General features: G+C 40.2%; 88 protein-coding genes and 1 tRNA gene (1 of these 89 cut by a window edge). 38 read left to right on the top strand and 51 right to left on the bottom strand.

Translation table 11 applies throughout. The annotated features are described in order from the left end of the window. Positions 1 to 1,077, top strand: partial view of a replication-associated recombination protein A gene (locus ACX0HA_RS03835; protein WP_458843942.1) — the 3' portion only. 198 nt of this gene lie to the left of the window's left edge; 1,077 of the gene's 1,275 nt are visible here — the last part of the coding sequence; the start codon falls outside the window, past its left edge; it ends in the stop codon at positions 1,075 to 1,077. A 90-nt stretch (positions 1,078 to 1,167) separates the two neighbouring features. Here the strand turns inward: ACX0HA_RS03835 and ACX0HA_RS03840 are convergent, their stop codons facing one another. The 7 genes from ACX0HA_RS03840 to radC form a co-directional block, all read right to left on the bottom strand. Beyond that, the gene (locus tag ACX0HA_RS03840) at positions 1,168 to 1,887 is read right to left on the bottom strand and encodes a hypothetical protein (RefSeq protein ID WP_458843943.1); all 720 of its coding nucleotides are present in this window, start codon (positions 1,885 to 1,887) and stop codon (positions 1,168 to 1,170) included. A gap of 5 nt (positions 1,888 to 1,892) precedes the next feature. Next, positions 1,893 to 2,582, bottom strand: a complete 690-nt coding sequence (locus ACX0HA_RS03845) for a YjjG family noncanonical pyrimidine nucleotidase (protein WP_458843944.1) — start codon at positions 2,580 to 2,582, stop codon at positions 1,893 to 1,895. After that, positions 2,582 to 3,079: a hypothetical protein gene (locus tag ACX0HA_RS03850; RefSeq protein ID WP_458843945.1), complete on the bottom strand. Its 498-nt coding sequence runs from the start codon at positions 3,077 to 3,079 to the stop codon at positions 2,582 to 2,584. The genes ACX0HA_RS03845 and ACX0HA_RS03850 overlap by 1 nt, the downstream gene beginning before the upstream one ends. Next, the gene (locus ACX0HA_RS03855; protein ID WP_458843946.1) at positions 3,072 to 4,382 is read right to left on the bottom strand and encodes an ABC transporter permease; all 1,311 of its coding nucleotides are present in this window, start codon (positions 4,380 to 4,382) and stop codon (positions 3,072 to 3,074) included. Before ACX0HA_RS03855 ends, ACX0HA_RS03850 begins: the two co-directional genes overlap by 8 nt. Beyond that, positions 4,382 to 5,008 (bottom strand): ABC transporter ATP-binding protein, encoded by a 627-nt coding sequence (locus ACX0HA_RS03860; protein ID WP_458843947.1) that lies wholly within the window; start codon positions 5,006 to 5,008, stop codon positions 4,382 to 4,384. The genes ACX0HA_RS03855 and ACX0HA_RS03860 overlap by 1 nt, the downstream gene beginning before the upstream one ends. A 64-nt stretch (positions 5,009 to 5,072) precedes the next feature. Next, the gene (locus tag ACX0HA_RS03865) at positions 5,073 to 5,471 is read right to left on the bottom strand and encodes a hypothetical protein (protein WP_458843948.1); all 399 of its coding nucleotides are present in this window, start codon (positions 5,469 to 5,471) and stop codon (positions 5,073 to 5,075) included. Positions 5,472 to 5,543: 72 nt separating this feature from the next. Further along, complete coding sequence (gene radC / locus ACX0HA_RS03870) at positions 5,544 to 6,242, bottom strand: RadC family protein (RefSeq protein WP_458843949.1); 699 nt, start codon at positions 6,240 to 6,242, stop codon at positions 5,544 to 5,546. Positions 6,243 to 6,338: 96 nt separating this feature from the next. On the opposite strand from radC, the gene ACX0HA_RS03875 reads away from it, so the two are divergent. Next, positions 6,339 to 6,944: a DUF1287 domain-containing protein gene (locus ACX0HA_RS03875; RefSeq protein WP_458843950.1), complete on the top strand. Its 606-nt coding sequence runs from the start codon at positions 6,339 to 6,341 to the stop codon at positions 6,942 to 6,944. Between the two features lie 23 nt (positions 6,945 to 6,967). Here ACX0HA_RS03875 and ACX0HA_RS03880 read toward each other — a convergent pair whose 3' ends face one another. The 5 genes from ACX0HA_RS03880 to obgE form a co-directional block, all read right to left on the bottom strand. Beyond that, the gene (locus ACX0HA_RS03880; RefSeq protein ID WP_458843951.1) at positions 6,968 to 7,567 is read right to left on the bottom strand and encodes a hypothetical protein; all 600 of its coding nucleotides are present in this window, start codon (positions 7,565 to 7,567) and stop codon (positions 6,968 to 6,970) included. A 571-nt stretch (positions 7,568 to 8,138) separates the two neighbouring features. After that, positions 8,139 to 9,497, bottom strand: coding sequence for a UDP-N-acetylmuramate--L-alanine ligase (locus tag ACX0HA_RS03885; protein WP_458843952.1), 1,359 nt, complete (start codon positions 9,495 to 9,497; stop codon positions 8,139 to 8,141). A gap of 119 nt (positions 9,498 to 9,616) precedes the next feature. Beyond that, entirely contained in the window at positions 9,617 to 11,761 is a 2,145-nt protein-coding gene (locus tag ACX0HA_RS03890; RefSeq protein WP_458843953.1) for a S46 family peptidase, read from the bottom strand. Positions 11,762 to 11,963: 202 nt separating this feature from the next. Further along, positions 11,964 to 13,973 carry an LTA synthase family protein gene (locus ACX0HA_RS03895; RefSeq protein ID WP_458843954.1) on the bottom strand — a complete coding sequence of 670 codons (2,010 nt, stop codon included), beginning with the start codon at positions 13,971 to 13,973 and terminating at the stop codon, positions 11,964 to 11,966. Positions 13,974 to 14,169: 196 nt separating this feature from the next. Next, complete coding sequence (gene obgE, locus ACX0HA_RS03900; protein ID WP_458843955.1) at positions 14,170 to 15,171, bottom strand: GTPase ObgE; 1,002 nt, start codon at positions 15,169 to 15,171, stop codon at positions 14,170 to 14,172. A 142-nt stretch (positions 15,172 to 15,313) separates the two neighbouring features. Here obgE and ACX0HA_RS03905 point away from each other — a divergent pair, with 142 nt between their 5' ends. Continuing rightward, positions 15,314 to 16,057, top strand: a complete 744-nt coding sequence (locus ACX0HA_RS03905; protein ID WP_458843956.1) for an MBL fold metallo-hydrolase — start codon at positions 15,314 to 15,316, stop codon at positions 16,055 to 16,057. Positions 16,058 to 16,111: 54 nt separating this feature from the next. Here ACX0HA_RS03905 and ACX0HA_RS03910 read toward each other — a convergent pair whose 3' ends face one another. From ACX0HA_RS03910 to hpt, 3 genes are read right to left on the bottom strand one after another with little or no spacing between them, the layout of a single operon-like run. Then, on the bottom strand, positions 16,112 to 17,389 hold the full coding sequence (locus tag ACX0HA_RS03910) for a hemolysin family protein (RefSeq protein WP_458843957.1): 1,278 nt from the start codon (positions 17,387 to 17,389) through the stop codon (positions 16,112 to 16,114). 15 nt (positions 17,390 to 17,404) lie between these two features. Then, a complete protein-coding gene (locus tag ACX0HA_RS03915) occupies positions 17,405 to 17,977 on the bottom strand; it encodes an adenylate kinase (RefSeq protein ID WP_458843958.1) in 573 nt (190 codons plus the stop codon). Positions 17,978 to 17,998: 21 nt separating this feature from the next. Then, entirely contained in the window at positions 17,999 to 18,529 is a 531-nt protein-coding gene (hpt, locus tag ACX0HA_RS03920) for a hypoxanthine phosphoribosyltransferase (protein WP_458843959.1), read from the bottom strand. Positions 18,530 to 18,712: 183 nt separating this feature from the next. On the opposite strand from hpt, the gene ACX0HA_RS03925 reads away from it, so the two are divergent. Both ACX0HA_RS03925 and ACX0HA_RS03930 read left to right on the top strand, forming a co-directional pair. After that, positions 18,713 to 19,990 (top strand): PQQ-dependent sugar dehydrogenase, encoded by a 1,278-nt coding sequence (locus tag ACX0HA_RS03925; RefSeq protein WP_458843960.1) that lies wholly within the window; start codon positions 18,713 to 18,715, stop codon positions 19,988 to 19,990. Between the two features lie 71 nt (positions 19,991 to 20,061). After that, positions 20,062 to 22,233: a TonB-dependent receptor gene (locus ACX0HA_RS03930; RefSeq protein WP_458843961.1), complete on the top strand. Its 2,172-nt coding sequence runs from the start codon at positions 20,062 to 20,064 to the stop codon at positions 22,231 to 22,233. On the opposite strand, the gene ACX0HA_RS03935 is transcribed toward ACX0HA_RS03930, so the two are convergent. Further along, entirely contained in the window at positions 22,230 to 22,844 is a 615-nt protein-coding gene (locus tag ACX0HA_RS03935) for an acyloxyacyl hydrolase (protein WP_458843962.1), read from the bottom strand. The two genes, ACX0HA_RS03930 and ACX0HA_RS03935, sit on opposite strands and share 4 nt — an antisense overlap. Before the next feature lie 346 nt (positions 22,845 to 23,190). Between ACX0HA_RS03935 and ACX0HA_RS03940 the strand changes: the two genes are divergently transcribed. Continuing rightward, complete coding sequence (locus tag ACX0HA_RS03940; protein ID WP_458843963.1) at positions 23,191 to 23,739, top strand: hypothetical protein; 549 nt, start codon at positions 23,191 to 23,193, stop codon at positions 23,737 to 23,739. A gap of 22 nt (positions 23,740 to 23,761) precedes the next feature. Next, a complete protein-coding gene (locus tag ACX0HA_RS03945) occupies positions 23,762 to 25,000 on the top strand; it encodes a cation:dicarboxylate symporter family transporter (RefSeq protein ID WP_458843964.1) in 1,239 nt (412 codons plus the stop codon). A 32-nt stretch (positions 25,001 to 25,032) separates the two neighbouring features. On the opposite strand, the gene ACX0HA_RS03950 is transcribed toward ACX0HA_RS03945, so the two are convergent. Together ACX0HA_RS03950 and ACX0HA_RS03955 are read right to left on the bottom strand one after the other, a co-directional pair. Then, positions 25,033 to 26,316: an MFS transporter gene (locus ACX0HA_RS03950; RefSeq protein ID WP_458843965.1), complete on the bottom strand. Its 1,284-nt coding sequence runs from the start codon at positions 26,314 to 26,316 to the stop codon at positions 25,033 to 25,035. Between the two features lie 79 nt (positions 26,317 to 26,395). Then, the gene (locus ACX0HA_RS03955; RefSeq protein WP_458843966.1) at positions 26,396 to 27,859 is read right to left on the bottom strand and encodes a glycoside hydrolase family 130 protein; all 1,464 of its coding nucleotides are present in this window, start codon (positions 27,857 to 27,859) and stop codon (positions 26,396 to 26,398) included. A gap of 210 nt (positions 27,860 to 28,069) precedes the next feature. On the opposite strand from ACX0HA_RS03955, the gene ACX0HA_RS03960 reads away from it, so the two are divergent. From ACX0HA_RS03960 to ACX0HA_RS03980, 5 genes are all read left to right on the top strand, one after another. Then, positions 28,070 to 29,224 (top strand): 5-(carboxyamino)imidazole ribonucleotide synthase, encoded by a 1,155-nt coding sequence (locus ACX0HA_RS03960; protein WP_458843967.1) that lies wholly within the window; start codon positions 28,070 to 28,072, stop codon positions 29,222 to 29,224. 71 nt (positions 29,225 to 29,295) lie between these two features. After that, positions 29,296 to 29,784 carry a 5-(carboxyamino)imidazole ribonucleotide mutase gene (gene purE / locus ACX0HA_RS03965; protein WP_458843968.1) on the top strand — a complete coding sequence of 163 codons (489 nt, stop codon included), beginning with the start codon at positions 29,296 to 29,298 and terminating at the stop codon, positions 29,782 to 29,784. Between the two features lie 30 nt (positions 29,785 to 29,814). Beyond that, complete coding sequence (locus ACX0HA_RS03970) at positions 29,815 to 30,045, top strand: hypothetical protein (RefSeq protein WP_458843969.1); 231 nt, start codon at positions 29,815 to 29,817, stop codon at positions 30,043 to 30,045. After that, positions 30,038 to 30,358, top strand: a complete 321-nt coding sequence (locus ACX0HA_RS03975; protein WP_458843970.1) for a type II toxin-antitoxin system RelE/ParE family toxin — start codon at positions 30,038 to 30,040, stop codon at positions 30,356 to 30,358. The genes ACX0HA_RS03970 and ACX0HA_RS03975 overlap by 8 nt, the downstream gene beginning before the upstream one ends. Positions 30,359 to 30,362: 4 nt before the next feature. Further along, a complete protein-coding gene (locus ACX0HA_RS03980; RefSeq protein ID WP_458843971.1) occupies positions 30,363 to 32,390 on the top strand; it encodes a M3 family metallopeptidase in 2,028 nt (675 codons plus the stop codon). Positions 32,391 to 32,477: 87 nt separating this feature from the next. On the opposite strand, the gene ACX0HA_RS03985 is transcribed toward ACX0HA_RS03980, so the two are convergent. The 3 genes from ACX0HA_RS03985 to ACX0HA_RS03995 form a co-directional block, all read right to left on the bottom strand. Then, positions 32,478 to 32,999, bottom strand: a complete 522-nt coding sequence (locus tag ACX0HA_RS03985; protein ID WP_458843972.1) for a hypothetical protein — start codon at positions 32,997 to 32,999, stop codon at positions 32,478 to 32,480. A gap of 197 nt (positions 33,000 to 33,196) precedes the next feature. After that, positions 33,197 to 33,688, bottom strand: coding sequence for a hypothetical protein (locus ACX0HA_RS03990; protein WP_458843973.1), 492 nt, complete (start codon positions 33,686 to 33,688; stop codon positions 33,197 to 33,199). A 179-nt stretch (positions 33,689 to 33,867) separates the two neighbouring features. Beyond that, complete coding sequence (locus ACX0HA_RS03995; protein WP_458843974.1) at positions 33,868 to 34,266, bottom strand: hypothetical protein; 399 nt, start codon at positions 34,264 to 34,266, stop codon at positions 33,868 to 33,870. A 109-nt stretch (positions 34,267 to 34,375) separates the two neighbouring features. Between ACX0HA_RS03995 and ACX0HA_RS04000 the strand changes: the two genes are divergently transcribed. The 6 genes from ACX0HA_RS04000 (at position 34,376) to ACX0HA_RS04025 (ending at position 38,263) form a co-directional block, all read left to right on the top strand. After that, positions 34,376 to 35,140 carry a LuxR C-terminal-related transcriptional regulator gene (locus tag ACX0HA_RS04000; RefSeq protein ID WP_458843975.1) on the top strand — a complete coding sequence of 255 codons (765 nt, stop codon included), beginning with the start codon at positions 34,376 to 34,378 and terminating at the stop codon, positions 35,138 to 35,140. A gap of 63 nt (positions 35,141 to 35,203) precedes the next feature. Further along, positions 35,204 to 35,710 (top strand): GbsR/MarR family transcriptional regulator, encoded by a 507-nt coding sequence (locus tag ACX0HA_RS04005; protein WP_458843976.1) that lies wholly within the window; start codon positions 35,204 to 35,206, stop codon positions 35,708 to 35,710. A gap of 53 nt (positions 35,711 to 35,763) precedes the next feature. Continuing rightward, on the top strand, positions 35,764 to 36,111 hold the full coding sequence (locus tag ACX0HA_RS04010; RefSeq protein ID WP_458843977.1) for a hypothetical protein: 348 nt from the start codon (positions 35,764 to 35,766) through the stop codon (positions 36,109 to 36,111). 16 nt (positions 36,112 to 36,127) lie between these two features. Further along, complete coding sequence (locus ACX0HA_RS04015; RefSeq protein WP_458843978.1) at positions 36,128 to 36,517, top strand: hypothetical protein; 390 nt, start codon at positions 36,128 to 36,130, stop codon at positions 36,515 to 36,517. A gap of 1 nt (position 36,518) precedes the next feature. After that, positions 36,519 to 37,334 carry a thiol-disulfide oxidoreductase DCC family protein gene (locus ACX0HA_RS04020; RefSeq protein ID WP_458843979.1) on the top strand — a complete coding sequence of 272 codons (816 nt, stop codon included), beginning with the start codon at positions 36,519 to 36,521 and terminating at the stop codon, positions 37,332 to 37,334. Between the two features lie 26 nt (positions 37,335 to 37,360). Continuing rightward, positions 37,361 to 38,263, top strand: a complete 903-nt coding sequence (locus ACX0HA_RS04025) for a TIGR01777 family oxidoreductase (protein WP_458843980.1) — start codon at positions 37,361 to 37,363, stop codon at positions 38,261 to 38,263. Here ACX0HA_RS04025 and ACX0HA_RS04030 read toward each other — a convergent pair. Next, positions 38,258 to 39,076, bottom strand: a complete 819-nt coding sequence (locus tag ACX0HA_RS04030; protein ID WP_458843981.1) for a UbiA prenyltransferase family protein — start codon at positions 39,074 to 39,076, stop codon at positions 38,258 to 38,260. The two genes, ACX0HA_RS04025 and ACX0HA_RS04030, sit on opposite strands and share 6 nt — an antisense overlap. A gap of 134 nt (positions 39,077 to 39,210) precedes the next feature. Between ACX0HA_RS04030 and gcvP the strand changes: the two genes are divergently transcribed. The 3 genes from gcvP to ACX0HA_RS04045 all read left to right on the top strand — a co-directional run bounded on the left by gcvP (position 39,211) and on the right by ACX0HA_RS04045 (position 43,723). Then, a complete protein-coding gene (gene gcvP, locus ACX0HA_RS04035; RefSeq protein WP_458843982.1) occupies positions 39,211 to 42,060 on the top strand; it encodes an aminomethyl-transferring glycine dehydrogenase in 2,850 nt (949 codons plus the stop codon). Positions 42,061 to 42,165: 105 nt separating this feature from the next. Further along, a complete protein-coding gene (locus tag ACX0HA_RS04040; protein WP_458843983.1) occupies positions 42,166 to 42,537 on the top strand; it encodes a group III truncated hemoglobin in 372 nt (123 codons plus the stop codon). Positions 42,538 to 42,664: 127 nt separating this feature from the next. Further along, positions 42,665 to 43,723, top strand: coding sequence for a 3-oxoacyl-ACP synthase III family protein (locus tag ACX0HA_RS04045; protein WP_458843984.1), 1,059 nt, complete (start codon positions 42,665 to 42,667; stop codon positions 43,721 to 43,723). A 136-nt stretch (positions 43,724 to 43,859) separates the two neighbouring features. Here ACX0HA_RS04045 and ACX0HA_RS04050 read toward each other — a convergent pair whose 3' ends face one another. Continuing rightward, positions 43,860 to 45,335 carry an oligosaccharide flippase family protein gene (locus ACX0HA_RS04050; RefSeq protein ID WP_458843985.1) on the bottom strand — a complete coding sequence of 492 codons (1,476 nt, stop codon included), beginning with the start codon at positions 45,333 to 45,335 and terminating at the stop codon, positions 43,860 to 43,862. Positions 45,336 to 45,431: 96 nt separating this feature from the next. On the opposite strand from ACX0HA_RS04050, the gene ACX0HA_RS04055 reads away from it, so the two are divergent. From ACX0HA_RS04055 to ACX0HA_RS04070, 4 genes are all read left to right on the top strand, one after another. Further along, the gene (locus ACX0HA_RS04055) at positions 45,432 to 45,956 is read left to right on the top strand and encodes a methyltransferase domain-containing protein (protein ID WP_458843986.1); all 525 of its coding nucleotides are present in this window, start codon (positions 45,432 to 45,434) and stop codon (positions 45,954 to 45,956) included. Between the two features lie 6 nt (positions 45,957 to 45,962). Further along, positions 45,963 to 46,811 carry a glycosyltransferase family 2 protein gene (locus ACX0HA_RS04060; RefSeq protein WP_458843987.1) on the top strand — a complete coding sequence of 283 codons (849 nt, stop codon included), beginning with the start codon at positions 45,963 to 45,965 and terminating at the stop codon, positions 46,809 to 46,811. Between the two features lie 83 nt (positions 46,812 to 46,894). Beyond that, positions 46,895 to 47,635 (top strand): MlaE family ABC transporter permease, encoded by a 741-nt coding sequence (locus tag ACX0HA_RS04065; RefSeq protein WP_458843988.1) that lies wholly within the window; start codon positions 46,895 to 46,897, stop codon positions 47,633 to 47,635. Beyond that, on the top strand, positions 47,635 to 48,450 hold the full coding sequence (locus ACX0HA_RS04070; protein ID WP_458844028.1) for an ABC transporter ATP-binding protein: 816 nt from the start codon (positions 47,635 to 47,637) through the stop codon (positions 48,448 to 48,450). The genes ACX0HA_RS04065 and ACX0HA_RS04070 overlap by 1 nt, the downstream gene beginning before the upstream one ends. Before the next feature lie 32 nt (positions 48,451 to 48,482). On the opposite strand, the gene ACX0HA_RS04075 is transcribed toward ACX0HA_RS04070, so the two are convergent. From ACX0HA_RS04075 to porU, 10 genes are all read right to left on the bottom strand, one after another. Continuing rightward, positions 48,483 to 51,719 (bottom strand): gliding motility-associated C-terminal domain-containing protein, encoded by a 3,237-nt coding sequence (locus ACX0HA_RS04075; RefSeq protein WP_458843989.1) that lies wholly within the window; start codon positions 51,717 to 51,719, stop codon positions 48,483 to 48,485. 262 nt (positions 51,720 to 51,981) lie between these two features. After that, positions 51,982 to 56,214 (bottom strand): T9SS type B sorting domain-containing protein, encoded by a 4,233-nt coding sequence (locus ACX0HA_RS04080; RefSeq protein WP_458843990.1) that lies wholly within the window; start codon positions 56,212 to 56,214, stop codon positions 51,982 to 51,984. 82 nt (positions 56,215 to 56,296) lie between these two features. Continuing rightward, positions 56,297 to 57,379, bottom strand: a complete 1,083-nt coding sequence (locus ACX0HA_RS04085) for a mannose-1-phosphate guanylyltransferase (protein WP_458843991.1) — start codon at positions 57,377 to 57,379, stop codon at positions 56,297 to 56,299. A gap of 78 nt (positions 57,380 to 57,457) precedes the next feature. Beyond that, entirely contained in the window at positions 57,458 to 58,054 is a 597-nt protein-coding gene (locus ACX0HA_RS04090) for a SprT-like domain-containing protein (RefSeq protein ID WP_458843992.1), read from the bottom strand. A 6-nt stretch (positions 58,055 to 58,060) separates the two neighbouring features. Further along, positions 58,061 to 58,738 carry an SDR family NAD(P)-dependent oxidoreductase gene (locus ACX0HA_RS04095; protein ID WP_458843993.1) on the bottom strand — a complete coding sequence of 226 codons (678 nt, stop codon included), beginning with the start codon at positions 58,736 to 58,738 and terminating at the stop codon, positions 58,061 to 58,063. Beyond that, on the bottom strand, positions 58,738 to 59,694 hold the full coding sequence (locus tag ACX0HA_RS04100; RefSeq protein WP_458843994.1) for a M20/M25/M40 family metallo-hydrolase: 957 nt from the start codon (positions 59,692 to 59,694) through the stop codon (positions 58,738 to 58,740). The genes ACX0HA_RS04095 and ACX0HA_RS04100 overlap by 1 nt, the downstream gene beginning before the upstream one ends. Positions 59,695 to 59,974: 280 nt before the next feature. Further along, positions 59,975 to 61,603 carry a 2-oxo acid dehydrogenase subunit E2 gene (locus ACX0HA_RS04105; RefSeq protein ID WP_458843995.1) on the bottom strand — a complete coding sequence of 543 codons (1,629 nt, stop codon included), beginning with the start codon at positions 61,601 to 61,603 and terminating at the stop codon, positions 59,975 to 59,977. Positions 61,604 to 61,606: 3 nt separating this feature from the next. Then, positions 61,607 to 62,608 carry a pyruvate dehydrogenase (acetyl-transferring) E1 component subunit alpha gene (gene pdhA, locus ACX0HA_RS04110; RefSeq protein ID WP_458843996.1) on the bottom strand — a complete coding sequence of 334 codons (1,002 nt, stop codon included), beginning with the start codon at positions 62,606 to 62,608 and terminating at the stop codon, positions 61,607 to 61,609. Positions 62,609 to 62,830: 222 nt separating this feature from the next. Further along, positions 62,831 to 64,012, bottom strand: a complete 1,182-nt coding sequence (gene porV / locus ACX0HA_RS04115) for a type IX secretion system outer membrane channel protein PorV (protein ID WP_458843997.1) — start codon at positions 64,010 to 64,012, stop codon at positions 62,831 to 62,833. A gap of 40 nt (positions 64,013 to 64,052) precedes the next feature. After that, positions 64,053 to 67,883 carry a type IX secretion system sortase PorU gene (porU, locus tag ACX0HA_RS04120; RefSeq protein ID WP_458843998.1) on the bottom strand — a complete coding sequence of 1,277 codons (3,831 nt, stop codon included), beginning with the start codon at positions 67,881 to 67,883 and terminating at the stop codon, positions 64,053 to 64,055. Between the two features lie 205 nt (positions 67,884 to 68,088). Here porU and gldJ point away from each other — a divergent pair, with 205 nt between their 5' ends. Together gldJ and ACX0HA_RS04130 are read left to right on the top strand one after the other, a co-directional pair. Beyond that, positions 68,089 to 69,759, top strand: a complete 1,671-nt coding sequence (gldJ, locus tag ACX0HA_RS04125) for a gliding motility lipoprotein GldJ (protein WP_458843999.1) — start codon at positions 68,089 to 68,091, stop codon at positions 69,757 to 69,759. A 70-nt stretch (positions 69,760 to 69,829) separates the two neighbouring features. Further along, positions 69,830 to 71,119, top strand: coding sequence for a UDP-N-acetylmuramoyl-tripeptide--D-alanyl-D-alanine ligase (locus ACX0HA_RS04130; protein WP_458844000.1), 1,290 nt, complete (start codon positions 69,830 to 69,832; stop codon positions 71,117 to 71,119). Positions 71,120 to 71,152: 33 nt separating this feature from the next. Here ACX0HA_RS04130 and ACX0HA_RS04135 read toward each other — a convergent pair whose 3' ends face one another. The 5 genes from ACX0HA_RS04135 to ACX0HA_RS04155 form a co-directional block, all read right to left on the bottom strand. Then, positions 71,153 to 71,833 (bottom strand): metal-dependent hydrolase, encoded by a 681-nt coding sequence (locus ACX0HA_RS04135; protein WP_458844001.1) that lies wholly within the window; start codon positions 71,831 to 71,833, stop codon positions 71,153 to 71,155. A gap of 129 nt (positions 71,834 to 71,962) precedes the next feature. Further along, on the bottom strand, positions 71,963 to 73,204 hold the full coding sequence (locus tag ACX0HA_RS04140) for an RNA polymerase sigma factor (RefSeq protein ID WP_458844002.1): 1,242 nt from the start codon (positions 73,202 to 73,204) through the stop codon (positions 71,963 to 71,965). 77 nt (positions 73,205 to 73,281) lie between these two features. Beyond that, positions 73,282 to 73,635 (bottom strand): YciI family protein, encoded by a 354-nt coding sequence (locus tag ACX0HA_RS04145; RefSeq protein WP_458844003.1) that lies wholly within the window; start codon positions 73,633 to 73,635, stop codon positions 73,282 to 73,284. 33 nt (positions 73,636 to 73,668) lie between these two features. Next, positions 73,669 to 74,124: a carboxymuconolactone decarboxylase family protein gene (locus tag ACX0HA_RS04150; RefSeq protein ID WP_458844004.1), complete on the bottom strand. Its 456-nt coding sequence runs from the start codon at positions 74,122 to 74,124 to the stop codon at positions 73,669 to 73,671. An 89-nt stretch (positions 74,125 to 74,213) separates the two neighbouring features. After that, positions 74,214 to 74,774: a DUF6642 family protein gene (locus ACX0HA_RS04155; RefSeq protein ID WP_458844005.1), complete on the bottom strand. Its 561-nt coding sequence runs from the start codon at positions 74,772 to 74,774 to the stop codon at positions 74,214 to 74,216. A gap of 137 nt (positions 74,775 to 74,911) precedes the next feature. Between ACX0HA_RS04155 and ACX0HA_RS04160 the strand changes: the two genes are divergently transcribed. Continuing rightward, positions 74,912 to 76,600 (top strand): RluA family pseudouridine synthase, encoded by a 1,689-nt coding sequence (locus ACX0HA_RS04160; RefSeq protein WP_458844006.1) that lies wholly within the window; start codon positions 74,912 to 74,914, stop codon positions 76,598 to 76,600. A 25-nt stretch (positions 76,601 to 76,625) separates the two neighbouring features. Here the strand turns inward: ACX0HA_RS04160 and ACX0HA_RS04165 are convergent, their stop codons facing one another. Continuing rightward, a complete protein-coding gene (locus ACX0HA_RS04165; RefSeq protein ID WP_458844007.1) occupies positions 76,626 to 77,456 on the bottom strand; it encodes a hypothetical protein in 831 nt (276 codons plus the stop codon). 175 nt (positions 77,457 to 77,631) lie between these two features. Here ACX0HA_RS04165 and ACX0HA_RS04170 point away from each other — a divergent pair, with 175 nt between their 5' ends. After that, on the top strand, positions 77,632 to 78,039 hold the full coding sequence (locus ACX0HA_RS04170; protein WP_458844029.1) for a GNAT family N-acetyltransferase: 408 nt from the start codon (positions 77,632 to 77,634) through the stop codon (positions 78,037 to 78,039). 61 nt (positions 78,040 to 78,100) lie between these two features. Here ACX0HA_RS04170 and ACX0HA_RS04175 read toward each other — a convergent pair whose 3' ends face one another. Beyond that, positions 78,101 to 79,531: a hypothetical protein gene (locus ACX0HA_RS04175; RefSeq protein WP_458844008.1), complete on the bottom strand. Its 1,431-nt coding sequence runs from the start codon at positions 79,529 to 79,531 to the stop codon at positions 78,101 to 78,103. Between the two features lie 224 nt (positions 79,532 to 79,755). Here ACX0HA_RS04175 and ACX0HA_RS04180 point away from each other — a divergent pair, with 224 nt between their 5' ends. From ACX0HA_RS04180 to ACX0HA_RS04200, 5 genes are all read left to right on the top strand, one after another. After that, positions 79,756 to 80,334: a Crp/Fnr family transcriptional regulator gene (locus ACX0HA_RS04180; protein WP_458844009.1), complete on the top strand. Its 579-nt coding sequence runs from the start codon at positions 79,756 to 79,758 to the stop codon at positions 80,332 to 80,334. 74 nt (positions 80,335 to 80,408) lie between these two features. Next, positions 80,409 to 81,296, top strand: coding sequence for an SDR family oxidoreductase (locus ACX0HA_RS04185; RefSeq protein ID WP_458844010.1), 888 nt, complete (start codon positions 80,409 to 80,411; stop codon positions 81,294 to 81,296). Between the two features lie 79 nt (positions 81,297 to 81,375). Continuing rightward, positions 81,376 to 81,735 carry a nuclear transport factor 2 family protein gene (locus ACX0HA_RS04190; protein WP_458844011.1) on the top strand — a complete coding sequence of 120 codons (360 nt, stop codon included), beginning with the start codon at positions 81,376 to 81,378 and terminating at the stop codon, positions 81,733 to 81,735. A gap of 175 nt (positions 81,736 to 81,910) precedes the next feature. Beyond that, on the top strand, positions 81,911 to 83,095 hold the full coding sequence (locus ACX0HA_RS04195) for a retropepsin-like aspartic protease family protein (RefSeq protein WP_458844012.1): 1,185 nt from the start codon (positions 81,911 to 81,913) through the stop codon (positions 83,093 to 83,095). 151 nt (positions 83,096 to 83,246) lie between these two features. After that, entirely contained in the window at positions 83,247 to 84,827 is a 1,581-nt protein-coding gene (locus tag ACX0HA_RS04200; RefSeq protein WP_458844013.1) for a T9SS type A sorting domain-containing protein, read from the top strand. 328 nt (positions 84,828 to 85,155) lie between these two features. Here ACX0HA_RS04200 and ACX0HA_RS04205 read toward each other — a convergent pair. The 6 genes from ACX0HA_RS04205 to ACX0HA_RS04230 all read right to left on the bottom strand — a co-directional run bounded on the left by ACX0HA_RS04205 (position 85,156) and on the right by ACX0HA_RS04230 (position 91,362). Next, positions 85,156 to 85,233 (bottom strand) — tRNA-Val (locus ACX0HA_RS04205). A 216-nt stretch (positions 85,234 to 85,449) separates the two neighbouring features. Then, positions 85,450 to 86,664 carry a bifunctional folylpolyglutamate synthase/dihydrofolate synthase gene (locus ACX0HA_RS04210; RefSeq protein WP_458844014.1) on the bottom strand — a complete coding sequence of 405 codons (1,215 nt, stop codon included), beginning with the start codon at positions 86,662 to 86,664 and terminating at the stop codon, positions 85,450 to 85,452. Positions 86,665 to 86,728: 64 nt separating this feature from the next. After that, positions 86,729 to 87,955, bottom strand: coding sequence for a Glu/Leu/Phe/Val dehydrogenase dimerization domain-containing protein (locus tag ACX0HA_RS04215; protein WP_458844015.1), 1,227 nt, complete (start codon positions 87,953 to 87,955; stop codon positions 86,729 to 86,731). A 73-nt stretch (positions 87,956 to 88,028) separates the two neighbouring features. Beyond that, positions 88,029 to 90,014 carry a tetratricopeptide repeat-containing sensor histidine kinase gene (locus ACX0HA_RS04220; RefSeq protein ID WP_458844016.1) on the bottom strand — a complete coding sequence of 662 codons (1,986 nt, stop codon included), beginning with the start codon at positions 90,012 to 90,014 and terminating at the stop codon, positions 88,029 to 88,031. A 118-nt stretch (positions 90,015 to 90,132) separates the two neighbouring features. Beyond that, the gene (locus tag ACX0HA_RS04225) at positions 90,133 to 90,303 is read right to left on the bottom strand and encodes a hypothetical protein (protein WP_458844017.1); all 171 of its coding nucleotides are present in this window, start codon (positions 90,301 to 90,303) and stop codon (positions 90,133 to 90,135) included. A gap of 333 nt (positions 90,304 to 90,636) precedes the next feature. Beyond that, positions 90,637 to 91,362, bottom strand: coding sequence for a LytR/AlgR family response regulator transcription factor (locus ACX0HA_RS04230; protein WP_458844018.1), 726 nt, complete (start codon positions 91,360 to 91,362; stop codon positions 90,637 to 90,639). Between the two features lie 102 nt (positions 91,363 to 91,464). On the opposite strand from ACX0HA_RS04230, the gene ACX0HA_RS04235 reads away from it, so the two are divergent. Continuing rightward, a complete protein-coding gene (locus ACX0HA_RS04235; RefSeq protein WP_458844019.1) occupies positions 91,465 to 92,142 on the top strand; it encodes a response regulator in 678 nt (225 codons plus the stop codon). Here ACX0HA_RS04235 and ACX0HA_RS04240 read toward each other — a convergent pair. Next, positions 92,139 to 93,227 carry an anhydro-N-acetylmuramic acid kinase gene (locus ACX0HA_RS04240; RefSeq protein WP_458844020.1) on the bottom strand — a complete coding sequence of 363 codons (1,089 nt, stop codon included), beginning with the start codon at positions 93,225 to 93,227 and terminating at the stop codon, positions 92,139 to 92,141. The genes ACX0HA_RS04235 and ACX0HA_RS04240 overlap by 4 nt on opposite strands. Positions 93,228 to 93,297: 70 nt before the next feature. On the opposite strand from ACX0HA_RS04240, the gene ACX0HA_RS04245 reads away from it, so the two are divergent. Beyond that, on the top strand, positions 93,298 to 94,440 hold the full coding sequence (locus tag ACX0HA_RS04245) for an acyl-CoA dehydrogenase (RefSeq protein WP_458844021.1): 1,143 nt from the start codon (positions 93,298 to 93,300) through the stop codon (positions 94,438 to 94,440). 12 nt (positions 94,441 to 94,452) lie between these two features. On the opposite strand, the gene ACX0HA_RS04250 is transcribed toward ACX0HA_RS04245, so the two are convergent. Next, complete coding sequence (locus ACX0HA_RS04250) at positions 94,453 to 94,887, bottom strand: hypothetical protein (RefSeq protein ID WP_458844022.1); 435 nt, start codon at positions 94,885 to 94,887, stop codon at positions 94,453 to 94,455. Between the two features lie 296 nt (positions 94,888 to 95,183). On the opposite strand from ACX0HA_RS04250, the gene ACX0HA_RS04255 reads away from it, so the two are divergent. Both ACX0HA_RS04255 and ACX0HA_RS04260 read left to right on the top strand, forming a co-directional pair. After that, positions 95,184 to 95,525 carry a helix-turn-helix domain-containing protein gene (locus tag ACX0HA_RS04255; protein ID WP_458844023.1) on the top strand — a complete coding sequence of 114 codons (342 nt, stop codon included), beginning with the start codon at positions 95,184 to 95,186 and terminating at the stop codon, positions 95,523 to 95,525. A gap of 69 nt (positions 95,526 to 95,594) precedes the next feature. Next, positions 95,595 to 98,033, top strand: a complete 2,439-nt coding sequence (locus tag ACX0HA_RS04260; RefSeq protein WP_458844024.1) for a hybrid sensor histidine kinase/response regulator — start codon at positions 95,595 to 95,597, stop codon at positions 98,031 to 98,033. On the opposite strand, the gene ACX0HA_RS04265 is transcribed toward ACX0HA_RS04260, so the two are convergent. From ACX0HA_RS04265 to ACX0HA_RS04275, 3 genes are all read right to left on the bottom strand, one after another. After that, positions 98,015 to 99,361, bottom strand: a complete 1,347-nt coding sequence (locus tag ACX0HA_RS04265; RefSeq protein ID WP_458844025.1) for a sigma-54-dependent transcriptional regulator — start codon at positions 99,359 to 99,361, stop codon at positions 98,015 to 98,017. The genes ACX0HA_RS04260 and ACX0HA_RS04265 overlap by 19 nt on opposite strands. Positions 99,362 to 99,489: 128 nt before the next feature. Continuing rightward, entirely contained in the window at positions 99,490 to 99,792 is a 303-nt protein-coding gene (locus tag ACX0HA_RS04270; protein ID WP_458844026.1) for a hypothetical protein, read from the bottom strand. A gap of 175 nt (positions 99,793 to 99,967) precedes the next feature. Beyond that, a complete protein-coding gene (locus ACX0HA_RS04275) occupies positions 99,968 to 103,291 on the bottom strand; it encodes a T9SS type B sorting domain-containing protein (RefSeq protein ID WP_458844027.1) in 3,324 nt (1,107 codons plus the stop codon). Positions 103,292 to 103,502: the final 211 nt, after the last annotated feature.

The raw sequence follows: 103,502 nt of genomic DNA on the forward strand, positions 1-103,502 counted from the left end.
TTTTACATATTAAGTGCCATTAATGCCGGCGTAAAAGATGTGCGCGAAGTAATTGACAAGGCCAAACAAAGCGGAGGCCTTTTTACAGCTAAAAATCCTATTCTTTTTATAGACGAGATTCACCGTTTCAGTAAATCACAGCAGGATTCACTTTTAGCAGCCGTTGAAAAAGGCTGGGTAACACTAATAGGGGCAACTACTGAAAATCCGAGTTTTGAAGTTATACCCGCATTATTATCCCGATGCCAGGTATATGTATTGAATGCTTTTACTAAAGAAGACCTGGAAGCACTGCTTCACAGGGCGATGGGAGCAGATGCTTACCTGAAAACTAAAGACATTAACCTGAAAGAAACGGAAGCTTTACTACGCCTTTCCGGTGGAGATGGGAGAAAGCTGCTTAATATCTTTGAGTTAGTAATCAATGCATCAGATGGTGACACTGTTGAGATTACCAATGAAAGGGTAATGCAGCTTGCACAGAAAAATACCGTTCTTTATGACAAAACCGGTGAGCAGCATTATGACATTATATCTGCTTTTATAAAATCAATGCGTGGAAGCGACCCTAACGGAGCCGTGTATTGGCTTGCACGAATGATTGAAGGTGGAGAAGACCTTAAATTTATAGCGAGACGCATGCTCATATTGGCTTCAGAGGATATTGGCAACGCTAATCCTACCGCACTTATAATGGCCAACAATACTTTTCAGGCAGTTGCTACAATAGGCTATCCCGAATCAAGAATACTGCTTAGCCAGTGTGCTATTTACCTGGCCACTTCCCCTAAGAGCAATGCCAGCTATATGGCAATAGGTAAAGCACAGCAAATAGTGAAGCAAACAGGCGATTTACCGGTTCCTATCCATTTGCGCAATGCACCTACAAAATTAATGAAAGAGTTAGGATACGGAGAGGAATATAAATATTCTCACGATTATGACAATAATTTTGCCGACCAGGAATTCCTTCCTGATGAGATTAAAAACACTGCCTTTTATGATCCGGGAAATAATTCCAGGGAAAATTCAACGCGCGAATTTTTAAGGAACCGCTGGAAAAAGTATGGGTATTAAGCGGCAAAGTTTCAAAGATACAGAGTAGCTAAGTCAAAAAACTTTGAAACTTTGAAACTTTGAAACTTTGAAACTTTGAAACTTTGAAACTTAAAATTTAATATTCAACTTTTCAGAGATAAGCTTATCGTTTAGGTAGTATTCAAAAACCCAATCATTTCCTTTTTTAAACACAACCCCGTTCTTAGTATCAGAAACAGCTGTGAATGAATCCTGCTGTGATGTTTTATAAATCTTAAGAATAACTTTAGGCGTATTATCTACTAATTGATAACCATTGGCTATTGGCTGGGCAAAAAGCTGATTTTCATTATTAACAATTGTTGGAGCTACTGCCTGTTGTGTCGAAGGTATTATAACGGCTGCCTTAACAGGTGTATCTTTACCAGCATACTTATAATTCAATTGCCCTATTGACTGAGAAGCCTCACGAAGCGCTTCATAATAGGCCTTTTGATAAGACTTTTGCTTACTTTTCCCTTCAATAGAAGTAAAAACTGTTTTGCCGCTACAATCTTTAAGTGTAATAGTAAGTGCTGTACTTAGCAGGCCTCCTTTTTCATCAACATTTGCATAGAGGGCTTTACAACGGTCAAGCGCCAGTTCATCCGGCATCTTTTGCGTCGGATAAAAAACCTGCCATCCTTGTTTTTCAAAAATCGTTTTTGTCAGGACATTAAGATTGTATTCATTTGCCTCCTTAAGCCAGGTAAATCTTTCAGGCACGACGACATACTTATAATCGTTTACACTTTGCGCAAATGCAAAACCGGAAAACAGAACAGCTAAAAATAATAAAGTCTTTTTCATAGTAATTATAAGATGTTTTTTAAATCAATAAGGTGATATACCTGTTGTATTTCAGGGCGGGCTTCACTACGGTGTTCGTTAAAAAAAATAGCGTCAAGCCCACAATCGATGGCACCCTGAACATCGGCTTCAATACAATCACCTATCATAACACTGCTGGCCTTATCAGCTTTTGCTGCTTTTAAAGCATATTCAAAAATACCGGCATGCGGCTTTTTGCAGCCTGCCAGCTCCGAATTTGTGATCGTATCAAAGTAATGCCCAATATTGGCATTCTTTAGTTTGCGCTCCTGCACTTCATCAGGCCCGTTAGTTATGATATGCAGGCTGTATTTTGGTCTCAGGTATTCAAGTATTTCAACAGCTCCATCAAACAAGTAGTTGTTTTCAGGCAACAGCCTGATATATTCTTCAGATACAGTATGAAGGAGTTCGTCAGCTATATTAAAGTTGAGCTTCGAGAATGTGTCTTTTAAGCGACCATAACGCAATTCCTGTTGTGTGATATCACCATCGCGGTATAGCTTCCAATAGCTTGCGTTTATGGGAGAATAGTAAGTATTGAACTCCTCGTGAGAAACACCAATACTGTATTTCTCTATGATGAACTGAAATGCAAGTGCCGAATTTTTCTCGAAATCCCAAAGTGTATGGTCGAGGTCAAAAAAAATGGCTTTCTTATCCGTTAATCGCATTAGTTCCCTTTTGTAATAACAGCATTTTCAATATGGTAAATCCAGTCGTCTACATCGGCATCATTGTACCTGAATGTTCCCTGAAGGGTAACATATTGGTCGGTTTTCAGCTTCATATTTGGGCTCTTGAATTTAATTCCCATGATAGTCTCAGGCCCGGCCTGTCCACAAAAAAAACATGATGCAAAAACATTTTTGCTCAGGGCATAGTTCTTATTATCGATAGGGATAATAAAACCACTCATGGTTATCGTTTTTTTGTTCTTAGCCTTAAGGGTAGAATTAACCACAGGATACATTACCCCTTCAGGATAATCTTTACTTGGCTTTTTAAGGTATTTGATCTGGGCAAGTAATTTCCAGGTAAGCGTATCTGAAACTGCTGTATAAGAAGCTATACCCCCTTTTTTTAATTCATTAGTATCAGAAGGTGTGCCAAGCGACATTAAAACAAACCCTGTAACAACAAGGGCTAAAAATAAATAGGTCTTACGCATTTGCAAGAGTTTTTGAAATATTTAAACTATATGCTTTCACGGCAGGAATAACCGCTGCCAAAATCCCTACAAAGATAGTGAGCAGGAACAAATATCCTTCTTTTTCCCATACAAACTCAAAAGGATTGAATGACATTTTAAATTCATCCTCCGATGAACCCGATATGAACAGCAATGCTATTCTACCAACAATCGTTCCAAACACAAAGCCTGTAACGCATAAAAGAAGGCTTTCTATCAAAACCAGTGAAAGTAATTGTAAACGGCTTGCTCCATTAACGCGCAACAAGGCAAATTCGTATTTTCTTTCCTTCAACGTATTAAATAAAGCAATAAAAATACTGATACCGGATATTGCCATTATACCCATTGCCAGATATTTTAATGCATCAAGCCCAATCCCAAACAATGTAAACAGACGGTTTATTTCTATAGCCGGCGAAGCAGCCTGCATTTTAGTATTCTGCGCAATAATTCTTGGCCATGTAACTATACCCATCTTACTCCTGAATTTAACTAAGACAGCGGTAATTTCTTTACCCTCTTCACTTACAGGAGCAGCTTCTTCATGTTGATGGTCGTGAGCTTCTTCGGCATGGGCATCATGGTCGTGGTCGTGATCGTGGTCGTGAGCCTCTGCTACAGCCTCATGCGCATGATCATGTTCTTCTTCAGTTCCTTCCTCGTGTCCGTGATCATGCATTGCCCATACACTCTGAATATTACAGAGTATGAGATTATCTACAACCTTATCGGTTTTTGAAGCTATCCCGGTCACTATATAAGCCTGGTGATCGTGTACTTCGCCTTCTTCGGCATCACCATGTGAACCAAAGAATTTATCTCCTACTTTAAGTCCCATTTTTTGGGCTATCGAATTACCGATTACAACTTCAAAGTTCTTATCAAAAACCTTCCCATTAGTTACCGCTGCACCATATTTGGTAAGATATTCGGGCGTTGTCCCAACGATTCGGAATCCTCTGTAATTATCTCCAAAAGCCAAAGGAATAGCTGACTGCACGAACGGGTGCTTCATCCATTTTTTTGCTTCAGTATAATCAATATTACCCGTAGGGGCATCAACCTGATATACCGAAGAAAGTATAAGTTGCAACGGACTTCCCTGAGCACCAAGAACAACATCTATATTATCGATATTATCACTGAATTTTTTTTCGAATTGCCCCTGCAGCAGAATTAGCAGGGTTATAATAGCAACACTGGCAGTTAATAGTATTATACTGAGCAATGTGTTTAATGGCTTGAACCAAATATTTTTCCAGGCAATTTTAGTGATCATTATAAAGAGATTTGGTTAGGGAAACGGTCTTTCAGCCTTTGGTCGTGGGTTACGATTACCAATGCAGTGCCATATTGCTTCGCCAACTGAGAAAGCATATCGGCAACTTTAAATGCATTCTCATCGTCAAGGCTTGAAGTAGGCTCGTCGGCCAATAAAAGCTTTGGCTCATTGATAAGCGCACGGGCGATAGACACTCTTTGCTGTTGCCCTATACTTAACTGCGATGGCAGTTTATAAAGATGGTCTTTTAGATCAAGCTGTTCCAATAATTGCTTTGCTTTATCGGTAGCATGCTTACCTGTAGCCAGCCATGAAGCCAGCACCACGTTTTCAAGCACATTAAGTGATGCCACAAAATAAGATTGTTGCAATACCAAACCAATGTTTTTACCCCTGAATTGGTCCAGCTGCTTTTCCGAAAGCCTGGCTATATTGGTATCTTCTATAATGATTTCACCACTTTGAGGACGCTGCAGTCCTCCTAAAAGGTGCAATAGTGTAGTTTTTCCTTTTCCCGATCCTCCTGTTATCAGAAGGCTCTCCCCTCTTGAGGTGGCAATATCCGGGAAACTAAAATCAGTTTCCCTGCCATAAGAAAAGCGTATATTTTTTGTACTTATCATGTCAATGTGTAATTGACCTGCAATTTAGGGAAAATACAATGATAAAAAAACTGTATAGCAGGCATTATGCCTCTACACTCCGCTTATTTTTCATTTCAAAAACAATGATGCTTTGCAGCATTCCTTTTTCTTTATCATCCTTTTCGAAAGCACGTTCTAAAAGAAGTTCATCATCGTGCAGTGCGTTAAGGCATCGGGAGTAAATAGCACTTCTGCTCTTTAGATCGTTCATAGTCAGGTCAAGACGAATTTCTACAACAGAACGATGTATAAGGGGATCTTTGATATATACTTTAGCATGCTCCCTGTCATAATTTTCAGTGAGATTAAAATCAACCAATTCAAACTGATGACTTTCAAGTTTTCGAAGAACCATACCCGGCACTTCCTTATCCCTTATATTGGGTTCATCAGGAAGATCGAACTCACCATCAAATTTAAAGGTCATAGTGTAGTTATGCATAGCTTTTTTATTTAAAATTAAAGCATATACTACAATCCTGTAAATTAATTAACATAACGATAGGAAAGGTTTTTACAAAATCCCATCATCGGCAAAACTAAGATATCCTTGCTCTGTCACAATCACATGATCCAGCACATTGATACTCAGCGCCTGGCCTGCAGTCTTAAGCTGACGGGTGATTTGTTTATCGGGTTCACTGGCCTGCAAAATTCCGGAAGGATGATTATGAACCAGTATTATCCCTGTGGCATTTTGTTCTAATGCTGTCTTAAATACAATACGCACATCAACCACTGTACCGGTAATCCCTCCTTTACTTAACTGCGACTTATAAGTGACTTTATTAGAATTATTAAGGTACAATACCCAAAATTCCTCGTGTGGCAATTCGCCTATTATGGGTTGCATTATCTCAAAAACGGCACGACTGGAGGTAATACGCTTTAAATCGACACTTGCCTCGTCGCGTCTTCTGCGACCCAATTCCATCGCAGCGGCAATGGTTATGGCTTTGGCCTCGCCAATCCCTTTAAATCCCATTAGCTGTTGCAGGCTTTGCTTACCCAATGCATTCAGGTTGTTATCTACACTGGCTAAAATGCGTTTACTCAGTTCGACAGCGCTTTCGTTTCGGCTGCCCGAACCTATAAGTATCGCTATAAGCTCGGCATCGCTCAGTGCGGCCTTGCCTTTAAGCATCATTTTTTCACGTGGCTGATCGTCTTCTGCCCAATATTTAATCGAAAAATTGCCTGTAGATTCTTCCATATAGTAAGTGAGTATACCACTAATGTACAGAAAATGGAGATTGAAAAATATACTATATGGGATAATTCTTTCGTTTTAATAGCAAACCATCTAACTATGAAACATTTACTATTATTTCTTTTACTGGGATGCACCAACGCTGCCACACCCTATATTGCAGGCACTAAGCCCGCTAAAGCAAAGGATTTCTACGAAAAACTATCCGACGCGGCAATTTCTCTTACCAAAGACCAAATTGAATATGACCCTACTTATTTCACCATAGCCTATCCCAATGGTGATGTCCCTAAAGGCAAAGGTGTATGTACTGATGTCGTAATAAGGGCTTATCGAAAAATGGCCATTGACCTGCAAAAAGAGGTACATGAAGACATGAAGAAAAATTTTACCAAATATCCTAAAGCCTGGGGGCTAAAAACTACCGACTCTAATATTGACCACAGGCGCGTTCCTAATCTGGAAACCTTTTTTGGTCGTTTTGGAGAAACGCTCCCCGTTACTAACAATGCATCGGACTATAAACCCGGCGATGTTGTAAGCTGGATATTGCCAAGCGGCAGGCATACGCATATTGGGTTAGTGGTAAATAAAAAAGCACCATCAGGACGCTATATGATAGTTCATAATATCGGTTCAGGACAGATGATGGAAGATGTACTTTTTGAGTATGAAATAAGGAAACACTATCGATATAAAAAGTAAAAAGGCGCCAATGGCGCCTTTTATTATTTCAAATCATGAGAGACCAACTTCCATTCCAGAAAGCCCGTGCCGCTTATGTACCTATATTTCTTTATTACAAAGCCAATCCCTTTAGAATACGAATCAATAACTGATTCTCCTTCCGGCAAGTTGTATTGAGGTGAAGGTATGAAATAACCTGAATAAGGAAACATGTCGTAACTTTTACCTTCAACAATGACCGTAACCATATCCTTTAAAGCATAATTTATAGTTCCTAAATCATTATTAAAATTTAAAGGCCGGCTATCAGTAAAACCTTTATCGGTTCCTGGGTGGACAACGCGCCCTGAAGATTTCACCAAATGACCAGCTCCATCAACTCTCAAAGATGCATCATCAAACATATCATTAGTATGCGTATGTTTGAAATATTCTTTACCCTCAATAATTTCTGTTCCTACAATCTTTACCGTATCAGTTTCCCCTTTATAATTTTCTCCACTATTATTTACATAATACTTTTTATACACCCACTGGTTACCTACTTTCAGGTTAAAGAATTCTTCTTTGTTTTTGTCATCGTCATTAGAGCATGACATAACTAAAAAGGCCAAGGCCAAAACTGTTCCGATTTTTTTCATGGTGATTGATTTTAAGTTGTAATACTACAACTACAAATCACACACACTATTGTACTGCAAAATCCATTATTTTATTGTACAAAAAAAAATACCGGGCCGCCTTATTACTTGCTAAACCTAAAAATTAGAATCCTAAAGAAAAACTACTATTGTCTATAAAAAACTTCAAAATCTAAATGGCGAACCCGGTACTTTCTTAATACTACTCTTAATTAATTTCCGGCAACATTAATACATTTTTTAATGGGATTAGCACATCAGAGCCTAAACACATATGACAAAAAAGTGACTACAAATGGTTTTTTGGTGACATACCATTCTTAAACAATTAAAAAACAACAAATTATAACCACACCCAATATACATTTCTCCATGAGCTATTAGAGAGGTTTTTAAGGATTTTGCCACACAGAAAATAGGTTAGTTTCATATTGAGACTATATAGCCCTTTATAAAATCTTACGATAAATCGTATGTAGCACCAGATATAGGTAAACAATAAGCCTGTTATCCATTCAACAAAAAAACCTGAAGAGTTTACTTCAGGTTTTTTTCATATTATTCAAAGCTTTTAGATAAGGTTTTTAACTTCGTCAAAGTTGAGCCCTCCGTAGTTGCCGGAGCTCATCAGTAGCAGCGCAACCCCTTCGGTACCGTATTTAAGTTCGTACAGGTATTCTTTAAACGCTGCCGGGTTTGTGTAAATAATCAGGTCTTCACGATTAAAGGCTTTGGCAATCTGCTCATAAGTCACCTCTTCAAGCTGCTTTATCTTAACCGCGTCGGGAGAATAAAATACCACAGCAACATCGGCATTATCGAGAGCTCCTTCATATTCTTTAAGGAACTCTGCGTTCAGGCTGCTGTAGGTATGGAGCTCCAGACATGCAATAAGCGTTTTATCAGGGTACTGCTCTTTTACCGCTTTGGTAGTTGCCGCCACCTTACTTGGCGAATGCGCAAAATCTTTATAAGCAACATTCTTCCCGTTTTCTGCAATCTTCTCCAGACGTTTGCTTGCTCCTTTAAAGCTTGCAATGGCTTCGTAGAAATCAGCTTCATCTACACCCATGTTCTGGCAGATCCATTTAGCACCGGCAAGGTTGTTCAGGTTGTGTGCACCAAAAACCTCAATTGGCATTGGGCCTTCGGGAGTTTCTAATAATGTAACACCATTTTGTACAGTGTACTCTGGTGTATGATATGCAAGCTTACGAATAGGATTCGTAGCCTCTTCGGCTACACGTTTTACCTCGGGGTCATTCTCGTTGTAAACCAAAATACCACCATTGGTTATTTTCTCAATAAATATTTTAAACTGGTCAACGTAGTTTTCATACGTAGGGAACACATTGATATGATCCCACGCGATACCGCTTATAAGGGCAATATTTGGCTGATACAGATGGAATTTCGGCCTGCGATCCATAGGAGATGACAGGTACTCATCACCCTCAAGAACGATAAAGTCATTTTCTTCGGTAAGGTGCACCATGGTATCAAAACCTTCAAGTTGAGCGCCTACCATATAATCTACTTCGATGTTATTGTAATGCATAACATGCAGGATCATACTTGTAATAGTCGTCTTACCGTGTGATCCACCTATAACAACACGGGTCTTGTTTTTAGACTGCTCATATAAGAATTCAGGGTATGAATATATTTTCAATCCAAGTTCTTGTGCTTTGAGCAATTCAGGATTATCAGCTTTGGCATGCATGCCAAGGATTATAGCTTCGATATCGGCGGTTATCTTTTCCGGGAACCAACCCATTTCTGCCGGAAGAAGACCTTTTTTTTCCAGGCGTGAACGCGAAGGCTCAAAAATGGCATCGTCGCTGCCTGTTACCTGATATCCTTTTGAGTGAAGTGCCAGTGCCAGATTGTGCATGGCAGCACCGCCTATTGCTATAAAGTGTGTACGCATTATCTAATTTTCTTAAGACTTCAAATGTAGCCAAAATAGCAGAATTATAGAGCCGTAAAACAAAAAAATCCGTTCCTCTTTCGGGGAACGGATTTTTCAATATGAATGTAATTATATAATTATTTCACGATTGTCATCTCGTCAACAATGTGTTTTGCATTTGAGTATCTGTCGATAACCCAAAGCACATAACGGATGTCAACGTTGATAGTTCTCTGAAGGTCTTTATCAAAGATAACGTCACCGGCCATAGCCTCGATGTTACCGTCGAATGCAAGACCAATAAGCTCACCTTTACCGTTAAGTACCGGAGAACCTGAGTTACCACCTGTAATATCGTTATCCGTAAGGAAGTTTACCGGCATGTAACCTGCTTTGTCAGCATACTGACCGAAGTCTTTTTTCTCATAAAGCTCAAGAAGCCTTTTTGGAAGGTCGAACTCCTCATCATTCGGTTTGTATTTTGCTACTTCACCCTGCATAGTAGTGTAGTAGTTTTTCTTAGCGTCGTTTCTCTTATCAGCAGGAAGCGAACGTACTTTACCATACGTTAAACGTAGCGTACTGTTAGCATCCGGGTAGTATTTAGCTTTTGGATTAGCTTCTCTCATACCTTCTACAAGAAGACGGAATGATTTAGAGAAATCAGCATCAAGTTTTTGCTGCTCTTCCGATTTAGCCCTGTATTTAGTCATCAGGTCAGCTGAAAGAACATAAAGCGGATCGTTTTTAAGCGTTTCAGCGCTAGGGTTTGCCATCCATGCTTCAAGTTTTTCTTTAGAAGCGAAGATACTTTTATCAAATGCATTGTTTACATAAGACGTATAGTTGTAATTGTTCTCTTTGCCAATTTTAGCAACAAGCGGAGCAATTTCGTATCCTGTAGATTTTGTAGCATAAAGGTTAAGCTGTGCAGCAAGCACATCTCTTTCGATAGGCTCATACATAGTACCGTAAACCTCTTCGATATAAGCATCAAGATCAGCTTTCATTGCAGTTCTGCCTTCCGCGTTAGCGTTAGCATACTGCTCAAGGCCACGGCCTAAGCTGAATGGCGTTGCAGCAAAAGCACTTGTTCTAAGCATACCTACAAGGTAGTTGTCATGACGTGCTTTTTCGTTAGTTTTAGAATAGAAGTTGTTTATCGTAGCGATAACCTCTCCAAACTTCGCTTTATTCTCAGGCTTGTTAGCCCATTTGTTGAAGTCAGCTTCAGCCTTAGCTTTAGTTGCAGCAGTTTTATGTTTTGTAAGCGCGTCGATCATACCCTGGCGGTTTTTCCAGTAATTAGCAACCTGCGCATATTTAGACGCATAGTTAAGGCGTACTTTGTCGCTCTTATCCATGTGTACTTTCATTTTGTCCATACCAAGTTTAGACGACTCAACCCATGCCGGGTAAGCGAACTTAACATTCTGCTCGATACCACCTGCCGGCATCCAACGGTTAGTACGGCCTGGGTAGCCCAGGATCATTGCAAAGTCATTCTCCTGAACACCTTTTAAGCTTACCGGAAGGTAGTGCTTCGGTTTTAGAGGAACGTTTTTCTCAGAGTACTCAGCCGGGTTACCGTTAGCATCTGCATATACACGGAACATAGAGAAGTCACCTGTATGACGAGGCCATTCCCAGTTGTCAGTATCTCCACCAAATTTACCAATGCTCTCAGGAGGCGTACCTACAAGGCGAACATCGTTATAATCCTGGTAAACGAAATAGTAAAACTCATTACCCTGGAAGAAAGGACGAACAGAAACTACATATTTACCATTCTCGCTGTTTTCTTTTTCGATAGCTGCGCTTTCCTGCTGGATAGCTTTTTCTCTTTCAGCTTCAGTCATGTTTGGGTTAAGTTTCCCTAATATCCTTTTTGTAGCATCGTCCATTCTTACGAAGAAACGAACAGAAAGGCTTTTTGGCTTAAGCTCACCTGCGTGGTTCGCTGCCCAGAAACCATTTTTAAGCCAGTTAGCTTCAGGAGTAGAAAGTTCAGCGATCGCCTCATAACCACAGTGGTGGTTAGTAAGTACAAGACCGTCTTTAGAGATGATCTCAGCTGTACAGCCTCCGTTAAACTGAACGATAGCGTCTTTTAAGCTGTGGTTGTTAATGCTGTAGATCTCTTCAGTGGTTAACTGAAGTCCCATTTTTTGCATATCCCTGTGATTAAGGCGCTCAATGAACATCAAAAACCACATTCCCTCGTCAGCTCTCATTGGCAGAACCATAAGCGACATGGTAAGGAATAAAATAATTTTTTTCATTTGTTGTGGATAAAGTTAATAGTCGTTAGCTAATAGTCACCATAATATTATTTTTGTTACAGTGAACCACTAACTATTTTTAAATTATGTGGTGCGAAGATACCTTTTTTTGAGAATTTGGTAAAATTATAGGGCCTTAAAAGCTATCCATTGCATTCAAATCATTCGTAAAACAAAAGAAGATGCACATGGCATCTTCTCGTTATCTTCTCTTCTCCACCATCGCCAGCCTGTTCTTTTTATCCGGTTGCGGCAGGTAGTCGCGTTTGTTGATGTGATTGTAATATTCCTGAATGAATGCCTTGAATTTTCTTATGGTCTCTTCATCCTGTTTTGTTTTGTTTTTGATGAGATTGTTATTACCAAGCCCGTCCCTTCTGTAATCGATCTTAGACACTACATCTTTCTCGTTGAACATGTAATAGTAATCATCGGTAATACAATTAAACGCACCGTTTGAAACATTTATCACAAAATGATCTTTGACCGCCGCAGGATCAAAATGATCTTTACCAAAAGCAAAGTATGGCTTCTCATAGTTCAGCATACCCAAAACGGTAGGCATGATATCGATATGCTGCATTACCCTGTCATCTTTAGCATGCATTTTACTGCCCGGCTTAAAGAAAAATATCGGAATGGTATAATTATGCGGTGCCTTGTTGAATTTCGCATTATCAGCTCCTGACGAATGATCGGCTGTGATGATGAATAGCGTATTCTTGTACCAAGCTTCTTTCTCTATGCTTTTAAAGAATTCCCCAAGCGCATAATCAGAATATTTAATAGCACGGTGTATCGGCATTGTTCCTTCACTGAACTGCTTTGGCAATCCTGGAGGTATCGCATAAGGATGGTGCGAAGACAGCGTAAAGAATGTCGCAAAGAAAGGCTTTTCACTATTACCCATCTTGTTGAGCTTTTTATGTACAAATGGCATGAACTTATGATCCCATATCCCCCATTTGCCATCAAAATCGGCAGTCCCGTTTTCTTCTTCATATTCCTCACGTGAATAGAAGTTCTTTATGCCCGTATTTTTCCCGAATGATACAAATCCCATCGACTCCTTTACCGCTCCATGAAAGAATGCCGTCTGGTAGCCCATCTCGTTCATGCAGGCCGGCATCGCATAATAGGGTGCAACCGAATTAGGCAGCGACAGAAAATGCTCCTTAAAGGTGGGTATCGATGCCCATATTGCCGGAAGTGCATCTACCGAGCGGTAACCGTTCTGGTGTCCGTTGGTAAAAAGATAGCCTTCCTGAAAAAGTGAATCCAAAAATGGTGTGTTGCTTTCCTGTTCCGGCTTGAACTGGTCAGACAGGCTTTTTATATGCGCCTTCCCAAAACTTTCGAGTATGATCACAAACACATTGGTCTTTCTGTCAATATCAAACACTTCCGATATTTCAGGATCATGCGTTGTAGGATATATATTTTCTGCAATCTCATCGTCAAAATATTTTGGAGACTGCACATCTTTCGATTTCCCCATTGTCCTTATAAGGCAGAATGGGTTACTCAAAACGAAAGAAGTATGCGTAGAATTATCCGTATACAAAAATGCATCGTTCATTCCTATAGGGAATGAGGCCGCAGAAAACGTAGCGCCTCTCACAAAGAAAATCACGACGATAGCCATTATTGCAAAATAGCCGCTGTTTACAGCATAATAGCGTTTTTTGCTCTGAGGTTTTTCAGTCACTTCCTGCTTTCCTTCGCATGAACATTTATAGCTTTGGTATAAGATCACCATCAATAAGATGTAAAAAACAAAGCCATACCAGTAATCCACAACAAAGTCGGCCAGCAATGGCACAAAAGCATCTTCTCCCAACAGGAAGAAATCACCCAGCACTATTCTTGCCTGTTTGAACGGGTAATAAAAAATATCGGCAACATTAATAAGCAGTCCAAGGCCATTGGTAATCATAAAAACCCAGAACATTGCTTTTTGATAAGCTTTCTTTTCCCTGAAGTGAAACGGGATAAGCGACATCACCATGAAGAGCAGGTTGATATAGATAATGGAAACTGTATCGAACATCAGGCTTCCACGCAACAAACTCAAAATATTGTTTCCCTGAATAGGGTCAATAACATCGTTGTTAAAGTACAAAAAGGCTAGGCGGCACAACATGAACACGACATATACCACAAAAAGCCTCAGCGATAAAACAGTCAGACTGTTTTTATAGTTGAATTTCATATAGTTTTTGTAACCAAATAGTTATGGGATGGTTAACCCAATTTTTATTCGGTGCAAATATATGGCTTTTTATTAAAATTATGTTAACAAAAGAGAATATTTAAACAAATGTTTAATTTTTTACTCCTTGATTACCAGATAAAAAAGCAACAAAAAAGCCGGTCATTAACCGGCTTTAAAAAAACTATATTATTTTTTAATTGTTCAGCATCTGCCAAAGCTTGTCTTTGAGCTCAGTCAATCCCTGTTGAGCAACAGATGATATGAACATATAAGGTATATCTTTAAATTCTTTATCCAGTGCCTGCTTCATTTCAGCTTTAAGCTCATCATCAAGCATATCGCTTTTAGAAACCACGATCAGCCTGTCCTTGTCAAGCATTTCAGGATTATACCTTCTAAGCTCATCCAGCAAAATCTCATATTCTTTTTTAATATCTTCCGCATCTGCCGGAACTAAAAATAACAATGTAGAGTTACGCTCAATATGTCTTAAAAAATAATGCCCCAATCCTTTACCTTCCGCAGCACCTTCAATAATACCCGGAATATCGGCAATTACGAACGACTGAAAATCCCTATAGGCAACAATACCTAAATTAGGCTTAAGAGTCGTAAAAGGATAATCGGCAATCTTTGGCTTCGCAGAAGTAAGCACCGATAGCAATGTCGATTTTCCCGCATTGGGGAAACCTACAAGGCCAACATCGGCAAGAACTTTAAGCTCAAGAATGATATCGCGCTCTTCGGCAGGCATACCCGGCTGGGAATACCTTGGCGTCTGGTTGGTTGAGCTACGGAAATGCCAGTTACCCAAGCCACCTTTACCGCCACGGGCTACAATTTGTTTTTCACCCTCTTCGGTAATTTCAAAAAGTATTTCGTTGGTTTCTTTATCACGCACAACAGTTCCTAAAGGAACATCAATATACCTGTCTTCACCATCAGCACCAGTACTTCTTGCACTACCACCATCGCCACCATGCGTACCTTTAATATGTCTTGCAAACTTCAGGTGATATAAAGTCCACAGGCTTTTGTTACCCACAAGGTACACGTGTCCGCCACGGCCACCGTCACCACCATCGGGGCCACCTTTTTCAATAAACTTTTCCCTGTGCAGGTGAGTAGACCCCTTACCTCCCTTACCGGAAGACACATATATCTTTACGTAATCTACAAAATTCCCTTCTGTCATGCTTTCCGATTAAATATTATCGTTCTGTGGTTGTGGGTGCAAAAGTAAGCTATTTTTATGAATTTGCCTATTGCAGCTCATTTAGCCCAAAGTACAGGAGAATACAGCTTCATTTAGTAACTTTACAGCAAATAATTGCAACATGAAAATCATACCGCTCAACGAGGGCATATTTACAGTTACCAAAACCAAGATATTTACCGAAATACAAAGGGATGAAGTCGCTACAGCCGACCCATCACTGCTAAAAATGTCCGTATGCCCTTTCCTGATCATCCTTCCTGACGACATACTGCTACTCGATGCCGGGTCAGGATTTGCAAAAGACGGCAAACAGGTACTATTGCAGCGTATTGAAGAAGCAGGCTATACTCCCGACCAAATTACAAAAGTACTGTTATCCCATCTTCACAAAGACCATATTGAAAGTTTAGGATATGACACGGGCAACGGATTCGTTCAGAATTTCCCCAATGCTAAAATATATTACCAGCAACGCGAACTGGATTATGCGCTTCAGCAGACAGAGAGCTATTCTTTTAACCAGGACTATTTAGAAACATTTGCCGACTTGCCCAATCTTATCGCCATGAATGACGATAAAGGCACGATAGGCAATTATGTAACCTACGAAGTTACCGGAGGCCACTCGCCTTTTCATCAGGTATTTTGGATAAAAGAGGACAACACTACCGCTTTTTACGGTGCCGATAACCTTCCTCAAAAAAGTTACCTTAAATTCCACATCGCTTATAAGTCTGACGACGACGGCAAAAAAGCCATGGAACTGCGACAGGTTTGGGAAAAACAGGCTAAAGAAGAAAACTGGATCGTGCTTTTTTACCATGATTTCAAGAACAATGCAATTAGCCTGAATGAACTATAGAAATAAAAAAAGCCGGATAAATTATCCGGCTTTTTTGTTTTATAATCGAAAAGTCTACTCTTTGAGAGACCTTACTTTTACTTTATCAATCTTCACACCATCCATTTTTACAACTTCAAGTTCAAAGAGATTCCATGCCAGTTTTTCACCTTGTTTCGGTATATATGATAGTTCGGTCATTACAAGTCCGCTTACGGTCGTCACCTCATAATCATTGGTAAGATCATCAAGGTCAAAATAAGTAAGGAAGTCATGCAACGGATAGTGTCCGTCAACCAGCCATGTCCCATCTTCATTGGCCACAAGCCTGAACTCATCTTCATAAAAATCAGAGGCATCGCCTACAAGCGCTTCAAGTATATCGTTTAGCGTAATCAATCCCTGAAACACACCATATTCATCGGTAACCAATGCATAGTGTACTTTGGTCTTTTTGAATATCTCCAGTGCTTTATATGCCGATGTATGTTCTATTAAATAAACAGGTTCTTTTACGATTTCTTTCAGGCTGAAAGCAGGTGTGCCATAGGTCGCAAAAATATCCTTTAGCAGCACTACCCCTATTACATCGTCAAGATTAGCCCCGTCAATAACAGGATATACCGAATGCAATTCGTCAAGCATTATCTCACGAACCTTTTCATTGTTAGCATCGGTAGACAGGTAGGCAACAGATTTGCGGTGTGTCATCAGTGAGTTTACCTTACGGTCACCAATATGGAACACACGCTCCATGATATCGTGTTCGATTTCCTGAACTTCTCCTCCTTCGGTACCTTCTTTAATGATAGCCTTTATCTCTTCTTCCGTTACTTTTCCGTCAGCCGTTGGGCGAATACTGAATACTTTCAGCAGGAAATCGGTTGAAGAGGTAAGCAACCATATAAAAGGTGCCGTGATTATTGAGATGTATTTCATCGGTATCGCTACCGCTTTTGCAATAGATTCAGGGTAATTAAGCCCTATCCTTTTCGGAAGGAGTTCACCCAATACCAGTGAGAAAAACGTTAGTATTACTACGACAACACCTACAGATATATTTGCAGAATATGGTTTTAGAACCTCAAAGCCCTCAATGAAGATCTTAACATCATCGGTTACTTTATCTCCTGAGTAAATACCTGTCAGGATACCAATAAGCGTTATGCCTATCTGTACCGTAGAAAGGAATTTGTTTGGCGAATTTGCCAGGTCAAGGGCAGCCTGCGCACTTGCATTGCCTTTTTTTGCGGCAGATTCAAGGCGATTTTTCCTTGCTGATATCAATGCTATCTCAGACATGGAGAAAACACCGTTTAAAATAATCAGGAATAATATTATGGCTATTTCCAAGCGTTTTGTTTTAAATTATAGCGTATCTATAACCGCGCTTAATCGGTTTGTAATATCAGATATCTCGCCTATACCGTTTACTGCGTGAAATTTACCCTGAGCATCGTAATACTCAATAAGCGGAGCGGTTTTCTCATTGTATTCCTGGTAACGGTTGCGAATAAGTGCTTCGTCCTGATCATCGGCACGGCCGCTGGTTTTTCCTCTTTCAAGAAGACGGGCAACAAGCACCTCATCGTCTGCCTCAAGAGCGATTGTAGCAGTAACGCCCCATCCTTTTGTTTTCAGGAATTCATCCAGTGCATCTGCCTGCTCTGTAGTACGCGGGAAACCATCAAAAAGAAAACCTTTAGTATCAGTATTCTTTTCGATTTCGTCCTGTAGCATTTTTATAGTCAGTGCATCAGGAACAAGCTCACCTTTGTTAATATAAGATTTAGCTTCAAGCCCAAGAGCCGTTTCATTTTTAATGTTGTAACGGAAGATATCGCCGGTAGAGATATGCGTAAGGTTGTATTTAGTTTTTAAGAACTCTGCCTGTGTGCCTTTTCCTGCACCCGGCTTTCCGAATAGTACAATATTGATCATTTTTATATTTGGGTTGTTATTTTATTCATGTAACTGGTACACCTCAGGCAGGTTACGACCTAATTCGTCATAATCCAGGCCATAGCCTACAATAAATTTATCGGGTATCTCAAAGCCTATGTAATCCAGTGCGATATCCTGCTTATAAGCTTCGGGCTTAAAGAATAACGTAGCTATCTTTAACTGTTTCAGGTTATGCCCGTCAAATATCTTTTTAAGCTCTGCAACAGTATTTCCTGTATCAACAATATCTTCTATCACCACCACGCTTCTGCCTTCAAGGCTTTTGTTAAGCCCAATAAGCTGCTTAACTGAATGTGTACTCGCGGTACCTTCATAAGAAGATAACTTTACAAAGCTGATCTCACAGGGCTGTGAATATTTTTTTACAAAGTCAGACACTACCATGAAAGATCCGTTAAGAACCCCTATGAATACAGGGATCTCGCCTTTGAAATCTTCTTCGGCCTGGCGGGCCATTCTTGTTATCACTGCATCGATATCGTCTGCAGTTATAAAAGGGACAAAATGTTTATCGTGAAGCTGTATCACTGGTTTTTCTTACGTTTTAGTTTTTAAATAAGATGCAAATATACTAATTACCAAGCACCTCCTTACAGGAAGCACCTCATTTTGCGATTTTTTTATGAGTGTTAAATTACATTTAATACTCAAGGCTTTAGGATTCCAAATAATTAAATTCGGTAAAAGAAAAACATCGAATTACTAAAAATCATGAAAAGAACCGTTATTACCCTGTCGTTTCTAGGACTCCTGCTTATGGGCTCCTGCAAAAAAGAACCCTCGAAAGAAGAAAAACAAGAAGCCCGCTCCGAAGGCAGCACAACCGTAAAAACTGCCATTGGCGACCTTACCCTTCCTGCCCCGTTTATGAGTGAATCCGTTACTAAACGCAACGGAATGAAAGACTGGCCTGAAGGACAGACTCCTAAAGCGCCTTCAGGATTTACCGTCACCAAATTTGCAGGCGACCTCAAGAATCCCCGTAATACCTATATTGCTCCAAATGGAGATATTTTTGTAGCAGAGTCTGCAACATCAGGCAGCGCCGATCAAATAACCGTTTTTAGGGACAATGATAAAGATGGTACTTTTGAGACCCGTGCCATTTTTGCCGAAAAGCTCAATCAGCCGTACGGTATGCTTGTCCTCAAAGATTATTTTTACATAGCCAATACCGATGGGCTATACCGTTATCCGTATAAGGCAGGTGAATTAGCATTATTCACAGAAAAAGGCAAAAAAATAGTTGAGCTCCCTGCCGGCGGCTATAACAACCACTGGACACGCAACCTCCTAGCAAATGCCGATGGATCTAAGATATACATATCGGTAGGATCGGCAAGTAATGTGGCCGAGCATGGTATTGACACCGAATTTCGCCGTGCCAATATACTTGAGATTAACCCTGACGGAAGCGGCGAACGCATTTACGCAAGCGGACTCAGAAATCCTGTAGGCATGGACTGGAACCCTGCAAACAAGGAACTATGGACTGCCGTGAATGAGCGCGACGAACTGGGCGACGACCTTGTGCCCGATTACATAACAAGTGTAAAAGAAGGCGGCTTCTACGGATGGCCCTACTCCTACTACGGCCAGATAGAAGACCCCCGAATGAAAGGCCAGGGCAAAGACCTTATTGCCAAAGCCATTGTGCCTGATGTTCCTGTTGGTAACCATACCGCTTCTCTCGGGCTTACCTTTTATAACAAAGACGCTTTCCCCGAACAATATCGAAACGGGGCATTCGTAGGGCAACATGGCTCATGGAACAGATCAGTACTAACAGGCTACAAAGTAATTTTCGTTCCGTTTAAGAATGGCAAACCCTCGAGCCCTCCGCAGGATTTCCTTACAGGTTTTATTGCCGATGAGAAAAAAGCACAGGCCTACGGCCGCCCGGTAGATGTAACCGTTATGAATGACGGCTCTCTTTTGGTCAATGACGACAGCGGCAACACCCTTTGGAGAGTTTCTGTAAATAAATAACATCTATAGCTATTAATTCCTGCAGCCAAAAGCTGCAGGTTTTTTAATTTAGTAGCTTCAAAACAACATCAATGCAAAAACTTCTACTTTTTGTTATTCTTATATTTTTTTCGACGAAAGTCTTTGCACAGGATACAATCCCCCGCAAAAAAGAAATACCAATAACGACAAAAATAAAAACACGTCAGGACAGTATTGTAAAAACAAGAAATACAATAACCGACACTACTCCCGGAATAAAAATAGATAATACGCTCAATGAAGTCATAATTAGCAACTACCACATCAATGATAGCCTGCTAAATGCTCCGGCATCCATTGGAGTACTTTCATCGGCGCAATTGCAACGCAGTAATAATATAGATATTTCAGCTTCCCTCAATACCCTTTCAGGAGTGTATATGCAATCAGGCGGACTGAACACCAACAGGATCTCAATTCGCGGTATTGGAGCCAGGACTCCTTACGGAACCAATAAAATAAGGGCATTTTATGGCAGCATCCCACTGACATCGGGCGACAGCGAAACGACCATAGAAGATATTGATGTAGAAATCATAAGTCAGGCGGAGGTTATCAAAGGGCCACTCTCCAGTTTGTATGGCGCCGGACTTGGCGGAGCCATACTGCTTACCTCAAAACAGGCAGCTTATCATGGCAGCCGTGCGGCTATAAGCACAACCATCGGTTCGTTCGGGCTAAACAAAAACACCATAAGTTACGGACTTGACACTAAAAACGGCAGCCTTAACCTCAGCTACCATAAAATGGAAACTGATGGCTGGCGGGATAACAGTGCCTATAACCGTGAAGGAGTTACCCTCGCCGGAGAACTTTTTCGCAAACAAAACAGCAAGCTTACTTATTTTGGCAATTACACTTATATGAAAGCCTATATTCCCAGCTCTGTAAATAAGGAGACTTTTAACAATAATCCAAAGGCTGCAGCACCTACATGGGCAGCATCAAAAGGTTATGAGCAGTATGATGCTTATTTGGCAGGACTGGCCTATGACTGGAAAGTAGCGGACTGGCTAAAGAATTCAACATCTGCTTTTATCAATGCAAAAGACAGTTACGAGCCAAGGCCTTTTGACATACTTACACAAAACAATATGGCCTGGGGTGGGCGAACGCAGTTTTATGGCGAAGCGAAAATCGGGAATATCAAAACCGAATTTATTGCCGGGCTTGAATATTTTAATGATGGTTATGAAGGTGGCACTTATGAAAACCTGTATCAGGACAATAATGGCAACGGTACGCTCGAAGGAACGCAATTGACGGGCAGCGAACAGCGACGTGATTTCATTAATGCTTTTGCCCAGCTAAGACTGCAGCTTTCCCGAAAGTTTGAAGTACAGGCAGGTATAAATTACAACAAAACCCAATTTGAACTGGACAATACCTATCCCGCTGCAAACATTTCTTCTGAAAAGTATAGCTACGACGGCATTTGGTCGCCACAAATATCACTCCTTTTTAAACCATCAGGCCTACAAACTATTTATGCATCCCTAAGTCGTGGTTTTTCATTGCCTTCTATTGAAGAAACACTTACTGCCGACGGAACCATTAACCCAAACATAAAACCTGAGAACGGTTATAATTTTGAAGTGGGCGGCAAGTTTTACTTTCTTGAAAGAAACCTGTATGTTGAGATTTCATTATACCACATGCAGATCAACGACCTGCTGGTAGCCCAACGTGTAGGCGATGACCAATATATAGGTGTGAATGCAGGAGAAACATTACACCAGGGTGTTGAGGCCAGCATCAGTTACAATTGGAATATAGACAAAAACGTTACTATTAAACCTTATGTAACGGCATCTATAGGCAAGTATGAATTTAAGGAATTTTTAAACAACGGTATTGATTATTCAGGCAACGCGTTGACCGGCGTTCCTGCTAATAAGGCCAACGCAGGCATACAATTAGAGACCTGTGGCTTTTATATTTCTTCCGACTTTTATTATGTCGACACCATCCCGATGAACGATGCCAATACAGCATTTGCAGATAGCTACACGCTACTGAATGCAAAAGCAGGATACCGTTTCGAACTCTTTAAAGGAATGACTGCACATCTTTCGACAGGTGTGAACAATATTGCCAACACTCATTATGCAAGTATGGTGCTGGTAAACGCAGTAGGAATCAACGGAGGCGCACCCCGATATTATTATCCTGGCCTGCCTGTCAACTATTATGGAAATATAGGCTTTAGCTATAGCTTTTAAAGCGCTACAATTACCCCGAACTGTATGTTCTTGGTATTGAATCCTGCGTTTGAATTTTGCAACCCGGCATTAGAGGTATGCCTTACATTAGGGCGGAGATCGAAAGCTATCTTTCCAAATTTATAGGTGGCACCTATTGCAAAGACATCACAAAAGGCAAAACCTTTGGTTAATCGTTCCGTTTCTGTATCGGTTATCATTGGACCTACATTACCCATTGCATACATGCTGAAATCTTTGGTAATATTGTAGCGGGCAAAGAAAGCGACATTCAATATATATTCACGAATATCTTTCAATGCCATGTAGTCTTCCCTTTTTTCTTCAGCATTAGGATCATCTGGGTGTACGAAGTAATAATTCTTCAGCCTGTGGCGGGCAAAATTCACTTCGGGTTGCAATGCCACAACAAACTCCCATCGTTTACCGGGATTAAGCGAATAATATACCTGTCCCTGTATATAGCTGTTGGTATATGTATAATCGGTATTATTGAATTCGCTACCGTTACCGTAGGCAAGGCCCACAGAAAATCTTGAAGGTTTTTCGGCATCCTGCGCAAGAAGCGCAGTAGAACAAAGCAGCAATAAAAGAAAAAAATTACGAAACATTTTTTGTTAAAATTGGTTGCGCAAATATACCCATTTTAACATATATGCAAATTATATCGTTCTTTTTAATAAAAAATCCAAGATGTCACATTCTTGATACCCAATGTCACACTTTATCTGCATTCAAACTGTCGCATCATGATAGGCTTTTAAGATATTTGTCAATGTAATTACAAAGTATAAGGTTTAGAGTAATCAGGCAAAAAGGCGATCAGGATTGAAACCCTCATAATTTGTTAGGTTAATAATGAGATTCAGGCTATAAACTACTAAGATTGGTCACTTTGATAAAACGGGGCGTATGCCCCGTTTTATTTTTGTATTTTTCAAAACTAAAACAAACGTTTTGAATTCAGCCTTTTACAATCAGATAGCCAATAGCACCGCCCATCGTCCCATAAGGGATTTATTATCGGATATGGTTTTAAATGACAAAACCCTGTTACGTGATTTACTGGATGTGGCTTTTGATGTCAAAGACAAAAATCACCACAAGGCGTGCTGGATACTTGAACTGGTATTAGAAGCAAAGATTGAATGGCTTGCTCCTTACCTCAATGCTTTTTGCAATGCATTGCCTCACTTTACTAATGAGAGTGCTATGCGGCCAATTTCAAAGACCTGCCAGTTTGCACTGGAATATACACAGCAGCATCCGGATTTTCTAACCATCACTCATAAAGAGCAGATCACCGAAGCCTGTTTTGACTGGCTGATCAAACCCGAAACTAAAGTAGCGACCAAGGCATATTCCATGCGTACCCTTTTTCTGTTAGGCAAAAAAGAAGATTGGATCTATCCTGAACTTATACGTATCTTATCTGAAGATGCTGCGAAACATACCGCAGCCTATAAGGCAGCCGCCAAAGAAATCCTGAGGCGAATCAATAAATGATTGTTTTTATTATCTTCGGCAGATGAAAGAGTTCCCAAAAGAAACTATTGAAACAAAGCAGACCTTTCTTTACAGAATAGTGACCAACCTTACCTTTTGGGTACTGATCGCTATTGTATGCGGCATACTGCTTGGACATTTTTATCCGGCAAATGCCGTAGAGATGAAATTTATTGGCGACTGGTTTATCAAGATCATCAAACTATTTATAGCACCTATTATTTTCCTTACCATAGTGCTTGGCATTAGTGGCATGGGCGACCTGAAGAAGGTGGGCAGGATAGGCCTGAAATCACTTATCTATTTTGAGATCGTTACCACTTTTGCCCTAGCCATTGGTGTAGCAGTTGCCTATATCATAGAACCCGGAAAGATTGACAAAACCGGCCTAAACGTTGAAGATGCAAGTAAATACACTTCGGGCACGAATAACTTTAGTTGGTGGCAGTTCTTTCTGGACAATTTAACCCTGCAGGTGCTATTAGCCGCTATTGTTGTTGGCATTGTACTGAATTACAGCAAAAAAAGGGAGCAGGCAGTATCCGGCCTTTATATATGTTCAGAGTATGTATTCAAAGCCCTGAAAATCGTTATGTACCTGGCACCATTAGGCGCTTTTGGCGGGATGGCTTATACTGTTGGGAAGTTTGGGCTGCATACGCTTATTCCGCTCGGCAAGCTCATGCTCACCGTATATGTGACCATGGCTATTTTTATTTTTGTGATACTTGGCGCTATCATGCGTTACTACAAGCTCAGCATACTTGAATTCATAAAATACATCAAAGCCGAACTGCTCATTGTACTTGGCACCTCATCATCAGAAGCTGCACTGCCCAACCTTATGGAAAAGCTCGAAAAAATGGGCTGCAGTAAGTCGGTTGTGGGTTTAGTCGTACCAACAGGCTATTCGTTTAACCTCGATGGAACTTCTATTTATTTATCAATGTCAGTTATCTTTCTTGCACAGTTGTATAATGTACACCTGAGCTTTGAAGAGATACTCACCATTATTGGCCTGCTCATGATAACCTCTAAAGGAGCGGCAGGTGTTACCGGAAGCGGTTTTATTGTATTAGCCTCTACCCTGACGGCAATTCATAGGATACCGTTAGAAGGACTTGCCTTTTTGCTTGGAGTTGATAAATTTATGAGTGAGGCGCGAGCCCTGACTAATTTTATAGGTAACGGAGTGGCAACGATTGTTATCTCTAAATCGGAAGGAGAATTTGTAGATGAAGATAACCCGAGGATTGATTAGTAAACAGTGATTAACTGCCTACTGAACACTGATTACTCTTTCTTCTCTTCTTCATCAAAGCCAAACTTCCTCAATTGAGGCGCACTGAAGAACGTAATGGCTATTACCCCCAACGTTATACATCCTCCTGTTACAACTGCCCTGACCGTGCCCAGCCAGTGTGCCATGACACCGCTTTCGAAATCACCCAATTCATTAGACGAACTTACAAATATGGTATTTACGGAGGCAACACGCCCACGCATTTCATCAGGAGTAACCAGTTGTAGTATTGTACTTCGAATGACTACACTCACAGCATCGAACATACCCGAAAACAGCAGGAAAGCAAAAGAAAGCATAAAATTGGTTGAAAGTCCAAAGCCAATGATACAAAGTGCAAATCCGGTCACGGCAATAAATAATTTACGCCCAGGATAGGTTCGTAATGGCAGGAATGCCAATATGCCCAAAGTAAGCATTGCTCCAACACCCGGCGCCGAACGCAGCAACCCGAAACCTACCTCATCTACATGCAATATTTCTTTTTGATACACCGGTAGTAACGCTACCGCCCCACCAAATAATACCGAGAACATATCGAGCAGCTGCGCACCAAGGAGTGCAGGTGTTCTTATTACAAAACGTATGCCTTGCGTAAGGCTTTGCAGCATCGGCTCTTTCTCTTTTTTAAGGATAGGTTTTGTCTTTATGGAAAGAATTGGAAATAGTAAAGCCAATAAGATGATCACAACGGTAAACATTCCCGAAAGTACGCCATCTAAAGCTATGGCAAGACCTGCTGCCAAAGGCCCTATCATAGAGCCCGTTTGCCAGGCCATACTGCCCCAGCTTGTGGCATTGGCAAAATGCTTTCGCGGAACGATAAGCCCAAACAATGAAAACACTGATGGCCCCATGAAAGAGCGAATGATCCCTCCACAAAAGACAAGGAAATAAATACAGTATAATGTCGTGTTGACACCTAATTCATTTAACGAGAAAGGGGTGGTAAGCGTAAAAAGGCATACTGCAAGCAGCACATAGGAACTGATGCAGAAGAGCACCATCTTTCGCTTTTCATTAAGATCAACATAATGACCTGCAAACAGCGAACAGCCTATAGCAGGAATAACCTCGGCAAGGCCTACAAAACCAAGAGCCAGTTTGTCGTTAGTAATATGATATACCCAATAGTAAATTATGGTTATCTGCATATTGAGGGCAAAAATGAGCCCGAAACGTATACTTAAGAACGACTGGAATTCTTTTATTTTCAGCGATGGGTTCTTTACCCAAAATCCGGTTGCTGATTCCTCAGGCAATTCATTTTCCAATGTAATGTATGCTATTAGTTATTCGATTAACAAAGATACCGTTATTACTGAATACTGCCACTGGACACTGCAAACTTAATTATCCTCCATTCTTCAGCCTGTCCAATAGCATATCCAGGCTTACCGTTGCAAAACCGGAACTGTGGTCAGACAATCCGTATGGAATGATAAGCTCTCCGTTATGGATGATTCCCCCACATGAATATACAACATTGGGCACATAGCCTTCACGTTCATCAGGATTGGGAACTATAAGCGGGTCTTTAAGCCTGCCTATCTCAATAGAGGGATCATTGATATCAAGTAAAGAAGCTGCAATACTGTATTTGCGCATAGATCCCACGGCATGGGTAAGAACGAGCCAGCCAGCCTCTGTCTCTATAGGCGAACCGCAATTGCCTATCTGCACAAACTCCCATGGATATTCAGGTGACTGTATTTTCACAGGATCTTCCCACTCATTAATATTCTCGCTATACATAAGGTAGTTATTCCAGCCATCTATTCTTGAAAGCATGGCATACTTACCATTTATTTTCCTGGGAAACAAGGCCAGATTCTTATTTTTAGCACCTGCCCCATTCAGCGGACTGGTCTTGAATTCATAAAAGTCAGTTGTCTTTAAAAGCTTTGGCATAATATGCACACCATCATAAGCCGTATAGGTCGCATAATAAAAAGTACGGCCACTCTCATCAATAAATTTCACGAAACGGGCATCTTCAATACCTTTACTTTCAAAATCGGAAATCGGAAAAATAACCCTGTCGCTTATATCGGTATCTTTAGAGAAGGTTATTCTGCGATAACTGTCAGAAAGCGCCAAAACAAGATTATACTCTTTTATGATCTTAGTGTCGGATGTTTTTGCCTTAGCCTCAATAACCAGGTTTTTGAGTTCTTCATAATCAAACCTATCACCAAGTTTTTCGGTTACTTCATTCAGGAACTCTTCATTAATATCAGCTTCCTGTGCCTTTTTAAGGAAAAGCCTTTTTTGATAAACCACATTATGTATTTTTTCGGCTTCATCTATATAATTGCTGGCAGGGATAACTGTAATATCATTATTTCTGTCTATAAGCGCCCTGCGGAAAGCCACCGATGACACGTGCCCCTCACCTACGGCCCTGAAACTAATGATTACACGAAGCTGTCCTTCTTCAAGATTGGTCTGGTCAGGATCGGGAACTATTGACGGATTAAAAAATGCGGCTGATTCAATTGAATATTCATGAGTAAAATAAGACCCTATAAGCAGTTTGCAGTATTCATCCATCCTTTCATATTCACCACCTGCAATGGTAATGTATCTCTTTACACGTTCGCAATTGCGCAGAAGTTTGCGGGTAATATTCCTGTGACGCTTAGAGAAATCCTGAAGCAAAGGCGATGCCAGTGCAAACACTTCTTCCTTATCAAGTGCCAGTATTTTCCGTATCAGTTCTACCGCACGTTCTTCTCCATTAAAAAAATACCGGGCAATTACACGGGAAGGATCAGGGGAAACTTTTACCGGCTTCCTTTCTATCGTAAGTCTCATAGGTTTGAATTTACATCTGCAAAAAAGGGGCAGAATTTGTGAACCTCTAAAATACGAATATAATTTCCAGCTATTTCTGAATGAAATGCTAAAGTTAACGTAAAAATACTACAGGAATATCCTGAATATCCAAGCATTAAGCGGATAACCGCGAAATTTAAAATTCACAATTGTTTTAAGTATCTTTGCGACTGAAAACAACAGCTACTGATGAATTATTTTTCTTCTGATTTTAAACTAGGCATTTTAGGCGGCGGACAGCTGGGTAAAATGATGCTTACCGATACCCGCAAATTCGATATACAAACCTACGTACTTGATCCAAGCGATGAAGCACCATGCAAAGTAGGCTGCAACAAGTTCTTTAAGGGAGACCTTATGGATTTTGATACCGTATACAACTTTGGCAAACAGGTAGACGTACTTACTTTTGAGATCGAGCTTGTAAACATACAGGCACTTGAAAAACTGGAAGCTGAAGGTGTAAAGGTGTACCCTTCGCCTAAGACCCTTAACCTTATCCAGAATAAAGGGGTACAAAAAGATTTTTACACAACATACCATATCCCAACTGCAGATTACAGAAGGTTTGAAACACTGGATGCTCTTAAAGAAGCAGTAGAAAACAAAGCAGTCCTTATGCCTTTCGTATGGAAAAGTACCGAGGGTGGTTATGACGGAAACGGAGTAAAGGTAATCCGTAGCCAAGAAAGTTTTGAAGGCGTTCCAAACGTGCAGTGCATCGCTGAGGCAATGGTTCCTTTTAAGAATGAGCTTGCCGTAATCGTTGCGAGAAATCCATCGGGAGAGATACTAACTTACCCTGTAGTAGAAATGGAATTTCATCCCGAGGCTAACCAGGTAGAATATGTTATCTGCCCGGCACGTATAGATATGCATGTGGCAAATAAAGCACGTGCTATCGCTCTTAAAGTATCAGAACATTTTAACCATGTAGGGCTACTGGCTGTAGAGATGTTCCAGACTGTTGACGACGAGATCCTTGTAAACGAGGTAGCACCAAGACCACACAATAGCGGACACTACTCTATCGAAGCGAGCTATACTTCGCAGTTTGAACAACACGTTCGCGCCATACTTGATTTGCCGCTGGGTAATACTGACAGTAAAGCAGCAGGCATCATGGTAAACCTTGTAGGCGAAGAGGGCTACTCGGGTAATGTACTTTATGAGAACATCGAGAAGATCATGAAAATGGATGGCGTTACCCCTCACATTTATGGAAAGAAACAAACAAGGCCTTTCCGCAAAATGGGTCACGTTACCATCGTAAACCATGATATAGACGAAGCACGCAGGGTAGCGGAAAAAGTAAAGAATACTATAAGAGTAATTGCGCAATAAGTTTTCAGTCTCAGTCTCAGTTTTCAGAAGCACCATCAACTGAAAACCAACAACTAACAACTATTTAAAAAATGAAAGTAGGAATTATAATGGGCTCTATATCGGATATGCCGGTAATGCAGGATGCCATAGATATATTAAAAGAATTTGGAATTGAAACAGAAGTGGATATCGTTTCGGCTCACCGTACTCCTGAAAAACTTTTTGAATACAGCACTACGGCACACAGTCGCGGCGTAAACGTAATCATTGCAGGAGCAGGCGGTGCAGCCCACTTACCCGGAATGGTAGCCAGCATGAGTCCGCTTCCCGTAATTGGCGTACCTGTTAAATCAAGCAACTCTATCGACGGGTGGGACAGCGTTCTTTCTATCCTTCAGATGCCGGGTGGTGTGCCAGTAGCAACTGTAGCTCTTAACGGCGCTAAAAATGCTGGTATACTTGCCGCACAGATATTAGGCAGCCAGGACAAACTTGTACAGGCTAAAATGATCGCTTACAAACAAAGCCTTAAAGAAGCCGTAAACAAGGCTTCGGAAGAATTGAAGAATAGAAAATAGTTTTGTAACTTTGGTAAAAACAAAGCTGCTATGGATATTCAGGCTTCAAAAATAGAACTGGCGAAAATGATACTTGATTTAGAAGATTCTAAATTAATTGAAAAAGTACGCAAATTAATTACCAAAGAAAAAAGAGATTTTTACGACGAATTATCCGAAGACCAAAAGCTTGAAGTTCAGTTTGGAATTGACCAACTTGACGGAGGTGAAAAAATTTCATGGGAAGATTTTAAATTAGCCCGAAGAAACAGGCATGCATAAAGTTGTACTTTCTAAACTTGCCCAAAAAAAGCTTAACATCTTGCTGAACTATCTTGAAGATGAATGGTCTTTAGCCGTTGCCAATAATTTTGAAGTATATTTTGAGGAAAAACTTCTTCATATTTCCTCCTATCCTGAAAGCTGTATAGAATCAGGCATTTTTAGAAATCTCAGAAAATGTATCGTTACAAAACAAACATCTTTCTTGTACAGGATTAAAAATGAATACATAGAAATTATTACGGTATTTGATAACCGCAGCAGTTTTAAATCAATTACCAAAGAAATCCGTAAACATTACGGTCATTTATAATATCATGAACGTACTTACCAAAAAATTTACAACCAAACACGATACTGCGCCTTTCAGCAGCATAAAAAACGAAGACTTTTTACCTGCCATTAAAGAAGGTATAGAGGCAGCCCGCAAAGAGATTGATTCTATTGTTGCCAATCCTGAAGCGCCAACTTTTGAAAATACTATCGAGGCGATGAGCTTTAATGGAGAGATACTGGAACGTGCTTCGAGCATATTCTTTAACCTTCATTCAGCTGAAACCAATGACGAAATTCAGAAGATCGCAATGGAGGCTTCTCCGCTGTTGTCTGAATTTGGCAATGATGTACGCCTGAACACGGCATTGTTTAAACGCGTAAAAACAGTCTATAACCAAAAAGACAGCCTGAATCTTACCGAGGAGCAAAAGACACTTCTTGACAAGCAATACAAAAGCTTTTCCCGCAACGGAGCTAATCTTCCGGAAGACAAGAAGAACAAGCTACGCGAAATCGACATGGAGCTTTCCAAGATCAGCCTTGAGTTTGGCGAAAATGTACTGGCAGAAACCAATGCATATCAATTGCACATCACTAACGAAGCTGACCTTTCGGGATTACCGGAAGGAACCATTGAGGCTGCACGCGAACTGGCGATAAGCCTTGAAAAAGAAGGATGGATCTTCACTCTTGATTATCCAAGCTATGTTCCGTTTATGACCTATGCCGATAACCGTGAACTACGCAAACAGCTGACTATTGCTTTTGGTGCCAAAGGTTTCCAGAATAACGAATTTGACAATCAGGCTATAGTTTTAAAGATCGCTAACCTTCGTCATGAGCGTGCAAATCTACTTGGCTATGCATCGCATGCCGATTTTGTACTTGAAGAACGTATGGCTGAAAGTCCGCAGAAGGTTAAAACCTTCCTGAAAGACCTTCTTGCCAAAGCGGAGCCTGCAGCACGTAAAGAATTTGCAGAGCTTTCGGCATTCGCTAAAGAAATCGACGGCATTGACCATTTGGAAAAATGGGATGGGTCTTACTATTCTGAAAAGCTGAAACAAAAGTTATTCAACCTTGACGATGAGAAGCTGAAGCCATATTTCAAACTGGAAAATGTACTTAACGGTGCTTTTACCATTGCCGGCAAGTTATACGGACTGAAATTTGATGAGGTTCAGGACATCGACAAATACCATAAAGATGTTACCACTTATGAAGTAAAAGATGAGAACGGCAATCTCGTTGCTATCTTTTATGCAGATTTTTTCCCTCGTAAAGGAAAACGCAACGGTGCATGGATGACCTCTTTCAAATCGCAATATGTAAAAGGTGGGGTAAACGAAAGACCTCACGTATCTATAGTATGCAACTTTACAAAACCAACAGAAACTAAGCCATCTTTACTAACCTTCAATGAAGTAACAACGCTGTTCCATGAATTTGGACACGCACTTCACGGTATGCTGGCAGATACTACCTACCCAAGCCTGAGTGGTACAAGTGTGTATTGGGACTTTGTAGAACTGCCAAGCCAAGTTATGGAAAACTGGTGCTACGAGCCGGAAGCACTTGCCCTGTTTGCACATCATTACCAAACAGGTGAAGTGATACCTATGGAATACATTAACAAGATAAAAGAGAGTGCAAGTTTTCAGGAAGGGATGGCGACGATGCGCCAGCTGAGCTTTGGATTACTGGATATGGGATGGCATAGCGCCGACCCAAGCGGAATAACAGACCTTAAGGCTTTCGAAACTGAACAGTTCGCTGCTACACAGCTTTATCCTGACGTAAAAGAAAACGCCATGAGCACGGCCTTTTCACATATTTTCCAGGGAGGATATTCATCAGGTTATTATAGCTATAAATGGGCTGAGGTATTGGATGCTGATGCTTTTGAATATTTTCAGGAGAAGGGTATTTTTGACAAGGAAACTGCGAATAAATTCAAAGACAATGTACTTTCTAAAGGTGGCACAGAGCACCCGATGCTATTATACAAACGTTTCCGCGGACAGGAGCCAAGACCGGAAGCATTGCTTAAAAGAGCAGGACTATTATAGATTGTTTGATAGTTCGATCTTTGGATTATTGGACTGATCGATGATTCGATATAAGAAACCCCGAAGAATACTTCGGGGTTTTGCTTTTTATGTTGGGTTGGCCATTGGTTCGGCATTATCTTCAGGTTCTGCTGCCGGTGTTGGCGATGGATCAGGTATGGGGTTCGCCGGAGCTGCCGTCACTACAACAGTGTTATCCGATGCAGCAGGTGGAATAACCATCGGATTTACAGCAACAACTGTATTCCCTCCCGCTCCTGAACCGGAGGTTGGCATTTTAGCAATATAAGTATTAAAAAGCCCTTCTATAAAATCACTACCTGCGTAGCCCGCTGCGATCACCGTGAACACAAACTGATTTCCAATATACTCACCATTTGCAACATCCGGTTTATCATCAAAGCCGTTCACTAAAACATATAGCGCTCCGGCTACAAAACCTATAAAAAGACTCACCATGAGCCTGCCTCCGTTGAGGTCTTCCTTATTATCCTTTTGGGCATTTGCATCCGAGAGCTTTTTAAGCCCAATCGCCATCCTTATTCCCTGACCAAGAAGACCAAGCAATCCTCCCAGCAAAATTTTCTCTATTACCTGTTCCGGTGTCATAACAATAGTATTTACGTGTGAAGGCAAATTTCTACATAATTTAAATCGCTGGTACAGGTATTTTTACGTGATTTTAATTAACTATTCTTTCAAAAGGAAGGCAACACGGAAAGAATTGATAAGTTTTACTAAAAAGAAATTCAACTTATACAGAGTAGTTGAACTCAGTTAAAAATATAATATCACATCTATTAATTTTAAGGACAATTATTAATACTACCAAGCTCATTAAAATAATTTTTTAAAACCTCGTAATAATCTTCCTTTACTGCATTATCTGAGTCGTATACTTCCAAAATTAAATAGTCCATATAATAAAAATCATCCTGTTTATCATAATTGTATGATCTCTTAATTCTAATACCTTCATTGAGTTTAATTTTCAGAAAATAAGTAGAACCTTTTCTGGATATCCATGTTTTAGAAGCGCTACATATATCATTCCAACTTACAACCCCCTCAAAAAAAGAAGAACTTTCTGTTAGATCTGAAATTGATTTATAAGAATACAAAATTCCATTTGAAGAAGCATTTAAGGACGCTGATTGATTATCTGTATTAAAAATTACACCAAAGTCGTTAACAAGTGACATCAAATTATTAATTGTTTCTTGTCGATTTTGAGAAAATAGAGAGTGAGTAGATAATAATAAAATAATATAAAAATATTTGACAAGTTGGTTATTCATTTACTTATAGATTTATTTAATTATATAACTGCCTTCAGAAATCCCATCGGGGGCTATTGTTTCTAAAAAAAACAACAACAGTCCCTTTTTTTAACTGACCAATATTAGAAACACTACAAACCCGAACCACTAAACTGTATTAAAAAATTTATATATAAAAAGGTCAATTGTAAGCTTTTTTATTGAATTGTGAGATCAAGAATTTTAAAATTTGTTTTTTTTAAATCCTCAATGATATATTTCCTATATTGATCAGAATCATATTTGTTTGTAAGAATATTATTATCTCGATCTCTGTTATATATAGTTATTCCTGAAGTATATTCATAAGCTGTACTCCCAACTGCATAATTAAGTGCGTTTTTAGTAGCATCAAGTAATGTCCACATATCATGCTCAAAATCATCATAATCTAAAGTTTTACTTACATAAACAATCTTCTTAGTATAATTAGTTGCAATAACAAAACAGAAATCAGCTTTTTCTTGCTTTTCTTTTATTTTTGCTAAAGGATGAAATTGATTAGATGAAGGTAAAAGAAAAATATTTGCTAGCATCAAAACAATAATTGTCTTCATAGTTTAAAATATTTGATTAATTATACCAAACTTCCAAAAAATCCTGCTCAAAAAAAATCCCAACCAGTAGGGATTTTTAATACATTTACCTAAACCTAAACACCTTACAATGAAACCAGCCATTTTTAATGAAGCCCAAAAGGTTTGGAAAAACATTATGAGTAATGGCCCAATTAACAACACTGCCATTGACCTCGAATTGCATAAAAAAATACTCGACCTGTTTCATGTTGGTCGGTACTATTACTATATCGTAGACTGGCATAAAATGGAACTTGCCTATCTGAGCCCTGAAATTAAAGATATTCTTGGATATCCGGCAGAAGATTTTGATGCCCCTTTTTTGATGTCACTCATACATCCTGATGACCAGAGTATCTATCTTAATAATGAAGCTGCGGTAGTTGATTTTTTGCAGCAATTACCCAATGAGAAAATGTTGAAATATAAGATGAGCTACGACTACAGGATAAGGAAGAGTAATGGTGAATATTTGAGGATATTACAACAGGCAATCGCCCTTCAGGTTGATGAACATAACAACCTGTTATTTACACTGGGCGTACATACTGACATATCACATCTTAAAAAAAACAACACTTCAGTTCTTTCCTTTTTAGGTATATACGGCGAACCTTCTTATATTGATGTCAAAGCTGCTAAAATTTACAGACCCACTCCTGAACTTTTTACCAAAAGGGAAAAAGAAATTATAAGCTATGTATTAAAAGGATATCAAAGTAATGAAATCGCCGAAATATTATTTATTAGTAAGTATACCGTAGATAGCCACCGTAAAAATGTACTGAACAAAACCAATACAAAAAATACGTTAGAATTTGCCATTAAAGTAATTAGCGAGGGCCTGATTTAAAAACAACACTATTATCTTTCATTTATTTTTGAAAGTTTAAAAATAAAGTTATACATTTGGTGTATGGAATTCAAGGAAGCAAAAAACAAGTTCGTACAAACCTGGGGAGCATTAGGCTCTCAATGGGGAATCAATAAGACAATGGCTCAGATACATGCCCTGCTTATGATCGCTCCTGAACCGCTTTCGATGGAAGACATTATGGACGAACTGCAAATATCGCGCGGCAACGCCAGCATGAACCTCCGCGCCCTTATGGACTGGGGTATTGTTTACAAAGAATTCAAACATGGAGAGCGCCGTGAGTTCTTTACTGCCGAGAAAGACCTTGACGAACTGGCTGTAAAAATTGCACAGGAACGCAGCAAACGTGAAATCAAACCAGCTCTGAAAGTATTGAAAGAAGTTTCTACAGGAGTAAAGGATGACAAATCTGTAGAAGCGGAACATTTTACCAACCAAACCGAAAAGTTGTATGACTTTGTACTCAAAGCTGACAATATGCTCGAAAAAGCAACAGAATATAAAGACAACTGGCTAGCCGGACTTGTCATGAAGCTAATGCGTTAGCTTTTTTCATCAAAATATATTTCATTTTTTTCTGAAAGTTTAAAATTATCAATATGAATTTAAACATCATCGCATACAGCATCTTCATGCTCATTACAGGTTATGTTATTGTAGTTGTTGGCCACATTTGTTACCGCAACGGCAATATATATGTATTGAGCCTTATACCTGGGCACGACGACCTCTGCATCAGGATCAATAAAATATTGCTTGTGGGTTATTACCTGGTCAACATTGGTTATGCTGCCATGACACTTGTGAGTTGGGAAACCATAGTTACCCTGTCACAGCTCATAGAAATGATTGCCGTAAAGACAGCTGTCATTATCAGCATACTCTCTATACTGCATTACACTAATATATTCCTCCTTACGAATTACGCCAAAAAATTAATCCAATAACTTAAATATCAATATTATGGAAACTACAAAAATCCTTATCGGTTATGCCATTTACCTTCCTGTTGCTCTCACACTAACTTTTGTTGTATCTCGTACCCTTTTCAAAAATGGAAAGATATTTATGCTTGACATTTTTAAAGGACGTGAAGATATTGCCAATGCCACCAACCATCTTTTTGAAACCGGCTTTTACCTTCTGAATGTGGGATTTGCATTAATGATATTGCAAATGAGTGTTCATGACAACACATACCAGACTCTGGTTGAGGAATTAAGCTATAAAATAGGTGGATTTGCGATTTATCTTGGTCTGATGCTATTCCTGAACCTGTATTTTTTCTTTAGGGGAAAAAGAAAAGCCAAAGAAAGCCAAAGACAGGAAACCATTGTTTTTAAAGGACAGTAACATGAAAATCCTAACCAACCAAACCCTGCTCTATGACGAAGACTGTCCCCTGTGTCGTGCCTATACTTCAGGGTTTATAGCCACAGGGATGCTCGACGAAAACGGCCGAAAACCCTATGCCTGCCTAAGCGACGAAGAACTTACTTATGTAGATGCCAATAGGGCCTGCAATGAGATAGCCCTTGTAGATAATGAAAATAAAACCGTTACTTATGGTATTGACAGCCTGTTAAAAGTACTGGGGAATTCATTTCCTTTCATCGAAAAGATTGGGTACTTCAAACCGGTAAATTGTTTCCTTAAGAAGCTTTACTCTTTTATCTCTTATAACCGCAAAGTAATTATTCCTAACAGGGCAGATAGCGATAAACAACAATGCATTCCCGACTTTAATTACAGGTACAGAATTGCTTACCTGGTCTTTGCAGTACTTGTTACAGCAACAGTACTTTTTGAATGTGCCAAAATAATTCCGATTTATGTACAAGCCAACTTTTTAAAAGAACTGGCATTGGCAACCGGACAGATAGCATTTCAGAGTCTTTTCATTTTAAAAAAAGATAGCAAAACACGGCTGACCTATCTTGGCAACCTCATGACCGTTTCGCTTTTTGGTTCTTTATTGCTAATGCCATTACTAATCCTCAATCATTATGTAGCAATAAGTGAAACCGTAAACCTCATCTGGTTTGGAATCGTCGTATTCATTATGTTCCTGGAGCATTACCGCAGGATACAGCTTTTAGGACTTCCAAAACATTTGTGCCTGACCTGGATTGCTTACAGAATGCTCGCACTGCCTTTTTATTACATATAATACCTATTGGTATAAAAAACAACACCATGAAAAAAATAGTCATAGCAGCCGGTACCGGATTTTTAGGACAGGTATTGGTGAACCATTTTAAAAATAAAGTTGAAGAAATTATAGTGCTGACTCGCGGAAAAGCGAAAACCAAAAATACCGTTCGGTATATTAACTGGGATGCAAAGACCCTGACAGGATGGGAGCGCGAACTTGAAAATGCCGATGCGCTCATTAACCTCGCCGGTAAATCTGTAGACTGTCGCTATACGCCAAAGAATAAAAGTGCTATCATGGCATCAAGGGTAGACAGCACCACTATTCTGAACAAAGCGGTTTTGAGGTGTACTAATCCACCAAAGCACTGGCTTAACAGCTCTACAGCTACGATTTACAGGCACAGTGAAGACAAACAGATGGATGAGGTTAATGGAGAAATCGGGTTCGATTTTTCTATGAATGTTGCCCGCATGTGGGAGAAGGCTTTCTTTCAGGTGGAGACACCACAAACCAAAAAGACGGCATTGCGCACTTCAATAGTATTGGGTAAAAATGGCGGAGCTTATGTACCACTCAAAAAACTGGCTTGCCTTGGTTTTGGTGGCAGACAGGGCAACGGGAAACAATTTGTCAGCTGGATACACGAAAAAGATTTTGCCCGTGCAGTGGCTTTTATCCTCGATAAGGAAATGGAAGGCGTTGTAAATGTAGTAGCTCCCACACCCATTCGCAACACCGATTTCATGAGAACATTAAGGGAAGTAAAAAATATACCATTCGGTATACCGATTGGTACGCTATTGCTGAAGTTGGGCGCAAAGATTATTGGCACCGAAACAGAGTTGGTCTTAAAAAGCAGGAATGTGATTCCGAAACGATTACAGGAAAATGAATTCAAATTTATTTATGGGGACTTGGAGAAAGCGATGACTAAATTATAAACTATTCAACAGCACAACAAGCCCCAACCAGAATATGGGAATACTCTCTACCCAGAAAAGGGTATAATATTTATTGCGCTGCGGCGTGGCATAAACAGTAAATAATGCAGTCGTTATTACCATGATAGCGTTGGCAGCAACCTGCCTGTAATCTATGGTAATCTTTAAAAATTCCAAAAAGAAGAATGGCAGCAGGAAACAGAGGTTGAGTATCTTGGTACGCCTTACCCCTATCTGCTGCGGGATGGTTTTCAGGTGCGGATCATCTTCTGCGAGGTCGATGATCTCAAATATCAAAATCAATATGATAACCAGTATGAACCGCTGCGTGAATTTCAGGAACACATCTGACGTTAAATGCACATGGTCATTAAGAAGCGGCAACACTAATGTGATCCCTGCCCAACAAAATGCCACAATGTAGATCTTCACACCGCTCCAGTTACGCAGGTTTTTGGTATTCGGAAAAAAAGGCACTGTATACAGTGCGGTAAAAGCAAAGAAAAGCAATCCGGTGATTTGGGTTATGCGTTCGAGGAAAAAGAAACTTATCCCCGCAGCGATAAGTGCCAGCGTACTCAGGAACACTATAAATTTAACCCTTTTTCCTGCCGCCTTTTTCACCCGGAAAAGTCCGTCATACTTCATAAAGTTATAGCTGAACATTGTACCGCAATACCCGAAAACCGCTACAGCCCAGTTAAATGGAATATGAAAGATGTGGTTGGTCATTAATATCAGCGCAAGCACCGATGCACCAACGTGCATGCTCCCGTAAACGTAGAGCCAGAAAAGCTTTTTTACAACACTCATTTAACAAAAATAATCAATATCCTAACAGTAACAGATTTATGATGAAAAAATCACAAAATTCACGGTATAAAAGGCATTAAAAATTGAATATAAATAACTAATTTTGTGCCTCTAAAAACAACGCATAAGAAATAATGAGAACAGATGCTTTTGCTTTAAGACACATTGGCCCAAGGGAGAATGATCTGAAACATATGTTTAAGACCATTGGTGTCGAATCTATTGACCAATTAATATACGAAACACTACCGGACGATATCCGTCTTAAGGCTCCTTTGAACCTTGAGCCGGCAATGACGGAATATGAATACAGCAGCCACATTCAGCAGTTAGGGAACAAGAACAAGATCTACAGGTCGTACATCGGTTTAGGCTACCACCCTGCTATTGTTCCTGCTCCTATCCAGAGAAATATCTTTGAAAACCCGGGATGGTATACAGCGTATACCCCATACCAGGCAGAGATTGCTCAGGGTCGTCTTGAAGCTTTGCTTAACTACCAGACTACTGTTATCGAGCTTACAGGAATGGAGATCGCAAATGCATCACTTCTTGATGAAGGTACTGCTGCTGCAGAGGCTATGGCACTTTTATTCGACGTGCGTTCACGTGAAAAAAAGAAAGCTAACGCTAACAAATTCTTCGTTTCTGAAGAGATACTTCCTCAAACACTTTCTGTACTGCAGACACGTTCTACGCCAATTGGTGTTGAGCTTGTAATAGGAAACCACGAAACGTTTGAATTCGGTGACGATTTCTTCGGAGCTATCCTTCAGTACCCTGGCAAACACGGTCAGGTTTATGATTATGCTGCTTTTATTTCGAGAGCAAAATCTAACGACATCAAAACAGCGGTTGCTGCTGATATATTAAGCCTTGTGAAGCTTACTTCACCGGGAGAGCTGGGAGCTGACGTTGCTGTAGGTACTACACAGCGTTTTGGTATTCCATTAGGTTACGGTGGCCCTCACGCTGCTTACTTTGCTACTAAAGATGAGTACAAGCGAAGCATGCCGGGACGTATCATTGGTGTTACTGTCGATACTAATGGTAACCGTGCACTTCGTATGGCACTACAGACTCGTGAACAGCACATCAAACGTGAAAAAGCTACTTCGAACATTTGTACAGCTCAGGTACTTCTTGCTGTAATGGCAGGTATGTATGCCGTATACCACGGACCAAAAGGCCTTGGTTACATCGCTGACAAAGTTCACGCTTCTGCCGCTACGACTGCCGAAGCTCTTGCCAAACTTGGCATTGAACAGACTAACACTTCTTTCTTTGATACTATCCTTGTAAAAGCGGATGCTGCCAAAGTTAAAGCCGCTGCTGAGAAAAAAGAGATCAACTTCTACTACCCGTCTAACGATACTGTAGCGGTTGCTTTTAACGAGACCACTTCACTAAACGATATTAATGACATCATAAGCATATTTGCTGAAGCTGCAGGAAAAACTGCCGATAAAGTAACTGCACTTAGCGAAACTGTTGCTATCCCTGCTTCATTGAACAGGACAAGCGAGTTCCTTACTCACGATGTATTCAACAAATACCACAGTGAAACGGCTATCATGCGCTACATCAAAAAACTGGAGCGTCTTGACCTTGCCCTTAACCACTCTATGATCTCTCTGGGATCATGTACAATGAAACTTAACGCAGCATCTGAAATGCTTCCGCTAAGTATGCCAAACTGGAACAACATCCACCCGTTTGCTCCGGTTGAGCAGGCTCAGGGTTACCAGGAAATGCTTAAGAAACTTGAGGAGCAGCTTAACGTGATCACTGGTTTTGCCGGTACTACGCTACAGCCAAACTCTGGTGCACAGGGAGAATATGCAGGATTGATGGTTATCCGTGCTTACCACGAATCTCGCGGTGAGTCTCACAGAAACATTGCTCTTATCCCTGCATCGGCTCACGGAACCAACCCTGCAACTGCCCACATGGCAGGTATGGAGGTTGTGGTTACCAAAACTTCTGAAAATGGAAACATCGACGTAGAAGACCTTAAAGCAAAAGCGATCCAATACAAAGACAACCTTGCTTGTCTTATGGTAACTTACCCGTCTACGCACGGTGTATATGAGGCTTCTATCATCGAGCTTACAAACATAATTCACGAGAACGGCGGACAGGTATATATGGACGGTGCAAACATGAATGCTCAGGTTGGTCTTACTAACCCTGCTACCATTGGTGCTGACGTTTGTCACCTTAACCTTCACAAAACTTTCGCTATCCCTCACGGAGGCGGAGGACCTGGTGTTGGGCCTATCTGTGTTGCTGAGCACCTTGTACCATTCCTTCCTACTAACCCTGTAATACCTACAGGCGGAAGCAATGCAATCTCTGCTGTATCGGCTGCACCATGGGGTTCTGCTCTTGTGTGCCTTATCTCTTACGGATACATCACAATGCTTGGCGCCGAAGGAGTTACAAGCGCTACTCATCACGCTATCCTTAATGCTAACTATATTAAAGAAAGACTTGCAGGTCACTACGATACACTTTATACAGGCGAGATGAACCGTGCAGCTCACGAAATGATCATCGAATGCCGTCCGTTCAAAGCTAACGGTATCGAGGTTACTGATATCGCCAAGCGTTTAATGGACTACGGTTTCCACGCACCAACGGTATCTTTCCCTGTAGCAGGAACATTAATGATCGAGCCTACAGAAAGCGAGAACCTTGAGGAGCTTGACCGTTTTTGTGATGCAATGATCGCTATACGCAAAGAAATTGAAGAGGCTTCAGCTGACGACAAAAACAACGTGCTGAAAAACTCTCCACATACATTGGCAATGCTTACTACAGACAACTGGGATTTCCCTTATACAAGAGAAAAAGCGGCATTCCCACTTGAGTACCTTCATGAGAACAAATTCTGGCCTGGTGTTCGCCGCGTTGATGACGCTTACGGAGACAGGAACCTTGTTTGTTCTTGTGCGCCGATCGAGGCTTATATGGAAAACTAATACAAAGGGCTGCAATGTTGCAGCCCTTTTATTTTTTTATTTGCTGATATATGTCATAAAGACACAGTAAAGCTATTGCCTAAATTTGTTGTAAAACAAAACAACATGAAAGATATCGAATCAAGGGCCGACCTTGAAGTATTTACAAGAGCATTTTACAATCGCCTGTTGGCCGACGACAGGGTGAGCTATATATTTACCGATGTTGCGCAAATTGACCTGGAGGAGCACCTGCCAAAAATTACTGATTTCTGGGAACTTAGCATGTTCCATACCGGGCCATATCACAATAATCCGCTGCATGTTCACATGCAGCTAAATGACAAGGAACAGCTTACTGCTGAACACTTTGATGTATGGCTGGGGCATTTTAATGCAACTGTAGATGAATTGTTTGAAGGACCGAATGCAGAAAAAATAAAAACGCGTGCTGTTTCTATCGCAACCATTATGAAAATAAAGGTTTCGGCATACTAAATTGTCAACTGAACATTTTTTTTGGCAAAAAATAATTATTCAATAAAATAATATGCAAGCATATTATTTTTAACCTTTTTGTATATTATATTTGGTTAACTTAGCTTTAAACAAACATTACTAAACTATGAATATCAGGATCACAGGCTCAGGGAGTTATATCCCTAATTGCGTTGTAACTAACGCAGACTTTGCGAAACATCTATTTCTGGATGATGACGGTACACCGCTATCATACACGAATGAAATAGTGACCGAAAAGTTCAAACAGATTACCGGCATTGAAGAGCGCCGGTATGTGGATGATGACCTTGTTACCTCCGATATTGCATTTTTAGCTGCACAAAGAGCTATTGACGATTCAAAAATAGATCCTGAAACTTTAGACTATATCATCTTCGCCCATAATTTTGGCGATGTTAAGCATAATACAATTCAGGGAGATTTAGTACCAAGCCTTGCTGCCCGTGTAAAACACAAACTAAAAATAAAAAATCCTAAATGTGTAGCCTATGATATCCTGTTTGGTTGTCCCGGCTGGGTAGAAGGAGTTATTCAGGCACAGGCATATATGAGGGCAGGAATGGCAAAAAAATGCCTTGTAATAGGTGCTGAAACCCTTTCGCGAGTGGTCGACCCACACGACAGGGACAGTATGATCTATTCTGACGGTGCAGGTGCAAGCGTACTTGAAGCTACTGATGAAGAAGGTGGAATACTTTCCCATGAAACGGCATCATACACCTATGATGAAGCACACTTCCTTTACTTCGGAAACTCTTTTAATAACACACATGATCCCGATGTTCGTTACATTAAAATGTATGGCAGAAAAATATATGAATTTGCCTTGACCAATGTTCCGTTAGCCATGAAAGAATGCCTTGAAAAAAGCGGTGTGAGCATTGACAATGTAAAAAAGATACTGATACACCAGGCCAATGAAAAGATGGATGAGGCTATCGTAAACCGTTTCTATAAACTACACGGAAAGCCCACACCTGAAAAAGTTATGCCCATGAGCATTCATACCCTTGGAAACAGCAGCGTGGCTACCATACCTACGCTTTATGACTTGCTTATGAAAGGTCAGCTGGAAGACCAACAGCTTAACAAAGGTGATGTTGTAATATTTGCATCTGTTGGGGCAGGTATGAACATCAATGCATTTGTCTATAAAATATAAGACAGCTTCTGAAAAGCGGAATAATTATAGAACTTAAAATATCATTATAAAAAAGCTCCGGAGAATTAACTTCTCCGGAGCTTTTTTATATTATTCGCATCACTTTGAGTATTTCGCTCTAAAGGAATAAATCTGATTATTTAAATTTGGCTTTCACAAACCCCAGCACTTTGTCTGTGGTAACGTTTACCTGATAGACGAGCCTTAATTTATATATAGCAAAAACATTTATAAGCATTGATAGTCCTGTTTTATAAACGAGGTTTAGCAGATGCGATCCCGAATCCGGTAGCATGTAAACCACAAATCCGCTCAGGGCAAAAACCAGCATCATCTTCACGAATTTTATATCGAAAGGCAACAGGCCAAACTTTTTGTAAATAAAAAGCAGCTTTAGGATATTGAACAGGGTAACTGATATGAATGAAGCATAGGCCACCCCTATTATCCCCATGTTTGTAAATCCTAAGAAGAATATGTTAAGACCAACATTCACAAAAATCAGGCAGCAAATGGCAATCATATTGAACCTGTAATACTTTGAATAAGTAATGATCTCCGTATTAAAACCGGTTGCCATATTGATAAGCACACTGAATCCTAAAATGTAAATGATAGGAGTGGTCTGTTTTAGTGCCGGACCCGTAGGCAGCAGACTGAAAAGGTCATCTACCCCCAATGCGATACAGCTATACAGCACAGCACCAATAAAAAACAACAGACGGGCAACCTCTTTATATTTCACATTTAACTCTGCTAGATTTCCATCTTTCAGGTAATTAGATATCATGGGCGCATAAAGCGCGAACATACCTATAGCAGGTATCTGCAAGGTAGAAGCCAGTGTGGCACCATTACTGAATATACCATTTGCTTCCTCTGATATCCAGTTATATATAATGATCCCATCTATCCTGAAGGCCAACAGCGAACCGAGGCTTGCCGTAAATGAATAAAGGCTGTACCTGAAATAATCTTTCCTGGAAATTTCACCAAAAAGAGTTTTGAACCTGTAGTTCAGTCCCGGCTTGAAATGCCTGAAAAGATAGATTCCTGTCAGCACCCCAATGAGTACAAAAGCAAGGGCATACAATATAAGCGATTCATACACTCCCATCATGTGGTTAATAACCAACAGGAACAGGACAGGCAATACTATTTTTGGAATTAGCTTTTCGAAGACTGTAGGCACTGCAAGCTTTTGAAGATCCTGCGCCTGTTTCCTGAAAAGATCAATATAGGCCATCGCCAATCCGACGGGGAAAGCAAGATAGACCAGCAGACCTTTTTCGTAACCTGTAGCGGTATTGAATATAAATATGCCCAACAACACCAGCAATCCCATCACACCCACAGAGACCATACTGTAATTGAAGAGCTCTTTTCTCCTTTCTTCGTTAAGGCCCGGATAAAATTTTATCAGCGCATGAGATGCGCCCAAAACCATAATAGGATAAAGCAGCTGTGTAAGATTGTCTACATACTTTACAGTGCCTGAAAAAACAAAATCGTTCGGGTAAATAAACAGTGAAGAAACAATACCCAAAGCAGTGCCCAGGTAGTTGATTATAGCAAAGTAAATTACCTGCTTATGTAATGTTTTGCTTTTCAAGAGTAGATAAGATGTAAGCTAACAACAAATATAAGCTGCAATTATCAAATAAGACTATACTTTTTCATATTTTTGACCCTCATTATAATTGCCGCGATGTACGAAAACACCTTCCCTCATAAACGCTATGCGTTAACACTCGAATTCCTTAAAAAACATATCCCTGCGGATGACTCAATACTTGATCTTGGTATAGAAAACCCTTTCTCCGGCATTATGAAGAAAGAAGGCTATACTGTAAGCAACACTACAGGCGAGGATGTTGATGTTGACCAGACTGCACTTGCAAAAGGAGGCTACGATGTGTTTACAGCATTTGAAATCTTTGAGCACCTTCTCAACCCGTTTACGGTACTGCAAAATGTAAAAAGTGACAAGCTCATCATATCAGTTCCGTTGCGTTTATGGTTCAGCCCGGCTTACCGAAGCAAAACCGATATGTGGGACAGGCACTACCATGAATTTGAGGACTGGCAGCTGGACTGGCTTCTTGAGAAAACAGGATGGGTTATCAAAGACCGTAAAAAATGGACCAATCCTGCTAAAAAAATAGGTATCCGCCCATTACTGCGTTCTATAACGCCAAGATATTACATCGTATACGCCGAAAGGGCAAAATAGTTTTAAATGAGATATTACGCAATTATACCCGCACACAACGAAGAGGCTTTTATGGGCCTGACATTAGAGTCGCTTGCAGCACAAACTGTACTACCTGCCAGAGTTGTTGTGGTAAATGATAATTCTACCGATGACACTGCTGCCATAGTTACCAAATTTGCCGAAGCGCATCCATGGGTAACTTTGGTCAACAAGAAATCAGATGCCGTTCACATGCCGGGAAGCAAAGTAATACAGGCATTTCACGCAGGACAGGCTATTATTGATGATAACTACGACATAATAGTGAAGCTTGATGCTGACCTTATACTTCCTGCCGACTATTTTGAAACCGTGCTTGAGGCATTCAAAAAAGATGACAATGTGGGTATGGCCGGTGGTTTTGCCTACATAGAAAAAAATGGCGAGTGGATATTGGAAAACCTTACCGATAAAGACCACATTCGGGGGGCATTTAAAGCCTACCGAAAAGAATTGTTCCTGCAAATGGGTGGACTCAGGCCTGCAATGGGATGGGATACTGCCGATGAACTTATCGCACGTTTCTTTGGTTGGAAGATCGTTACCATTGAACGCCTGAAGGTAAAACACCTGAAACCTACCGGAGCCAATTATAATAAAGCAGCCCGCTACAAACAGGGCGAAGCTTTTTACACCCTTGGCTACGGATTTACAATAACAGCCATCGCGGGGGCAAAACTTGCAATGCGAAAAAAGAAGCCACTTTTATTCATTGATTATATCAATGGGTTCCTGAAGGCCAAACGCGAGAATAAAACCATGCTGGTGACCCCAGAGCAGGCAAATTACGTGAAAGCTTACCGCTGGAAGAAGATGAAGGAGAAACTGTTTTAGCTCCAAGAGTATTAAAAAACTATTAACGAACACTAATTACTGACTACAATTCGGTATTTTAGCCATTTATTTTCAGAGTTTAAATGATAAAAGCAATACACCAGATAGGCAGATATTTCCTAATGCTGAAGGAGGTTTTTAACAAACCTACGAAGTGGAAGGTAATGAAGCCACTGATTTTTAAAGAAATAGACGACCTGATAATAGGCTCAATGGGTATTGTAGCCTTTATATCATTCTTCATAGGTGGGGTTGTCGCAATTCAGACAGCACTTAACCTTACCAACCCGCTTATTCCGAAAATGCTTATTGCATTTGCAACAAGGCAGTCGGTTATACTTGAGTTTGCACCCACGTTCATTTCCATTATCATGGCAGGACGTGCAGGTTCATACATCACATCGAGTATCGGCACCATGCGAGTTACAGAACAGATAGATGCACTTGAGGTTATGGGGGTTAATTCGCTTAACTACCTTGTGTTCCCTAAGATCATCGCTTTCCTTTTGTATCCGTTCGTTATTGCAACATCCATGTTCCTTGGTATCCTGGGCGGATGGCTTGCAGGTGTATACGGAGGCTTTGTGGCCAGCGACCAGTTCCTGCAGGGACTACAGCAGGACTTTAATCCTTTCCATGTGTTCTATGCATTCTTCAAAACATTTATTTTCGGATTCCTTTTGGCAACCATACCATCATTCCACGGATATTTCATGAAGGGCGGCGCACTTGAAGTAGGTAAAGCAAGTACAACATCGTTCGTATGGACGAGTGTTGTTATCATTTTGGTGAACTATATAGTAACCCAATTACTTTTAAGCTAATGATAGAGGTTAAAGACATAGAAAAATCGTTTGGGGAGTCTCAGGTATTAAAAGGCATCTCGACTACATTTGAAACAGGAATTACAAACCTGATCATAGGGCGAAGCGGATCAGGAAAAACTGTTTTGCTTAAAACGCTTTTGGGTATCCATACCCCGGATTCAGGAACCATTTCTTTTGACGGGAGGATATATTCTGAACTTAAGCCCGACGAAAAAAGAACACTCCGTACTGAGATAGGAATGGTATTTCAGGGCAGCGCACTGTTTGACTCAATGACTGTGGAGGACAATGTTGCTTTCCCTTTAAAAATGTTTACCAACAAAAGAACACGCGAAATTAAAGAACGCGTAAATGAAGTACTTGAAAGAGTAAACCTTAAGGATGCCAACAAAAAATTCCCTAACGAGATATCAGGAGGTATGCAAAAAAGGGTAGCGATTGCAAGAGCTATCGTAAACAACCCTAAGTACCTGTTTTGTGATGAACCTAACTCGGGTCTTGACCCTGAGACATCTATCGTTATTGACGAGCTGATCCAAGAGATTACTAAAGAATATAATATTACTACTGTTATCAATACCCACGACATGAACTCGGTACTTCAGATTGGCGAAAAGATCGTTTTCCTAAAGAACGGAATCAAAGAATGGGAAGGTAATAATGAACAGATACTGGAAACCAGAAACAAGTCTATTGTGGAGTTTGTTTACTCTTCAGACCTTTTCAAGAAAGTACGCGAGAGCCTGTTGGCCGAAGCGGAAGAAGAGGGCGGACATCACCCCGGCCTTACTCAGAACCACGATAAAAAATAAAAAGAACGCTTAGGATATCCTAAGCGTTTTTTTTACTCTTCTCTTTGCAGATATACCCATCCGGTAACCTGTTTTCCTCCTGACAGGGTAATCATATAATAATAGGTACCTGTAGGAAGTTCTCCTCCCGAATTAGTCTGCCCATGCCATTCTTTTTCATAATTCCGTGCATCATAAATCATAAGTCCATATCTGTTGAATATTTTAATACTTTCAACATCCATCAAGGACAAGTCAAAATAATCGTTCATTCCGTCCCCATTAGGAGAAATTCCGCGTGGTATATCGCATGACACATCATTGACCATTACAGATGCTTCAGCAATACAGCCTTCTGCATTTGTTACTGTTGCCGTATATTTTCCTGTTTCCGAAACAGCAACTACAGCCTGTGTTGCCAAAAAATTACCTGGGCCTGTCCAGGCTATCTCAGCACCCTGCATGTCGTTTATGTTTATTATGCTCAACGTATAACTATAATCTACACATCCCTCGGCAATATCTATATCAAAGACATCATTTCCTTTAACATCCAAACTTATTACTGCCTCGTCAGTAATATCACATGCGGTTACCCTATAGATAAATATATACATCCCGGGCGCAACACCTTCAACTAAAAAGACGCCATTTACCAGATGGCCCGTAGGTTCGAACTCACTCCATTTCCCTCCCGGCACATGGTCACCACTAAGGTAATCTTTAAGATTTATTGTTGGCGAACGGTCGCAATGTATAATATGGTTATCATCTCCCGCATTGGCTGCTTGAGGCTGTTCGATAGTATGTTCTAACACCATATCGATACATGAACCTGGGGTAGTAGAAACTATCTTCAGGTAATAAACTCCAAGTTGACCGGGCTCAAAAGGCGGAAAATCAAGTTTATTAGTAGTACTCAAAATTACATCCGGTGCCCCTTCTTTCCACCATTCATAAGTAAGAAAAGTGTATGACTTCACATAAAGAGAATTCTCAGTGCCATCACAAAAACCTTTCTGATTAATTTCAAGAGGCTGAAGGTTTGTAATATCATATTGTATGTTTACAATATTACCACACTCATCTGATACGCTGAAATTATAAACTGCATTCTCTAGCGACATAAATGTCATGTTAGGCCCATTATTTATAACAAATGGCTGCCCATTCTTTTCTGTAATGGCATATTCCAGCGGAGGTAGGCCTACTGCATCTATAATTACCTCAGAGAGTCCGTTTGTACAGGGAAATGCATAGGCTCCCTCTATAACCGGCGCACCTGTAAAAGTAAAGGTAAGCAGCTCACTACTACACTCAGAACTACCACTTGCCTCTGACCCATTATTATAACTGTACCCCTTTTTTATAATCCTAAAATTTCCGGTATAAGTAAAGTTAGAGTTTATCGCCTCGTTCTCCAGCCAGATTCCGGCATTTGGGATTCCGTTTTGTGGATGTATCCATTGCCCTGAAGCCTCGTCAAATTTCTGAAGCCAGTAATAGGCATTCATATCTTGCGGATTGCCATTGTGCAGATCGATATCAAAGGAACCGCAATTAAATATGACATCGGCAGGATCATCTTCCTGAATATAAGGAATAATATCAGTAGTCCCCACCCTGATATTACCGCACTCATCAACAACTTCAAAACTGTATGTTCCTCCCGGAAGCATATTCATATGCATAGTTCCATCCACGATATTATACGAAATATCTGAAGGCAAAGGAGCGGTATATGCCTCGGGGGCAGCAGTTATCTTAACCGATGTGAGAGGTTTGCCTGCAACATACATCATGATGGATCCAAAACCAGAAGTGCATCCCATTGCCTGCTGTGTATAAATTGCAGGGTCTATATCAGAGGTCACAACAACCGGCACTGAATAGCTGTTTCCGCATTCATCAGTAAATTCAAAAGTATAATTACCAGGGGTTACACCGTCAAGGGACAAAGTATAACCGTTAACGTGAGACATCATATTCTGGGGTACAGTTCCAAAAGATGCCGGTGCAGCAGTTAAAACAGCCGTGGCAATATCCCTTGTATTAGGCATAGATATTGTTATGAGCGTGAAGCAGTTTGATGACTGATTTATAAACACATATGGACTTCCACCTTCCTCCAGTACAATCGAATTTTGTGCTGTGTGTCCGCAGGCATCGGTGATTTTTATCACATAGGTCCCTAAAGGCATAGGGTTGTCAGGATCTCCGTAGCCAACATACGGATTATTTATTACCGGATGTGATGCATTAAATGATGAAGGATTGAAACCGGCAGGTGCCGAAATAAAACTTACGGTTAATGGCAGCACATAGTTGTAAGCCGTCATATTAATATAGAACTCATTACAAGCTATCGTAGACTTATTTAAAGAAAAGGCAAACTGCGCAGATATTATATTATCCGTTTTCTCAAAGATGTTGCCACAGGCATCCGTAATTTTGATATCATACAAATAAGCACCCTGGTAAAAAGGAATTTCTTTAACGACATAATTAGAAATGAACCCTTCAGCCATAGCATCATTTATGACAGCAGGGGCACCTCCTCCGGGTGGGTGAACTGTATACTGTATTGTTACCGGAAATGCAATATCAGCCCCTGACTGACTGAAAAAAACACAATTAATCCCTATTGTATTGCAGGAAGCCAATGCGCCCTGCGATGAATTGGGCTCGTTAATGGTAATTGCTGCCGCCGGCTGCGTTATCGTTACGGTTGTTACTAGTGCATCACCGCAGCTATCATATACCCTTAGCTGATATTGTCCTGCCTGCAGGCCGTTAAAAACGTTAGATACCTGTTGTGGAAAAGTTTGTGGCCCGGAAATTATTTCGTATGCCGATGCAGTCCCCGAAGTAATCGAGACCGTAATGCTCCCTCCTTGCTGGCAGTTAGCATTGACAATCGTTGTGGTATAAGCAAACGGAATAGTATCATCGGCAATAGTGGCAGTGGCAGTTGCCGAGTTCGATTGCCCATTGAGTGACTGGGTGGCAACAACACTGTAATTTCCGGATACAAGTCCTGTCGCTGTTAATGTGGTTACCGTAGTTACGGGCTGTGATGTATTAGGCAGCAGGTAAACCTCAAACTCTATAGCTGCACCGGCTGTAGCCCCGGTTACAGTAAAACTCAATGCCCCGTTACCAAGGCAGGTTTGAGGTGTTGGTGTAGCCGTTAAATTAAAAGAAGAAAGCTGTGCATAGATCGCATTGCACAATAGTGCCAGTAAAAGGCAAAGGAAAGCCTTTAGAGGTAGTTTGTTTTTTTGTTTCATGGTTGGTGGTTTCTGGTTTCATAGCAATTTATATTCTAGACTCCCTCCGTTTCCAAAGAAAGCATTATAACAAAGTAGTAGCTGCTGTGGACTATTCTTTCTCAGGGCACATCACCCTGAGAAAGAAAATGGCCTCTAAACAAAGCCTGTCCTGTTGAAATCATTATTCCTGCTGCATGTAGGCCTACGAAAGCCCTCTCTATTATAGAGATGCAGCAACCATGTATTAGGTTGCGTGAACAGTTAAATTTTTGTAGTATTTTTACTCTTCTCTCTGTAGGTATACCCAGCCACTGGCCTGTTTTCCTGCAGAAAGTGTTATCACATAATAATAAGTACCTGTTGGCAATGTGCCTTTATCAGACTGTCCATGCCACTCTTTAAGGTAGTTTTGGGCCTCATATACTTTCAGCCCATACCTGTTGAATATCTTTAGTTCGATAACATCGAGATTGGAAAGGTCAAAACTGTCATTATAACCGTCACCATTCGGAGAAACTCCCTTAGGTATGATACATGATGTATTATCAACGGTTATCGAAGCTACCGCAGCACAGCCTTCATCATTGGTTATAGTCGCTGTATATTCACCTTCGGCAAGGTTTGTAATATTCGCTTCAGGGCCTGTAAAATTAAAATTACCCGGACCGGTCCACGTAACTGTTGCCCCTGCTATTTCTGAGATATTGGCAACCCATAACATATAATCATAATTTCTGCATCCCGATTCCAATTCTACCTCAAACGGATTCTCATTAAGAGAAACTGCAATCTCACGGCTTGTTACACAAGAATTATTATCGACTTCTACTTCATAATTACCAATCTGCGATATTGACAGATCAGCCGAAGTTTCACCGGCAATAACATTTCCATCAAAGTACCATTTATAAGTTGCCGAAGCGAAATTTCCGAGAATTACTTTAAGCGATGTTGTTTGACCTTCGCAAAGCACCGTATTGCCTTCTACTTCAAACTGCGGGAATGCATTCACTGTAACAGGAACAACCGCAGTAGCAGATATACAATCGTTTACAGTTACTGTTACTGCATAATCTCCGCTTAACAGCGGCGTAGTTCCGGAAATAAGTGGGTTTTGCAGGTTAGAAACAAACCCTGATGGACCCGTCCATTGGTAAGCAGCATTAGCGATCGTTTCTGCCGAAAGCTGAACATCTGTCCCTTCACACACAGGCAATACAGGGTTTAAGACCGGTGCCTGAGGTATATCTTTTAACTGGACTGAAATTACAGCCTCATCTGTCACATTACAAATATTTTCAACCGTATACCTGAACTGGTAGGTTCCCTGAGCAATACCTGCGGTATTCAATGTACTTCCTGAAAATCCTCCGGCAGCATTTACATCTTCCCATATTCCTCCGGCATCAAATACCCCAGATAAATAATCTTCCAGATCAATAGTATTGCCCTCGTTACACAATGGTACATTGGTATCATCTCCCGCCTTTGGCGCTGCATTTACTGCAACGGCCAACTGAGCCGAAGAGGAAGAACATCCGTTGACTATTACAGTTAGCGCATACGTTCCTGCAGCATTAACCGAAACACCCGATAGTAGAGGAGATTGTTCTGTAGAAACAAAACCGTTTGGCCCGGACCATTGATAAACTGCACCTGGTACCGTAGTGGCTGAAAACTGGATATCGCTGCCTTCGCAATGAGGCGAATCGCTGCTGATAACCGGTAGCTGCGGAATATCTTTAACTTCAAGGGTTAGCATAGACTCATCACTCAGGTTACACAAACCTGCGACTGTATATTTAAAATGATAGATCCCTTCAGGAAGAGTGGCTACCGAAAGAGTACTGTTAGTAAGCAATCCTGTAGCATCAGTATCTTCCCATGCACCTGTAGCTATAATATCATCAGCCAGAAATTCCCTAAGGTTAATTGATTCCCCATTGTTACAAAGCTGAGCCGTAATATCATCGCCCGCATCAGGCAGTGCATTAATCAGCAACGGAAAGTTCAGTTCCTGGTTCATACACGAAAGAGGGTTGTTTGAGGTAATGCTTACATGATAAATACCTGCATCTGTCGCTGAGTCATAGTCGGGAAAGTTCAACGTTCCTGTAGTACTCAGAACCGTTCCCGGCGCGCCTTGCTTATACCATTTATATTGCAGGAAAGAGAATTCCTGTACAAACAGCCTGCTATCTTGTCCTTCACAAAAACCTTCGGCTTTTATCCCTACAGGATCTAAAGCGTCAATATCCAAAACGATATTTCTTATATTACCGCAAACATCGGTCACCCTGAAATTATATGTAGCACTTTCTAATCCGGAAAACAGATTAGATTGCCCGTTATTTAAAGCAAATGGCAAGCCTTCTTTGGTAGTGATGCTATAGCTTAAAGGCGGAACACCTTCGGCAATTACAGCAACTTCGTTCAATCCTGCTACACAAGGAAAACTAAAAGCATCTATTATCCTTGGGCCATCGCCAAAACTGAATGTATGAAGCACTTCTACACATCTTATATTCAAAATGGTTCCGTTATCAAAAACAAAAAACGTTTTAAGCACTCTGAAATCACCGGTATAAGCAAGAGTAAGTGACGTCACATTATTTGTAAGCCCTATAGAGTTAAGGGCATTAGCCTGTCCTCCTTCTACATAAGCCATTCCGGTTTGAGGATGCCCCCATGTCCCTGAAATCGGATCGAATCTTTGCAGGTAAAGCCCTGCAACATAATTCCCGTTACTCGCGTGCTCGACCTTAATATCAAAAGAACCACAATGAGGTGTGACTGTCAGGTTATTTACCAATTCAGTATAACCCAACACTATTATGTTTTTAGTGATTATGGTACCGCAAAAAGTTGTTGCTCTTACAGTGTAGCTACCTGCCGGCAACGAGTTCATATAAAAAGCTCCATCTGTAGCAATGTTAGAATTCGCAGTAAATGGCAGTGTCTCAGTAAATGCTGTAGGTGCTGCCGTGATAATCAAATTCACGATCTTTGCCGGGTGAGTGATCTTTACAGTCCCATATCCGGCAACACAACCCGGACGCTGCTGAACACTCAGATCAGAATTTGCGTTTCCTGCCCCTACTAATGCACTTACATCATGGCTATTGCCACACTCATCTACAACAACAAATATATAAGTCCCGGCAGGTATATCTATCATTGCAAATTCACCATCTGAATTAATACCATCACTTACATCTACCGGTGTAGGACCATAAGCCGCCGGCGCACCGGTCAATGTGACCGATACTATCTTGACACCATTCAGTTTAATCGATATGGTTCCGTCACTGCCACAAAAAACTTCCTGTACTGCCACTATTGGTGGTGGAGGTGGCGGATCAACAAGTTCAAAATTCACCGTGGAAGTCCTTCCGCAATTGTCAGTAACCGTGACTGTATAATTGCCTTCAGGAGCATACGCCCCATTACCACCATATTTAAAAGGATCTTCTATAAATGTGGGATGAAATATATTAAGTGCGCCTGGATTAAAACCCGCCGGAAATGAATTAAAAACAACCGTACAAGGCAACATAAAATAATGAGGGGTGATCGTAAAGACATTAAAACCACAACTTTCAACACTGCCGGCAACATCAACAGAAAATCCTCCATTGATGACATTATTTTTTGTGACAACATTTCCGCAAGCGTCAGTAACCCTAAGGGTATAACTATACTGCTGGTTATTATAAAAAGGAATATTTGCCGCAAAACTATCTGCCATATAATTTGGCAAAGTTGTCACGATGGGTGTTCCTCCTCCCGGAGGAAAAACGGTATACTGAATTGTAAGCGGAAAGAATATCTCACCACCCACAACAGTCGAAAAAAGATTTCCCACACCAATAATGTTACATCCCGGCAACTGTCCTGATGAAAGCTCCATATCGCCTATGATAAGCCCCGTAGTAGCCTGTAAAACTGTAATACTTTTAACCACTGCTTCTCCACAGGTATCTGTTACCCTTACAGAATATAGTCCCGGCGGAAGGCCTGCAAAAACATTTGAAGCCTGCGGAGCCCTTGTCACAGGCCCGGTCAATATTTCGTAGGTACTCGGGTATCCGGAAGTAACGGTTGCTGTTATCCTACCGTCATTGCCGCAGCGCACCGAAGAAAAGCCAACCCCATAAGTAAGTGGAGTTATCAGATCATGTATGGTAATGTTCTGGGTATTAGTACTGGTTTGTCCATTAAGCGACTGAGTAGCAATTATGGTATAATTTCCGGCTGCCCGGCCCGGAACAGTCGTATTTGTGGTTGTGATTTCTGCCGATGTAGTATTTGGCAGCAGATAAACCGCATAAGTCACACCGGCTCCAGGTTGTATACCCGATACAGTAAAGTGAAGCACGCCATTATTCAGGCATGTTTGGTCAGTAGCAGTTACCGTAAAATTGAATGCGGGTAGCTGGGAATAGGCTGTAAAGGTGAACATCAGGGATATTACCATAAGTAACACCCTGGAGTTAAGTAGTTTTTTAGTCATGTGGTTGTTTTGTTTAAGTAGCAATAAAGATATTGATAAACAGCTTACAACAAAATAACCCTACAAATTTTAACATAAATTCTTACTCCTCTTCTACTTTTTTTGCAGCAGAAGTAACAATTTGAGTGATTTTTTTAATTTCCTGTTCTTTTTCTTTAGGATATATAAGAAGTATATCCTCTTTATCTACGACAATATAATTATTAAGGCCATCAACAATTACTGTTTTCCCTTTATCAGTCCTGATTATATTATTTGTCGCATTTTCAAGGAATACATTGGCATTTACCACAGCATTATTATTCTCATCCTTATTAAGCTTATCATGCAAAGAACCCCATGTCCCAAGATCATTCCAGTCAAAATCAGCAGGTTGCACATATACATTGGATGCTTTTTCCATCACTGCATAATCTATGGATATATTACTGCTCTTTATATAATTTTCCTCTATAAAGCTCTTTTCTGCAACTGTGTTATAACTTTCATACCCCTGCATGAACATCTCATACATATCTGGCTGAAACTCAAGAAAAGCATTTATCACTGCTTTCACACTCCAGATAAATATCCCGGCATTCCAAAGGAAGTTCCCCTGCGCCAAAAAAGTTTTTGCGGTAGCATAATCAGGCTTTTCCCTAAACTGGGCTACTTTTTTTATCTGCCTGTCAGTAGCAGTATCATATTCTATGTAACCATATCCGGTATTTGGAAAGGTAGGCTTAATGCCCAGCGTCATTAAAACCTCTTCTTTACCCGCACAGTTAAAAGCACTCTGCAGATTATCAATAAAAGCATCTTCGTCCTCGATCCAGTGATCTGTTGGCGCCACAACCATCAAGGCATCCGGATTCATCTTTTTTATTTTGAGGGTAGCATACAAAATACACGGCGCGGTATTGCGCATTGCAGGTTCAAGCACTATCTGCTCTGCCTTTAGTTGTGGTAGCTGCTCGAGTACAATATCATTATAGATATCGTTAGTAAGCACAAGTATATTTTCTTGCGGAATAAGTTTGGTAAGCCTGCTGAAAGTTTTTTGAATAAGAGTTTCACCCGTTCCCAGCATATCATGAAACTGTTTCGGGAATTGCGTTGTGCTTACCGGCCAGAATCGCGAGCCTACACCGCCCGCCATCAATACCGCATAATAATTTTTGTTCATTGTCCAGGTTTTATTTCCTTAAGTAAAGATTCCACTTAATAAGCGAAAATCAAAACCGTTTAGTTTTCATTTAACACACTAAGGCAAAAGTTCCACTTCAGCATTGGGATTAAAAAGATAAATCCTTCCCGTACTTATCTCCAGACACTCAAATCGTTTTATCCTTTGGGCACCTTTTTTAAAAATTTTGCCGTTGTGTATCCTGAAATTACTTCCGTAAGGAAGTTCAAATATATAACTCTTTTCCGACCTTTCATCGAATTGCTTCAACGCAATTGACAGGGTAGCATCAGTATCACTGCTTGCTTTTGGGTTCCTGAAGTGCCTTGCAAGCAATGGAAGCAACTGCGGCGGAAAAATCTCAGGCCTTATAAAAGGAACCATAAGCCTCTGAAAAGTAATTTTCCACTCATCACCATGCGGCTTGATATTCCTGCCATACTTTTCAAAAGCAGCCAAATGCGCAATCTCATGAACAAGGGTCATTAGGAAGCGATATTTATTAAGGTTCGAATTTACGGTAATCTGATGTAAGCCGTTATGGTCGCGCCTGTAATCGCCATGACGCGTCACCCTTTCATTAACAATCTTAAGGTTTACACCATAGGTCTTTATCAGTTCAAAGACCGCATCTGTGGCGTGTTCCGGTAAATAAGGGTCTAGTATATGCTTCACGTAATTTTATGGCGTAGTGCTGGACACCTGAAGCACCTTTCCGTTAAAATAGGTATTACCGTTCAGGGCAAAATTATAGATATAATCACTCATTTCTTTTGGCGAAAGCGGTGCCTCATACCCAGGGAATGCTTCCTGAAGCATCTCGGTATTCACAGCTCCAAGGGCAAGCACATTAAAGGCAACTCCCTGTTCGCGGTATTCTTCGGCAAGCAATTCGCTTAGCGTTATCACAGCGCCTTTGCTTGAGCTATATGCCGAAAGTCCGGCAAACTTCATCGTTCCCTGAACCCCACCCATACTGCTTATGGTTACCACATGGCTGCCTTTTGACATAAATGGGAGCACGACCCTGTTAAGCGCAGCCACACCAAATACATTGACTTTATAGATGTACTCAAACTCCTCGGCAGTTATCTGCCCAAAAGGCTTAAGCATAAGCGCGCCCGCATTGTGTATGACAACATCTACCTTATGCCAGGTGCTTTCAATAAAATCTTTTACTTTTTCGAGCCCATCACCTGATGCAAGATCAAGCCCAAGGCACGAAATATTCTGGTTCTCAATAAATGCCTGCGGAATCTTTCTTGATATTGCAAGCACGTTGTGTCCGGCATTGGCAAACTGAAGGGCAAGCTCATAGCCTATGCCCCTGCTGGTACCGGTTATTATTATATTCTTCATTATTTCTTAAGTACTATTTCATCAGTTGGTGCATTGACCATTTTCTCAACAACAGGAATCATCGTCTGGATAAAGCTTGTCATGTGTGCAGTGTCCATGTTCTCAAACTCATCATCCAGCTGGTGGTAAAATTTAAAGGTCGACATTTCGGTAGTGCTAAGCGTATGCGATGGTACGTTGAACTCCTGGAAAAACGGATAATTATCCGATTGCCTGAATAGTTGGTACTGCATCTCGAAAGCATTAGAACCGATTATCCTCTTGCCCGCATATTCATTTAGTTTGTCAGCCATGTTACTTCTGCCATACCCTGTAATAAATGCAAGCAGGTCACCACCCAGCGGAACGCCCGTCATCTCAAAATTAAGCATGGTGTAGATATCAAAATTTTGCTGTTTTAGTTTAGCCGCAAGATGTTTAGAGCCAAGTAATCCCTTTTCCTCTGCTGAGAAAAAGCAGAATAATATGCTTCGTTTATTCGACTTCGCTTTACCATAATAATTAACCAGTTCAGCAACCGTAGTGGTTCCGGTAGCATTATCATCGGCGCCATTATAAATATTATCGCCATTTTCGGCAACCTTAGCCAGACCTATATGATCATAATGCGCACCAATAACCACGAACTCATTCTTAAGTTTGGGATCAGTCCCTTCAAGAACCCCAACAATATTGTAAGCAGTGGGAGTAAAATTAGTTAGCGTGTCCCTGTAGGTTGCAAAATAAGGCTTGATACCATTCTTCACGAATACATCTTCAAGGTAGCGTGCAGCCATTTCCATCTCGGGAGTACCGGGCTCACGTCCTTTCAAATCATCTGAAGTCAGGAATTTAAGGGTTGCCGCTACCGATTTTTCTTCAACCGTGTAGGGTTTTGCAGCAGTTTTTTTCTTTTGGGCTGTCGCCAGCGTAATGCATCCCAAAGACAATAGGGAAACGTATAGTATTTTTTTCATGTGTTGATTTGTATTCAGCTAAAATAATAAAAAAATATCAGTTGAGTTTTGTGTGTAAAAATCGAATTGGCGATGCTTAAAAAAGGTCATTTTTTCAAAATACCAAAAGCGTAATATTACTTTATAAACTTTTAATTTTCAGTCTTTTGCCTTTTTTAATTTTACGCACGAAAATGGCGTTTTTGGCACTTTTGGATGACGCAAAGTGCAATATTACAACAAATAAAAACCGCCCGGAATTTACTTCAGGGCGGCTGTATAATTTCGATTCTTATGAGGCTTACGCCAGCATAGTAACCGGATTTTCAATAAATTGTCTAAGCGTCTGCAGGAACTGTGCTCCTGTAGCACCATCAATAGTACGGTGATCACATGTCAGGGTAACTGTCATAGTATTACCTACCACGATTTGGCCATCTTTAACAACCGGCTTCTGAACAATAGCTCCTACTGAAAGGATAGCCGAGTTAGGCTGGTTGATGATCGATGTAAACTCCTGGATACCAAACATACCTAAGTTAGACACTGTAAACGTACTTCCGTCCATTTCGGCAGGCGTAAGTTTTTTGCTTCTTGCTTTACCCGCAAGATCCTTAACACCAGTACCTATCTGAGAAAGGCTCATGTGGTCAGCAAACTTAAGCACAGGCACTACAAGACCATCTTCTACCGCTACAGCAACACCTATACTGATGTGCTTGTTGTATACGGTAACATCTTCTTTCCAGTGGGTATTTACCTGTGGATGCTTGCGAAGCGCCATAGCACTTGCCTTGATAACCATATCGTTGAACGATATCTTAGTATCAGGTACAGCATTGATCACGCCACGGCTTGCGATAGCATTGTCCATATCCAGCTCAATAGTTAAGCTGTATTCCGGAGCAGTGAATTTTGACTCAGCAAGACGACGCGCGATAGTTTTGCGCATTTGGTTATTTTTCACCTCTTCAGTAGCAACCTCACCTACAGGAGTGTAAGCAGGAGCAGCCGAAGCAGCTGACTGTGCAGGAGCTGCAGATGCAGCAGGCTGAGCAGCAGCCGGTGTATAATTTTCAATATCTTTCTTAACGATACGGCCATTTTCGCCCGAACCTTTAACCTGGTTCAGGTTAACGCCTTTATCCTCTGCAATCTTACGTGCCAATGGAGAAGCAAATACTCTTCCACCGTCGTTAGTCACAGGAGCAACTTCAGCTTTTGGAGCAGCAGCCTCTTCTTTTTTCTCAGCAGCAGGAGCGGCTTCAGTTTTAGCAGCGGCAGCAGGAGCACCATCGATACCCGAAACATCAGTTCCGGCAGGGCCAATGATAGCAAGCATACTGTCTACAGAAGCGGTTTGACCTTCCTGAATACCTATCTTAAGAAGTGTACCGGCGTTGAATGACTCAAACTCCATCGTCGCTTTATCAGTCTCGATCTCAGCCAGGATATCACCTTCTTTTATCGTGTCCCCTACTTTTTTAAGCCATGTTGCAACAGTACCTTCGGTCATTGTATCACTAAGACGTGGCATAGTAACAACAATAACGCCCTGAGGTAATTCTGCCGATGCAGCAGGTGCTTTAGCCTCAGCAGCAGGTGCAGTCGATTCTTCTTTCTTAGCTTCCTCTTTTGGAGCTTCAGCTGCAGGTGCAGCTTTACCGCTAAGCAGCGAAGAAATATCTTCACCCGGTTCACCAATGATAGCCAAAACTGAATCTACCGAAGCAGTTTCACCTTCATTAATACCAATATGTAATAATGTACCGGCATCAAAAGCTTCAAATTCCATTGTTGCTTTATCTGTTTCTATTTCAGCAAGGATATCACCTTCTTTAATAACATCGCCTACTTTCTTAAGCCACGTAGCCACAGTACCTTCGGTCATAGTGTCGCTAAGGCGCGGCATTGTAATGATTTTTGCCATGGTTTATTGTAGTTTATGAGGTAGGAATGGATAATCTTTCTGGTCGTAAACAACGTCATACATAACGCTTAAGTCCGGATATGGAGACTCTTCTGCAAATTTCTCACATTCTTCCACAAGGTCTTTTACCCTTTGGTCGATTGCTGCGATCTCAGTTTCAGTAGCGTAGTTGTTTTCTTTTATAATATCAAGAACCTGGGTAATAGGGTCAATTTTTTTGTACTCCTCTACCTCTTCTTTGGTTCTGTAGTGCTGTGCATCACTCATCGAGTGTCCGCGGTAGCGATACGTTTTCATTTCAAGGAAAGTTGGCCCGTCACCTCTTCTTGCTCTCTCCATTGCTTCGTGCATAGCCTCAGCAACTTTGATGGGGTTCATTCCGTCAACAGGTCCACATGGCATTTCATAACCAAGACCCAATTTCCATATATCTGTGTGGTTAGCAGTACGCTCTACAGAGGTACCCATTGCATAACCGTTGTTCTCAACGATGAATACTACAGGAAGTTTCCATAGCATAGCCATGTTAAATGCTTCGTGAAGTGATCCCTGGCGTGCTGCACCGTCACCAAAATAAGTAAGGGTAACACCACCTGTATTAAAATATTTATCGGCAAATGCCATACCAGCACCTACAGGTATCTGTGCACCAACGATACCGTGGCCTCCATAAAAACCTTTTTCTTTAGAAAAAATATGCATAGACCCACCAAGACCCTGAGAAGTACCTGTAGCTTTACCTAAAAGCTCAGCCATTACTTTTTTCGGATCAACACCCATGCCAATTGGCTGAACGTGGTTACGGTAAGCAGTGATCATTTTATCTTTACCAAGGTCCATTGCGTGCAATGCTCCGGCTAGAACTGCTTCCTGGCCGTTATATAAGTGAAGGAAACCTCTAACTTTTTGCTGAATGTATAAAGCTGCCAGTTTGTCTTCAAATTTCCTCCAAAACTGCATATCCTCATACCACTTCAGATAAACCTCTTTTGTTATTTCTTTCATTTGCTAAATTATTGTTGCTGATGTGATTTTTAAAAAAATGTTTTCTGTAAACGCAAACAGTTTCCTCACACAAATTTGCGAAAGGCAAAAATACTACTTCCCTTTAATAACAAAAAAAAATCAGCTAAGTATTTTGTTTATTTTTTAGGAGAGCACAACTGCATTTGTTATTAAACCAAAAAAAGGGATTCCGAAGAACCCCTTTTTTGTGATTTTTATCTACTAATATTCATCATAGTCGTCTCCGAAGTTGAAGCTAAGTGAGAAACGAAGTGTATTTTCTAACGGGTTCTTAACCTGAGATGCAGAGAACAGGTAAGACACATCGATCTTTACTACCGTATACCTGAAACCGGCACCAAGTGAGAAAAATTTACGTGCCCCTTTCATTTCGCTCTCATTAAAGTATCCCAAACGGAACAGGAATGCATCCTGGTATGAATACTCAGCACCCACCGAGTAAGTAATCTCTTTAAGCTCTTCGCTGAAACCGCCCGGAGCATCTCCGAATGATTTAAACATACCTGACACCCATCCAATATCGTTATAATCAGCATTATTCTGAGCACGCTCATCATCCGTTATTGTACCGTCTCCGTTAAGATCCGGATCCTGCGGTGTAGGAACCATCAGCTTGGCAAACTCAAGATTAACACCTACTTTATTATATTCATCAAATATGAAGTCAAAACCTCCACCAAGCTTCATAGTAGCCGGAAGGAAGTTCGCGCTCCCCTCAGGATCATTATCATAGCTAAGCTTAGGCCCCATATTCTGCAAGTTGAAACCTGCTCTGAAGCGTCCGTTGAAATCAGAGAAGGCGATCTCTTCAGACTGGTAGAAACCAGCCAAATCAAAAGCAAAAGAAGTTGCAGCACTTGCATCGCCGCCACCTGCTGATTCAGGAATCTTTAAATTAGAACTAATGAAACGCCCGGCAACAGCCATAGAGAATCGCTCATCAAGTTTTAGCGCATACGAAAGGTCTACCGCAAGCTCATTAGGAGACCTAACGACTGCAGGATCTTCCGGATTTTGGCGAAGCTCAATATCTCCTAAACCAAAATAACGCAAACTACCTGCAAAAGCCATCCTGTCGTCAAACTTATTATAATATGTAACCTGACCTAAAGATATATCGTTAGCGATATCTGTAAGATAGGGAGTATAGCTAAAGGAAAGTCCGTGCTCTTTTAATGCAAATGCATACTTAGCAGGATTCCATTGCTGTGAATAAACATCCGAAGATGTTGCCACACCATTGTCTGCCATACCTGCAGAGCGGGCATCGGCTGCTATTGTCAGGAACGGAACGGCCGTTGTAATTACATTTTCAGTCTTGGTTTGGGCTTTTGCAATTTGCACCCCTAAAAGGCACAGCGCAATCAATACAATCTTTTTCATTTTTATTTTGAAAATTTAAAGGTCACAAATATAACGTTTTTTACAGCAATACAAGTTTTTCGTACTTTTCTGCAGTTTTATTAGTCGTGGTGGACTTTACAGTAAGCTTATACACATATACACCCTTACCTATACGGTCACCAAAATCATCTTTTCCATCCCATTTTATATCGCGGCACAGGAAACCGTCAGTCGTCACCGACTGGTTTATTGTCTTAACTACTTTACCGGTTACTGTAAATATCTGCACCTGCACATCCAACGGCTCAAACGGCCTGTTGTGGGTAAACCAAAATTCGGTATAGCTCACAAAAGGATTGGGATAATTAAGCACTTTATCAATAGTAAGTCCATCATCACCCACAACCACAAACTGGATTTCGGCAGTAACCAGGTTATTATAAACATCCCACGCTTTAAATGTTAGCGTATGCAATCCTTTTGCAAGATTACTGAAAGGAAATTGCAACGAACCTTTTTTATAATTATCTTTTTCTGTTTCATAATAATCGTTCATCACAAACGGATTATTCTCATCTCCGTCAAGTATTCCTATAATATCGTGCCCGATACCACTTGCCGTATTGATACCGTGCTCATCTTCCAGGAACGCAAGGAAAATTGGCGAAGCATTCGTAATACCGCCCGAAACGAATGATTCATCATTCATGTACAATCTCACCTTTGGCCCCGTAGTATCTTCTTCGGCATTCGTATTTACCCCTCCTATTTTCACCGTTGTCTCATAACCCTGTCTGTCATCAGTCTGGTTTGTCCTGGAAGCATACAAACTTATACGTCCTTCAGCTACAGGGATTTTTATATCGCGCGGCACGACAAAGCCAAACTCAAACACACCATTGGTTACCGAGGCATTACCTCTGAAAATAGTTTCGCCAAGAGTTGCAAACTGAGTTACTTTACCCATCCCGTCATTATCTAAAGTCTGGCGATTAATATTCTTATCAAATATTGTTACTTCGAGCTCTCCATTATAATTGGTTGCCGTAGCAGTACCATTCACAACCTTACCTTCAAGCTTTACATAGCCAAGCGAATTCATGGCTCCTGTAAAATTAGCCACCGGCACATCATTAACTTCCGTGATCACTATTTCAGGCTTAGGTATTGCCAGTTTCAATGCCGGATCTCCAATATAACATATCATCCTGATATTATTGCTTGGCCATGCAACTTTAGTCTTGCGCAGCGCTTCTGCTATTGACGGGAATTCAGTCTGTCCATAAGCATAAAGCTCCTTAATTATTTTTGGAGTAAAGGCATTGGCATCAGAAATATACAAAGCCCTCGTAGTACTCATCAGGCCAATAGCCCCTCCCGCAGGATTCCAATACGTAAATTCGCCCACTGTTGGCCTGTATGGATTGTCAAATTTTGTAATCTCACAACTTGCTGTTATAAAGAGCGGATATTTATATTTATTTGTCAGGTTGTCGGCATCAGTTTTTTCATAAAGGCGTTCTGATGCCATTCCATCTTCACCCCCATGCCCCAAATAATTAACAACGAGAGCACCATAATTAATTGCCCTGATAAACTCTTCCTTCGCCTGTGGGTAGCGCTGCCCCCCCGCCGAAGCTTCCTGCACATAAGCGTCAGAATACACCTTTCTTACATTTACGAAAGGCCTGTTAGCAATCAATGCTTTAGTCATATCATCTAAAGTATCAACAAAAAACATAGACCCCTCTCCATCAAGATCATCCGCCAACACTATAAATTCATTGCGCCACTTGCCATAAGCTTCAGATTTTTTATACTCTGCAACCTTATTCACCATTTCATCTGCCTGCTTCTTATCATTAACAAGCATTCTTCCAACAGCTACATCAACCCCTTCATCTGATTCGGGCAGCATAACTCCCTCATTAGAATCCATAAGCCCATAAAAATCATCCGAAACAAATGTGCTGACAATACTATAATTATTGAAGTTTGTAGGAGCATACCCCTCCATTATTGGCACAACATTAGTATTATTAGGAACCCTGTTCTTATAATCGAACGATGCATCGCCAAAAAGATTAACATATTTTATCTTCTTATCTGCGGATGATGCATTATTGTAAATATATTTTATAAGGTTTCGGATGGCTCCAATATCCTGCTTACCCGATGAGAATTCAATATAAATATTTTCAAGATTTACAACCTTTACATTCATACCTTCTTTGCGATGGAGGTTTGCCAAATTTTCGGCAGAAGAGTTAAGCCTGGCAGGCGTAACAATAAGGTAGTCTATATCCTGAAACTGCCCACCGGCACCGTTAAAAATAGTTCCTTTAATATTCTGATTAACGACACGGTTCTGATTATCACGCAATGGCGAATAATAGTCAGCAGGAACAACCGTAATATACTTCCTCGTTTCACCTAACAATGCCTTGAAGGACATTTGCGACTGAAGCCCTTGATTCGTAATTTCCCCTACATTATAAATATCGGTAATATCCCACACTTGACTTATACCCGAAGCATTCCCAACATTATATTGTAAAACACCATTATTGGTTGCGGCATCATTATACTGAAACCTGAATTGCTTACCGTTACCCTGCAATTTTCTTTTAGCCTGTATCGCAATATAGTCAAGCCAGGCATTAGAACCCGGCGCTCCGTTGTTATTATAAGTCAACTCAACAGTAATATCATTCCCAGACGGCGTTAATAAAAATGTCTTAGTATCTTCTTCGGCACTATCATATTTATCAAGCATATCAAGGCTCAAAACTCCTAGAGTTTGCCCATTTGCCGCTATTGCCATGGATGTAGCTACAGGCGATGAAGCTGCTGCGCTAACTTTTACCGTAAGAGGAACAGGTTCTATATCGGGCACTGTAAATTTAAACTCCTGCTTATTGCTTACATTAAAAGGATCCCCATGCCATTTCCTACCCAATCGGGCTATATTAACCAGGTCTTTTTCATAATACTGGTATTCGTCAAATATACCTGTAGTCATTGTAGCAGCAGCTGTAGGCTGACCCATAGCAGTTATGCGTTTTCCAGGGCCTCCCTGAGAAGTAACATAATAATATGACCTGTCAGCATAGAGGTTATTATGTGATCCGTTTTCCTCACTCCAGTTATCAACACCCTCGGCATAAAAAAGTATATAATCAGAACTGTCAAACCTACCATCTGCTTCACCTATAAAGGCAATCGCATTCTCTTCGGGGTCTGCGGGATAAAGCACACTATTTCCAAGCGGCAGCATCCTGCCACCATTTCCATATATTTTTATATTTCGGGGATCAACATTCACGTCAAGGCCAAGCTGCTGCAAAAAACTGCGCGACACCTTATACACACCCGATTTAGTGACATAAAAACGGAACCAACTGCCAGATGCAAGAACAGAATTGGATATAACATCAAAATCGGTCACACCAAAACTTTGCAGTTGCGGACCACCCAAAGCATAACTATATGTAAAGGACTTGACTCTCTTATACCCACTACCCTCCTTAATAATCGGAGAAAGGGAGATACGTGCAAAAAACTCCCCTCTTGCTTTAGAAGTATGTATACCTGAATTAATATCTGCCGTGATGGCCTTTACCGAAAGCGATCCAAACTTATCAGCAGTTACGCTTTCATATACAATATTAGAAATCTGTAGTGATTTTTGATCTACCGGACCCGATACAGGAAAAGCATGAGCAAACCTTATAACGTTACGGTCGGCATCATAATCAAAATACTCCTGCTGAAACTGAGGCAATACAAGGGGCTTCCCTGCAAGGGAAGACTTTACCCCATCTGTCCAGTTCAAAATAATTTCACCCCTTTGCTGCGCAAAAGAAAAAAGAGAATATAAAAGGGTAAAAAGAAGTATTTTGTTTTTCATCTTTGAAAGAACGCAACGAAGCGCAATATATTACAGTCTGAGTAAAATTTTTTCCGTTATCCGATTGCAATATTACTTCAAAACAGGCGTTATAGAATAAGACATTTAACATAAATTTAGATTTTTTGTAAAAATTTTAAAAACGTGTTGCGGTTTAATGGTTAATTATTATATTGCGCCACGAAATTTATTTACCTACTGAAAGATGAAAGTTAACAAAATCACGGCTTTACAGTTGCTTCTCGCTTTTGCGATGGCATTTGGTTTTACTGCCTGCAGTAAAAAAGGGTCAAATGGTAATTCCACGGCTACAGGCTGGAAGATCAATGACAAGAAAGGTGGATTCCAACACAACTCCAAGTACAAGAAGCAGGAAACTGCTCCGGGGCTTGTTGAAGTTGAAGGTGGAACATTTACTATGGGTAAAGTGCAGGACGATGTTATGCACGATTGGAACAACACTCCAACACAGCAGCACGTTCAGTCTTTCTTTATGGATGAAACCGAAGTTACTAACGTAATGTACATGGAGTACCTTGACTGGTTAAAGAGGGTTTTCCCTCCAACAGAAGAGAACTACAAGAACATTTACGTAGGTGCACTACCTGACACCCTTGTATGGAGAAGTGCCCTTGGTTACAATGAAACAATGACAAACAACTACCTGAGACACCCGGCATATTCAAACTTCCCGGTTGTAGGTGTTAACTGGATACAAGCAGTAGAATTCTCTAAATGGAGAACAGACCGTGTGAACGAATCTGTACTTGAAAGAGAAGGGTACCTTAAAAGAGACGCTAAAGTTCTTGACGTAACTGCTGAAACAACTTTCAGTACTGAGGCTTACCTTGAAAGCCCTACAAAATCTTACGGCGGTAACGAAGAGATCGTTCTTAAAGGACAAAGAAATAAACTTGCAGCTAAAGAAGGTGCTACTAACGTTTATGCACAAAGAACTTCGGGCATCATCCTTCCTGAGTACAGGCTTCCAACCGAAGCTGAGTGGGAATATGCTGCTGTTGCTCTTGTAGGTAACCGCGAGTACAACCTTTACAGAGGAGATAAAAAATACCCATGGAAAGGTTCTTACACCCGTAGCGGAAAAAGAACTTCTAAAGGTGATCAGCTTGCCAACTTCAAACAAGGTAAAGGTGACTACGGAGGAATTGCAGGATGGTCTGACGATAACGCAGATATCACGGCTCCGGCTAAATCTTATCCACCAAACGACTTCGGACTATATGATATGTCTGGTAACGTTGCAGAATGGGTAGCTGACGTTTACCGTCCGATAGTTGATGATGAAGCAAATGACTTCAACTACTACAGGGGTAACGTTTATATGAAGAACAAAATTGGTGATGACGGTAGAGCTGAAATAGTATCTACAGACAACATCCAGTATGATACTCTTTCTAACGGTAAAATTCAGTACAGAAACCTTCCTGGACAAATCGCTCAGGAGCAAATCACATCTGATGACACTTACCTAAGACAGAACTACAACAAGAGTGATAACAGAAACTTCAGGGATGGTGACAGACAGTCTACACGTTACTATGACTTCAGCGGTACTGACGAAGAAAAAGGTACTGAAAACGACGCTGAAAGAATGTATGACTCTCCTAAGCACCTTGTAGCTAAAGACAGTCTTGGAAACATGATCAGAGAGTATGACAAATCTTCAAAAAGAACTACACTTGTAAACGATAACGTACGTGTTTACAAAGGAGGATCTTGGAGAGACAGAGCTTACTGGCTAGATCCTGCTCAAAGAAGATATTTCCCTCAGGATATGGCTACAGACTACATCGGTTTCCGTTGTGCAATGTCTAAAGTTGGCCCTAAAACAAACAAAAAGAAAGCAAGAAACTAATTAAAGTTTCAACTCATACAAACACAATAAAAGCCCTATCTTAGGGCTTTTATTTTTTTATACACTTTCCATGGAAACCAAAGAACTTTACAGCTATTTCCTTCAATGCAGCGGCATTGCAACCGATACACGAAAAATAGCAGCTGACTCTTTATTCTTTGCCCTGAAGGGAGATAATTTTGATGCCAATACCTTTGCTGCAGAAGCATTGCTGAAAGGTGCCAAATATGTAGTGATTGACAACCCTGAATATAAGACCGGAGACAATATGCTCCTGGTGAGCGACAGTCTTTTGGCATTACAGGATCTTGCGCGCCATCACCGTCGCGAACTGGGACTACCGGTAATTGCATTAACAGGAAGCAACGGCAAGACTACAACCAAAGAACTTATAAACACAGTTCTTTCTAAAAAATACAACACCACTGCCACAATAGGCAACCTCAACAATCATATAGGTGTACCCCTTACCCTGCTTTCGTTTACACACGACACCGAAATTGGTATTGTAGAAATGGGTGCCAATCACCAAAAAGAAATCGCAATGCTCTGCACAATAGCTGAACCTAATTTTGGTTACATAACTAACTTTGGCAAAGCGCACCTTGAAGGTTTTGGAGGATATGAAGGGGTAATTAAAGGCAAAAGCGAACTATACGATTACCTGAAATCACATACAAAAACAGCATTCGTTAATCTTGACGACAGCATCCAGCGTGAAAAAACAAAGGACATGTCGCATTACACTTTTGCTGTTAATGACTACAATTGTGATGTAAGGATCGAAGCAGTAGCGGCTAATCCTATGGTTACCATAAAATATAACGGGGAAGACATCAAATCTCACCTTATTGGCATTTATAACGCAACCAACATAAGTGCTGCCATTACTATAGGGCATCATTTTAAGGTAAGCGACAATAAGATCAAAGAAGCTATCGAAGGATACATTCCCGCCAATAACCGCTCACAGCTTTTGGAAAAGAATTCGAACAAGATCATTCTTGATGCTTATAATGCCAACCCGAGCAGCATGCAGGCAGCCATCACTAATTTTCTTCAGCTTGACACCGAAGGGAGTTATAAAATAGCTGTGTTAGGCGATATGTTTGAGCTCGGAGCAGAGAGTCCTGAAGAGCATTCTAAAATTGTGCAGTCGCTTGTAAATGAAGAAGGCATTGAAGTGTATTTCGTAGGCAAAGATTTTTACGCTAACAGCTCATCTGAACCTCATCTTCATTTCTTTGACAGCTATGACAGCTTTAAAGAAAGTTTTGCAAGCATAAAACCCAAAAACAAGACATTACTGATCAAAGGTTCTAGAGGCATGGCTCTTGAAAGAACACTTGATATATTATAAATTGAAACGCTCCTTTTAAGGAGCGTTTTTCTGTTATATAGCTATTGTCGATCCAATTTCAGGAAGATAAAGCGTTATCCCTTCTTCAGCAAAATCGTCAATCGCTTTTTGATGATCCATTTGTATAAAACCAAACGTATCATAATGCACTCCCATTACCTTTGACACTTTTATAAGCTTCGCTGCTTCAATAGCTTCCTCCACCCCCATTGTGAGTCCGTCACCAATCGGAAAAACAGCAAAATCAGGTGTTGCCCATTTTGTTATCAGTTTCATGTCAAGCGTGAGTGCAGTATCTCCGCTATAATAAAAACAGCCTTCTTTTCCTGTAATAACAAAACCACTTGCGATGCCACCATAACTACCGTCGGGCAGGCTACTCGAATGCTGAGCGATTACACATTTAACCCTGCCAAAATCAAAATCAAACTTACCTCCCGGATTGACAGGATGTGTATTTTTAAGCCCCTGGCTATTAAACCAGTTATAAAGCTCCCAATTACCAAGTACTTTTGCACCGGTACGCTCTGCAATCCGTACCACATCGGTAATATGATCAAAATGCCCATGGGATACAAAAATATAATCAGCCTTTACCTCATCAACGTTTATGGATGCAGCCAATTCATTGGGTGTGATAAAAGGATCAAAAAGAAGATGTTTGCCATTGACTTCAACAGCAAAACAGGAATGACCATAATAAGTTGTTTTCATAGTGTATAGATTTGAAGATATACTGTGTCAATCTAAACACATGCCAAACCAAATACATCTTGCATTACAGGTATTCTATAGAAAACAACAACCATCAAATAAGCGAAATATCGCTTTTTAGCGGAATAATTAGTTGTCAGGCAGCTTCAGTTTTTCAATATTTTTACTGATCAGCTGCTTATCGGTTTCGGAAACAGCCAGATCAAGAGCCGCCTCATGATGTTTTAAAGCTTTAGCATTATCAATATCGGTATAGAGATTCCCAAGCAGGGAATAATAGAAATGGTAATGGGTCAGCTTCAGTTTTTCGGCCTCTATAATTGCCTGTTCTTTTCCATTAGTCTTTGCCAACGCATACGTACGGTTGAGTGCTGCAATTGGGGAATATTCTAATATCAATAGTTGGTTATAAAGGCTCAGGATATTTTCCCATTTTTCCTGTGTATCTTCTTTTTGGGTATGCCACCACGCAATGTAAGCTTCAAGATGATATTTGGACAATACCTTTCCTGTTGTGGCTTCATTAAGAAAATAGGTGCCTCTGGCTATCAGTTCACTATTCCACAATGATTCGTCCTGATCCTCATACAATATCATTTCTCCTTTATCATTCATTCGAGCATCAAATCTTGATGTATGAAAGCACATCAGAGCCATTAGCGCATTTACCGAAGGGTGATTAGTGGTTTCATTTTCAATCAGCATAAATGTTAGTCGCATCGCTTCAGCACAAAATTCTCTGCGCAAAGTGTTGTTTTGTGAACTGGAATAATAACCTTCCGAAAAAAGGAGATATAGTGTAGCCAAAACAGTTTCAAGCCTTGTTGCAACATCGGTAAGGGAAGGCTGCTCTATCTTTATATTAGCTTCCTTCAGCTTTTCTTTTGCCCTTTTAATTCTTTTATAAATCACTTCCCTGTTGGTGATAAAGGCATCAGAAATCTCCTGGACTCCAAAACCGCATAGCAGGTTAAGCGCCAACGCAATCTGTGATTCTTCTGAGATGACAGGATTACAAACTGCAAATATCATTGCCAGCTGGCTATCGGTAATGTTCTTTTGCGAAAGATCTATTTCAGGTTCACCTGATTCAGGACTGGCATTTTTTAATTGGGGAGTAATTTTTTCTTCAAATACAGAATTGCGCTTCAGGTAATTTTTAGTTTTATTTTTAGCTACCGTATACAACCATGCCGTCGGATTCTCGGGCACGCCATGCATACTCCAGGATTCTGTTGCAGACAAAAAAGTATCGCTTACAATATCTTCGGCAATCTCAATATGCCTGATACCGAATAAATAACACAGCACAGAAACCATCTTTTGGTATTCTGCCCTGAACAATCCCGGTAACAGCTGATCATTTTCCATAAAAAAATAGGAACTGCCTCAAAAGTGGTTTACGGCATTTTTAGAATGACACTTTTGAGACAGCCCAGATATATTAATTAATTTCCTTCGGGTGTAACAGCTTTGCGTATCTCTACATTCCCACCATATTCTAACACAGGGCAGCCATGAGCAATTGAAACAGCCTCATCATAGTCGGCAACCTTTATAAGGATCATGCCCCCGATAGCTTCTTTAATTTCTACATAAGGGCCATTTACCACATTAAGGTTCGCCCTGACTACTTTACCTTCACCATCCCACTTTTGCAACGGCCTTGCGAGCTTATCCTGAGCGGCAATACTCCCCAACCAATCCTGCCATTTTTTAAGATGCTGCTGCATTTCTTCCGGAGATGGCTGCACTTCTTTATTGGTAAAATCGCGACGAAATATTAATAAGAACTCGTTCATGATATTTATTTTTTTTAAAGTTAATGATTTTATTTACCCGAAGGCACCCACTCTGTAAGTTCCGGGTTCGTTGGCAAAGGCATGGTTAATCCTGTTCCAGGTATTGATAGTGGTAATAGTAAGTGTAAGATCGATAACTTCCTCATCGGTAAAATGCTTTCTTATTTCAGCATGTAAGCTTTCCGGAATTATAATAGCAGCGGTAACTGCTTCAGCCCATGCGAAGGCGGCTCTTTCACGTTCGCTGTAGTAAGGAGACTCTTCCCATGCGCTCATGCCATAAAGGCGCTGTTCGGTCTCACCTTTAGAACGTGCGTCTTTATAATGCATATCAAGGCAGTAAGCACATTTATTGATTTGTGATACCCTGAAAAGAATAAGTTCAACAAGTTCTTGCGGCAACGTAGATTTTTTAAGGTAGGTACCTATACCAAATAATGCTTTTAATGCGCCCTGTCCTTTTTCATGAATGTTGATTCTGGTTTCCATTTTGTATAAATTTTTAATTGTTATACCCTAATGACAACCCAACTTTCAAAATTGGACAACGTTTTGAAAAAAAATAAAAATATTTTTTTTTAATAGTAAAGCCTGAAGTCAAGCAGCTTGCACAAAGCGAAATATTTCATATGCAGTTCTTCTACAATATCAATTACATCATCGCTATCATCAAACAAGCTAAAGAAAGCTCTGTCAAGGCCACTGCTGCTTTGCTTTCCATAAGCGTGACCGTAACCGGATATGGCTTTAGCATTGGTAATATCAAGAAAGTACTGCGCCTCCTCAGAAGTAAGGTCAAGTGCTTTCTCATTGGCAAAATGAAGTATCTTCCCTTTTAGCTTGCCTTCAAAAAGCTCTGCGATCTCTTCCATGCTGTAATAATATCCGTTAAGGCGAATCGAATTCTCCTCACCCGGCATAACCAGATAGATAATCTCATAATTCTTGAAATTATGATCATCATAAATTAACGCATTCAGGCTTTCTTCAAGTCCTTCAATGGTATCGCAGGTTTTGTAAATGCTTCCTATACCCTGTTCAAAAACAAGCTTTTCCAGAAAAGCCACCACCTCTGTAGCCCTGGTCTTTTCAACATCATCCACAGCTTCAAGACAGAAAATAAATTTTTCGCCATCCATAGTATATCATTCGTGTATCGGCCACCAAAATAATATAAAATAAGGCAATGACAAATAAGGAGGCTGTTAAATGATTAAAGCCATTTGAATTAATGCAGCGGATACTTTAATTTCGCAGTCTAAATGAGACAGCAAAATTGAGCACTATCACCTCTGAAAGAATAACTTACTTCGCAGAAGACTCCATAAAAGGAATAGCCCTTCCTGAGCGTTTTACTTTCCCGTTTTTTTATGAGCCGCATCCATTAACCCGGATCGCTGCCGCTGAACTGCAGCAGTATTTAGAATCGCAAACGGAACTTGACCATAATTTTGGGTTGGTAAAAGACCAACAGGGACTTATAATCGGGAAAATGTTTGGTGTGCTCGTCATACAGGACAATCAAGGCAGGCTGGGTTACCTTTCCGCTTTTTCAGGCAAGCTCGCCGATTCTAACGATCATCCTAAGTTTGTGCCTCCGGTTTTTGACATGCTGATAGAAGATAGTTTCTTTTTAAAGGAACAATACATTCTCAATGATATTAATGATAAAGTGAAGGCAATAGAATCGGATGAAAATTTCACCCGTCTGAAGCAGGATCTTGAGCATTCTTCAGCTGAATCCATACGTGAAATAACGGCGTTCAAAAAACACCTTAAAATCAACAAAGACAACCGAAAAAAGCTTCGCGACAGACGTAAAGGCGTTGTAAGCGAAGAAGAATATGCGCGTTTTGAAGCCTACCTCATAAGGCATAGCCATTATGACAACCACCAGTTTAATCTCTTAAGAGAAAAATGGAAACTAAAGCTTGAGGAGTTACAGCTTGCCGTATCGCTATTCGAAAATAATCTCGAAGCCCTGAAAACAGAGCGCAAAGAAAAGTCGGGCATATTGCAGCTACAGCTGTTTGAACAATATTCTTTCCTGAACAAAAACAAGGAAAAGAAAAGCTTGCAATCTATTTTTAGCGATACTGTGTTTGGCAAACCACCTGCGGGCGCAGGAGAATGTGCCACGCCAAAGCTTTTACAATATGCTTTCCTGAATGGCTACACACCCCTTGCCATGGCCGAATTTTGGTGGGGAGCGGCCCCAAAATCGGAAATACGTCAGCACAAGCAGTTCTACCCCGCCTGTAACGGAAAGTGCAAACCTATATTAAAGCACATGCTTGAAGGCATTGCCTTGGATGACAACCCGCTGCTCATCAATCAAGGAGAAGGCAAAAAACTTGAGATCGTTTATGAAGACGACAGCTTTGTAGTAGTGAACAAACCTGCCGAATTGCTTTCGGTTCCCGGCATCCAGATTCAGGATTCGGTATATACACGCCTTCAGGCAATGTTTCATACTATCGAGCCATTGATTATTCACCGCCTTGACATGTCTACCTCCGGACTTTTGGTTGTAGCCAAGACCAAGGATGCCCATAAAGACATACAGAGCCAGTTCATAAAACGTACTGTAACCAAACGCTATTCAGCACTGCTCTCAAAAGTAATTGAAACAGAAGAAGGCGAAATACGACTTCCGCTTAGAGGCGACCTTGACGATAGGCCGAGGCAAATGGTATGTTTAGAATTCGGAAAAAAAGCAGCCACAAAATGGAAAGTGGTTCAACGTAACGAAACCACAACTAAAGTACATTTCTGGCCGCTGACGGGGCGTACCCATCAACTACGTATGCATGCCGCTCACGAACTCGGACTCAATGCTCCTATCGTTGGTGACGACCTCTATGGTACAGCCGATAAAAGACTGCACCTGCATGCTGCCTTTCTGGAATTTGTACACCCGGTAACAAAAGAAAAAATTAGCTTTGAAGTGACCGAGGAATTTTAACAGCTTACTATATAAATTTTAAATATTAATTATCAAAATTAACATATTTCAGTATCTGTTTTATAAGACCATTTACACCTCCTCCATCACTTAAACTTTTAATAACTTTTTCAACATTAGCCGTAGTACCTAATGCTGAAGTGATTATTTTACCAAATTTAGCAAGTTGATTTTTAGCTTTAGACTTATCACTCGTTTTTAATGCCTCTAAAATATCATTTAAAATATCATTGATCTCCGCCAAATCCACTATGTTAATGGTATTATTGAAAATTTTTAAATCTTCTGTTCTAATCACATCAACCTGCAATAGTTCTTTGGAAATACTTACATCAAAGAGTTCATCAGACCAATAATTACCTTGTTCCGGAAAATCTTCATTCTCTATTTTTTTGAACAAACATTGTATTCCAAAAAACTGTTTGTGATGTATATGTAAAATGATACAACACTGCTTTTCAATTTTATTATATAATATTTGAATTTGTCCAGGTGGTATTGTAACAACTTGACCCACCAAACCAGTTGGTATATATGGTATATCCTTAAATTTAATTATATCAGGGACATAATTTTTAGGAGGTAATATTGTTATTACACTTCCGTCCGGAACACTATAATCGTCCACAAAACTAATTGCTCCATCATCCATAATTAATGTTTTAGTTTCAGAACCAGACCTCCTTTTAATCACATTTACATTTTCCATTATCACTATAGGAAAATATTCTTTATCTGTTATTTCAAATTTTCTATCAGGTTCAAATGTCCAATGAAGATTTCGCGAAGAAACTTGATGAACATCAACTTTTCCGTCGCTTGCTATTTTTTGAATTACTAGTAATTGTGTCAGCATATTTGTTAATTTTAATATAAATTAATCTATGATATATTATAAACTTGTAAATATAGATAAGATAAAAGAATCAGTGTGTATTAAGGAGTCGAACCCACAAATAACATAAGAAATTAAACACAAAACAATAAATATAATAAAAGCCAACACTAGAGATCACGGAGGTTTAACTGTCATAACCAAACAGTCTAAAGCCTATTGGGGTTATTCAGTTGAACAGTTGGAAACATGGTCAGAAGCGCTGACTATCACTCAAAATTATATTGATACAAAATCTGTATACAAATTAGTTGTTGATGGTATGATCATCGGGTATTATTCTTTCGTCTATGAAGATGAATCTAACGTAAGGCTTGATAACTTATTTGTACTCCCGGAATATATTGGTCAAGGCTATGGTCAGTTATTGCTTGAAGATTTCACATCAAAAATTAAAGCCACTAATGCAAAAAAAATGATTTTGCATTCCGACCCAAATGCAGAAAGTTTCTATGCCAAATTCGGTTTTATAAAAACAGGACAATTGGAAACCTCAATTCCGGACAGGTTTTTACCAATCATGGAATTGAATATTGAGCCTTAATAAAAAAACTACCCAAACATTACTGTAGGGTAGTTTTGACCAATAAACAACCAATCGGGGATTAGTGTCCCGTCTTTTTCGTTTTACGCTGCCTGTATTTTGTAAAAGCTTCCACGTTGGCAGCAGTTAGCTCATCTTCAGGTGCTGTTCTCGCATTTTTAGCAGATGTTGTAGATGCTTTAGCTTTATTATAGGCAGGAATCGATTTGGCAGCCATTGCCATATCATAATCAAGTGCAATCTCACCTTCATCAAAAGGCACATCACCCGGGTTATCCCTGAACCATAGCATCCACTCTTTACTTCCCGGAGTATATACCATTAAATTATTTGTAGTTTGTTTCGGCCCCGGAAGCAGGAATGATTTTAAAGCTGCCTGCGCAGGACTGTGACAACTCATGCACGATGACAATGCCAGGTTTTTATATACTTTTCCTGTAGTAACATCAACCGCTTCCTGAGCAACTGCCCCGTCGTTAGGGCCACTCAGCCTTCCGCCCCAGCCTAAGGTTTCTTTGCTATAAAAAGGTGCTTTTGCGTTGATTACGGTTTCTTTTAGTTTAGGGTATGGTGGCTGTATTGGACTGATAACATCGGGATCGTCGCCCCACATTGCGCCAAGTGGCACCATCTTATCCCAAAAATCACCTTTGGCATCCATGTCATATACGAAGGTAGAATAAACCCAGCCTGTTTTAGGAGCAGCTTTGCTATCCTTAACGATCACATCCATCTGGAAGAAACTTACCTTACGCACCTGGTATCCGGTCTTAGGATTCTCCCTGGTTGGAATGGTGTCATAAACACTAAGGGTTTCTGCTCCTTCCATAACAGGCCAGTTCGGAGCATTTACGTTGGAAAAAGCAAGTTTAACAACAATGCTTCCTTCTTTAAATTGACCTGAATCTTTCGTCAGGTTGACTTTTTCACCAGTTTTGCCCCACAACTGCCCAACGGTATAGGCTGCTACCGAATCATAAAATACCAAAGCATATCCCGATTCGTCTTCTTTCAGAGACTTGAACATATTCGCAGGATTTCCATTTCCTAAATAGGCTCCCAGGATAGCTTCCCTTTCTGATCCGATCCAAGGTTCATTGAACCAGCCATATTTTGCCGATGTCCAGTTTTTATTATCCGTAAAGAATGGCTTTACATTTGGTGCGATATATTTTTTCAGCGCATCCATGTACGGTAAAGCATTAGATTCAGACATTGTCCCACCTTTGAGGGTTTGTTGCCACGTAGGGTTTACAACATCTTTAACCTCTGTTGGGTAATCATGACTAAGAACGAAGAGCGGATTGCTGTATTCTTCTTTTGAAGGTACAGAATCCCTGTGGTTTTGAAATGCTCCGTTAGCCGGAGATACATTCATTGCAGTATACTCCTTGCTCTCCTGCGATTTGTCGTTTTCACGGCAGCTGTACACCCCGAGCGACAGCAATGCCAACATCCCCAAAAGGGTTGGGAAAGTAAATTTTTGTTTCATAAGTAATAATTTTAGTTAGTTGAATTATTCAGATTGAGTTGGTCAATCAAGGGGTAAACTTATGATAAAAAAACCGCCCAAAAGCTATCTAACACAAAAACAGGGGTTTATACGCATTACCAAAAACAAGTACTTATACCTATAGTTTTACTTTGGGAAAATCCTTATAATAGTCTTTACAGCATAGCCATAGAATTTTACACAATATTTGATATTTTTGTATAATGCAGCCTGAATTTTATAACTACCTGAAAGAACAGAGCGGCCTGCCTGATGATGTGATACAAACCATCAGTAACCTGGCCGAGCAGAGAACTGTTCGCCGCAATGAGCATTTGCTTACTGCCGGCGATGTATGCCGCCATAAGGTATTTATCATAAAGGGATTGTTACGTACTTACAGCATCTCAACTAACGGTAACGAACACATACTCCAGTTTTCACCTGAGCTGAGCTGGACACTGGATGTGGAGAGCTATGATAAGGAAACTCCTTCCCTAATTAACATAGCGGCCGTTGAATCGAGTGAAATTTTACTTTGGAAAAAGAATGATTTCAACACCTTACTTAAGGATTTTCCTTTACTGAAGCAATTTTCAGAACAGCTTATAGCACGCACGATCTATCAGAACCGTCAGCGCATAATGACAAACCTGAGTGCAACTCCCGAGGAAAAATATGAAGATTTCGTCAGCAATTTTCCGGGCTACCTCAACCGCCTTCCGCTACACATGATAGCAGCCTATCTTGGTATGTCGCTCAAAACCCTTACGCGCATCCGTCACACGCAGTTGCACCGATAAATGCAATTATGGTCAGATGACCATGTTTTCAGAAAGGCGTTTATCTTCCTTTGTCTTTCTAAAAACCTATAATTATGCGTGTATTTGTTACCGGGGCCTCAGGCTTTGTAGGCTCAGCCATTGTAAACGAATTATTATCCTCTGGTATTGATGTCCTTGGACTGGTCAGATCAGAAGCGGGTGCCGAAATAGTGCGAAAAGCAGGCGCCGAACCTTATTTGGGCGACATTAATGACATTGCTGCCATCAGCAAATGTGCCGCCGAATGTGATGCAGTTATCCACACTGCTTTTAATCATGACTTCTCTCAGTTTAAAGCAAGCTGCGAAGCTGACCGTATTGTAATTGAAGCCCTCGGTAATGTTTTAGCGGGTACCGATAAACCCCTGGTGGTTACTTCAGGGATTGGGCTTTTACGTTATGATCGCATTGTGGATGAAGATGACACTATCACTGTTACTTCTGATGTTATTCCAAGGGCTGCAACCGAAGAAGCAGTGGCAGCTGCAACATCAAAAGGAGTAAATGCTTATATCGTCAGGCTTCCGCCAACTGTACATGGTGCGGGCGAACACGGCTTTATACCTATTATTATTGGCATGGCTAAAGAAAATGGGCAGTCGGCTTATATTGGCGACGGACAAAACCGCTGGCCTGCCGTACACCGATTTGATGCCGCAAAAGTTTACAGCCTGATCGTACAGAAACAACCGTCACAAAAAGTATTTCATGCCGTAGCCGAAGAAGGAATTCCGTTTATTGCTATAGCGAAAACAATTGGAGAACACCTGCAATTGCCAACCGTAAGCCTTGCACCGGATGAAGCAGAAAAACACTTTAGCTGGTTTATGCACTTCGCTTCTTTCAATTGCCCTTCCCATAGTAAAAAGACACAGGAAATTCTGGGATGGAAGCCTGAACATATCGATCTACTCAAAGACATGGAAGCAAACTATTTTTAGAACAAAACCCTTTGGTGATAATCAAAGGGTTTTTCCGTATATGGAGATATTGCTTATCTTAGATGTAAAATCAATCAAAATGGAAAAAACCAAAGATGTAATACATAAGGCATATACTGCCTTTAATGATAGAAATATTGACAACGCTCTTTCAACAATGCAACCTGATGTTCAATGGTCGAAAGCATGGGAAGGCGGCTATATAAGCGGGCATAACGAAATTAAAGAATACTGGACGCGCCAATGGACGGAAATAAACCCAAAAGTTGAACCGGTTGGTTTTGCCGAAAGAGATAATGGAAGCCTGGAAGTTAAAGTCCATCAGAATGTAAAAGACCTGCAGGGCAATTTAATGTTTGACGGTACGGTAAAACATATTTACACCTTTGAAGACGGACTGATAAAGACAATGGATATTGAGCTTGTAGATGCTAATTAAATGTAAAAGCCAATAACATCGTTTTAAAGAACTGATAAAGACAATGGATATTGAGCTTGTAGATGCTAATTAAATGTAAAAGCCAATAACATCGTTTTAAAGATAGGATAAATACTAATAATTTCAGTTTTGGCACAGATTGTGTAAACGTAAAGCAATCCAATCCATCACATTTATGAAAATACTTTATCTTTTCTCTGCGCTATTATTCCTTAATTTATCGGTTGCACAAAACATCAAAACCATCAATAAGGGCAAGGTTGTACAAAAAAATTATAATGTTAGCGTCCCTTATAGGGACATCAGAGGCCTGATGGTGGTACAGGCCGTTATAAAAGGCAAGACCTATGATTTTCTTGTAGATACGGGCGCCACGAGTGCCATTACACAAGAGCTGTGTGACGCATTAGGGTTAAAATCAACTGCAGGGATTGGCGTGAGCGATTCCAGCAATCTGACCGAGAATATGAAACTCATAACACTACCGCCTGTACAGGTAAGTAATCTTACCTTTAAAGACATACCTGCCGTGGTTGCCGAGAACAACTATCTTTTACAATGCCTTGGAATTGATGGGTTTATTGGCAGTAATATGCTCCGCAACAGCGTAGTCAAATTTTCATATAAAGACAAAACTGTTAGCTTTACGGATAAGCTGAAAAACTTTAGTACCGATAAAAAGAAAAGCGCAGGTTTATTAAAGGACAAAAGACAAAGTAACCCCTACTTAGCGATTTACTTTAAAAACAATCTAGCAGACGGACACGAAGAACTCCTGTTCGACACAGGAATGATGGGGCTGTATGATTTATCATTTTCTTCTTACGACACACTTAAAAAGTACAACTATATTTCGGTAATACACCAGGCTAAGGGTTCGCATACAATGGGCTTACATGGTGTAGAAAATCAGACAGAGCATTACATGGTGTCGCTGCCCGAAATGGTTTTTGCAGGTGTGACCCTAAAAAATATTACAACTACAACCACCAGCACTACCCATTCAAGGATAGGCAGCCAAATACTGCAATATGGTGATATCGTGATTGATTACCCGGGAAGGCAGTTGTATTTCAATTCTTACACGGATGGGGCAATAGATGTTACCGAAAAGAACTGGCCTGTGGAACTTGTAATCAAAGAAGGAAAATTAGTTGTAGGCATAGTTTGGAATACTGTGCTTAACGATAGGATCGGTGAGGGAGACGAAGTAATAAAGTTTGGTGACATTGATTATTCAGCAATGAATCCCTGCGATGCATTTCACTTGGATACAAAACCCAAATCGGATACCGCCATCCTGGAGGTGAAAGACATAAAAACCGGTGAAATCAAAGCTGTACAACTGACTAAACGGTGAGTATCATCTTAACCCACAACATTTTTTTAACTTTTAACACGAAGCATGGTTTCTTTTCTTTTTCATAACATAGTAAAAGAAGGGCTGTTACCCCTTTTTTATATTTTTGGCTGAGCTGTTACATCATAGTAATAAGACAACCTTAAACCTTATGAAAAAAACACTACTCTCTTTTATAACCAGTCTGTATACTATAAGCAGTGCGTTTGCCCAGTTAAGTCCCGATACGACTTTCGGAAACAACGGGCTTGTCCGTACTACTTTGCCTTTTTATAATTCCGTCGGTACCGATGTGGCCTTCCAGCCAGACGGTAAAATCGTTGCCTGCGGCTACAGTTATCAGGACATCGATGATGAGCTGGAACGCAATAATCTGGTAGTAACGCGTTACAATCCCGACGGAACGTTTGATTTTGGATTCGGCCCACAGAATCTTGGGCGTTGCGAGGTTGATGCCGGGAGTTTTGAGACTACAGAAGCAAACTTTGTCCGCGTGCTTCCTGACGGAAAAATCGTAGCAGCAGTAGTTCACCAGCCTTTTCCAGGTTCAGCTAGACGGATCTCGTTGATTCGTTTCCTACAAAACGGATTCGTAGACATATTCTTTGGCCAGCAGGGTGGACAAATTACGCTCAATTATAATGGAGAAGGGGAGTTTTATCTGGCTGGTTTCGAGGTGTTGCCTGACGGGAAGTTTCTGCTAGGCTGTCATTTGTATACCTCAGACAGCAATTTCGCCTTAATGCGTATCAATGCAGATGGCCAGCCCGACACAACATTTGGACCGCAGGGGCTTATGACCTATAATTTCGGTAACCCGGGCAATGCCGGGGCACCAACGATGGATGCACCAAGCGCAATGAAGATCCAGACAGATGGAAAAATATTGTTGGGCGGCTATACTACCTCGGGAACCGTAGACGATATCAACTTCGGACTGATGCGCCTCAATGCAGATGGATCTGTCGATACTACCTTCGGACAAAACGGCCGTGCCGTAACAGTATTCGGAGGTGGACAGGCAATAATCAATGCGATTTCAATCGCCTCAGATGGCAAAATATATGCTTCAGGAACACTGTTCAACACCTCTACAATGTCAGTTAGTACCATTGTTGCGCGTTACCTGGCTAACGGAACGGCCGATGCAACCTTTGGGGCAAATGGCAAGGTAATCACGACTACAACAGTGCCCAGCGTTATGACGAGCTCGGTTATACAGCCGGACGGCAAGCTACTTCTGTTGGGTTATTCTTCAGGCAGCGACCTTGATTTTGCCTGTTTGAGATACAATAACAATGGTTTACTTGATACCGGTTTCGGGACATCTGGCCTGCTATTGGTTGATTTCGGAGATAACGAAGCAGGAAATTCAGCGCGGTTCCAGGCCGATGGCAAATTGGTGCTTGTTGGAGATTTCGAAAATGCCACAACCAGAGATATTGCCCTCATGCGTTTCAACGCCGGTCTTTTGTCGACACCTCAAACGGAAGAAGTGGTCATTCGTGCATTCCCTAATCCGTTCACGGATACGCTTATCGTGGAAGGTGTGGAAAACCCAGACACCATAACTATTTTCGATAGTTTAGGGCGACGAGTTGATAGTGTAACCTCATCAGCAGGAATAGGATCAACGCACATTTCTATGCCGTCCGGGCTTTCTTTGGGAGTTTACCTGCTAACCCTGAAAGTTGGTGATAAATCATATCAGATAAAAATCGTAAAACAATAGTTGGAAAAAACATTTAAAAAAGCTTTGGGGAAATACTCAAGCTTTTTTTGTGGACGACAAAGATTAACTTCGTTCATTCCAAAAGGTCTTAATGCTACAAAAAAAGGCAAACCCTCCTTATCGGTGGGTTTACTTTTTTAATTCTGAAATGCCCAAAACAAATCGTTCCTCACTTTTCAGAATGAAAAAAGCCGAAACGCAAGTTTCGGCTTTTCTTGTGGGCGATGAGTCCCGATAGCTATCGGAGAACCCCCAAACCCTCTCGGTGTAAACGAGAAAATAATCATATAAAACAAAAAACTCTTCAGTTTCCTGAAGAGTTAAAAAGTGGTGGGCGATGAGGGATTCGAACCCCCGACCCTCTCGGTGTAAACGAGATGCTCTGAACCAACTGAGCTAATCGCCCTATTTTTGTAATCCTGAAGCGTTGTTTGTTTCATTATTACGAGTGCAAATATAGGGCGGTTTTTGATATTTGCAAACTTAAACCCGAAAAAAATCAATTATTTTTTAAGCTTCATCTTCAAACAGCAGTTAAGCTTTTAATAACTTTCTGTTATAAAACAGAATGCACAACACTTACAATTTTAAAAAATTTAAATATTTTCTCCCTCAAAGAGGGTTATAAAACCTCAGCCACCACAAATGTACTCCCCCCGACATAAATAAAATCGGAAACCGCTGCTTCCCGTAGTGCTTTATTATATGCTGATTGCACCGATTCGTATATTTCTCCCTTGAGCCCATAACCATCCGCCGACTGCTGCAATGCCGCAGCATCAAGCCCACGCGGAATATCCGGCTTGCAGAAATAATATACCGCATCATGTGGCATCAGCGGAAGGATGTCGGTAAGGTCTTTATCGTTAACCACACCCAGAACAATACGCAAGGTATCATACTTCTGCTTTTGCAACTGATGCATAACGATCTTAAGTCCGTGGCTGTTGTGGGCTGTATCAGCAATCACAGTGGGGTTACTGTGCAGTTGCTGCCATCGGCCCATAAAGCCCGTATTTTTTGCAACATGAAGCAGACCCTCTTTTATATGCTCATCAGATATTGAGAATTTATCAGTTAATAATGCGATAGTCTTTACTACGGTCTTCCTGTTCGCTTTTTGGTAATCTCCTGTAAGATCTGAAGCATAATCTTTCGTAACCTCATCAGAAGCGAAATACAACGGCGAACTGCCTTCTTTAGCTTTAGCTATAAAAACAGGCTTTGTTTCATTATTGTACTCCCCCACCACGGCCGGAATACCAGGCTTAATAATTCCTGCTTTCTCTCCTGCAATTGCTGTTAGCGTATTACCTAAAAACTGCATGTGATCCATCCCGATATTAGTAATAACCGATACCAGTGGCGTGATGATATTAGTTGAGTCAAGCCTTCCCCCTAATCCTGTCTCAATAATCGCAATATCGACTTTTTCCTGCCTGAAATAATCAAAAGCAAGGCCAACTGTCATTTCAAAAAAGCTGAGATGGTTTGTCTCAAAAAAAGATTTGTTATCATCTATGAAGCCAACAACAAATTCTTCGGAGATATCCTCTCCGTTAATTTTTATGCGCTCTCTGAAATCCTTAAGGTGAGGCGATGTATATAAACCGGTCTTGTATCCAGCTTCCTGCAATATTGAAGCCAGCATGTTAGACACTGAACCTTTGCCATTTGTCCCTGCAATATGTATCGTTTTGACTTCCCTTTCAGGATTACCTAAATGATCAGCAAGCAACAAGGTGTTGGTAAGGTCTATTTTGTAAGCAGACGCGCCCTGAAGCTGATACATTGGCAGCTGGGCAAACATCCATTCGGTAGTTTCTTTGTAGGTCATAGAATAAAAAAATGACAGAGGTTAATCTGTCATTCAAAAATAATATTTTTATTTATCGTATAGCTTATACAAGTTGCTTTAATGCGATTTCGAATGCAGTATGACTGATGTTCAGCTTAGATGCATTACGGGCATGTACATTAGCAATAGCTCTGCCAATAGTTTCTGATGTATCAGCAAAAACAGCTTCGTCAGTCATACCAACTTTTTTCTCCATGAAGTAAGCAAATACTCTCGCCATTCCGCAGTTAGAGATAAAGTCAGGGATAAGGCTTACTTTGCTATCAGTCGCTTCCATGATAGGGCCAAAGAAAATTTCTTTATCTGCAAATGGCACGTTAGCACCACAAGAGATAACTTCAAGTCCCGAAGCTATCATATTGTCAACCTGGTCTTTTGTTACAAGTCTTGATGCTGCACACGGTGTAAATATCTCTGCTCCGATTTTCCATATTTCCTCATTGATCGTCTCAAAAGGAATCATGTTCTCAGCAACAAGTTTGTTACCATCTTTGTTTAGGAAAAGGTTGGTGATCTCTTCAAAAGAGAAACCGTCTTTATTGATAAGTCCTCCATCGCGGTCAATGATACCAACAACTTTAGCACCCATTTTAGCAAGGTAAAATGCAGCAGCAGAACCTACGTTACCAAAGCCCTGAACGATTGCTTTTTTACCTTCGATAGAACCACCATATATTTTATAGTAATGACCTACAGCCTCGGCAACACCGTAACCTGTGATCATGTCTGCAACAGTATATTTCCTGTTTACATCAGGAGAAAAAGCAGGGTTTTCAATAACTTTCACAACACCCTGGCGCAATTGGCCAATCCTGTTGATCTTGTCAGCTTCCGTTGGCTTAAAGTGTCCGTTAAAAACACCTTCCTGCGGATGCCATACACCACACTCTTCCGTCATTGGGATAACCTCATGGATCTCATCCACATTAAGGTCACCACCTGTACCATAGTAGCTTTTAAGAAGCGGAGATACCGCTTTGTACCATCTCTGAAGCACACCTTCTTTACGAGGGTCTGCCGGATCAAAGTTGATCCCTGATTTCGCACCACCGATAGCAGGACCGGAAACAGAGAATTTCACTTCCATTGTTTTAGCCAATGAAAGCACTTCATTCATATCAAGTCCTTTTCTCATCCTTGTTCCACCTCCGGCAGCTCCACCTCTAAGCGAGTTGATCACTGTCCATCCTTCAGCTTCCGTTTCAGAGTCTTTCCAGTTGAATACTATTTCAGGTTGTTTATTTTCAAATTTACTTAGTAAATCTTTCATTTGTTTGTATTTTTATAAATCGGCACAAATATATGAAACATATATATGAGAATTTTGCATTTTAGTGAGAATATTACATTGGGAACAAGACCTCAACAACAGCCCCTTTTCCTGGCTTTGAATTGATTTGCAGTGCACCACCAAGAGCATCGGCTCGTTTTTTAAGATTGCGAAGACCGATTCCTCCTTTGGCTTTTTCTGGCACGAAGCCAATACCATCATCCGTTATAGTGACCACTATATTTTCGTTATTGCGGGTAACCACAACTTTTGCATGTCCGGCACTCGAATACTTATTGATATTCTGTAAAGCCTCCTGTATTATCCTATAAACATTAACCTTACGAACGTTGCTCATTTCTTCCCAGTTGATCAATGGATCAATCTCTGCTTCAAATTCCGTATCAAAATTATTTTTCTGAGAGGTAATCATAAAGCCAAGCATGTTCTCAAAACTTTGCTCCTGGTTAAACAGCGCGTTCCTGCTAAGGTCGTGTGACACTCCCCTGATCTCAGACTCTATATTTTGCAATTCTTTGATATACTCCTTACGCCGGACAATCGATTCGTCATCCGCTTTTTTATTGATGAACTCCAGATTGAGCCTTACAGCATATATATTATTAAGGATTCCGTCGTGAAGTTCCATTGCAATACGTGATTTCTCCTCAGTTTTCGCCGACTCAATTTTCCCTTGCTGCTCAAACATCAGCTCATAAATTTCCTCGTTTGCTTTTTGCTGCTCCTGCACAAGCAAAAGTTCCTTGTTTTTTGAATTTAGATAATAGATGATAAATATTGCCGCGATAAACAAAACCACAACTATAGACACTCCTATAATAAAACTGTTCTTTTTTGCCAGCGCATCTTTCTCAGTGAGTATCCTGTCGGTATCAAATTCGATACGGGCAAATTTATTCCTTGTATTCTGGGCTATCTTCTGGAGGCTGTCATTAACTGTTACATACCGGCGTATGTAGTAATCATTACTAACCTTATCTATCGCACTTAACGTTTTAAGTGTGCTAAGAATATCCGAATTACTCTTGATTTCTTTAGCTTTATGATAGGCGTTGGTAAGATAGCTGATCGCTTTTGCGGTATCTTTTCTATATAAAAAATATTCCCCAAGGCTGACGTTACTGGCAACAATACCTCTTTCATTTTGCAGGCTGTCGCGTATTGCGAGCGATTTATAAAAAAGTTCCGGAAGCTGGGAAAAATCTCCTGATTTGTATTTTGCTGAAGCTAGGTTGTTAAGAAGTTTTGCATAAAGGCCGGGGGAATCTGCTTCGGACATACTCAGGGCCTGCTGATATATCTCAATCGCCTTTTTATGCTGCTTCATTTTCACATATACCCCTCCCATATTATTGTAACAGGAAGCTTTGTACAATGCCATCTGGCTTTCCGAATAACCTTCTTTTTTAAAATTATCAATAACATCAAAAGCCCTCTGGTAATAATCTATGGCATCCTTTTCATTTTCCTGCCCATCGAGCGACGAAGCAATAAGATTATAGCAGTTATATAAATCCGTTGCCTTGTTAGCTATACGTAAATGCTTTTCAGCCTTAAAGGCTTCTGCTTCGCATAGCACAAATTCTCCTGCATCATAATATATGTATGCTTTGTAAAGAATAATTTCGCCAAGCGCTTTATCGCCAGTTCCTTTAAAAGCAGTATTGATTTTTTCAGCTCTTGAATAATAACGCAAAGCACTGTCATTTTCTTCTAAGCCATAAAAAGATTCTCCAATATAAAAAAGAGCCCTGCCGGTTGCTAAGGTATCTTTAAGAGAGACGGAAATTGCATGTAGTTGTTTTCCCGAAGAAATTGCCTTTTCATAGAGATCACGATTATAATAACCTATCGTGATTTTCTTCAACAGCCCCTGTGTTACTGTATCTTTTGCGGCTTCAGGTAAATACCGGGCCGCAGAATCTAAATATTTAACCTGGCCCTCTTTACTCAAATTATAATTATCAGCCCTGGCAATAAGGCTTTTTTCTTTTCTGACAGAAGAATTCGTCGGGTCAATTGACTTATCGCATGACACAGCCAAGAGAAGAAAAAAAAGAAATAAATATACGAGTTGGTAGTTTTTCAAAATTTTTGAGGCTGTAGTTTTTTAAACTACAGCCTCAAAAATAATATATTTTATTTCATGTACCTAATTATGGTCTCATTGGAGGTTTTGGAAGATCTTTATCTCCGTTGTCAATTGGAGCAACAATTCCAAGACCACCTGCTTTTGTATCTTCCATAGCGCTGTCATCAGTTGAACAAGAAACGAATGATGAGCTGATAAGAGCAACTAGACTTAGTGTAAGGATAATTTTTTTCATGAGTAGTAAGGTTTTTATTAGATGTTATTTTTTTCTTATTTTGTTATGAGAACCTCCCGTTTATCGTTTGATTCTGAAGCAAAACTACGCTCAAAAAAACAACCAGCCTCATGATTTACAGCAGGTTTAGTAGAATACCCCCGCACACGAGTAACTCAACCATTTTGAAGGGTCAATGAAACATTTGAATTATTCAATTGTGATAATTTTAAAATTATTGTAAAACTTAACCTACTTAAAATATTAAAATACAACAATATTAGCAAAACACTGCCGTAACCCTGACTTAACAAAGTATAGGGGTTAATTAGAAAAAGTACTTAAAAATAGGGATTAAAGGTATTCCGGAGCGATTTTCCTGATAATGGTATCTACATTATCTTTAAAGGTCTTAGAGAAAGATATTGAAATGTCGCTATGATTCAGATAACAAAGTGATTTTCCGGTATTGATCCTAGAAATATAATTACTGTTTACTATATAACTATTATGTATCCTGAAAAAATAGAGCGGCAGATTTGCTTCATAATGTTTGAGAGTTTTATAAGCAGTAAGCTTTCGCCCGTTCTGTAAAAAGAAATCCGTTGTATTATTATCCGCTTTAAGATACACTATATCGCTTAGTGAGATAAACTGGTAATCTCCATACGATTTTATACATATCGTATTGTTTGCTGCTGCCGGACTGGTTTTTTGGAACTTAAGAAGGCTCTTCCTAAGATCAAACTGGTTAAGCGGCGCAAGGAGATAATCAAAGACTCCTGCCTGTATTGCTTCAAAAGCATATTTAGGAGATGCAGTGAGCGCTATGAAGTAAGGCACGTTATCTATAAAGCGATAAAGTTCAGCAATAATGTTCAGCGAAAGGTTGCTTTTTTTGTTCTTCGGGCAAATTTCGAGAAAAACCAATTGCGGCTGCAGTTCAAGTATCTTGTTTATTGCATCTTCCCTGTTTTCGGCAACACCGGCACAATAGAATTCCGGGAAAGCCTCAAATTTCCTTAAGGTTTCCTGAATATTGTCTTTGTTGTCGTCAACTATTAGATAAGAATACTGCACAAAATATTAGAGAAAATTTTGCGCAATATAAAAACATTTGAATAGTCTATTTTACGGTTTTCCCGTAATTTTTGTTAATTTTGTACAACCTATAGACAGCTTATGCAAGAGGATTTAAACATTTTAATCGTCGACGACCATCCAATGACGGTTAATGGATATGTAAATGTATTATCGGAAGAAGAGTTTGAAGGCCACAACCTTATCTTTACAAAAGCGCTTGATTGCGAACAGGCTTATAAGCTAATTTCAGATTCGCAAACCGGTGGTACTGTATTTAATGTAGCCTATCTCGACCTTAGCCTTCCGCCCTACCCGGAACAAAATATTTTTTCCGGCCTTGACCTTGGCGTGCTTATCAGAAAAACAATTCCGGATTGCATCATCATCATCCTAACCATGCATAGTGAAGCCACACTTGTAGACAGGCTGATAAGAGAAATAAATCCTCAGGGAATCTTATGCAAAAGTGATATTGATATCGATGAATTCCTTAATGCTTTTAAAATTGTATTTGGAGGTGACACTTACCTGAGCAACAAAATTGTAAAATCATTAAAAGACAAAGTATTCGATAATTATAAGCTTGACAATTATGACAAGCAGATATTAATGCGATTATCTGAAGGCATCCTTACCAAGAATATCCCTAATTATGTGCCACTATCATTAAGTGCCATAGAAAAGAGAAAAGCCCAAATGAAGAACATGCTGCTTCAGGGTAAAGGCGGCGATGACCACGAACTTATAGAAGCTATTAAAAAAATAGGTATTCTTTAAGGTATGTAAATAACACCAGAGCCATGATCTCCCGACGCTCCGGTAACACTGCTCAATACATTCACCTCACCACGAAGCTTTAAAACGCCAAGCAACGCAAAAATAAGCGCTTCTTTAAACTGTATCGTCTTGTCGTCAGGTATCGCTATAGTTGTGCCGGGCAAAAGTTTTCTCATCCTTTCAACAAGAAACCTGTTATAAGCGCCACCACCAGTAACCAAGAGCTCACCATCACCTATACCTTTAATTGTATTTGCAATCTGAAAAGCGACATGCTCTGTAAAGGTCGCTATCTTATCCTGAGCCGTTTTGGGGTATTTCTCCATTATTGGGAATACAACTTCTTTCACGAATTCAAAACCAAGCGATTTTGGATAGTCCTGAGCATAAAACCCAAGCGCATTAAGCTCATCCAGTAATGGTACGATAACTTCACCTTCGCGTGCTATAGCACCATTGGCATCATATTCAAATCCTAACTGATTTGCATAATGATTCAATACTGTGTTTACAGGACATATATCGAATGCGATACGAGCGCCGTTTTCTTCGAAGGAAACATTAGAGAACCCACCAAGGTTAAGGCAATAGCGATAATCCGGAAACAGCATCCTGTCCCCTATAGGAACAAGCGGAGCACCTTGCCCGCCCAGTTGCACATCCTGTACACGAAAATCACAAATCACCTTCTCTCCTGTTATAGAAGCAATTTCCGGCAGATTGCCTATTTGTAATGTAAAACCATTATGAGGCTGATGCAGAATAGTATGCCCATGGGAACAAACCGCATCGAGGTTATTGATGGCATTATCCTGAATAAATGTTTTTATGATACCACCCAGCAGATGTGTATATTCTGCATTCAGAATCTTAAGCTCTTCATCAGAAAAATTCACAGCATTTTTAAGGCGCATTACCCACTCCTCAGAATAAGGAACGGTCACCGCTTCACCTATCTCAAAACTCCATTTACCCTTGTTTACAGTAAAAAAAATATGAGCCAGGTCTACGCCATCAAGCGAAGTTCCTGACATTACTCCTATAACGTTATAGTTTTCCTTCATCGCGAGGCTAAAATTACGCATTCATATTGACAAATTCACATTTAATAAGTACATTTGGGCGCAATAAAACAAAAAATAATAATCAAATATTATGGATTTTAAACTTACTGAAGAGCACCTGATGATCCAGCAAGCTGCGCGTGATTTCGCTCAGAATGAATTGCTTCCGGGTGTAATAGAAAGAGACGAGAAACAAATTTTCCCTACTGAACAAATCAAAAAAATGGGAGAACTTGGGTTCCTTGGCATGATGGTAGACCCTAAATATGGAGGAAGCGGCCTTGACACCATTTCTTATGTATTGGCTATGGAAGAAATATCAAAAATTGATGCTTCTGCTTCAGTGGTTATGTCAGTTAACAATTCACTTGTTTGCTGGGGACTTCAGACTTTTGGTACTGAAGAACAAAAACAAAAATACCTTACCAAACTTGCAACAGGAGAAATAATAGGTGCTTTCTGCCTTTCTGAACCTGAAGCAGGTAGTGATGCAACATCACAGAGAACTACTGCAATAGATATGGGCGACCATTATCTTGTAAACGGAACTAAGAACTGGATAACAAACGGCAGCACTGCTGATGTTTATCTGGTAATTGCCCAGACGGATGCTGAAAAAAAACATAAAGGAATCAATGCACTTATCCTTGAAAAAGGTATGCCAGGTTTCGAAATAGGCGCTAAAGAACAAAAACTTGGTATCCGCGGATCTGACACGCATTCTCTAATGTTCACTGACGTAAAGGTTCCTAAAGAAAACAGGATCGGTGAAGATGGATTCGGATTCAAATTTGCTATGAAAACTCTTGCAGGCGGAAGGATTGGAATCGCTTCTCAGGCATTAGGAATCGCTTCGGGAGCTTATGAGCTTGCACTAAAATACTCTAAAGAGCGCAAAGCTTTTGGCACAGAGATATGTAACCACCAGGCTATCGCATTCAAACTTGCTGATATGGCAGTTAGTATTGAAGCAGCACGTCACCTGTGTATCAAAGCAGCATGGGATAAAGACCAGCACAACAACTACGATATAAGCGGAGCTATGGCTAAGCTATATGCATCGCAGGTAGCAATGGATACAACAATTGAAGCCGTACAGATTCACGGAGGCAATGGATACGTTAAAGAATACCACGTAGAAAGACTGATGCGTGATGCTAAAATCACCCAGATCTACGAAGGAACTTCGGAAATACAGAAAATAGTAATTTCAAGATCTATTATCTCTCAATAATATGTAACCCCGCTAAAAGCGGGGTTCTTTTTTTTTCGGCTGTACTGTTTTAAGAATAACTTTTACATCTGCCAGAAGTTCATCCTTTAAATTATTTAAATTCAGAAATTGAATATTACCCTCAGTTACAATATCTTTAGCTGTTTCTTCATTAGCTATCCCCAATACAAAGGGGATATTTTCATTATAGAGCTTTACAAAGTCAAGCAGCTCGATTTCATCATACAAGAAAAACAAAACCATATCACACTCTGAATCAGCAAATTCAAAGCCTACAGTACTTGCTGATATAAATTCATACTCTTCAGTGATACTGTTTTTTAGAAGCTCATAATAAGCGTTCTGATTGTCATAAACTAAGATTTTTTTCACCACACCTACACTTTTTAACTTATCATTGCTATTAATAATTAAATTATAACTATTAAAAAATAGATATATAATCATATTTTATCTACCGTTCATGGGAGAAAAAGTGCATTACATCGAATATTTGCCCGATACTTTTTTACAGCCGGACATCTTCTCTACTTTTATAAAGAATAATTCTATATAAATACAACTTTTACCCACAATCCCTTTTCAGGGTGGGAAAGGCAGCAAAAACAAAAACCGTAAGGTGTGGTTAACGTTTGCCGATAAGCAGCACCAAATATATAGTTTATTGCGAAAGAAAAAACTTAAAAAATAGTTATAATTATAAATTTCACATTTCAGCATCCAACACTAAAAAACCAACTATTATGAACATTATTGGACAACGAATTAAAAAATTAAGAGAAGAAAAGGGTATAACACAGGAAACTATGGCACATCAGCTTGATGTTACCCAAAGTAATTACGGACGTCTTGAAAAAGATGACAGAAGGCTTAATGTTGTAAAACTTCTTAAGATTGTCAGGATCCTTAACGTTAATATATCTTATCTTTTCAACGAAGTTATCACGGAAATTACAAATGAGGAAAATCCAGCATTCAATAATGCCAATAAAGAAGTTTATGATATTCTGGTTGAAAGCCTGAGAGCCGAAATACAGCATCTAAAAGATGAAATCAATTTCCTTAGGGTAATGGTGAGAAGCTAAACCAATAATTATACTTTAACTATATTTGTACCGTTTTATTAAGATAATAAAACCTACTACTTTTATCTGATGGTACAAAAACATAAAGCCGTAAAATATAAAGTTATTGCCGGATATGTATTGCTATTTGCGATGGCATTCTTATCCGTATGGCTGGTATATACCGAAATTTTAAAATTAGCAGGTTCAGGCCGCAACAGTGAGGAAAACAAGAAAATAATTCATATAAGCAATACCATTGCAAATCTTTATGCGTCTGAGGCAATAGGCCGTAATGCTATACTGACCGAAACCGAGGCCGATTTCGAAAAGTACAATATACTGATAAACAGTATAGACCTGGAGATAAACAATATTAAAAAAGGGGTTGACAGCGATCAGATATCTAAATTTGACTCTATACAACTCCTTATTAGCCGTAAAAGAAACAGCATAAGCGAGATTATCGCTTTTCATAAAAAAAACCCCCACAAGGATACCTATGTTAAAGCCATTGAAGGCATTAACAAAACAAAAGACTCTATTGTAAAGAATATAAAATCAGTAGAAACTAAAAAACAATATCCCGGGCAAAAATCTGTAAACGCAATACTGAGCCCCAGATTAAGAGAATCGCTAAGTAAACCTACTGTCCCAAACGATTCTATGGCGATGGCCTTTAATAAGGTCCTGAAAGATATTCGCAATAAAGAAAGGCAACTGGATCACATATTATTCCTGAAAGAGCAAAGACTGCTTGACGAAAATCGAATAATTTCTGAACAGTTAAGAGAAATCCTGACCTCGCTTGAAAACGAATTTTTCCAAAAGTCGGTAAGGCAAATGAGGCAGTCTGAGTTAGGCATTCAAAAAACCTTTAAAAATATTGCCTGGATTGGCGCATTCGCCATTCTTGTTTTTATAATTTTTGCATGGATCATTATCCGTGACCTGAGCATAAACCAAAAGTACAGAAGACAACTTGAGTCATTAAACCAGGAAAATGAAGAACTTCTAAGAACTAAGTCCATGCTTATGGCTACTGTAACCCATGATTTGCAAACACCACTTGGCAGTATCATAGGTTTTCACGACCTTATAAAAGATTCGGGAATTACCGGAAAACAAAAGCAATACCTCAATAACATTAACGAATCGGCAAATTACATCCTTAAGCTTGTAAATGACCTTCTCGATTTTTCAAGGCTGGAAAACAACAGGATATCCATAGAAAAAACAGCGTTCAACATTAAAAATGTAATCGAGAATACCTGCAGGACACTTGAGCCAATGGCTGAAAATAAAGGAATCGAGCTGAACTGGGATGTAAATGAAGAACTGAATTCTAATTTTATCTCAGACCCCTACCGTATTAAACAAGTACTTACTAATTTGGTAAGCAATGCCATTAAATTTACCCCTGAAGGCTCGGTTGAAGTTACTGCCAAAATTGAAGATGCAGACATTCACATCTCTGTCATAGATACAGGGATTGGAATCTCTAAAGAAAAACATGCTGATGTATTCAAAGAATTTACCCAGGCACATGCAGGTATTGAGAAAAAATTTGGCGGCACCGGCCTTGGATTGACTATCTCTAAAAAAATACTTGAATTACTGGACGGAGAAATAATTATTGAGAGTGAAGAAGGCCAGGGCTCTATATTTACTGTAATAATTCCATGCATAGCTGCAGGCGTCTTTATATCTCCCGATATTTTACCTGAAGACAATACCATTGAAACTTATCCTTCATTAAAAGGAAAAAAGATCCTTATTGTAGACGACGATACTATGCAGCTTACCCTGATGACAGAGCTGTTTTTAAATTACCCGGTAATTGTAAAGACCGAAATCAATGCTGCTTCGGTGATTTCCCTCCTTGAAAACGAAAAATTCGACCTTGTCCTTACCGACATACAAATGCCGTCTATTGATGGATTTGAATTGATACAATTAATTCGAAACAACATCAACAATCATGTTCTTAACTTGCCGGTTATTGCTTTATCAGGCAAAAGAGACCTGACTGCAAAGGATTTTACAGATGGAGGGTTTAATGCACATCATCCTAAACCGGTACAATTAAAAGAATTGCTGAATCTGATAACTGAGATTTTTGGCAGCAAAGCAATTACGCCTCCCGTTGTCGATAAACCCTTAATTAATACAGAAAATCAGCCGTTATATAATCTTAGAAGCCTTGCACAGTTTACCTATAATGATCCAGAATCCTTAAAAACGATATTAAGGACTTTTATAGACAGTGCAAAAGAAAATTGCATCGCACTAAAAGATGCGGTAAATGCACAAAGTGAACAGGCACTTGCAGAAACTGCACATAAAATGATTCCTATGCTTAAGCAGATGGAAGTGTTTAGTATTGTTGAAATACTGGAACCTCTTGAAGACAGGACATATACCATGGACTGGACAGAGCTCACTGCCTATACAGAAAATATATGCCTCAAAATGGAAGCATTATGCGACGCCTTTATAAGTGAGATAAATCAGAGTTCTATATTGTAGAGCTTGAGTTTATTGTAAAGTGTCTTCCTGTCAATATCCAGTAAAATTGCAGCTTTCGATTTATTGAAGTTGGCCTTTTCGAGAGCCTGCCTGATCGCCTGCTCTTCATCAGCTTTGGCATAGCCGGAAAGTGAGTTCGATGTACGCGATGCATCCAGCATTTCATGAGGTAGTACTTCCAGATGAATCAGGTTTGATTTTGTAAGCAAAACCGAACGCTTGATAATATTCTTCATTTCCCTTAGATTGCCCGGCCAGTCATAACTCTTGAAAAGATCGGTCACATCCCTGTCAAACCCCTCCACATCCTTTTCGAGATCATCATTAGCCTGCGCAAGGAAATGATTGGCAAACATCATTATATCCTGTTTTCTTTCAGACAGCCTGGGCGCTTTAATAGAAAATTCATTCAACCTGTGATAGAGGTCTTCCCTAAAATCACCACGTTTAACAGCTTCATTTAAATCCTCATTGGTTGCAGCAATAACCCTTATATCAACCTGGATCTCATGGTTACTGCCTACCGGTTTTATTTTTCGTTCCTGAAGCGCTCTTAAAAGCTGTACCTGCACTTCATAAGACAGGTTACCAACTTCATCCAGAAACAAAGTCCCGCCATTAGCAGCCTCAAAATGACCTGTCTTATCATTTACAGCCCCTGTAAAAGAGCCTTTGATATGACCAAAGAATTCACTCGAAGCCAATTCCTTGGGTATAGCACCGCAATCAACCGCTATAAAAGGCTTTTCAACTCTTTTGCTTAGCAAATGTATTGATTGTGCAATATATTCTTTTCCAGTCCCGCTGTCGCCTATAATAAGCACAGACATATTTGTAGGGGCAACTAAAGCAATATGCTCGTGCAGCATCTGAGAATCGCTGCTGATCCCTTTTACAAATGATAACGGAGAGGTTGTTGTTTTCTTTTCTTTGCTTTTAACAGCAGAAGTTGGCTCCTTTGAAGCTTTCTTGTTCAGTGCCTGTCCAATGGTGTGAAGTATCTCATCGGGATTTATAGGTTTGCCAACATAGTCAAAGGCCCCCATCTTTATTGAGTTTACAGCAGTCTTGATATCTACATATCCTGTCATAAGGATTACCTGGGTTTCAAGCGATGTTTCTTTGACTAGTTTGAGTATCTTAAGCCCGTCGCTATCCGGCAGCCTGATATCCGTTAAAACCACATCAAAAACCTGCTTGTTGATTTCATCTTCTGCCTCCTGCCCATTAAATGCATTTGTAACATCAAACCCTTTCTTTTGCAAAAAGGTTTTCAGCATTACACAGAAAGCAGTATCATCATCAATTACCAGTATCTTAAAACTCATCAGCTATAAAAATAATATCTACAAATGTAATTGTTTTGAGAGTTAGTATGTGTTAAGAAAAACAAAAGGAGACGCTCCCGTCTCCTTCGTTCGAAGAAAAAATTCTTCAATCACCTTACTATATGTCTTTAGCTTTTCGCTTCTTCTTTAATAAATTCGCCGGTACTTTTATAATAAGCATTTACAGCTTTATTATTCTTACTCAGCACAAGTTTATATTCCAGATTTTCATAAACAAAAACTTCATTAAGTGCATAGCCACTGTATTTTACACTCGCCTGCTTAAGTATTTCAGCAGGAACCTGGCTAACTTCAACTTTCTTGTATTGTTTTTCCTGAAGTGAGATTATCACCATATTATTATCTATACTTACAACTGCATCTGCCGACAGGCCTGCTAAAAGAAATAGTGATAACAATTGAATTTTCATAACTTCAATACTAACTTGATATATATGTATATGAAATAATCATACCATAAATAGAAGGCAGCACAAAACAAAGCCAAAAAGCTTAATTTCAGTAATTTAAATAAAATAACAAAGGGAGGAGAAAACAATAAAAGTGTGGAATTCCACACTTTTGTGTAGAATATCTACAACAATACTACCTGATCATTGAAAAGTGGCCTTTGTGAATTTCACCATCTTTCCTCAATACAACAAACCAATAATCTGTTGCCGGAAGTGGTGCTCCGTTAAAAGTTCCATCCCATCCAGAATCTAGCGGCGTAAATCCGTAAATTAACTTACCATAGCGATCGTAGATATAAATACGCGCTTCCGGTTCGAACCAGGAGTATTCAAGACGCCATTTTTCATTTATACTATCACCGTTGGGAGTAAAAAATTTAGGATAATTTAGCAAGACTACTTTATCAGACACTATACCGCAGCCATTTTTATCTTTAATATAAACGGTATAAATACCCGTATCCAAATTAGAGAACAGCGGTTCATCCTGATATTTCTTGCCATCAAGCGAATATTCATAATTACCTGCCCCTGTTGTATGTATAGCAATAGAATTGCTGCTATCAGTCCAGTCAGTCACATCAAATGTCCATCGATCAGCAGGGCCTGAAATTACTACCGAAATATCAGCTTTTGTATCACACACAAATCCGCCATATTCATTTCCAACTTTAACCCAATAATCACCTGATTCATTAACCCTGATGGTTGAAGTCGTTTCACCTGTTGACCATTCATAATTATTATATCCTGAGTCGGCAGAAATATTTACCCCATTATCGTCATTACATAATATATAATCGCGTTTCATTTTTAAAACAGGATATTCGGTAACTCTTAAATTAAATGAAGTCACATCGTGGCATAATGAAATATGATCATGTACAAGTCGGGCATACATTAGCTGAGGATTAGAGGTATTTGTGAACAAAGTCGAAACTTCGTTTGTACCCGCCTCAGCATCTTCAGCAGATAGATAATAAGTTACTGTATATACCGAAGCAGGTTGGTTACCTAAAATTAATGGTGTTTGAACTGACAGATCAAATTCAGCAGTTTCAGACCCGCTAGGCTGAATACAGACCTGCATATCCCCGGGGTCATTAGCTTTTGTCAACTCCGGCAGCTGCCTGATGTCAACCTCCAGAGTCCCAACAAACCCACAGTCATCTTCTACCTGAAACTCATATTTACCCGGATCAAGATTGGAAAAAATACTATTATCTCCATTATCCAGAGAAAATGGCGCATCATTTTTAGAAATAATAGTATAATGCAGAGGCGCAAGGCCTGTTGCCTCTACATAAATATCGTCGGATGCGTGATTACAGGATAGATTATAAGCATTTTTAACCTTTACACCGTCAGTATATTCAAAAGATGTCAATGCACCGAAACAAGCCTGTAAATCGTTAGGGCTAATGTAGCTTTCAAAATATTTAATAACCCGGAAAGTACCTTCATACTCAAGATCAGTAAGGGTTTGTCCATTAATAAGCAACATAGAATTTTGCTCATTAGGCTCCGTCTCTTCAATAAAAACAACATTTGTCGCCGGATGTCCCCAAATATCATCTTCGACGTTGACCAGTTTTTGCAACCAATAAGTAGGAGGCTCCGCAAAAGTTTCCGTCCCTGAATCTGAAAGCCTCAAATCAAAATTACCGCATTTACGAGTAAAAGTAACCGCATCTCCTGGAGGAGTTCCTGCGGTCACTATAACCGTAACAGTTTCTTCAACTCCACAAAAATCCACTCCGGAAAATGTATACTCGCCAATTGGCAAACTTTCGATGTAAAAGATACCATCACCATTTATAAAACTACTGACATTAACAGGAAGTGTTTCATTATATTCGTCCGGGGCATCAGTCATTGACATTGATGCCATCTTACCGTTTGCACTACTAATCCTGACCGCTCCACTGCCCGCAGCACAGCCGGACATTGCCATCCCCGTAAATCCTTTTAGTTCAAACGGAGGTACTTCTACAGGAACGTCAAACTCATTACCACATTCATCAACTATTCTCAACATATAATCACCTTGTGGCATATCTACTAGTACAAGAACTCCACTACTAGCAATATTACCCGTAGCATTCTTAGGAAGCGCATTTAGATCTGTATAATCTTCCGGGGCATCAATAATAAATGCTGAGACAATTTTTCTCCCGGGCACAGTTGCAGTTATTCGCCCCAACGCAGAAGTACAGCCATTACTGCTTCCTCCTGCAACCGCTTCTACTTCTTCATCTTCAATAGTAAACTCTACAGAAGCCATCTTTCCACAATTATCAACAACTTCTACTTTGTAGTCACCTGTTATAACAGGAGTTTCAAGATCTCCAAAAACAACCGATCCCTGAGTATATGGCCCGGGATATGATGGATTAAAAGCAGAAGCAACAAAACCTACGGGAGCAGAAACAAAATTTAAATTAAATGGTGGCGAAAAATTCAACACGATAATTGAAAGATAATGTGTCCCACAGGGGTTAATAATATTGGCGGAAAAATCAATTGAAAGTTCCGGATTCAAAATCATATCTCCACTTTCATATTGATTGTTACAGCTGTCAGTGATTTTAATAGTATATGAATAGTCTGAATCGCCCGTTGAAAATGTATGAGTAAGTGCTAACTCAACTTCATTACCGGTTTCAAAAGTTTGTACAACAATAATAGGCGGATTCCCATCACTGGGAGTAAGGGTATATTCAATCGTTATTGGGTATGTTATGGCAATTCCTTCGCCATAGGAAACTATATTAGTAACCGTTACAGTATCGCAATCACCTGATACATTACTCTCATAAGAGGGCTCTGAAATTGATGGCCCTGCTGAACTGGTTACCAATGTATAAGTAGTAACATCAGCATCTCCACATTCATTAAACACCCTAATGACATATACACCAGCCGGCATATCTGCAAAAACATTAGATTCCTGGATTGGTCTCAATACTGGGCCCGATATTATTTCATAAAAAGCAGCAGTACCTTCTGTAACAGTTATTATGATCTTTGCTCCTTCTATGCATGCTTGATTAGTCGCGCTTACATCAAAATCAAAAGGCGAAGCGATTTTTACAATAGTAGCTTCGGCTTCTTGTGAATTGCTTTGCTGCCCCAACGCCTGAACTGCTATAATTTTATAAGTTCCTGCAGTCAGGCTGCCAAGCGTATTTGACGATGAAATTGATATAGGATTTGTAGTGTCAGGCAATTTATATACAGTATAGTTGACTGTAGCGCCTGGGGTTCCGTTTATTATAGCAAATGAGAAAGAACCGTTACCAGAGCAGGTTTCGTTTGTTGTCGTAACCTCAATCTGAAAGTCCTGCAATTGGGCAAAAACAGGTGAAACAAACAAAAAGAATATTCCAAGCAATCCGTAGTAAGTAAACTTACTTAGACGAGTTTGAAAAATATTAATATCTAATAAGCAATTCATTTTTAGAGTTAAAAATTTGCCAATATTAAACAAAATTAAGCAGAAGTCAAATATAAATATTCAAGGGAGTTTTTTTTGTAAAAATTTAGCACTCATAAATACCTATTACAAAACGGTATACAACAAAAAACCCTTCATCGTTAGATGAAGGGTTTTCAAAAGAAAGGCGACGACCCGAGCCGTAAGGCGAACAGCGTCGCACAAAAACAAA

Source organism: Flavobacterium hauense, assembly GCF_054457175.1.

What these genes read in the sequence shown, in the direction of transcription:
- ACX0HA_RS03840 (WP_458843943.1), bottom strand. Translation starts at nt 1,887, where the DNA reads ATGAAAAAGACTTTATTATTTTTAGCTGTTCTGTTTTCCGGTTTTGCA.
- ACX0HA_RS03845 (WP_458843944.1), bottom strand. Translation starts at nt 2,582, where the DNA reads ATGCGATTAACGGATAAGAAAGCCATTTTTTTTGACCTCGACCATACA.
- ACX0HA_RS03850 (WP_458843945.1), bottom strand. Translation starts at nt 3,079, where the DNA reads ATGCGTAAGACCTATTTATTTTTAGCCCTTGTTGTTACAGGGTTTGTT.
- ACX0HA_RS03855 (WP_458843946.1), bottom strand. Translation starts at nt 4,382, where the DNA reads ATGATCACTAAAATTGCCTGGAAAAATATTTGGTTCAAGCCATTAAAC.
- ACX0HA_RS03860 (WP_458843947.1), bottom strand. Translation starts at nt 5,008, where the DNA reads ATGATAAGTACAAAAAATATACGCTTTTCTTATGGCAGGGAAACTGAT.
- ACX0HA_RS03865 (WP_458843948.1), bottom strand. Translation starts at nt 5,471, where the DNA reads ATGCATAACTACACTATGACCTTTAAATTTGATGGTGAGTTCGATCTT.
- radC (WP_458843949.1), bottom strand. Translation starts at nt 6,242, where the DNA reads ATGGAAGAATCTACAGGCAATTTTTCGATTAAATATTGGGCAGAAGAC.
- ACX0HA_RS03875 (WP_458843950.1), top strand. Translation starts at nt 6,339, where the DNA reads ATGAAACATTTACTATTATTTCTTTTACTGGGATGCACCAACGCTGCC.
- ACX0HA_RS03880 (WP_458843951.1), bottom strand. Translation starts at nt 7,567, where the DNA reads ATGAAAAAAATCGGAACAGTTTTGGCCTTGGCCTTTTTAGTTATGTCA.
- ACX0HA_RS03885 (WP_458843952.1), bottom strand. Translation starts at nt 9,497, where the DNA reads ATGCGTACACACTTTATAGCAATAGGCGGTGCTGCCATGCACAATCTG.
- ACX0HA_RS03890 (WP_458843953.1), bottom strand. Translation starts at nt 11,761, where the DNA reads ATGAAAAAAATTATTTTATTCCTTACCATGTCGCTTATGGTTCTGCCA.
- ACX0HA_RS03895 (WP_458843954.1), bottom strand. Translation starts at nt 13,973, where the DNA reads ATGAAATTCAACTATAAAAACAGTCTGACTGTTTTATCGCTGAGGCTT.
- obgE (WP_458843955.1), bottom strand. Translation starts at nt 15,171, where the DNA reads ATGACAGAAGGGAATTTTGTAGATTACGTAAAGATATATGTGTCTTCC.
- ACX0HA_RS03905 (WP_458843956.1), top strand. Translation starts at nt 15,314, where the DNA reads ATGAAAATCATACCGCTCAACGAGGGCATATTTACAGTTACCAAAACC.
- ACX0HA_RS03915 (WP_458843958.1), bottom strand. Translation starts at nt 17,977, where the DNA reads ATGATCAATATTGTACTATTCGGAAAGCCGGGTGCAGGAAAAGGCACA.
- ACX0HA_RS03925 (WP_458843960.1), top strand. Translation starts at nt 18,713, where the DNA reads ATGAAAAGAACCGTTATTACCCTGTCGTTTCTAGGACTCCTGCTTATG.
- ACX0HA_RS03930 (WP_458843961.1), top strand. Translation starts at nt 20,062, where the DNA reads ATGCAAAAACTTCTACTTTTTGTTATTCTTATATTTTTTTCGACGAAA.
- ACX0HA_RS03935 (WP_458843962.1), bottom strand. Translation starts at nt 22,844, where the DNA reads ATGTTTCGTAATTTTTTTCTTTTATTGCTGCTTTGTTCTACTGCGCTT.
- ACX0HA_RS03945 (WP_458843964.1), top strand. Translation starts at nt 23,762, where the DNA reads ATGAAAGAGTTCCCAAAAGAAACTATTGAAACAAAGCAGACCTTTCTT.
- ACX0HA_RS03955 (WP_458843966.1), bottom strand. Translation starts at nt 27,859, where the DNA reads ATGAGACTTACGATAGAAAGGAAGCCGGTAAAAGTTTCCCCTGATCCT.
- ACX0HA_RS03960 (WP_458843967.1), top strand. Translation starts at nt 28,070, where the DNA reads ATGAATTATTTTTCTTCTGATTTTAAACTAGGCATTTTAGGCGGCGGA.
- purE (WP_458843968.1), top strand. Translation starts at nt 29,296, where the DNA reads ATGAAAGTAGGAATTATAATGGGCTCTATATCGGATATGCCGGTAATG.
- ACX0HA_RS03970 (WP_458843969.1), top strand. Translation starts at nt 29,815, where the DNA reads ATGGATATTCAGGCTTCAAAAATAGAACTGGCGAAAATGATACTTGAT.
- ACX0HA_RS03975 (WP_458843970.1), top strand. Translation starts at nt 30,038, where the DNA reads ATGCATAAAGTTGTACTTTCTAAACTTGCCCAAAAAAAGCTTAACATC.
- ACX0HA_RS03980 (WP_458843971.1), top strand. Translation starts at nt 30,363, where the DNA reads ATGAACGTACTTACCAAAAAATTTACAACCAAACACGATACTGCGCCT.
- ACX0HA_RS03985 (WP_458843972.1), bottom strand. Translation starts at nt 32,999, where the DNA reads ATGACACCGGAACAGGTAATAGAGAAAATTTTGCTGGGAGGATTGCTT.
- ACX0HA_RS03990 (WP_458843973.1), bottom strand. Translation starts at nt 33,688, where the DNA reads ATGAATAACCAACTTGTCAAATATTTTTATATTATTTTATTATTATCT.
- ACX0HA_RS03995 (WP_458843974.1), bottom strand. Translation starts at nt 34,266, where the DNA reads ATGAAGACAATTATTGTTTTGATGCTAGCAAATATTTTTCTTTTACCT.
- ACX0HA_RS04000 (WP_458843975.1), top strand. Translation starts at nt 34,376, where the DNA reads ATGAAACCAGCCATTTTTAATGAAGCCCAAAAGGTTTGGAAAAACATT.
- ACX0HA_RS04005 (WP_458843976.1), top strand. Translation starts at nt 35,204, where the DNA reads ATGGAATTCAAGGAAGCAAAAAACAAGTTCGTACAAACCTGGGGAGCA.
- ACX0HA_RS04010 (WP_458843977.1), top strand. Translation starts at nt 35,764, where the DNA reads ATGAATTTAAACATCATCGCATACAGCATCTTCATGCTCATTACAGGT.
- ACX0HA_RS04015 (WP_458843978.1), top strand. Translation starts at nt 36,128, where the DNA reads ATGGAAACTACAAAAATCCTTATCGGTTATGCCATTTACCTTCCTGTT.
- ACX0HA_RS04020 (WP_458843979.1), top strand. Translation starts at nt 36,519, where the DNA reads ATGAAAATCCTAACCAACCAAACCCTGCTCTATGACGAAGACTGTCCC.
- ACX0HA_RS04025 (WP_458843980.1), top strand. Translation starts at nt 37,361, where the DNA reads ATGAAAAAAATAGTCATAGCAGCCGGTACCGGATTTTTAGGACAGGTA.
- ACX0HA_RS04030 (WP_458843981.1), bottom strand. Translation starts at nt 39,076, where the DNA reads ATGAGTGTTGTAAAAAAGCTTTTCTGGCTCTACGTTTACGGGAGCATG.
- gcvP (WP_458843982.1), top strand. Translation starts at nt 39,211, where the DNA reads ATGAGAACAGATGCTTTTGCTTTAAGACACATTGGCCCAAGGGAGAAT.
- ACX0HA_RS04040 (WP_458843983.1), top strand. Translation starts at nt 42,166, where the DNA reads ATGAAAGATATCGAATCAAGGGCCGACCTTGAAGTATTTACAAGAGCA.
- ACX0HA_RS04045 (WP_458843984.1), top strand. Translation starts at nt 42,665, where the DNA reads ATGAATATCAGGATCACAGGCTCAGGGAGTTATATCCCTAATTGCGTT.
- ACX0HA_RS04055 (WP_458843986.1), top strand. Translation starts at nt 45,432, where the DNA reads ATGTACGAAAACACCTTCCCTCATAAACGCTATGCGTTAACACTCGAA.
- ACX0HA_RS04060 (WP_458843987.1), top strand. Translation starts at nt 45,963, where the DNA reads ATGAGATATTACGCAATTATACCCGCACACAACGAAGAGGCTTTTATG.
- ACX0HA_RS04065 (WP_458843988.1), top strand. Translation starts at nt 46,895, where the DNA reads ATGATAAAAGCAATACACCAGATAGGCAGATATTTCCTAATGCTGAAG.
- ACX0HA_RS04070 (WP_458844028.1), top strand. Translation starts at nt 47,635, where the DNA reads ATGATAGAGGTTAAAGACATAGAAAAATCGTTTGGGGAGTCTCAGGTA.
- ACX0HA_RS04075 (WP_458843989.1), bottom strand. Translation starts at nt 51,719, where the DNA reads ATGAAACAAAAAAACAAACTACCTCTAAAGGCTTTCCTTTGCCTTTTA.
- ACX0HA_RS04080 (WP_458843990.1), bottom strand. Translation starts at nt 56,214, where the DNA reads ATGACTAAAAAACTACTTAACTCCAGGGTGTTACTTATGGTAATATCC.
- ACX0HA_RS04085 (WP_458843991.1), bottom strand. Translation starts at nt 57,379, where the DNA reads ATGAACAAAAATTATTATGCGGTATTGATGGCGGGCGGTGTAGGCTCG.
- ACX0HA_RS04095 (WP_458843993.1), bottom strand. Translation starts at nt 58,738, where the DNA reads ATGAAGAATATAATAATAACCGGTACCAGCAGGGGCATAGGCTATGAG.
- ACX0HA_RS04100 (WP_458843994.1), bottom strand. Translation starts at nt 59,694, where the DNA reads ATGAAAAAAATACTATACGTTTCCCTATTGTCTTTGGGATGCATTACG.
- ACX0HA_RS04105 (WP_458843995.1), bottom strand. Translation starts at nt 61,603, where the DNA reads ATGGCAAAAATCATTACAATGCCGCGCCTTAGCGACACTATGACCGAA.
- pdhA (WP_458843996.1), bottom strand. Translation starts at nt 62,608, where the DNA reads ATGAAAGAAATAACAAAAGAGGTTTATCTGAAGTGGTATGAGGATATG.
- porV (WP_458843997.1), bottom strand. Translation starts at nt 64,012, where the DNA reads ATGAAAAAGATTGTATTGATTGCGCTGTGCCTTTTAGGGGTGCAAATT.
- porU (WP_458843998.1), bottom strand. Translation starts at nt 67,883, where the DNA reads ATGAAAAACAAAATACTTCTTTTTACCCTTTTATATTCTCTTTTTTCT.
- gldJ (WP_458843999.1), top strand. Translation starts at nt 68,089, where the DNA reads ATGAAAGTTAACAAAATCACGGCTTTACAGTTGCTTCTCGCTTTTGCG.
- ACX0HA_RS04130 (WP_458844000.1), top strand. Translation starts at nt 69,830, where the DNA reads ATGGAAACCAAAGAACTTTACAGCTATTTCCTTCAATGCAGCGGCATT.
- ACX0HA_RS04135 (WP_458844001.1), bottom strand. Translation starts at nt 71,833, where the DNA reads ATGAAAACAACTTATTATGGTCATTCCTGTTTTGCTGTTGAAGTCAAT.
- ACX0HA_RS04140 (WP_458844002.1), bottom strand. Translation starts at nt 73,204, where the DNA reads ATGGAAAATGATCAGCTGTTACCGGGATTGTTCAGGGCAGAATACCAA.
- ACX0HA_RS04145 (WP_458844003.1), bottom strand. Translation starts at nt 73,635, where the DNA reads ATGAACGAGTTCTTATTAATATTTCGTCGCGATTTTACCAATAAAGAA.
- ACX0HA_RS04150 (WP_458844004.1), bottom strand. Translation starts at nt 74,124, where the DNA reads ATGGAAACCAGAATCAACATTCATGAAAAAGGACAGGGCGCATTAAAA.
- ACX0HA_RS04155 (WP_458844005.1), bottom strand. Translation starts at nt 74,774, where the DNA reads ATGGATGGCGAAAAATTTATTTTCTGTCTTGAAGCTGTGGATGATGTT.
- ACX0HA_RS04165 (WP_458844007.1), bottom strand. Translation starts at nt 77,456, where the DNA reads ATGCTGACACAATTACTAGTAATTCAAAAAATAGCAAGCGACGGAAAA.
- ACX0HA_RS04175 (WP_458844008.1), bottom strand. Translation starts at nt 79,531, where the DNA reads ATGAAACAAAAATTTACTTTCCCAACCCTTTTGGGGATGTTGGCATTG.
- ACX0HA_RS04180 (WP_458844009.1), top strand. Translation starts at nt 79,756, where the DNA reads ATGCAGCCTGAATTTTATAACTACCTGAAAGAACAGAGCGGCCTGCCT.
- ACX0HA_RS04185 (WP_458844010.1), top strand. Translation starts at nt 80,409, where the DNA reads ATGCGTGTATTTGTTACCGGGGCCTCAGGCTTTGTAGGCTCAGCCATT.
- ACX0HA_RS04190 (WP_458844011.1), top strand. Translation starts at nt 81,376, where the DNA reads ATGGAAAAAACCAAAGATGTAATACATAAGGCATATACTGCCTTTAAT.
- ACX0HA_RS04195 (WP_458844012.1), top strand. Translation starts at nt 81,911, where the DNA reads ATGAAAATACTTTATCTTTTCTCTGCGCTATTATTCCTTAATTTATCG.
- ACX0HA_RS04200 (WP_458844013.1), top strand. Translation starts at nt 83,247, where the DNA reads ATGAAAAAAACACTACTCTCTTTTATAACCAGTCTGTATACTATAAGC.
- ACX0HA_RS04210 (WP_458844014.1), bottom strand. Translation starts at nt 86,664, where the DNA reads ATGACCTACAAAGAAACTACCGAATGGATGTTTGCCCAGCTGCCAATG.
- ACX0HA_RS04215 (WP_458844015.1), bottom strand. Translation starts at nt 87,955, where the DNA reads ATGAAAGATTTACTAAGTAAATTTGAAAATAAACAACCTGAAATAGTA.
- ACX0HA_RS04225 (WP_458844017.1), bottom strand. Translation starts at nt 90,303, where the DNA reads ATGAAAAAAATTATCCTTACACTAAGTCTAGTTGCTCTTATCAGCTCA.
- ACX0HA_RS04235 (WP_458844019.1), top strand. Translation starts at nt 91,465, where the DNA reads ATGCAAGAGGATTTAAACATTTTAATCGTCGACGACCATCCAATGACG.
- ACX0HA_RS04240 (WP_458844020.1), bottom strand. Translation starts at nt 93,227, where the DNA reads ATGCGTAATTTTAGCCTCGCGATGAAGGAAAACTATAACGTTATAGGA.
- ACX0HA_RS04245 (WP_458844021.1), top strand. Translation starts at nt 93,298, where the DNA reads ATGGATTTTAAACTTACTGAAGAGCACCTGATGATCCAGCAAGCTGCG.
- ACX0HA_RS04250 (WP_458844022.1), bottom strand. Translation starts at nt 94,887, where the DNA reads ATGATTATATATCTATTTTTTAATAGTTATAATTTAATTATTAATAGC.
- ACX0HA_RS04255 (WP_458844023.1), top strand. Translation starts at nt 95,184, where the DNA reads ATGAACATTATTGGACAACGAATTAAAAAATTAAGAGAAGAAAAGGGT.
- ACX0HA_RS04260 (WP_458844024.1), top strand. Translation starts at nt 95,595, where the DNA reads ATGGTACAAAAACATAAAGCCGTAAAATATAAAGTTATTGCCGGATAT.
- ACX0HA_RS04265 (WP_458844025.1), bottom strand. Translation starts at nt 99,361, where the DNA reads ATGAGTTTTAAGATACTGGTAATTGATGATGATACTGCTTTCTGTGTA.
- ACX0HA_RS04270 (WP_458844026.1), bottom strand. Translation starts at nt 99,792, where the DNA reads ATGAAAATTCAATTGTTATCACTATTTCTTTTAGCAGGCCTGTCGGCA.
- ACX0HA_RS04275 (WP_458844027.1), bottom strand. Translation starts at nt 103,291, where the DNA reads ATGAATTGCTTATTAGATATTAATATTTTTCAAACTCGTCTAAGTAAG.